This is a genomic window from Clostridium sp. AM34-11AC (assembly GCF_003435375.1).
Classification (GTDB): domain Bacteria; phylum Bacillota; class Clostridia; order Lachnospirales; family Lachnospiraceae; genus Pilosibacter; species Pilosibacter fragilis.
Window position 1 is genome coordinate 576,714 of the sequence record NZ_QWGL01000001.1, and the last position, 98,915, is coordinate 675,628.

At 48.5% G+C, this 98,915-nt stretch carries 98 protein-coding genes, 1 tRNA gene and 5 pseudogenes (1 of these 104 only partly in view); 44 read left to right on the forward strand and 60 right to left on the reverse strand.

The features are described from left to right. From DW826_RS02615 to DW826_RS02625, 3 genes are all read right to left on the reverse strand, one after another. On the reverse strand, positions 1 to 686 hold the 5' portion of the coding sequence (locus DW826_RS02615; protein ID WP_117503583.1) for a glucose-6-phosphate isomerase. 664 nt of this gene lie to the left of the window's left edge; 686 of the gene's 1,350 nt are visible here — the first part of the coding sequence; it begins with the start codon at positions 684 to 686; the stop codon falls past the left edge of the window. A 234-nt stretch (positions 687 to 920) separates the two neighbouring features. Further along, a complete protein-coding gene (locus DW826_RS02620; protein ID WP_015552903.1) occupies positions 921 to 2,051 on the reverse strand; it encodes a hypothetical protein in 1,131 nt (376 codons plus the stop codon). A gap of 212 nt (positions 2,052 to 2,263) precedes the next feature. Beyond that, positions 2,264 to 2,956, reverse strand: coding sequence for a 5'-methylthioadenosine/adenosylhomocysteine nucleosidase (locus DW826_RS02625; protein ID WP_015552902.1), 693 nt, complete (start codon positions 2,954 to 2,956; stop codon positions 2,264 to 2,266). A gap of 456 nt (positions 2,957 to 3,412) precedes the next feature. On the opposite strand from DW826_RS02625, the gene DW826_RS02630 reads away from it, so the two are divergent. Continuing rightward, the gene (locus tag DW826_RS02630; protein ID WP_015552901.1) at positions 3,413 to 3,661 is read left to right on the forward strand and encodes a TIGR03905 family TSCPD domain-containing protein; all 249 of its coding nucleotides are present in this window, start codon (positions 3,413 to 3,415) and stop codon (positions 3,659 to 3,661) included. A 214-nt stretch (positions 3,662 to 3,875) separates the two neighbouring features. Here DW826_RS02630 and DW826_RS02635 read toward each other — a convergent pair whose 3' ends face one another. Together DW826_RS02635 and DW826_RS02640 are read right to left on the reverse strand one after the other, a co-directional pair. After that, positions 3,876 to 4,406, reverse strand: a complete 531-nt coding sequence (locus tag DW826_RS02635; RefSeq protein WP_117551945.1) for a DUF6147 family protein — start codon at positions 4,404 to 4,406, stop codon at positions 3,876 to 3,878. A gap of 65 nt (positions 4,407 to 4,471) precedes the next feature. Next, positions 4,472 to 5,362 carry a hypothetical protein gene (locus DW826_RS02640; protein WP_117551946.1) on the reverse strand — a complete coding sequence of 297 codons (891 nt, stop codon included), beginning with the start codon at positions 5,360 to 5,362 and terminating at the stop codon, positions 4,472 to 4,474. Between the two features lie 114 nt (positions 5,363 to 5,476). Here DW826_RS02640 and DW826_RS02645 point away from each other — a divergent pair, with 114 nt between their 5' ends. After that, on the forward strand, positions 5,477 to 6,547 hold the full coding sequence (locus DW826_RS02645; protein ID WP_021904060.1) for an undecaprenyldiphospho-muramoylpentapeptide beta-N-acetylglucosaminyltransferase: 1,071 nt from the start codon (positions 5,477 to 5,479) through the stop codon (positions 6,545 to 6,547). Here the strand turns inward: DW826_RS02645 and DW826_RS02650 are convergent. From DW826_RS02650 to DW826_RS02720, 15 genes are all read right to left on the reverse strand, one after another. Continuing rightward, on the reverse strand, positions 6,538 to 7,083 hold the full coding sequence (locus DW826_RS02650) for an RNA polymerase sigma factor (RefSeq protein ID WP_117472544.1): 546 nt from the start codon (positions 7,081 to 7,083) through the stop codon (positions 6,538 to 6,540). The genes DW826_RS02645 and DW826_RS02650 overlap by 10 nt on opposite strands. Positions 7,084 to 7,109: 26 nt before the next feature. Next, on the reverse strand, positions 7,110 to 7,526 hold the full coding sequence (locus DW826_RS02655; RefSeq protein WP_015552896.1) for an HIT family protein: 417 nt from the start codon (positions 7,524 to 7,526) through the stop codon (positions 7,110 to 7,112). After that, positions 7,523 to 8,143, reverse strand: a complete 621-nt coding sequence (locus DW826_RS02660; protein ID WP_015552895.1) for a rhomboid family intramembrane serine protease — start codon at positions 8,141 to 8,143, stop codon at positions 7,523 to 7,525. The genes DW826_RS02655 and DW826_RS02660 overlap by 4 nt, the downstream gene beginning before the upstream one ends. 22 nt (positions 8,144 to 8,165) lie before the next feature. Next, entirely contained in the window at positions 8,166 to 9,266 is a 1,101-nt protein-coding gene (locus DW826_RS02665) for a hypothetical protein (RefSeq protein WP_117471044.1), read from the reverse strand. Between the two features lie 112 nt (positions 9,267 to 9,378). Then, positions 9,379 to 10,842: a DUF6382 domain-containing protein gene (locus DW826_RS02670; protein WP_117471045.1), complete on the reverse strand. Its 1,464-nt coding sequence runs from the start codon at positions 10,840 to 10,842 to the stop codon at positions 9,379 to 9,381. Next, positions 10,842 to 11,255: a hypothetical protein gene (locus DW826_RS02675; RefSeq protein ID WP_117471046.1), complete on the reverse strand. Its 414-nt coding sequence runs from the start codon at positions 11,253 to 11,255 to the stop codon at positions 10,842 to 10,844. The genes DW826_RS02670 and DW826_RS02675 overlap by 1 nt, the downstream gene beginning before the upstream one ends. Further along, the gene (locus DW826_RS02680; RefSeq protein WP_117471047.1) at positions 11,252 to 11,683 is read right to left on the reverse strand and encodes an A24 family peptidase; all 432 of its coding nucleotides are present in this window, start codon (positions 11,681 to 11,683) and stop codon (positions 11,252 to 11,254) included. Before DW826_RS02680 ends, DW826_RS02675 begins: the two co-directional genes overlap by 4 nt. Beyond that, positions 11,680 to 12,525 (reverse strand): pilus assembly protein, encoded by an 846-nt coding sequence (locus tag DW826_RS02685; RefSeq protein ID WP_181967967.1) that lies wholly within the window; start codon positions 12,523 to 12,525, stop codon positions 11,680 to 11,682. The genes DW826_RS02680 and DW826_RS02685 overlap by 4 nt, the downstream gene beginning before the upstream one ends. A gap of 214 nt (positions 12,526 to 12,739) precedes the next feature. After that, positions 12,740 to 14,596, reverse strand: a complete 1,857-nt coding sequence (locus tag DW826_RS02690; protein ID WP_117551948.1) for a DUF5702 domain-containing protein — start codon at positions 14,594 to 14,596, stop codon at positions 12,740 to 12,742. After that, entirely contained in the window at positions 14,597 to 14,764 is a 168-nt protein-coding gene (locus DW826_RS02695; protein WP_015552887.1) for a Flp1 family type IVb pilin, read from the reverse strand. A 95-nt stretch (positions 14,765 to 14,859) separates the two neighbouring features. After that, positions 14,860 to 16,086 (reverse strand): immunoglobulin-like domain-containing protein, encoded by a 1,227-nt coding sequence (locus tag DW826_RS02700; protein ID WP_117551949.1) that lies wholly within the window; start codon positions 16,084 to 16,086, stop codon positions 14,860 to 14,862. Further along, complete coding sequence (locus DW826_RS02705; RefSeq protein WP_242990544.1) at positions 16,083 to 16,829, reverse strand: type II secretion system F family protein; 747 nt, start codon at positions 16,827 to 16,829, stop codon at positions 16,083 to 16,085. Before DW826_RS02705 ends, DW826_RS02700 begins: the two co-directional genes overlap by 4 nt. Next, on the reverse strand, positions 16,810 to 17,985 hold the full coding sequence (locus tag DW826_RS02710; protein ID WP_117471202.1) for a CpaF family protein: 1,176 nt from the start codon (positions 17,983 to 17,985) through the stop codon (positions 16,810 to 16,812). Before DW826_RS02710 ends, DW826_RS02705 begins: the two co-directional genes overlap by 20 nt. Before the next feature lie 50 nt (positions 17,986 to 18,035). Beyond that, positions 18,036 to 19,052, reverse strand: coding sequence for a ParA family protein (locus tag DW826_RS02715; RefSeq protein ID WP_117551950.1), 1,017 nt, complete (start codon positions 19,050 to 19,052; stop codon positions 18,036 to 18,038). 94 nt (positions 19,053 to 19,146) lie between these two features. Then, positions 19,147 to 19,530 (reverse strand): hypothetical protein, encoded by a 384-nt coding sequence (locus tag DW826_RS02720; protein ID WP_117551951.1) that lies wholly within the window; start codon positions 19,528 to 19,530, stop codon positions 19,147 to 19,149. Positions 19,531 to 20,093: 563 nt separating this feature from the next. Between DW826_RS02720 and DW826_RS02725 the strand changes: the two genes are divergently transcribed. The 4 genes from DW826_RS02725 (at position 20,094) to glgB (ending at position 24,123) form a co-directional block, all read left to right on the forward strand. Then, positions 20,094 to 20,429, forward strand: a complete 336-nt coding sequence (locus DW826_RS02725) for a metalloregulator ArsR/SmtB family transcription factor (RefSeq protein WP_015552883.1) — start codon at positions 20,094 to 20,096, stop codon at positions 20,427 to 20,429. Positions 20,430 to 20,608: 179 nt separating this feature from the next. After that, the gene (locus DW826_RS02730) at positions 20,609 to 20,839 is read left to right on the forward strand and encodes a YaaL family protein (protein ID WP_117471201.1); all 231 of its coding nucleotides are present in this window, start codon (positions 20,609 to 20,611) and stop codon (positions 20,837 to 20,839) included. A gap of 5 nt (positions 20,840 to 20,844) precedes the next feature. Then, a complete protein-coding gene (locus DW826_RS02735) occupies positions 20,845 to 22,182 on the forward strand; it encodes an alpha-amylase family glycosyl hydrolase (RefSeq protein ID WP_015552881.1) in 1,338 nt (445 codons plus the stop codon). A gap of 3 nt (positions 22,183 to 22,185) precedes the next feature. Continuing rightward, positions 22,186 to 24,123: a 1,4-alpha-glucan branching protein GlgB gene (gene glgB, locus DW826_RS02740; RefSeq protein ID WP_117551952.1), complete on the forward strand. Its 1,938-nt coding sequence runs from the start codon at positions 22,186 to 22,188 to the stop codon at positions 24,121 to 24,123. 180 nt (positions 24,124 to 24,303) lie between these two features. On the opposite strand, the gene DW826_RS02745 is transcribed toward glgB, so the two are convergent. The 6 genes from DW826_RS02745 to DW826_RS02770 form a co-directional block, all read right to left on the reverse strand. Beyond that, positions 24,304 to 24,663 carry a DUF1667 domain-containing protein gene (locus DW826_RS02745; protein WP_117503597.1) on the reverse strand — a complete coding sequence of 120 codons (360 nt, stop codon included), beginning with the start codon at positions 24,661 to 24,663 and terminating at the stop codon, positions 24,304 to 24,306. Between the two features lie 3 nt (positions 24,664 to 24,666). Beyond that, entirely contained in the window at positions 24,667 to 25,935 is a 1,269-nt protein-coding gene (locus DW826_RS02750) for an FAD-dependent oxidoreductase (RefSeq protein WP_117551953.1), read from the reverse strand. A 17-nt stretch (positions 25,936 to 25,952) separates the two neighbouring features. Next, complete coding sequence (locus DW826_RS02755; protein ID WP_117551954.1) at positions 25,953 to 27,389, reverse strand: NAD(P)/FAD-dependent oxidoreductase; 1,437 nt, start codon at positions 27,387 to 27,389, stop codon at positions 25,953 to 25,955. Between the two features lie 209 nt (positions 27,390 to 27,598). Continuing rightward, complete coding sequence (locus DW826_RS02760; RefSeq protein ID WP_117551955.1) at positions 27,599 to 28,312, reverse strand: MIP/aquaporin family protein; 714 nt, start codon at positions 28,310 to 28,312, stop codon at positions 27,599 to 27,601. 187 nt (positions 28,313 to 28,499) lie between these two features. Next, positions 28,500 to 29,996: a glycerol kinase GlpK gene (gene glpK / locus DW826_RS02765; RefSeq protein WP_117551956.1), complete on the reverse strand. Its 1,497-nt coding sequence runs from the start codon at positions 29,994 to 29,996 to the stop codon at positions 28,500 to 28,502. An 88-nt stretch (positions 29,997 to 30,084) separates the two neighbouring features. Further along, on the reverse strand, positions 30,085 to 30,654 hold the full coding sequence (locus DW826_RS02770; protein ID WP_117551957.1) for a glycerol-3-phosphate responsive antiterminator: 570 nt from the start codon (positions 30,652 to 30,654) through the stop codon (positions 30,085 to 30,087). Between the two features lie 525 nt (positions 30,655 to 31,179). Between DW826_RS02770 and DW826_RS02775 the strand changes: the two genes are divergently transcribed. Further along, complete coding sequence (locus DW826_RS02775) at positions 31,180 to 31,875, forward strand: response regulator transcription factor (RefSeq protein WP_015552872.1); 696 nt, start codon at positions 31,180 to 31,182, stop codon at positions 31,873 to 31,875. Between the two features lie 11 nt (positions 31,876 to 31,886). After that, positions 31,887 to 34,181 (forward strand): HAMP domain-containing sensor histidine kinase, encoded by a 2,295-nt coding sequence (locus DW826_RS02780; protein WP_117551958.1) that lies wholly within the window; start codon positions 31,887 to 31,889, stop codon positions 34,179 to 34,181. Positions 34,182 to 34,260: 79 nt separating this feature from the next. On the opposite strand, the gene DW826_RS02785 is transcribed toward DW826_RS02780, so the two are convergent. From DW826_RS02785 to DW826_RS02795, 3 genes are read right to left on the reverse strand one after another with little or no spacing between them, the layout of a single operon-like run. After that, on the reverse strand, positions 34,261 to 35,385 hold the full coding sequence (locus DW826_RS02785; RefSeq protein WP_117551959.1) for a M20 family metallopeptidase: 1,125 nt from the start codon (positions 35,383 to 35,385) through the stop codon (positions 34,261 to 34,263). A gap of 48 nt (positions 35,386 to 35,433) precedes the next feature. Further along, positions 35,434 to 36,789: an MATE family efflux transporter gene (locus tag DW826_RS02790; RefSeq protein ID WP_117471200.1), complete on the reverse strand. Its 1,356-nt coding sequence runs from the start codon at positions 36,787 to 36,789 to the stop codon at positions 35,434 to 35,436. A 5-nt stretch (positions 36,790 to 36,794) separates the two neighbouring features. Further along, complete coding sequence (locus DW826_RS02795) at positions 36,795 to 37,961, reverse strand: M20 family metallopeptidase (protein WP_117551960.1); 1,167 nt, start codon at positions 37,959 to 37,961, stop codon at positions 36,795 to 36,797. A 333-nt stretch (positions 37,962 to 38,294) separates the two neighbouring features. On the opposite strand from DW826_RS02795, the gene larE reads away from it, so the two are divergent. Then, positions 38,295 to 39,125 carry an ATP-dependent sacrificial sulfur transferase LarE gene (gene larE / locus DW826_RS02800; protein ID WP_117551961.1) on the forward strand — a complete coding sequence of 277 codons (831 nt, stop codon included), beginning with the start codon at positions 38,295 to 38,297 and terminating at the stop codon, positions 39,123 to 39,125. 170 nt (positions 39,126 to 39,295) lie between these two features. Here larE and DW826_RS02805 read toward each other — a convergent pair whose 3' ends face one another. Further along, positions 39,296 to 39,550 (reverse strand): hypothetical protein, encoded by a 255-nt coding sequence (locus tag DW826_RS02805; RefSeq protein ID WP_117503604.1) that lies wholly within the window; start codon positions 39,548 to 39,550, stop codon positions 39,296 to 39,298. A gap of 121 nt (positions 39,551 to 39,671) precedes the next feature. Here DW826_RS02805 and DW826_RS02810 point away from each other — a divergent pair, with 121 nt between their 5' ends. Further along, on the forward strand, positions 39,672 to 40,886 hold the full coding sequence (locus DW826_RS02810) for a metallophosphoesterase (RefSeq protein ID WP_158553035.1): 1,215 nt from the start codon (positions 39,672 to 39,674) through the stop codon (positions 40,884 to 40,886). Between the two features lie 60 nt (positions 40,887 to 40,946). Then, positions 40,947 to 42,122 (forward strand): amidohydrolase, encoded by a 1,176-nt coding sequence (locus tag DW826_RS02815; protein WP_117551962.1) that lies wholly within the window; start codon positions 40,947 to 40,949, stop codon positions 42,120 to 42,122. Between the two features lie 67 nt (positions 42,123 to 42,189). On the opposite strand, the gene DW826_RS02820 is transcribed toward DW826_RS02815, so the two are convergent. The 4 genes from DW826_RS02820 to trmB form a co-directional block, all read right to left on the reverse strand. Then, positions 42,190 to 43,158, reverse strand: a complete 969-nt coding sequence (locus tag DW826_RS02820) for a P1 family peptidase (protein WP_117551963.1) — start codon at positions 43,156 to 43,158, stop codon at positions 42,190 to 42,192. Between the two features lie 186 nt (positions 43,159 to 43,344). Continuing rightward, positions 43,345 to 43,417: transfer RNA gene (locus tag DW826_RS02825), tRNA-Lys, on the reverse strand. 192 nt (positions 43,418 to 43,609) lie between these two features. Beyond that, positions 43,610 to 43,927 carry a thioredoxin gene (gene trxA, locus DW826_RS02830; RefSeq protein ID WP_117551964.1) on the reverse strand — a complete coding sequence of 106 codons (318 nt, stop codon included), beginning with the start codon at positions 43,925 to 43,927 and terminating at the stop codon, positions 43,610 to 43,612. Positions 43,928 to 44,208: 281 nt separating this feature from the next. Beyond that, positions 44,209 to 44,853, reverse strand: coding sequence for a tRNA (guanosine(46)-N7)-methyltransferase TrmB (gene trmB, locus DW826_RS02835; RefSeq protein ID WP_117470993.1), 645 nt, complete (start codon positions 44,851 to 44,853; stop codon positions 44,209 to 44,211). A 333-nt stretch (positions 44,854 to 45,186) separates the two neighbouring features. On the opposite strand from trmB, the gene DW826_RS02840 reads away from it, so the two are divergent. Continuing rightward, positions 45,187 to 45,996: an SH3 domain-containing protein gene (locus DW826_RS02840; RefSeq protein ID WP_015552858.1), complete on the forward strand. Its 810-nt coding sequence runs from the start codon at positions 45,187 to 45,189 to the stop codon at positions 45,994 to 45,996. A 116-nt stretch (positions 45,997 to 46,112) separates the two neighbouring features. Here the strand turns inward: DW826_RS02840 and DW826_RS02845 are convergent, their stop codons facing one another. After that, positions 46,113 to 47,027 carry a LysR family transcriptional regulator gene (locus DW826_RS02845; RefSeq protein ID WP_117551965.1) on the reverse strand — a complete coding sequence of 305 codons (915 nt, stop codon included), beginning with the start codon at positions 47,025 to 47,027 and terminating at the stop codon, positions 46,113 to 46,115. A 274-nt stretch (positions 47,028 to 47,301) separates the two neighbouring features. On the opposite strand from DW826_RS02845, the gene DW826_RS02850 reads away from it, so the two are divergent. From DW826_RS02850 to DW826_RS02900, 11 genes are all read left to right on the forward strand, one after another. Then, positions 47,302 to 47,613: a hypothetical protein gene (locus DW826_RS02850; protein ID WP_117551966.1), complete on the forward strand. Its 312-nt coding sequence runs from the start codon at positions 47,302 to 47,304 to the stop codon at positions 47,611 to 47,613. A gap of 3 nt (positions 47,614 to 47,616) precedes the next feature. Next, positions 47,617 to 48,672, forward strand: a complete 1,056-nt coding sequence (locus DW826_RS02855) for a V-type ATPase subunit (protein WP_117551967.1) — start codon at positions 47,617 to 47,619, stop codon at positions 48,670 to 48,672. A gap of 17 nt (positions 48,673 to 48,689) precedes the next feature. Further along, positions 48,690 to 50,618, forward strand: a complete 1,929-nt coding sequence (locus DW826_RS02860; protein WP_117551968.1) for a V-type ATPase 116kDa subunit family protein — start codon at positions 48,690 to 48,692, stop codon at positions 50,616 to 50,618. Between the two features lie 180 nt (positions 50,619 to 50,798). Beyond that, a complete protein-coding gene (locus DW826_RS02865; protein ID WP_015552854.1) occupies positions 50,799 to 51,230 on the forward strand; it encodes an ATP synthase subunit C in 432 nt (143 codons plus the stop codon). A 45-nt stretch (positions 51,231 to 51,275) separates the two neighbouring features. Next, positions 51,276 to 51,584 (forward strand): V-type ATP synthase subunit F, encoded by a 309-nt coding sequence (locus DW826_RS02870; protein WP_117470998.1) that lies wholly within the window; start codon positions 51,276 to 51,278, stop codon positions 51,582 to 51,584. 73 nt (positions 51,585 to 51,657) lie between these two features. Next, the gene (locus DW826_RS02875) at positions 51,658 to 52,239 is read left to right on the forward strand and encodes a V-type ATP synthase subunit E (RefSeq protein ID WP_347472270.1); all 582 of its coding nucleotides are present in this window, start codon (positions 51,658 to 51,660) and stop codon (positions 52,237 to 52,239) included. Positions 52,240 to 52,326: 87 nt separating this feature from the next. After that, a complete protein-coding gene (locus DW826_RS02880; RefSeq protein WP_117551969.1) occupies positions 52,327 to 54,093 on the forward strand; it encodes a V-type ATP synthase subunit A in 1,767 nt (588 codons plus the stop codon). A 14-nt stretch (positions 54,094 to 54,107) separates the two neighbouring features. Next, positions 54,108 to 55,505 (forward strand): V-type ATP synthase subunit B, encoded by a 1,398-nt coding sequence (locus DW826_RS02885; protein WP_015552849.1) that lies wholly within the window; start codon positions 54,108 to 54,110, stop codon positions 55,503 to 55,505. Between the two features lie 12 nt (positions 55,506 to 55,517). Continuing rightward, positions 55,518 to 56,138: a V-type ATP synthase subunit D gene (locus tag DW826_RS02890; protein ID WP_117471000.1), complete on the forward strand. Its 621-nt coding sequence runs from the start codon at positions 55,518 to 55,520 to the stop codon at positions 56,136 to 56,138. After that, complete coding sequence (locus tag DW826_RS02895; RefSeq protein ID WP_117551970.1) at positions 56,135 to 56,854, forward strand: TIGR01906 family membrane protein; 720 nt, start codon at positions 56,135 to 56,137, stop codon at positions 56,852 to 56,854. The genes DW826_RS02890 and DW826_RS02895 overlap by 4 nt, the downstream gene beginning before the upstream one ends. 202 nt (positions 56,855 to 57,056) lie before the next feature. After that, positions 57,057 to 58,601: a D-alanyl-D-alanine carboxypeptidase family protein gene (locus DW826_RS02900; RefSeq protein ID WP_117551971.1), complete on the forward strand. Its 1,545-nt coding sequence runs from the start codon at positions 57,057 to 57,059 to the stop codon at positions 58,599 to 58,601. A 135-nt stretch (positions 58,602 to 58,736) separates the two neighbouring features. On the opposite strand, the gene DW826_RS02905 is transcribed toward DW826_RS02900, so the two are convergent. Further along, positions 58,737 to 59,711, reverse strand: coding sequence for a 3'-5' exonuclease (locus tag DW826_RS02905; RefSeq protein ID WP_117503610.1), 975 nt, complete (start codon positions 59,709 to 59,711; stop codon positions 58,737 to 58,739). A 253-nt stretch (positions 59,712 to 59,964) separates the two neighbouring features. Here DW826_RS02905 and DW826_RS02910 point away from each other — a divergent pair, with 253 nt between their 5' ends. Continuing rightward, the gene (locus DW826_RS02910; protein WP_133304030.1) at positions 59,965 to 60,369 is read left to right on the forward strand and encodes a VOC family protein; all 405 of its coding nucleotides are present in this window, start codon (positions 59,965 to 59,967) and stop codon (positions 60,367 to 60,369) included. 126 nt (positions 60,370 to 60,495) lie between these two features. Here the strand turns inward: DW826_RS02910 and hcp are convergent, their stop codons facing one another. After that, positions 60,496 to 62,133: a hydroxylamine reductase gene (hcp, locus tag DW826_RS02915; protein WP_021904012.1), complete on the reverse strand. Its 1,638-nt coding sequence runs from the start codon at positions 62,131 to 62,133 to the stop codon at positions 60,496 to 60,498. Positions 62,134 to 62,560: 427 nt separating this feature from the next. Here hcp and DW826_RS02920 point away from each other — a divergent pair, with 427 nt between their 5' ends. After that, complete coding sequence (locus DW826_RS02920) at positions 62,561 to 63,898, forward strand: potassium transporter TrkG (RefSeq protein WP_117471006.1); 1,338 nt, start codon at positions 62,561 to 62,563, stop codon at positions 63,896 to 63,898. A 26-nt stretch (positions 63,899 to 63,924) separates the two neighbouring features. Beyond that, a complete protein-coding gene (locus tag DW826_RS02925) occupies positions 63,925 to 64,572 on the forward strand; it encodes a TrkA family potassium uptake protein (RefSeq protein ID WP_117471007.1) in 648 nt (215 codons plus the stop codon). Positions 64,573 to 64,729: 157 nt separating this feature from the next. On the opposite strand, the gene DW826_RS02930 is transcribed toward DW826_RS02925, so the two are convergent. Beyond that, positions 64,730 to 65,092 (reverse strand): hypothetical protein, encoded by a 363-nt coding sequence (locus tag DW826_RS02930; protein WP_242994026.1) that lies wholly within the window; start codon positions 65,090 to 65,092, stop codon positions 64,730 to 64,732. 150 nt (positions 65,093 to 65,242) lie between these two features. Between DW826_RS02930 and DW826_RS02935 the strand changes: the two genes are divergently transcribed. Both DW826_RS02935 and DW826_RS02940 read left to right on the forward strand, forming a co-directional pair. After that, the gene (locus tag DW826_RS02935; RefSeq protein WP_117551972.1) at positions 65,243 to 66,232 is read left to right on the forward strand and encodes a guanosine polyphosphate pyrophosphohydrolase; all 990 of its coding nucleotides are present in this window, start codon (positions 65,243 to 65,245) and stop codon (positions 66,230 to 66,232) included. Between the two features lie 264 nt (positions 66,233 to 66,496). Next, complete coding sequence (locus tag DW826_RS02940) at positions 66,497 to 66,697, forward strand: hypothetical protein (protein ID WP_117483827.1); 201 nt, start codon at positions 66,497 to 66,499, stop codon at positions 66,695 to 66,697. Between the two features lie 113 nt (positions 66,698 to 66,810). On the opposite strand, the gene DW826_RS02945 is transcribed toward DW826_RS02940, so the two are convergent. The 8 genes from DW826_RS02945 to DW826_RS02980 all read right to left on the reverse strand — a co-directional run bounded on the left by DW826_RS02945 (position 66,811) and on the right by DW826_RS02980 (position 78,885). Beyond that, positions 66,811 to 70,146 carry an SNF2-related protein gene (locus tag DW826_RS02945; RefSeq protein ID WP_147327123.1) on the reverse strand — a complete coding sequence of 1,112 codons (3,336 nt, stop codon included), beginning with the start codon at positions 70,144 to 70,146 and terminating at the stop codon, positions 66,811 to 66,813. Between the two features lie 5 nt (positions 70,147 to 70,151). After that, the gene (locus tag DW826_RS18520; RefSeq protein WP_242994027.1) at positions 70,152 to 71,696 is read right to left on the reverse strand and encodes an SEC-C domain-containing protein; all 1,545 of its coding nucleotides are present in this window, start codon (positions 71,694 to 71,696) and stop codon (positions 70,152 to 70,154) included. Positions 71,697 to 71,848: 152 nt separating this feature from the next. Beyond that, on the reverse strand, positions 71,849 to 73,204 hold the full coding sequence (locus DW826_RS02955; protein WP_117551974.1) for an amidohydrolase: 1,356 nt from the start codon (positions 73,202 to 73,204) through the stop codon (positions 71,849 to 71,851). Between the two features lie 82 nt (positions 73,205 to 73,286). Then, positions 73,287 to 75,005, reverse strand: a complete 1,719-nt coding sequence (locus DW826_RS02960; protein WP_117551975.1) for an adenine deaminase C-terminal domain-containing protein — start codon at positions 75,003 to 75,005, stop codon at positions 73,287 to 73,289. Positions 75,006 to 75,021: 16 nt separating this feature from the next. Further along, entirely contained in the window at positions 75,022 to 76,134 is a 1,113-nt protein-coding gene (locus tag DW826_RS02965) for an ABC transporter substrate-binding protein (protein ID WP_117551976.1), read from the reverse strand. A gap of 88 nt (positions 76,135 to 76,222) precedes the next feature. Beyond that, positions 76,223 to 77,263 carry an ABC transporter ATP-binding protein gene (locus DW826_RS02970; RefSeq protein WP_117483823.1) on the reverse strand — a complete coding sequence of 347 codons (1,041 nt, stop codon included), beginning with the start codon at positions 77,261 to 77,263 and terminating at the stop codon, positions 76,223 to 76,225. 13 nt (positions 77,264 to 77,276) lie between these two features. After that, entirely contained in the window at positions 77,277 to 78,059 is a 783-nt protein-coding gene (locus DW826_RS02975) for an ABC transporter permease (protein WP_117551977.1), read from the reverse strand. Then, a complete protein-coding gene (locus DW826_RS02980; RefSeq protein WP_015552826.1) occupies positions 78,052 to 78,885 on the reverse strand; it encodes an ABC transporter permease in 834 nt (277 codons plus the stop codon). Before DW826_RS02980 ends, DW826_RS02975 begins: the two co-directional genes overlap by 8 nt. A 174-nt stretch (positions 78,886 to 79,059) precedes the next feature. On the opposite strand from DW826_RS02980, the gene DW826_RS02985 reads away from it, so the two are divergent. Then, positions 79,060 to 79,983, forward strand: a complete 924-nt coding sequence (locus DW826_RS02985; RefSeq protein WP_117504407.1) for a LysR family transcriptional regulator — start codon at positions 79,060 to 79,062, stop codon at positions 79,981 to 79,983. Between the two features lie 117 nt (positions 79,984 to 80,100). Here the strand turns inward: DW826_RS02985 and DW826_RS02990 are convergent, their stop codons facing one another. The 3 genes and pseudogenes from DW826_RS02990 to DW826_RS18935 all read right to left on the reverse strand — a co-directional run. Beyond that, a complete protein-coding gene (locus DW826_RS02990) occupies positions 80,101 to 80,472 on the reverse strand; it encodes a class I SAM-dependent methyltransferase (protein WP_117504405.1) in 372 nt (123 codons plus the stop codon). A gap of 132 nt (positions 80,473 to 80,604) precedes the next feature. Continuing rightward, positions 80,605 to 81,195, reverse strand: coding sequence for a nitroreductase family protein (locus tag DW826_RS02995; RefSeq protein WP_015552824.1), 591 nt, complete (start codon positions 81,193 to 81,195; stop codon positions 80,605 to 80,607). A gap of 96 nt (positions 81,196 to 81,291) precedes the next feature. Next, positions 81,292 to 81,402 (reverse strand): annotated as a pseudogene (locus DW826_RS18935) (FUSC family protein); the annotation flags it as partial. Between the two features lie 428 nt (positions 81,403 to 81,830). Here DW826_RS18935 and DW826_RS03005 point away from each other — a divergent pair. Then, a pseudogene (locus DW826_RS03005) lies at positions 81,831 to 82,187 on the forward strand (transposase); the annotation flags it as partial. Between the two features lie 441 nt (positions 82,188 to 82,628). Here the strand turns inward: DW826_RS03005 and DW826_RS03015 are convergent. From DW826_RS03015 to DW826_RS03070, 10 genes and pseudogenes are all read right to left on the reverse strand, one after another. Then, a complete protein-coding gene (locus DW826_RS03015) occupies positions 82,629 to 82,787 on the reverse strand; it encodes a rubredoxin (RefSeq protein WP_015552822.1) in 159 nt (52 codons plus the stop codon). 90 nt (positions 82,788 to 82,877) lie between these two features. Then, the gene (locus tag DW826_RS03020; protein ID WP_107000936.1) at positions 82,878 to 83,252 is read right to left on the reverse strand and encodes a desulfoferrodoxin family protein; all 375 of its coding nucleotides are present in this window, start codon (positions 83,250 to 83,252) and stop codon (positions 82,878 to 82,880) included. 488 nt (positions 83,253 to 83,740) lie between these two features. Further along, positions 83,741 to 84,490 (reverse strand): peroxide stress protein YaaA, encoded by a 750-nt coding sequence (gene yaaA, locus DW826_RS03030; protein ID WP_117504403.1) that lies wholly within the window; start codon positions 84,488 to 84,490, stop codon positions 83,741 to 83,743. After that, positions 84,490 to 84,945: a thioredoxin-dependent thiol peroxidase gene (gene bcp / locus DW826_RS03035; RefSeq protein ID WP_015552818.1), complete on the reverse strand. Its 456-nt coding sequence runs from the start codon at positions 84,943 to 84,945 to the stop codon at positions 84,490 to 84,492. Before bcp ends, yaaA begins: the two co-directional genes overlap by 1 nt. Positions 84,946 to 84,948: 3 nt before the next feature. Beyond that, positions 84,949 to 85,158, reverse strand: coding sequence for a DUF6219 family protein (locus DW826_RS18530; protein WP_015552817.1), 210 nt, complete (start codon positions 85,156 to 85,158; stop codon positions 84,949 to 84,951). 265 nt (positions 85,159 to 85,423) lie between these two features. Continuing rightward, complete coding sequence (locus DW826_RS03045; RefSeq protein ID WP_117551978.1) at positions 85,424 to 86,197, reverse strand: DUF134 domain-containing protein; 774 nt, start codon at positions 86,195 to 86,197, stop codon at positions 85,424 to 85,426. Between the two features lie 286 nt (positions 86,198 to 86,483). Then, positions 86,484 to 86,714, reverse strand: a pseudogene (locus DW826_RS03055) (peptide deformylase); the annotation flags it as partial. Positions 86,715 to 86,725: 11 nt separating this feature from the next. Then, positions 86,726 to 86,869: pseudogene (locus tag DW826_RS18535) on the reverse strand (ArsC family transcriptional regulator); the annotation flags it as partial. 31 nt (positions 86,870 to 86,900) lie between these two features. Next, a complete protein-coding gene (locus DW826_RS03065; protein ID WP_117471154.1) occupies positions 86,901 to 88,097 on the reverse strand; it encodes an ATP-binding protein in 1,197 nt (398 codons plus the stop codon). Between the two features lie 188 nt (positions 88,098 to 88,285). Next, the gene (locus DW826_RS03070; RefSeq protein ID WP_015552814.1) at positions 88,286 to 88,492 is read right to left on the reverse strand and encodes a hypothetical protein; all 207 of its coding nucleotides are present in this window, start codon (positions 88,490 to 88,492) and stop codon (positions 88,286 to 88,288) included. A gap of 523 nt (positions 88,493 to 89,015) precedes the next feature. On the opposite strand from DW826_RS03070, the gene DW826_RS03080 reads away from it, so the two are divergent. The 5 genes from DW826_RS03080 to DW826_RS03100 all read left to right on the forward strand — a co-directional run bounded on the left by DW826_RS03080 (position 89,016) and on the right by DW826_RS03100 (position 92,624). Then, complete coding sequence (locus DW826_RS03080; RefSeq protein WP_117551979.1) at positions 89,016 to 89,762, forward strand: 3-oxoacyl-ACP reductase family protein; 747 nt, start codon at positions 89,016 to 89,018, stop codon at positions 89,760 to 89,762. Between the two features lie 60 nt (positions 89,763 to 89,822). Beyond that, the gene (locus tag DW826_RS03085) at positions 89,823 to 90,221 is read left to right on the forward strand and encodes a rhodanese-like domain-containing protein (protein ID WP_117551980.1); all 399 of its coding nucleotides are present in this window, start codon (positions 89,823 to 89,825) and stop codon (positions 90,219 to 90,221) included. Positions 90,222 to 90,292: 71 nt separating this feature from the next. Further along, positions 90,293 to 90,598, forward strand: a complete 306-nt coding sequence (gene trxA, locus DW826_RS03090) for a thioredoxin (protein WP_117472032.1) — start codon at positions 90,293 to 90,295, stop codon at positions 90,596 to 90,598. Between the two features lie 12 nt (positions 90,599 to 90,610). Then, positions 90,611 to 90,931 carry a rhodanese-like domain-containing protein gene (locus DW826_RS03095; protein ID WP_117472034.1) on the forward strand — a complete coding sequence of 107 codons (321 nt, stop codon included), beginning with the start codon at positions 90,611 to 90,613 and terminating at the stop codon, positions 90,929 to 90,931. Between the two features lies 1 nt (position 90,932). After that, entirely contained in the window at positions 90,933 to 92,624 is a 1,692-nt protein-coding gene (locus tag DW826_RS03100; protein ID WP_117551981.1) for an FAD-dependent oxidoreductase, read from the forward strand. 105 nt (positions 92,625 to 92,729) lie between these two features. Here the strand turns inward: DW826_RS03100 and DW826_RS03105 are convergent, their stop codons facing one another. Next, on the reverse strand, positions 92,730 to 93,389 hold the full coding sequence (locus DW826_RS03105; protein WP_117551982.1) for a Crp/Fnr family transcriptional regulator: 660 nt from the start codon (positions 93,387 to 93,389) through the stop codon (positions 92,730 to 92,732). A gap of 135 nt (positions 93,390 to 93,524) precedes the next feature. Between DW826_RS03105 and DW826_RS18540 the strand changes: the two genes are divergently transcribed. The 9 genes and pseudogenes from DW826_RS18540 (at position 93,525) to DW826_RS03140 (ending at position 98,879) form a co-directional block, all read left to right on the forward strand. Further along, entirely contained in the window at positions 93,525 to 94,043 is a 519-nt protein-coding gene (locus DW826_RS18540) for a DUF134 domain-containing protein (RefSeq protein ID WP_117551983.1), read from the forward strand. 54 nt (positions 94,044 to 94,097) lie between these two features. After that, on the forward strand, positions 94,098 to 95,048 hold the full coding sequence (locus tag DW826_RS03115; RefSeq protein ID WP_117551984.1) for a hypothetical protein: 951 nt from the start codon (positions 94,098 to 94,100) through the stop codon (positions 95,046 to 95,048). 2 nt (positions 95,049 to 95,050) lie between these two features. Next, positions 95,051 to 95,356 (forward strand): hypothetical protein, encoded by a 306-nt coding sequence (locus DW826_RS03120; protein WP_117471141.1) that lies wholly within the window; start codon positions 95,051 to 95,053, stop codon positions 95,354 to 95,356. 97 nt (positions 95,357 to 95,453) lie between these two features. Then, positions 95,454 to 95,750, forward strand: a pseudogene (locus DW826_RS18545) (thioredoxin family protein); the annotation flags it as partial. A 63-nt stretch (positions 95,751 to 95,813) separates the two neighbouring features. Then, complete coding sequence (trxB, locus tag DW826_RS03125) at positions 95,814 to 96,719, forward strand: thioredoxin-disulfide reductase (RefSeq protein WP_242992104.1); 906 nt, start codon at positions 95,814 to 95,816, stop codon at positions 96,717 to 96,719. A gap of 1 nt (position 96,720) precedes the next feature. Then, on the forward strand, positions 96,721 to 96,936 hold the full coding sequence (locus tag DW826_RS03130) for a DUF6132 family protein (protein ID WP_015552802.1): 216 nt from the start codon (positions 96,721 to 96,723) through the stop codon (positions 96,934 to 96,936). After that, the gene (locus DW826_RS18165; RefSeq protein ID WP_181967969.1) at positions 96,921 to 97,193 is read left to right on the forward strand and encodes a hypothetical protein; all 273 of its coding nucleotides are present in this window, start codon (positions 96,921 to 96,923) and stop codon (positions 97,191 to 97,193) included. The genes DW826_RS03130 and DW826_RS18165 overlap by 16 nt, the downstream gene beginning before the upstream one ends. Before the next feature lie 125 nt (positions 97,194 to 97,318). Further along, a complete protein-coding gene (locus DW826_RS03135) occupies positions 97,319 to 97,690 on the forward strand; it encodes a helix-turn-helix transcriptional regulator (protein ID WP_181967970.1) in 372 nt (123 codons plus the stop codon). 1 nt (position 97,691) lies between these two features. Then, positions 97,692 to 98,879, forward strand: a complete 1,188-nt coding sequence (locus DW826_RS03140) for a type I restriction enzyme HsdR N-terminal domain-containing protein (RefSeq protein ID WP_117551986.1) — start codon at positions 97,692 to 97,694, stop codon at positions 98,877 to 98,879. The last annotated feature ends 36 nt before the right edge of the window (positions 98,880 to 98,915 follow it).

Below are 98,915 nucleotides of genomic sequence, written 5' to 3' on the forward strand. Positions count from 1 at the left end.
GCGTCGATATCTGCTCCGCTGACTGCGATCGGTAAAAGACCTACGGCTGTGAGCACGGAAAAACGTCCTCCAACGTCATCCGGAACAACGAAGCTCTCGTATCCCTCTTCGTTTGCCAGATTCTTTAAAGCTCCCTTTGCCTTGTCTGTGGTCGCATAAATTCTCTTGTTGGCCTCTTCCTTGCCATACTTGCCGATCAGCATTTCCTTGAATACGCGGAAAGCGATCGCCGGCTCTGTGGTTGTGCCGGACTTAGATATAATATTAATGGAGAAATCTTTTCCTTCCAGTACATCCTGAAGATCATGGATATATTTGCTGCTGATGCTGTTTCCTACGAAATAGATCTCAGGAGTTTTTCTCTTTCCCTTCGGCAGCACATTGTAGAAGCTGTGGGATAAAAACTCGATCGCAGCGCGGGCTCCGAGGTAAGATCCGCCGATACCGATCACGAGAAGCACATCGGAATCTCCCTGAATCTTTTCTGCCGCTTTCTTGATCCTTGCAAACTCTTCTTTATCATAATCAACCGGGAGGTCGATCCATCCAAGATAGTCATTGCCTGCACCGGATTTCGCTGTCAGGACATCTTTCGCGCCCATAACGGTGCTCTTCATGTTTTTCATTTCCTCTTCGCTGATAAATCCGGCTGTCTTGGAATAATCAAATACGATTTCTTTACCCATAACCCTGTCTCCTTTTCTTGTGTGAGATTCACAATCTCCGTTCGTTATTATACCACTTCGTGAAACCCTTGACAATGGACGGAAGCAATTTTATCGGCACTACATCTTCACTCATCATCCGCTTTCCTCCCCCAGGTTTTAAGCACTGCGCCGTGCTCCTGATTTTTCGATTTGTTTGCCGTTCTGTTTCACCGTCTGCCTTGTATTGTTAAAATATGGACTACCTTGCTGATTTTATACCCCGCCACTCTGCAATGTATTAAACAGCGTCTTCAGCATGTCCAGCTCCGCCGGCGGGATTGAATTCCGTATCAGATCCAGCCTGTCCGAATCTTTCAGCATCTCCTCCGGTTGCTCCCTGCTCGCGGCGATCTGCTTCAGGCTCTCGCTCAGATGATTGATACTCTGGGCAAGCTCCGTCTCACTTGTCGGTACTTTTCCGCCTGTTCCTGAATTTTCCTGTCCAATATCCCGGACATTTTGAACTGTGCCTCTATTATAATCGGCCTTTCCCGCCGTTTTTTTTGATGAACTGCCTGCGCTGTTCCCATTTACGGCCTGGTCGTCCTCATTTTCCTGGAACGCGGGTCCTTTTCCGTCCAGACGTGACGTTCTCCCGGTGTCCCTGGTCCTGGCGAGACTCCCTTTTTCCACCTGGTCCGTTTCCCCGTTCCCGTTAGCAGCCTGTGCGTCCTTCTTTTTTCCAAGGACAGAAAAGCGGCTGTTGAGCTTTTCTTTTCTCGCATTCTCCTGGTTTCTTCCATATCCAATGCCGCTGGTGCCTGAAAAATCTACGATATCGGAAGAGCCCACCGCCTTTTTCCGCTCCTGCCCGGCGTAGGCGCTGTTATCCACACTTTTATAAAAATGCGGAGAGTTTTCCACATAATCAACTAAATGATCCGCAAGCTGTTTCCGTTTTGTCCCGGCACCGATCCCGTTGTCCACAAATGCGAGGAACAATCCGCCAAAAACACCCGCTGCCCCGTAGAGCACAATATAATAGTTGTCACACCGATACCAGTAAGCACCGAACGCCGCCGCTCCGCCTGCCATAAAGCAGAGGATCATCGCCTGCACCGACAAATTGTCCCACCCGTCAAGGCTCATGTGCATGAAACGGAATCCGTAGAGCTGTTTTTCTATGTACGCGTTCACATTTCGGATCCCGTGGTTAATAAGGAACACATTTTCCATGCGCTGTTTCAGCGCCTTTAAATTTTTATCCTTCGTGAGAGCCATGTTTCCGGTTTCTTTGATCAATCTTTTGTAGAGGCTGCCTGTTACGAGTGTGCTGAGTGTCCCGAGCGCACAGATCGCTGCCAGGACATAGAGCATTCTCCCTGTCTGTAAAAATTCCAGCATAATCAGTTCCCCTTTCTTCGTCCAGATCAATTCCAGATGATGCCACTAATTATACCGTCCTAGAATGTTTTTGAGAAGGTTGAGAACGGAAGAATCGTTCGTCAAATGGGGACAGGAATCGCGTTTTAAGGTGATAGTGGAGGTAAAATATTCTCGTAGAAAGTAGTTCTCGCAGCTTTCTTGCTCCAGAAAACTTTTTGAGTCTTCTCTTTTTAGATTCTCTTTACAAGTGCAAGCATCAGGTTCACGGAATGCTCAACAGCCTTTGCCTCAAACTCGCCGTAATCCATATGGGCGCTGTCATCTGCCTTGTCGGAGATCGCACGGACGATCAGGTACGGAACCTTGTTTAAGTATGCGGCCTGAGCGACTGCTGCGCCTTCCATCTCTGTGCAGTACGCGTCGAAGGTGTCATGGATCCAGTTCTTTTTCTCCTTGCTGTCGATAAACTGGTCACCGCTGGCAACGCGTCCCTTGAAAGTGCTGATATCCGGGTTTGCCTCTCTGCATGCCTCTTCCGCGAGAGCTAAAAGTCGCTCATCCGCCGGGAATTCCTTCACGCCAAGCTGGGGAATCTCACCTGCCGGATATCCGAATCCGCCTGCGTCCACATCGTGCTGTACTGCAACAGTAGAGAGAACGAGGTCACCGATATTGATCTCATTTCTTAAGGAACCTGCGATTCCTGTATTTACGATTCCATCCACCTGATAAAGATCCACAAGGATCTGGCTGCAGATACCGGCGTTTACCTTACCGATACCGGAGCGAACGATGACAACGTCCTTTCCCTCCAGTTTTCCCTTGCAGAAATTCATTCCTGCCACTGTCTTCATCTCTGTCTCTGTCATTTTCGCGCGAAGCTTCTCGACTTCCACTTCCATTGCTCCGATAATACCAAGCATTTGAATTCCTCCGTGTTGTATCATATGATTTTAGTCTGATCTCGAAAGCAGCAGTTCATCTGCTGCTCTTAAACATAGATTCTGTCTGAGTTTTAGACGCGTTCTTACCGTCTTTATCGTTCTCATTATACGGGATACAAAGCGGAAGGTCAAATAAATCCTTAGCTCATCCGCCGATAAAATCCTCAACTCATCCGTCGATCTCCAGAATGACTAAGTCACTAAGTTCGCTCGCTCTTCTACTCACCTCGAACTAAGCTGGCCCGTTTTTAACAATTCCGATATTTGCTTCGTCTGTAACCTGTAAACTTATTTTTTTCCGTCTGGAAATCTTGCTTTATCGCCTATCCTCAGCTCTTTCCGCGCTTCTCTTGACAATGATTCTCTGCTGTGAGTATAATAAGGATACTTTCAAACTGGCCGCAAGGTCATATTTTTACAAACGGAGGTTTTTATATGGTATACAAGACACAGGGCACCTGCTCCAGAGAAATCCATTTTGATGTAGAGAACAACAAACTCAAAAATGTAAGCTTCGTTGGCGGCTGCAATGGAAACTTAAAAGGTATCGGCCTTCTCGTTGAAGGCATGGATATCGACGATGTCATCAAGAGAGTCGAAGGCGTAAGCTGCAACGGCCGCCCAACCTCATGTCCAGACCAGCTTGCAAGAGCTTTAAAGCAGTACAAAGAGCAGCAGGCTTAAACATCAAAAGTGAGTCATTTCCAGACGTAAAAATAGCCCCGCAAGAGGTTTGTTGTGCGCGGGGCTATTTCTTTTATTCAGTTCATAAATTGTCGAATCATTATTCTCACCGGCCTCGACCGGTTTTATCTACGGTGTCTTCCCATCAACCATCTCCCTTTATCAGTTTGTATCTATATTATTCGGCCGAAATAATATACTAAAGTATTAAAGGTTAAACTTCATGGTCGGTGAGAAGGACACCGTTTGTCTGTGTGGATTTGCCTTCTGCATCATCGCCCCACTGAACTAAATGTATTGCACGAGCACGGTAATAACGATTAACTTCACATCCTGACACTGTAAATCCTACATGATATGATGTTAGGTTCTCATCTTCTTTAATGTTTTTTTCAAATTCCCAATGTCCAACCTGTACCCACTTTTCTTTTGATTCATCCCACATATCTAAAAATACAGATTGATAAATCTCATCCACTACACTATGTGCAAATGTATCTACAGAAATATGTAATGTTCCATCTTGTTTATTAACCAGTTCCAACATTCCTGCTGAAAATACTATTCCTCTTGCACTGTTAGGTGTAATATCACCATCATTTACACATGTATCAGCTAATAGCCTACTTTGTGTGTATGTAGTTAGCAGACTATTCCTCACGTCTTTTAGTCCTGCAAACGCAGTTCCACACGTCATCAATGTAAATATTAGTGCCACCCCGATAATCCTTTTCATTGCTTTCATTCACTAATCTCCTTTACTTATTTTTATAAATATAAACGTATGTAAAAGAGATTTGTGACCGATTTTTAAAAAAAATTTAGATATTCTAATATTTTTTCAAATTCCTCTTTTTCTATATATCCAAATAAGTAATAATAGCTATTGTTTATTGTAATAAAGCATTCACATTCCTGATTGTTATCCTCTAAGTCATTAATATAATATTCTATATCTTTATTAATCCATTTGTTAAATACAATTCCTTCCTCATTTCTATCTGACTTTATTTCTGCAGAAACACTCATTTCCTTCTTTCGTTGAATAAGGTAAACACTTTTTCCGCAATAAGAAAATTCTATCTGCCCTCCGTCTTCATAAATATCATAATTTATAAACTGTAATTCTTTCGGAATATACCCCAATTTTAATACGGGAAGTCCTAATTCACTCTCCAATGCTTCATATGCCTGTTCCAATTTTGAATTACTTGGCGTATTTTTATCATTATCTAGAGAAATTGTAGCCTCATTTCTTCTAATCTTTAAAAAATAACTCTTCTTCCCAATCGCCGTCCCCCCAAGCATCCCTGCAATCACTGCCACCAACGCCGCAGTAGCAAGGACCTTCTTCTTTCCGAATCGTATCACTTTCTTCTCTTTCTTCTCATTCTTCTTTTTCTCTTCCGCTTCAGAGATTACTGTTACCGTCTTCTTTGGAAGCTCTTCTGCAATTTGAATGTTGGCTGATTCGTTCTGTGGAACCAGAGTCGGTGTCTGGGAGGCGGTTTCCTTTTCAAGTTCGGCTTTTCGTGCCAGGAAACGTTTCATGAGTCGATCTTCGGCGCCAGTGAAGTTTACATCTTTGAAAGTCTCGTTTGCCTGATCCAGCTGTTTTAACAGCTGATCATCCGAATAGCCAAACGCTTCCCGAAGACATTCGCTTATTTTCTGATCCTCACGATTCTCCGTGTCTGCCATGATTCAGCACCTCGCTTCTTCCTTTGTATCTATTAGGGGTTGACATTTCTCTTTCAGCCGTTACTATTAAATAGTCAGCAGCTGTGAAATTCTTGCTCCATGGAGGCAATTTTTATGAAAACCATTCTTCTCACCGGCGGTGGTACAGCCGGTCACGTTACTCCGAACCTTGCCCTGATTCCGTCTCTCAAGGCAGCCGGATATGATATTCGATACATTGGTTCCTACAATGGTATGGAACGCAAACTGATTGAAAACGCAGGTATTCCTTACGACGGAATCTCTTCCGGAAAACTGCGCCGATATTTCGATTTAAAGAACTTTACCGACCCATTCCGCGTATTAAAAGGTTACGCAGAGGCCTTAAAGTTGATGAAAAAATACAAACCGGATGTTCTCTTCTCTAAGGGCGGCTTTGTTGCGGTTCCTGTTGTCCTCGCTGCAAAGCATTACCACATTCCGACGATCATCCACGAGTCCGATATGACTCCAGGTCTGGCAAATAAACTCTGCATTCCGTCTGCAAAATGGGTATGCTGCAACTTCCCGGAGACCTTAAAGTATCTTCCGGAAGGAAAGGCAGTCCTCACAGGATCCCCGATCCGTGCAGAACTCCTTCAAGGTGACCGTCTTGCCGGTCTGCAGTACACAAACCTCTCTGCGGCAAAACCGATTATTCTTGTAATCGGTGGAAGTCTGGGCTCCGTAAAAGTAAACGGCGCGGTCCGCAGTATTCTTCCAAAGCTCTTAGAACAATTCCAGGTGATCCATATCTGTGGAAAAGGGAACCTGGATGAGTCCCTGATTGGAACTCCCGGTTACGTTCAGTATGAATATGTTGACAGTCCGCTGAAGCACTTATTTGCGGCAGCTGATCTGATTGTCTCCAGGGCAGGTGCAAATTCCATCTGTGAAATTCTTGCACTCAGGAAGCCGAATGTCCTGATTCCGCTCTCCGCAGCGGCCAGCCGTGGAGATCAGATCCTGAATGCCAATTCTTTTGCAAAACAGGGGTATTCCACGGTTCTGGAAGAGGAGAAAGTGACTGACGCCACTCTTTTTGACGCGATTCACGATACCTACGAGAACCGCCGGACATTCATTGATAGTATGGAAAAGAGCCATTTAAATAATGCAATTGATACGATCATGAAATTGATCAACGATTGTGCTGATCACAAATGACCGCGGTCCATACGACTTTTCAGGTTTTCTCTTAAGTATTTTCTTGCTCTTGAAATTCGCGAACGACACATGTCGTTCGTGATTTCAAGACGCTCACAAATTTCTTCAGTCGTAAATCCCTGGATGAAATACATCACCGTGACATCCTTCCACGATTCCCTTAAACCATCCAGGACCTCGAAGATCTGACCGCAGCTTTCTCTGCTAATTACGGATTGCAGCGGATCGTATGTGGAAAGATCTGCGACATACTCCAGTTCACTCACATCTTCGTCCTCATTCGGCTTGATGCTTCGCTTCTCTTTTCTAAAATAGTCGATACATTTATTCTCGACAATACGCGCCAGCATCACTTTTATAGCTTTTTCACTCTCTAGCTTCCCGCCATAATCCGCCCGGTAGAACGACCAGAATGCTTCCATGACAATGTCTTCCACATCATCATATGGCACTCCGATCGCATAAGCCAGCTTCATATACATTTGAGCATATTTCGTAATCAGTACTTGCAGCAGTTCATCTTTGTCCTGCGGCATAAATTCTCCTTTAAAAATCTCTCTGATTACAGTGCATCTTTAATCTTTTCTGCTGTCTCAGCAAGAACCTCCGGATCTTCTTTTCCCGGTTCCCATCCAGCGATCACCGGACCGCCCTCATAGCGCGGGATCACATGTACATGGAAATGGAATACCGTCTGTCCTGCTGCTTCACCGTTATTCTGTACCAGGTTGAAGCCTGCGCAGCCCAGGGATTTCTTCATTGCGGTTCCGAGTTTCGCTCCTAACGGAAGTACTTTTGCAGCAATCTTCGGATCCAGCTCGGTAACGTCCTTAAAGTGTTCTTTCGGAAGGATCAGGGCGTGACCTTTCGCAGCCGGACCAAGGTCCAGAATTACACGGAAATCTTCATCCTCATATACAGTTGAGGAAGGAATCTCACCATTCGCGATCTTACAGAAAATACAGTTACAGTCTTTCATCTTTTGATACCTCCGTCCGCCCACCGGTCTCTGGCAGGCCTATGATATAAAATTATAGCAAGCACAAAGCCTATTACAAGGCCAGACAGGTGTGCGATATTGTCCACACCGGTGCTTGTATATCCTAAATACAGGGAGAAAAAGATCATGATCACAAGTTGTCTTGTATTCAGATCTTCCAACTGCCCTCTGTTGGCCGTGACCACATAAAGCAGGCCGCCGACCACTCCAAAAATTGCGCCGGATGCCCCGGCTGATACTGTCATTGTATCAGCTGTATGCGCCATCATAGACACCCAGTTCGAGCCAATTCCGCAGAGCAGGTAAAATATCAGGTACTTCACATGTCCCAGTGCCCGTTCCAGGTTGTCCCCAATCACAAACAGGACCAGCATATTGTTCATAATATGCCGGATTCCAAAATGCATAAACATCGCTGTCAAAAGCCGGTAATACTCACCGTCCTCCAGGACTGCAGGTGCAAACATCGCGCCCTTTGTATACATGAAATACGCGTCCTCCGAGGAATCGGTGATCTCCAGATACAGGAAAAACAGCACATTCAGAGCAATCAGAAGTCCATTTACATAAGCCTTCTTTCCATATCGGCTTCCCATGGGTCTCATCCTTTCTACTCTGTTATTTCATGACCCCAAGTCCTTTTGCGATGATCGTGATAAAGTCCTGGACATTCGTCACGATAGTCGTTGCAGAGAGGCTTCCGCGGTCCATCAGCTTGTTTACCACAAACTCGTCCGCATCAACAGTATAGAGATATACCGGGCGGATCGTTCCGTCCTTCATAACGCGGAATGACGGAGTCATATTGCCCGTGGCAATCGTGTGAAGCATTGTAGCTAAGCAGATCACACAGGTGGCATCCCGCACCATATCGCGCATGGCGCTCTGTCCTTTATACGCGTCTCCGATGACTTCCGGCATTGGACCGTCATCGCGGATCGAACCGGTCAGAACAAACGGAACATGATTCTTCACGCATCCATAGATAATACCATTGTCAATGTGATTATCCTCGATAAATTTCGGAATGGAACCGCTTCTGCGGACCTTATTTAACACATCCAGGTGGTTGTAATGGCCATTCGGCTGGGATACCTGCGTGTAGATATCCTGTCCTAGTGCCGTATGCAACAGCGCGCCCTCCAGGTCGTGGGTCGCGAGCGCGTTTCCTGCCATCAGACCGTGGGCATATCCGTTATCGATCAGGGACTGCATTGCGTTTCTCGCGTCATAGTCGAAGGAAAACGCCGGTCCCATGACCCAGACAATCTTCCCATGTTCTTTTTCATAGCGAAGAAGGTCCATCAGGCGGTCATAGTCTCTCGCATAGGAGGTCTCCCTGCTTCGTCCCTGGCGGAACACAAATTTATCCGCAAGCGCGTCCGCTTCTGTCTGGAATCCTGTACTGTGGACATAAATTCCCTCCTCGCAGGCTTCGCTCCGTCCAAGAATAACCTTGTCACCTTTTTTGAGATTCCTGTTTTCGACTACCTCCAAATGTCCATCCGGGCAGATCACAACGCTGGAATCCATGCGGCTCTCTTCCGCTAACACCCACTTGCCCTGGATCTTAAAATATTCCGGGAACATAGATGTACTGTGAAAGTATTCTGGGGCAACCCCATCGATCTCCACGATTTCCCATTTCGCGTCAGGGGCCTTGATAAACTGTTCCTTTGAAAAATCGGGCTGATGATATTCTGGCATCTGAAAAGCCATAATACCCCTCCTTTCATCATTGATGGATATATCATAGACCAAATGTCCGAAAAACACCACCCCTGTTTTGTATTTTTACTTTCTCTTTAACGGAACTTTTACCCAGGAGATCCTACAAAAAACGGTATCTCTGATCCGCAAAAGAGAGCATTTCCCCTGGTTCTATATGAATACTCTCATTTGTCTCCAGGAACCGCCCATTTACACTGGTTCCATTCGTTGAATTGAGATCCGTGATCATATATCCGTCCTTATCTTCTTCAATTTTCGCGTGGATCCGGCTGATCTGAGGCAGATTCAGGCAGAAATCCGATATTTCCCGGTTCTTTCCAATAATAAACGGGAAATATCGGACCAGGACGTCCTCGCCCCCATTTTCCGGGACGAGACGTCTTGTCGCCGGGTATATCTGTCTTCCCGTAAGAAGCACTGTCTGCATTTCATCAGATTCTCTTTGTCTTACATCAGTTCTTAAGTCATTAGGATCAGTATAAATGCCATTCTCATTATTTTCTGCATCTCCCCACACTTCCGCCATATCTCTCCGGTATTCAATTTTGTCCGGCATTCCTCCGCGCTCCCTGTCCTCTTCTTCCCGGAACTCAACTTCCCAGTCCTCTTCTGTTTCCCCGGTCTCTTCTTCATCTTTTTTCACACGAAAGAATATCACGCCGGCCATCAGCACACCTTCCGCCGCAAGGATTCCCCATTTCCATTCCAGAATCCGATCGATTCCGACGATAAAGTAAACTGCCACCGGAACAGCTGCCATCAAAACCGCAAACAGCACTGAAAACAAGTTTTTCCCGTGCTTCAGCCCTTTTTCCTCTGCTAGTTCTTCTGTCTCGCCTGAAAGATCCGTTTTCTTGATCTCAGAATATCTGTACTTTCCTTCTGATCCATTTTGCTTTTCTCCCTGATGTCGCGGCAGCTCTCCTGCTGCCCCTGTCCCATATTCCCTGACCATTTTTCTCTCTGCTTCATATAACTTTTCCTTTCCAGTGTTTTCCCCGAAAATATCTTCTTTCCCGTCTCTTTCTCCCGCCCGCAGACATTTTTCCAGATCCCGGATCCCCAGATTTTCCTTTTCTCCTGCCCGAAACAGAGCGAATGCCAGAACTACCGCGTCTCCGTCTGTGTGATCCACATGGTCCAGAATATACCGTGCCAGTTTCCGGAAACTCTCCTCAAACTGACTGCCACTCCCTGGAAGAAGGCAGAAATTCGCTTTCAGGTCATCCGGATCCACATAGATCATATCCGGTTCCAGACAAAGCTGGTCTCCGTCCATCAGGAACCTTTCCAATGCCGTCATGGTGACGACCAGATCACTGGTGATCTGCCGGATCTCCTTTGCCTTAAATGACCGGTATTCCATCATTCTGGCTAGCGACTGTCTCGACGTGATATTAAAATACAGGAATGTCTCCCCATCGATCCTTTTTTCCTGAAACGGCAGAAGTCCGTTGATCCTGTTTTCCGACAGCATCCGCAGCGCATAGGATCCCCCGATCTCTTTTTCCGGGTGCAGTACCATGTAATTTCGGTTCATTTCTCGTTTAAATTCTGTTTTCATCAGTCATCGATCCTGTCTTTTATTTTCTTCAAGGCGTCCTGCTGCCGCAGAAAAGTCTCCGGGTGGATATCCGCCCGCTCTATATGAAGACTCCAGTCCCCCGCCGCCGCGTCACCTTCTGCCGTCAGCGCTCCCAGATTCAGATGGAGCTCATATGCTCCCAGATAAAGCCTTGGGTTCCCCATCTGGCTTCCCTCCTGCTCAAAAGAATCTATCGTTTTTTTCTCATTGACGTTATTTCTGGCCCGCTCCAGTGTTTCCTCCAGGATCATACTGCCAGTCACCGTATCATGGACCGTATAGGCATATCGGATAAATGCCGCCAGGGATAGTAAGACCACCGAAAGAATTATGGATGCCTCTACCGTTATGCTGGCGCTGTAATATTTCTTTATGCAAGTCGTCTCTCTCATATCATCCTCATAAGCACCATCCACAGTGACGCAGGTAAAAGAAACGGCAAAAACGGCAGCCGCAGTTTTCGGATATTTTCCCTTCCAGTTCCGATCTGTGCGCCGACCATTATCGCAAGCCCAAATATTCCGCAGAAAATCTGCCCGGAGATCAATAACATCACACACTCCTGCCACCCAAGGAAAAATCCGGATACAATAAAAAACCACCCGTCGCCCTCACCCAGGAGCCCCCTTGTCAACATTCCAATCAGCAAAAGCATAATTCCAGGAATCATCGCCAGAACGATCTCCCCCGGAAGCCGTTCCTTCCATATGCAGGTTATGATCCCTACTGCCGCTCCGCCCGCCAGTACCTCCAGGCTGATGCTTCTCGTTCTGAGATCCTGCCAGGCTGCGGTTCCTAAAAAAACAAAAAACAGATTCATTCTGTCTCCCCCTTTTTCCTCACACAGTATGAGCACAATCCAAGATGTTCCGCCTCATCCTTCGGTACTTCCCGCACATAGGATATCATAGACCTGCAATTTTTATTGCAGTGATAGTGCTCGCCTGCCGTCGTGATATAGACGGTCTCCGATCCATCTCCCTTTTTCCCGCAGACGGCACAGGGCGTTCGCTTTTCTCCGGGAACCTTGCCGTTTTCTGCCTCAGATCTTGTGACAGTCATGTACTCATTCGAAATATAATGGCAGTCCCGGAACAGGTGATATCTCCCTATTCCGGCCCCTACATAGACCATCTCCGTCTGCTCATCCCCATCACCATCTTGAGAAGTCCCGTCTCCCTTTAATTTCCCGGGAATTCCGATCCAGGACCTCCGTTTCACAGCCACAGTCTCCGTCTGTTTTCCCAGAACTGTCTCAAAAAATGGAATCTCCTCCTGATACTCCGCCGCAAACTCGATCTCACCGTTCTCTCCGTATACATCTGCCTTTTTCACCGTCACATGATCCGCGTACTGCCCGACTTTTCCCCGGATCCAAAGAGCTGCCGCAGCGTCCGTACAGAATGCCGGCAACTCACTGTCTCCGGTTTCCACCGACTCCGCCAAAATCCCATATTGACTGATCTCCTCGCCAATCCGCTCCATGGCAGTCTGAACCTTTCTCTGCCTGTCAAGCCAGATAACTGGTTGGAGAAGTGCCAGAAAGAAAAACAGGGCGAGTGGAAGGACAAGCGCAGCTTCCACTGCCATGGAGGCCGGGAGTGAGGAGGTGCATGGATGCGCTCTCCTTGCCAGCAGGGGATCATGTACTTGGAGAGACATATTTTTCCTATAAGAATGGCATTGCTTATTCATTTCATCAAAACTGGCAAAGAAGAGCACAGCCATACACCTCCTTTATCTAAATTAAATGTAACTACTCAGTACCTTCATAGTTACAATCAGGAATCTATTCCAGATCGGCTGCGCCGATGGGATTTTTGTCTTCCAGATTATGTTTTCTTACAGTCAGATGATGGGGGCTGTTTCCACAGCATTAATACGATCCCGCCACATACACAGTTCCCTTATATTCCTCTTTCTGAAAAAACATATGCTTCTGCAAAACCTCCGCCTCGATCTCAATCTGGTATGCGCAGTTCGCCACTGAGAAATCCGCCTGTTCCGTCCGGATATTCCACTGGATCAGATCCATCATCCGGAAATTTCTTGTTTTCCGATCCATGAGAAAGATCAAGCAGCTTAAATACTCCGTATATGTTCTTCCATCCCCGGAGCATTCCCCTGTCTCCTTCAAAAACGACTGATCCAACAGCCCGGAAAGACAGGTCTTCCAGGTTCCTTCTGTCTTCCAGAACGGTATCTTTCCGCCCGCCAACAGCATTTTTACATCCAGCACTGCCTCCCCGAACGCCCACAGCGTCAGGATAAAAAAAGACAACGCCATCTGCGCTGGTACGATTCCCACCGCCACTGCTGCCGCCAGGACATCCGCCTCCGCCTTTTTATCCGGAGAATTCAGCAAAAACAGTAAGTTCATTGCTCCTCTGAGTGTAAGTACCTGGTTCACAGCATCCTTTAAGTTTTCCCGGTCCGATTTTTTTCCTGCAAGAAGATATTCCATCTCATATCGCAATGCCGATGGTTCTGATTCATTTTCTTTTAAGAATGAAGAGAAATACAGCGGAACATATGCATTTACAGCCATCTGTCTCGATGCCGCCTCCAAAAGCCCGGTTCCCTCTGTATCTGAGCTTTCCGTATCATTCTGATATTTCGACGCGGACGGAATTCCTTTTAAGGAAACAGCGTTCTGCGAGATCGCCGTTCCGGCAGGAAGAAGAATATCCAGCAGTTCTTTGTCAAAAAGCTCCTCCAGGCGGTCCAATGCAGCCGCTTTCTTCTTATCCTTCGGCCCAGAATCCACTGACTCCAAGTTCTCCATCTCCTCCACGCACTGACTGATCTGCTCCCATTCTGTTTCTTCCTCCTCTTCATCCTCCGCATCCGATTCCATATCGAGAAGCCCGCATGCCTCCTCCAGAAGCTCCAGGTTCCGCTCGGTTTGCGTTTCATTCTGCAGATATCCATCAAGCCGCTCCTTTGCGCTTTTGACCACCTCATTACATGTTGATATTTCCTGTCCCAATGTCCCGGACGCTGTCTCGTCTTCCAACTGTCCGGAATCCATTTTTTTGTTCTCTGTTTCCAGGCGCTCCAGTTCCTTCTGAAACTGTTTCACCAGACCCGGAAATCCTTTTAGTTCCCGCTTTAAAACAGCCGCATGCCTCTTAAATGCAGCCGCTCTCTCTTCATCTGCCGCATCGCAAAGCTTTTCCCGAGTTTCTTCTATCGTCTTCAGTGACTTTTCAACCGCCTGCCCCGCCTTTTCCAGCCTGCGCACCGAACGCCCGGATCCGCAGCAGGAATCATACAGAGTATGGAAGTCTCCCGCTTTCTTTACCTGCTCCGCTTCCTTCAAAACCCCGCTTCCGGACACTGCAAGCTCCGGGAGACGGTACTTCATATAGGCAGCGATCTCCTCCTCAAGCCATCTCCCATTCTCATCCACCATACGGGACATTCCGGAGAGTGTTACGTTTTTCCGTCTTGCCGGATACATATTTGCCTGTTCCAGATAGAAATCGAGATAGCGGCCGAAGGTCTCCTTGATCGCCGCCTCCGATTCATATTCCAGAAATAGGAGCTGATAGCGATCCCATAAATTTCGGTTATAGTAACTCATCACCGATGACACCGCCGAATCCGATGCCATCCGAAGATACAGTCTCGCTCCCGCCGTTCTCGCCGATTCCACAAGTCCCAGGACAAGCGACAGCACACATATCAGCGTCAGACTCAGAAAAACCGTAATCTCTCCCCGGTACCTCATCTAATATACCTCTTTCGCCTGTTTGTTGATCTCCGTAAAGATTGCCGTCAAAAGCTTGTTGATCTGGGTCTTAAACACAATGACAAGCCCAATGAGCACTACGAGGATCAGAACCACCTCAATAACTCCAACGCCATCTTCTTCCATAAGAAATCTCTTCAACTGCATACATACACCTCCCATATCCCTTCTGGATCTTCTCATTCCTGCCGCAGGCATTTTCCGCCGTGCGGCTAAAACAGAAAGGATCCTTTTTTCAGTCTCTACAGTGACAAAAATGCCGGTGCCACCACCATGACCATCACAACTCCCAGCATGAGAAACATCGGGATCAGAAGCTTTGTGGACGCCTCCTCGCCTTTTCGGAGCGCAAGTTCTTTTCTCTGACGGAATGCCGTCTCCATCTCCTCCTCGAGAAGCCGCCTCAGATCTTTTCCTCCCGTACTCACACTGTTTCCGAGCAGGGACGCAAATTTTATATAGCATCCCAGACCGATCCGCCGTCCAAACTCCCCGTATGCCCGGATCTCAGGTGTCCCTGTCTCCATCTGGTTCAAGGCAGTCCTCATCTCCCGATATACCGGATGGATAAGCACTGTATTTTTGCTCTCTGCATCCACGACCTGCTTTTTCCATGCCTGGCGGACCGGATAACCGGCCCCGGTCAGGACCACAAAGTCCGACAGCAGCTCCGGATAGTCCAGGATCATCCGGTCTTCCCACTGCTTTTTCGCTTCCTTTGCGTCACTCTTTTCCTTCAGGAATAGACATAGCGCCGCAGCGATCCCCAGAAAGATCAGTCCGCCGTTTCCGCATCCATCTGCCGACCGATAATGGAGAGTTCTCCCGTCAAAAGTTTCTGGAAGCACCACCTGTCCTGTCTCCAGATCTTTCTCCGCAAGCTTCCCCAAAAACGCGGAAAATGTTTCTCTCAACGTCTCGGTCTCTGGAAACACCGTCACAGGAATCTCCACCCAGGTAACCGAAGATCCGTTCATAAGTCCTGCCCGCAGAGTCACCGTTTTCCCGCTCTCAGGCATCTCAGATCCGATCAGTCCCATATCGCTCACGGTCTCGGGGTCCCCGGACTCCCATTCAACAGAAAGTCCATACTTTACGAGGGTCCTGGTAAGGTTCAGGTCACTCTGTACCTTCGAAAGAGACGAATTTCCCCCTAATATCTCCCCCTTCAGGTACTCCATGATCCCCGGAAGTTCTTTCTGAACCTCCGCGTCTGACATTTTCCTCTCAGGAACCGTGACTTTCACCTGTTCCTCCCCGTTTTCCAGACCTTCCACCAGAAGCTCATACTGCCGATCCCCGCCGCCATACTCATTTCGGGCGAGAACCCCGTCACGGACAGGATCCCCTATTTCTCCTACCGCCTCCGATAACCCGTAAAGCACAAAACCAGAGAGCACACATGCCGCATACTTTCCATACTCGTTTCCGTACTCGTTCAACCTGCCTCTTCGCGTTTTTTCTCTCATACTTCGATCTCCAGGAAATAATCAGCCAGCCAGCATGAAGCGAGATAGACTGCAAGGCAGACCGTCATCAGCATCCGTCCGATCAGCGTTGTATACAGAATCCCAAAGAACCCCGGTGACGTCAGCTCAATGTAGATTACGATCAAGACGGGAATCCCACTCATGATCCTTTGCTCCATGCGTTTTGATGCCGTTGCCGTCAGGATCTCCTCCTGGATCCGGATCTTTTCCCCGATGATCTCTGCGGTCCTGGTGATGATCCGCATCAGTTCTCCGCCGCTTTTTCTCGCCGCAAGAAACACGTCCGCAAAATTTTTCACATCGTCCAGGCCGCTTCTCGCCGCAAAGTCCCCCAAAGCATCCTCAAATGTCAGATTCATCCGGACCTTTCGCAGGATCAGCCGGATCTCCTTCGCGATCATGGAATCGCTCCCGTGAATCTCCTCCATCTCCTTTAAGCTCACCGCAAACGCATTCTCCACCGAATACCCCGCATTCAGCCCTGATGCCACTGCGAGGATCGCGTCCTTAAACTCTCCCCGCAGTTTTTCCATCCGCCTCTGCTTCAGCTTTTTCTTTAAGGCCAGCGGAAACAGGATCCCCGCCGGAAAAATAAGCAAAATCAAAAGAAAACTCCGGTAAAACACATAGTCCAGCGCCGCTGCCAAAAGAATTCCTTCTGCCCCGTAAAGCACCCACTCCCTTCGGCTCAGCGTATACGTCTCATACTCGATACCCTGCAAGTCTGAGTTTTTCCCGGTGCTTAAGCGTTCCGATCTGCTCAAGACTTCCTTCCACTTTCCCTGTATTTCCGAAACCGTCTCCTGCTTTTTCCGCTTCACGGAAGGTAAACAGGGGATTGAGGATGATCTCGCCGTTTTCAAATCTGTCCACCTCCTCGATCGCCGTTACTTTTCTCGTCTTGTCCCGCATTCTTGACACATGGACCATAATGTCCACCGCCGACGCGATCTGGCTCCGGATCGCCGCCAGCGGCAGATCAGCTGCCATCAGCACCATAGTCTCAAGCCTGGACAGCATATCCTTCACACTGTTGGCATGTCCGCTGGAAAAGCCGCCGTCATGTCCTGTGTTGAGGCTCTGTAAAAGGTCCAGCGCCTCTTTTCCACGTACTTCACCGATAATCAACCTGTCCGGCCGCATACGAAGGGCCGCCCGGATCAGCTCCCCGATCCCAATAGCCCCGGCACCTTCCGCATTGGCTTCCCTCGTCTCCATCCGCACCAGGTTTTCGATGTGGTTTAACTGCAGCTCCGCTGCGTCCTCGATCGTGATCACGCGCTCACCGGGCGGGATAAACTCTGAGAGTGCATTCAAAAAGGTCGTTTTTCCCGCTCCGGTTCCGCCGCTGACGAAAATGTTGTACCGCGCAGCTACAAGTGTTTTTAAGAGGTCCGCGGCTTCCGGGGAAATACTTCCATAATCCAAAAGGCGTTCCATCGTCATTGGCTCCGGAAATTTCCGGATCGTCAAAATCGGACCGTTTAACGCTATCGGCTCCAACACCACATGAACTCGGGATCCGTCTGAAAGCCTGGCGTCCGCCAGCGGCATCGACGTGTTGACGATACGGTTCACACTGCTGACGATCTGCTGGATCAGATCTTCCAACTGCTCCCTGGATTCGAAAGACTTTTCCCACCGCCCGATCTTTCCCCCTGTCTCTACGAATACCTGGTCCGGCCCGTTCACCATGATCTCCGTCACCCTCGGATCGTCCACCAGCTCCTGCAGGATATCCAGACGTCTGAACGAATCAAAGAGTTCCCGGTGAAGCTTTAGGCGCTCCCCAAGTGTCTGCGGGAATTCCTCCGGCTGTTCCTCCATACAGACATCCATCCTCCGATCGATAAGCTCCGCGATCTCCTCGTCCGACATCTGCCGGTCATATGTCATCTCTGCCAGGATCTGCGCCCGCAGCATCTGTTTCAGCTGTCCCATAAGTTCCTCTGTCCTTTCAGCAGACTCCTCACAAAATCACCCATATCCCCCCACAGAAGTTCCTGGGGAAAATGCTCCATTCTTCTCCCGCCGGTCACCATCGGCACATGGATCTTCTGGATCTTTTCCATGACCGCGCCGTTTCCCACTGCCTCCAGGTATTCCTCAAACTCCCGCATTTTTTCTGCAGAAAACGGGTCCTCCCGGATCGGCGTGTAGATCACCTGGCATTTTTCCAGTAACGGCAGCGCATCCCGCCCGTAATCCCCCACATCGAGAACCAGCGTCGTATAATTTCCTTCCTGCAGGATCCGTTCCAAAAGATCCGCCATCTCCTGCACCGACAGCTGCGTATAGTCCTGTGGAATGCGGATCGGCGGGATCCACGCCATGTCCCCCAGATAATAGACGATAGAATTCAGCCGGATCACATGAAAACGATCCTGTTTATAGTAGTAGATGAGGTCAGAAAGATCACGTTTCCACCGCTCATTTAAGAGTCCTGTAAACCCCGTAAAGGTATCCAGTGTCACAAACAGGACCTTCTCCTCCTTAGCAAGGCTCTGTCCGATTGCTAACGCCAGGCATGTCTTCCCGCATCTTCCGATGGGCGAGTAGACTCCGATGATCCGCCTGGACTGCCCCATAGCTCCAGCAGTATTGGGCCTGATCCCCGGAATCTCACTGTAGGCAGCCATCACCTCCCGGATAATATCGTCCCCGGATTGGAACTTATAGATCTCCTTTCCAGAATCCATCTGCTTCTCTGTCTCCTCAGACATATAGATCTTCTGGGCCGACGGGATTCCGGAAATATCCCCGGAATCCGTCCGTTCCCCCGAGAGCAGAACGTCGATCTCATGCTTTTTCGCGTACTCCGCCAGCTTTTCCTTTGAAGTAAAGGCCTGGGCGGTAAAAACTCCCTTTTCCTTTCGATTTACATAATCAGACAACCGTTCCGCATACCTGGTATCCGCGTCATAAACCGCTATCAGCTTTTTCATGTCTTCTCATTTCCTTTCCCCCGCCGGAATCAGACTCCGGCATACGTTCAATCAGACCGCTAAGCAGTCCTGTAAGATATGCGTTCCCGTCTCTTTACTGGATCAGTAAAAACAGACAGTACCCCGCAAACAGATACGGCCCCAGCCGTAAAAGACTTTCTTTTTCAAAATACCCCGGATATTCCGTAAGCCGCCCTTTAATTCCCGTCTCCACCGCAAATCTGGCGGCCCGCTTCAGGCGGAACCAGACAGTTCCCTGCTTGATCATCCGGTAAGACGCCGCTGCGGCAGCAAAGACCATTCCAAGACCAATTACAAGCATGCCATCCCAGACTCCCAGAAATCCAGTGACTACTCCCATAAGCTTGATATCCCCCGCGCCGATGGTCCGGCACAGGAAAAACGGGTAAAAGACCGCGCATGTCCCCACAAACCGCAGGATAAATGATCCAACCTCGATAAACGCCAGAGTCACCAAAGGCTGCGCCCCCGACGACTTGTTGCTTTCTACAAAAGCAAGGACTATTCCAGCCGCGATCCCTGCTATGATCTGAATGTGAAAGATCTTTCCTTTCTTTCAGTCTGTCACCGCTGCGGACAGCAAAACTGCAAACAATACCACGATAAGATCACCTCCCGCACAGCCATCTTTTCCAATCACCTTCCCCGGAGAACAGAATTCTCCCGAAAGGATCAAAAAAGAGCCTTTTCCCAGTTACTGCAATTCAAAAATCAATACGTTAAACGGATTTCATGCCCTGAATCCGGGCATCCGGCGAAGCTGCCGGTCATACATCTGCTATCTAGAAATGAAGAACTCATTTCTGAATGTGCCCCTATTATCTCTGAATTTTGGCCGAAAGTCAATTTCAGTTTCGTAAAATCAAGGTGCCATTTTTCGTCAAATTTTACCAAAAAATATTATGTCACCCATCATTTTCCATAAATGTTGAACAATTCATTGACGCAATTCAGGAAAAATGGTAAAATGCAATTAAGTTTAAATTTTTAAACCAAAACATTCCGGAAAGGAGAGAATTCATGATCTCAGAAAATCTTCTGGGCGATATCTTTGAAGAGTGCATTCCTTTATTTATTGCGCTCGGTGACCGAACAAGACTGACGATCCTGCAGTGTCTCTTTGAGACACAGACCACTGGTGAAGGACGGATCCCCGGCTTAAATGTCAACGAGATCACGGACCGGACAAGTCTCTCCCGTCCAGCTGTCTCTCACCATTTAAAGATTTTAAAAGATACCGGCCTGATCGATGTTTTAAGAAAAGGCGTGTGCAATTATTATTATCTCACAAACAAAAGCGCCATCGACAAGCTCGGTCGTCTGAAAGAAGAGCTTGAAAAATATCCGGAATCCTGAATATTCCGGGTGAATGATCCTCATACTACCAATTACAGAAACTTCTGGTTTTCTCCACAGACAGACGCGCCGCGATCCGGCAAAGCCTATCTGTGAACAAAATTCGGCAAAACAGCCTTCGGCCGCCTGAAACAGACTGCTGTTGGCACTATCCGTAAAGGAATTGGGGTATGATATTTATGTTTTTTTCGAAAAAAAATGCTTCCAAACAGGCTTACCGCCGGGAAACAAATGAACTGAAGCGCCAGATCGAGCTCAGCAAAACGGCGATCTTATCCGCCCAGAACCAGTTCGAACAGGTCGTTGACCCGACCTTAGTCGACTGCTATATCTATGAGCTGAACGCCGCGCAGCTCCGGTATCAGTTTCTTCTCCGCCGCCTGAAAAAACGGGAGCTTCAGGAGGTCTGATAACCATGCATACCTGGTACGAACAGGCTGTCTTTTACCATATTTATCCCCTTGGACTTTTGGGGGCAGAAAAAACAAACACGCTCACAGAGACCGCCCACCGGCTCACGGAGCTTGAGTCCTGGATCCCGCATATCAGCGACTTAAATGGCTCCGCGATCTACATCGGACCGCTCTTTGAGTCCTGCACCCACGGCTACGATACAAAAGATTTCCGTCTCGTGGACCGCAGACTTGGTTCCAACGAAGATTTTGCCCGTTTTGTGCGCCTCTGCCATGAAAACGGAATCCGCGTTGTGGTGGACGGCGTCTTCAACCATACCGGACGTGAGTTTTTCGCTTTCCAGGATATCCGCGAAAAGCGGGAAGCTTCCCCGTATAAGGACTGGTACCGCGGCGTAAACTTCGGCTGGGGAAGCCCTTTGGGTGACCCATTCGGCTACGAGGCCTGGCAGGGACATTTCGAGCTCCCCTGCTTAAATCTCCGGAACCCGGAGGTCCGCCAGTATCTGTTTGACTCGATCCAGTTCTGGGTCGACAACTTCAATATCGACGGGATCCGCCTGGACTGCGCGAACGTCCTGGATTTCGGGTTCATGAAAGAGCTCCGGGAAAAGACCTCCGCCATGAAACCTGATTTCTGGCTCATGGGCGAGGTGATCCACGGCGAATATAACCGCTGGGTGAACCCGGAAATGCTGCATTCCGTGACAAACTATGAGCTTCACAAGGCGCTCTACTCCGGTCACAATGACCACAACTACTTTGAGATTGCCCACAATGTGCGACGTCTGGAGGCGGTGGGAAGATCGCTTTACACCTTTGTGGACAACCACGACGAAGACCGGATCGCAAGTAAATTAAACAACCTGGCAAACCTGTTTCCGGTGTACCAGCTTCTCTTCACTCTCCCCGGAATTCCTTCTGTCTATTATGGAAGTGAGTGGGGAATTGAAGGAAAGCGTTCCAGAACATCCGATGAGGTCCTTCGCCCGGCACTCAACCTGTCTGACATGCTTGGAAAAGCTCCGGAGCTCGCGTCCCACATCGCGGCACTCGGAAAAATCCACACAGAAAATGACGCGTTCCACAACGGCTCCTACAAGGAACTTCTCCTCACGAACCGCCAGTATGCTTTCAGCCGGTCCGGGGAACATGGAACCGTGATCTCCGCTGTCAATAATGATGAACAGCCGGCATCCATCTCGATCCCGCTGCCATGCGCAGCCTCAGATGTTGTATCCCTGCTGCCCGGAGAGATCCCATTCTCCCTCGAAAACGGCAGACTTTCCGTCACGCTCCCGGCAAACGGCGGCGCGATCTTTAAACTTCAGGAGGTTTAAGTGATGACAAGAACAAAGAAAACCACAGCTCCTGCCAAAACAAAGGAGATCGGTCTCGGTTTCATCACCGAACTGGACCGGTATCTCTTCGGACAGGGGACCCATTATAAAATCTTCGAAAAACTTGGTGCACATCCAAAGACTTATAAGGGGAAAGCCGGAATGTATTTTGCCGTCTGGGCTCCCCACGCAAAGGCCGTCGGTGTTGTGGGCGATTTCAACGGCTGGGATCCGGACGCCGCACCGATGTCCCCGTTAGCTGACTCCGGAATCTACGAGGCGTTTATTCCCGGCGTCGGTCTCGGAGAACTCTATAAATTCGCGATCACCACACAGGAGGGAATGATCCTGTTCAAGGCTGACCCGTATGCGGTCCATGCGGAATTCCGTCCGGGAACCGCTTCTATCACAGAAGACATTAACGGCTTCAAATGGGATGACGCAGCCTGGATGGAGACAAGAAAAAAAGCTGATCCTGTGAAATCCCCGATGGCAATCTACGAGGTCCATCTCGGTTCCTGGCGCAAGAAAGACCGTCCACAGAAGGAAGGTTACTATACATATATGGAAGCTGCCCACGAGCTGGCTGATTATGTAAAGAAGATGGGCTACACCCACGTAGAACTCATGGGAATTGCGGAACATCCATACGACGGTTCCTGGGGCTATCAGGTTACCGGCTACTACGCGCCGACTTCCCGTTACGGCACTCCAAAAGAGTTCATGTACTTTGTGAACTACCTCCACAAAAAAGGGATCGGTATCATCCTTGACTGGGTTCCGGCCCACTTCCCGAAGGATGCCCACGGACTTGCCGACTTCGACGGTCAGCCGCTCTATGAATACGCAGATCCGCGAAAGGGCGAGCACCCGGACTGGGGCACAAAGGTCTTCGATTACAGCAAAAATGAGGTCAAAAACTTCTTGATCGCTAACGCCCTCTACTGGGTAGAGAACTTCCATGTTGACGGTCTCCGCGTAGATGCCGTCGCGTCCATGCTGTACCTGGATTACGGCCGCAGCGACGGAAACTGGCTTCCGAATAAGTACGGCGAGAACAAGAACCTCGAAGCCATCGAGTTCTTCCGCCATTTGAACAGTGTCCTCACCGGACATCTCACCGGTGCCATGATGATCGCCGAGGAGTCCACCGCATGGCCGGGTGTCACAAAACCGCCGGAAGAGGGAGGTCTCGGCTTCACCTTCAAGTGGAACATGGGCTGGATGCATGATTTTCTGGAGTACATGAAACTGGATCCATATTTCAGAAAATTCAACCACAATAAGATGACATTCGGCATCACCTACGCCACCAGTGAGAATTATATCCTGACGCTGTCCCACGACGAGGTCGTTCACCTGAAGTGTTCCATGATCAACAAGATGCCGGGCTTAAATGGTGACAAGTTTGCGAATCTGAAAGCAGGATACACCTTCATGATGGGGCATCCGGGAAAGAAGCTCCTGTTTATGGGCCAGGATTTCGGTCAGTATCATGAGTGGGATGAGAAGGTTTCCCTCGACTGGTATCTCGCCGACGAGCCGCTTCACAAAGACCTGCAGAAATATTACAGCGACCTGCTGCATGTATACCAGAAATATCCGGCACTGTGGCAGCTGGATTCCGACTGGAACGGTTTCCAGTGGATCAACGCCAACGATGGTGACCGCAGCATCTTCAGTTTTATCCGCCGTGACGAGACGGGCAAGAAGAATCTCTTATTCGTCATTAACTTTACACCGGTTGCACGCGACGATTACCGGGTAGGCGTTCCAAAGTCCGGAACCTACTCCCTGATCCTGGATTCCGGGCATGGGCTCTACAAGCGCGGCGAGCATGCGTTCTCCTCCCGCTCCAAGAAGCGCGAGTGCGATGGCCAGCCGTACTCCTTCGCGTATCCGCTGCCGGCATATGGGGCTGCGATCTTTAAGTTCAACTGAAAATATATGTTTTGCAAGTAACACATCCGTCCTGGATCCACTAAAAACAGCTTCAGGACGGATGTTCTAATTTTCCACATAAATAGGCACTGCCCGCCTCCCATTCTACTCAGAAACGGTAAGCGGACAGCACCCTAATCATCACCTATATTTCTTGCATTTACTGACCTTTATTTTCTCTTACACCACGTTCTTCGTCGCCACAACATCAACTCCCGTTCCGGCAACGTCCTTCATGATCACATCCCCGATATGCACCGGGGCAGCAACCTCGACTGTCTTTAACGCTTTCACACAGTCAAAGATCTTTCCCTTCGGGATATCTTCTTTCGTCTTCACCGACACCATGTCGATACTTCCGCCGGATACCCGGACTGTGGAAGTCACGATCCTCGTCGGGTTTGTCACCTCTTTCCGTCCATAGATCTCGCCGCGCTTACAGGTATTTCCCGTCACGCTTACGACCTCACCGCCGTCCATCGTTACGACAAGAGGACAGCCCATCGGACAGCCGATACATGTTAATCTTCTTTCCTCCATCGTCTATGCCTCCTCGATTTTGACCGTGATCGTCTCAAGATCCGGATATTTCAAAAGATCTGCCTTTTTGAATTTCAGTTCCTCCATCTCCCCCGGTGCCACTACCGGACGTTTTCTGTGGATCACACGCTCGTCACCGAAATACGCACTCACATAGCAGTTCTTATAAACACCACCCACGCGGAAACGAACGGTCAGCTCCTCGTCCATTCTCGCCGGATCGATGGTTCCCGGAACTGTGTAGCGCACGCCTTCGATCGGATTTAAGACGATCTCATGTCCGCCGGACGGACGGTTCTCGCCTTGTTTTACATAGACCGCCGCGTTTTTTCCGGCGATCGCCGCTTCCTCGGATACAAAATCCACGAGATCATGTACATGGAGCACATTTCCGCAGGCGAAAACACCTTCGATGTTCGTCTCCAGGCTCTCGTTGACCTTCGGACCGGATGTCACCGGGTTCATGTCCACGCCCATTCCCCTGGATATCTCATTCTCCGGGATCAATCCGACGGAGAGAAGCAGCGTATCACAGCTGTATTCCTCCTCCGTTCCGGGAATCGGCTTTCCTTTTCCGTCTACCTGGGCCAGTGTAATTCCTTCCAGTCTCTCTTTTCCCTTGATGTCCACAACGGTGTGGCTCAACTTTAACGGGATTCCATAATCATCGAGACACTGGACGATATTTCTCTTTAATCCGCCGGAATAAGGCATCAATTCCGCAACGACCTTGACTTTCGCGCCTTCAAGTGTCATACGTCTCGCCATGATAAGTCCAATATCTCCGGAACCTAAGATCACGACTTCGCGTCCCGGCATATATCCCTCAATGTTTACAAGTCTCTGGGCCGTTCCCGCGGAGAAGATTCCCGCCGGTCGATATCCGGGAATATTTAAAGCGCCTCTCGACCGCTCTCTGCATCCCATTGCGAGGATCACTGCCTTCGCCCGGATCTCGAAGAGACCTTCTTCCCGGTTCATGGCCGTCACGATCTTCTGCTCACTGATATCCATAACCATAGTGTTCAGTTTATACTCGATATTTAACTCTTCTGCCTGTTTAATAAACCGTCCCGCGTACTCCGGACCCGTAAGTTCTTCCTTGAAGGTGTGGAGTCCAAAGCCGTTATGAATGCACTGGTTTAAGATTCCGCCCAACTCCCTGTCACGTTCCAGGATCAGAATACTATCGATTCCGTTTTTCTTCGCGGAAACTGCAGCGGCAAGACCCGCCGGTCCGCCTCCGATGATCACAATATCATACGATTTCATGCTCTGACACCTCCCTTTTATAACGAATCCTTATTGATTCCCTTGACGATCTGCGAGTTTCCGCCGGATTTTGTGATCTCAAACATGCTCTTATGGCATTCTCTCGCAAGGATCTCCATAGTTCTCGGGGAACAGAATCCTGCCTGGCAACGCCCCATTCCGGCTCTCGTTCTGCGTTTTACTCCGTCTAAGGATTTTGCACCTAAAGGTCTTCGGATCGCATCGATGATCTCGCCTTCCGTGATCATCTCGCATCGGCAGATAATATTTCCGTACTCTGGTTTTTCCTTAATTAACTGGATTCGTTCTTCCTTACTTAAAGTATTCGGATTCAGAACACCTTTTCTCGTCGCGATGAAGTTCTCTTTTTTCTTGAGATCCATCTTCTCTTTCAGGATATCCGCCACCATCTCGCCGATCGCAGGGGAGCTTGTCAGGCCCGGAGACTCGATTCCTGCACAGTCGATAAAGCCTTTCGCGTCCTCCAGCTCACCGATCAGGAATTCATGTCCGTCCTCATGGGCACGGAGTCCAGCGAAGGAAGTGATCACCTGACGCATCGGAATGTTCTTCACATTCATCTCTGCCTTTGTGATAACTTCATTTAAGCCCTCTCTCGTAGTATTGGTTCCCTCTTTATTCTCAATATCGATTGCTGTCGGTCCCACCAACAGATTTCCGTGGACCGTCGGAGTCACAAGAACGCCTTTTCCGTATTTTCCGGGAAGAGCAAACACCGTATGGCTCACATGATTTCCGGCAGTTTTATCGAGCAGACAGTAATCTCCACGTCTTGGGGTGATATGGATCTTCTTTTTGCTTACCATGTTGTGGAATTTGTCTGCGTAGACACCCGCCGCGTTCACGACATACCGCGTCTTATACGTGCCCTTGCTTGTCCGGATCTCCCAGCCGTCTTCCACCGGTCTTAAGTCGGTGACCTCCGTATCAAAATAGAATTCCACGCCGTTCGCGTTGGCATTCTCCGCCATGGCTATATTTAAGTTAAACGGACATACGATTCCGCCCGTGGGTGCGTAGAGAGCTGCACATGCCTCATCGGAAATATTCGGCTCCATCGCCCGGAGTTCTTCCCGGTTTAAAATCCTGAGGCCCGGAACTCCGTTTGCGATTCCTCTTTTATAAAGAGCTTCAAGCCCCGGCATCTCGTCTTCATGCAGGCAGACTACCAGTGAACCATTTCTCTTAAACGGAAAATCCAGATCCTTCGACAGTTGTTCCATCATTTCATTTCCGCGTACATTGAGTTTTGCCATCAGGGAACCTTCCGCCGCGTCATAGCCCGCATGGACAATAGCGCTGTTTGCCTTGGAAGTACCGCAGCACACGTCCTCCTCTTTCTCCAGCACGCAGATTTTTGCCTGATAGCGCGACAATTCTCTCGCAGATGCTGCCCCGGCTACTCCTGCTCCGATTATGATCACATCATACATTTACCGTTCACTCCTTTACATCCTGTCTCTTTTAGAAGATTTCCGCCATATCCCACTTGGGAATACGGCGGCGTCCGTCCTTAAGAGAAAAGAGCCCGCCAAGTAAACGCATACCCTTATGCGGTTATCCTGTCAGGCTCTCTCATCTCATGCCACAATTATCTGATTATTAAGCTGTACTGCACCGGGCACAGCCCTCTGTTTTTATCCTACCACGGAATCGCTCCATAAAGGAGAACCGCCACGATCGCGCCGATGATCGGTCCAACGATCGGAACTACAAGACCGTAAGAGAAGTTGGAATCGCCTTTGCCCTTGATCGGAAGGACTGCATGTGCAAGACGAGGTCCTAAGTCTCTTGCCGGGTTGATCGCGTAACCGGTAAGTCCGCCGAGGGACATACCTACGGAAACGATGATTCCGAATACGAAGAGTTTATCAACACCTGTGGAAAGTCCTGTTACATTGCCGATACCTTTGATCGCGAAAACGAGGATAAATGTACCGACTGCTTCGCTTAAAATGTTTAATCCAGTGTTCGGGATCGACGGACCTGTACAGAATACGCCAAGCTTTGTTCCCGGATCTTCTGTAGCGTCAAACTGTCCCTTGAAGAGCAGATAAACGATCGATGCGCCGACAAACGCGCCTGCCAGCTGTGCGATCACATATCCGGGCACCATAGACCATGCGAAGCTTCCCTCTACTGCCAGTGCGATTGTGAGCGCCGGGTTGAAGGACGCGCCGGAAGCTTCTCCGAAGATAAATGCCGGTACCAGAACCGCAAGGCCCCATGCCAGTGTGATCTGGACAGCTCCTGCACCTTTCATTCCGGACTTGTTGAGGTTTACGTTTGCAACAACACCATCACCGAGGATGATAAGCATCATGGTTCCAAGAAACTCTGCAATATAAGGCAGCATAAAAAATCCCCCTTTTTGTTGTTTTAGGCATCTCCGGCTTTCGTTCCCCCCAAAAGCCGGAGACAGTTTTCTGCTTTTTCAAAACTTTCTGATTTGTTCCTGTAACTTCGTGTAATGCTTCCATTCAAGTCCATTCTTTACAAGCCGCACGTCTTACCCGAAACCTTTTCCTCATTTAATATCTGGTTTAATCTTCTTTTGCCCAGCCGTAAGCGTATTTCACAGCCTTGTTCCAGCCACGGATACGTTTCTCTCTCTCAGCAGCCTCGATCTTCGGCTCAAAGGTCTTATCGATCGCCCAGTTCTTGATAACGTCTTCCTTGCTGCTCCAGTAACCAACCGCGAGACCTGCAAGATAAGCGGCACCCATAGCTGTCGTCTCTACGCACTGCGGACGGTTCACCGGCGCGTTGATGATATCGGCCTGTGTCTGCATTAAGAAGTCGTTGGCACTTGCGCCGCCGTCAACCTTAAGAGCCGCAAGCTCGATACCGGAATCTGCCTTCATCGCTTCCAGAACGTCATTTACCTGGTATGCGAGAGATTCCAGAGTCGCACGGATAATGTGGTACTTATTGACACCACGGGTGATTCCTACGATCGTTCCGCGCGCGTACTGATCCCAGTGCGGAGCTCCGAGACCTGTGAATGCCGGTACAACATAGCAGCCGTTCGTATCTTTTACTTTCTTTGCCATGTACTCGGAATCCGGTGCGGAATCGATAATTCTTAACTCATCGCGGAGCCACTGGATCGCAGCGCCTGCAACGAAGATAGAGCCCTCGAGTGCGTAGTTGACTTTTCCGTCTAAGCCCCATGCAATTGTTGTAACAAGACCGTTCTTTGAGAAGATCGGCTTCTCACCGGTGTTCATCAACATGAAGCAGCCGGTTCCGTATGTATTCTTCGCTTCACCAGGATTGAAGCAGGTCTGTCCGAACAGTGCGGACTGCTGGTCACCTGCAGCGCCTCCGATCGGGATCGGTCCGCCGAGGTAAGACGGGTCTGTCTCACCGTAAATACAGCTTGACGGCTTCGGCTCCGGGAGAATGCACTTCGGGATATCGAGTTCCGCTAAGATCTCATCGTCCCACTGTAAAGTATTGATATTGAAGAGCATTGTACGGGACGCGTTGGAATAGTCTGTGACATGAACCGCGCCCTTTGTAAGTTTCCAGATCAGCCATGTCTCAACCGTACCGAATAACAGCTCGCCCTTCTCTGCTCTTTCTCTCGCGCCCGGTACATTGTCAAGCAGCCATTTTACCTTTGTTCCTGAGAAGTACGCATCGATCACGAGACCCGTTTTCTCCCTGAACTTGTCAGTCAGGCCTTTTTCCTTTAAGGTGTCGCAGTATTCCGATGTTCTGCGGCACTGCCAGACGATCGCGTGATGGATCGGCTCTCCGGTATTCTTATCCCAGACGATCGTTGTTTCACGCTGGTTCGTGATACCGATGGCCGCGATATCCGACGCGGTGGCACCGATCATATTCATTGCCTCTACAGCAACCCCCAGCATACTTGCCCAGATCTCGTCTGCATCGTGCTCTACCCAGCCCGGCTTCGGGAAGTACTGGGTAAACTCTCTCTGCGCTACGCTGCACATCTCACCTTTTTCATTGAACAGGATACATCTGTTGCTGGTTGTCCCCGCGTCGAGCGCCATTACATACTTTGCCATACCAATTCCTCCTTCAATATAGTTTTTCCCATGCTTTATCTCAATTGCCCTTTTCCCGGCATTGAAACAGCTTGTGTTATCAGTCTATTCACAGCTTCCAGACTTCATGCTTCGTAGATGAAACTGCCATTGCTCCCGCTGAGAGAGCACTCATAACGGATTCCTTCTCGGAGATCAGTCCGCCTGCGATGATCGGCGCTTTCGACACCTTACACATCTTTGAGATGACCTGCGGCATGATTCCCGGAAGGACCTCGATATAATCCGGCTTTACCTGATGCTGCTGCTGTCTTAAATTTTCATACGCCATGGAATCCAGCAAAAAGCACCTCTGAACCGTTATGAAATCCAGTTCATTTCCCCTTCTGATCAGTGGGACCTTTGTACTAATGATCCCATCTGCCTCTGTCGACATTTTAATGAAGTCCACCACGACCTCCTTGCTGCTTAAACCCACGATCAGGTCTACGTGTACGATCACGATTTTTCCGGCGTCCTTTAAGCGTTTTACGATCGTCCGGATCGTACAGATATCGCCGAACAGGACAAATACCACGCGTATCTCTTCTATGGAACAGCAAAGCTCCAGATCATCCATGTTTTTGATCGCTGCGATGATCGGGTTTTCTTCCAGCGCCTGATAAAAATAACGTTTCACTAAACTTTTCTCCATTTCTCAAAAAGAAAAGGAGCGCACCAAGCAACAGCTAATCGTTAGCTGATTACATTTTGCTCTCCTATCACGGCTTCTTTTTTAAGTTAACTCAATCATAGCACATTGCATAATTATTATCAACCTTTTCACAGAAAAATATGTATTTTGTGCAATTCTCACAAAGTTTTCTATATTTTTTTATTGTTTTAACCTCTTGCGCGATTATTTGTTCTTCGTTTTCACAACATTATACACAAATTTTTACGTTCATATTTTTTCACCTATGTCACTGCATCAAAGCGCCGCGTCGTACCAAAAGCTTTTCTGAATCGAAAATTCCGTACAATACAGTAACCCCTTTACATCTCTACATAAAAATTTAAGAACGTTCCTTATGTTTTTGCGTCATTTTTATGCTATACTGGACTATGATATATTTTTTTCTTTGATTCGATTTTTCGTAACTGGAAACATGGTCAGTTACGATTTTTCATCTTTTATTATGTTTGATATGAGGAGGAATCGATTATGCCAACCATTCTCGTCTGCGATGACGACAAACAGATCGTAGAAGCGATCAATATTTATCTGACCGGCGAAGGTTTCAATGTAATTAAGGCCTACGACGGCTACGAAGCGCTGGAGCTTCTGGAGAAGAATGAAGTAAACTTAATGATCGTGGATGTCATGATGCCGGGTCTCGACGGGATCCGCACCACACTTAAGGTCCGCGAGACCAGCAGTATCCCGATCATCATCCTCTCCGCGAAATCCGAGGATACCGATAAGATCTTAGGGTTAAACATCGGCGCTGACGACTACATTACAAAGCCGTTTAACCCATTAGAGCTGGTAGCCCGCGTAAAATCTCAGCTCCGCCGCTATACACAGCTCGGCAATTTGAACCAGCAGGGCAGCTCCCAGGTCTACAAGTGCGGCGGTCTGATGATCAACGATGAGAACAAGGAAGTCACCGTTGACGGCGAGCCGATCAAGCTGACACCCATCGAGTACAACATCCTGCTTCTTCTCGTGAAGAACGCGGGGAAGGTTTTCTCTATTGACCAAATTTACGAAAAAATCTGGAATGAAGACGCAATTGGTGCAGATAACACTGTTGCCGTCCACATCCGCCATATCCGCGAGAAAATCGAGATCAACCCGAAAGAACCCCGCTACTTAAAGGTAGTCTGGGGCGTCGGCTATAAGATCGAGAAACAGTAAGGAGAGTCCAGATGGCAGAAAAAAAGACAAACTCATTTTTCAAGCGTCTCGTCGGCTTCCTTCACTTTCTCTTTGCCTGCGTGACACTCGTCGGAATCGGGTTCATGTATTTAAACAGCAACTACGGCCGGGGTCTCGACTGGATCAAGACGGAGACCTTTGAACAGTCCCCGGATTTCAGCAAAAAAGTCCAGGCAGATATCACAAATATCTTCGATTATGTCCAGTATCAGGATATTTTTGAATCCAACGGCGAGGTCGACTACTCCCAGGTCGTCCTGGAAGTCACGACAGGCCCTGGCGGCGAGAAATCCTACACTCTGGACGATATTATCCAGTACGGAAAATCCCTGGGCTACTACATGGACGAGTCCGACAACTACGCGTTAAAGGGCGATCCGGAGACACTCTCCGAGGAAGACCAGGAACAGGTCTATGTCCGCTACCGCTGCTACCAGTCTGAGGAAGACTTAACGAGCCCGGATCAGTCTTTCTCGACGATGCCGGACCTGACGTATGAGATCTTAAGGCGTTTCTCTTCCTACTACTCGATCTACTCGAGACTCATGAGCGACTTTACGAATCTCTATTTCCGCGTGGCGTACTACTCAAAAAATAATGCGATCTATGAGATCCATACCAACGCGCCGGAGATGTCCAACGATGACATTATGGCCATGGGAAGATATATCTACTATTCCGGAGACTCCAACGACCTTGCGGTCCGGACGAACTTCGAATCCAACTTTCCGAGTATCCCGGCGCTGATGTCGAAAAATAACCCGTACAACGGCAACAGCTACTATGTGGTCATCGGTCTCGACACATCCTATAAGGCGAACGATGACTATGCTCAGGCATATACCGCCTATAATAAGTCCCGCGTGAATTTCTCCAACGGACTTTATATTACGATCGCGGGACTTGCCGGTTCCCTCGTGACCTTCGCGTTCCTTCTGTTCCTGTCCGGACATGCGTCGATCTCTGACCGGACCATCACGCTTTACCCGTTTGACCGGACAAAAACGGATTTCATGCTGCTCCTGATGGCATTCGTGTCCTACCTCTGCATCCACATCATGGCGCCGGTGACATCAAAGCTCCTGCACCTGGTAGTGACATCAGATTACTGGGACCGCGCGAACCTTCTGGTGGCCTTCGGATACCTGTATTTCTGCGTCATCCTGACCTTCTTCAGCCTGATCCGCAGATACAAGGCGGAGACACTCTGGAAGAACAGCTTTCTACATGATCTTACAGAAACACTCTCCGAGAGCACGTTCCGCTACCGGATCACAATAGGCTTTGTGCTGTATCTTGCATACAACGTATTCATGATCACCGTGGGGGCATTCATGATCTTCCATCATGAAAATTCCGTTTTCCAGTTCATGCCGTTCATCTTCGTGATGATCGCCTGGATCGCCGGAAACCTTCTGGTATTCTACTTTATCTACCGGAATGCGGACCAGACGGACAAAATCCATGCCGCCATCGAAAAACTCGCCTCCGGGGAGACGAGCTACAAGGTGGATGTCAATGATTTCTCGAGTCTGGAGGCGGAACTCGCCGAAGGACTGAACCGTATCAGTGACGGTCTGGAGACAGCTCTTGCCGAACAGGTAAAGAGCGAACGCCTGAAGGCCGACCTGATCACGAACGTGTCCCACGATATCAAGACACCGTTGACCTCCATCATCAACTATGTGGACCTCATCAAGCGCCAGCACATTGAAGACCCGACGGTTCAGAAATATCTGGAGGTTCTGGATCAGAAATCCCAGAGGTTAAAGACACTGACCGAGGATCTTGTGGAAGCTTCCCGCGCAAGCTCCGGAAATATCAAGCTGGAGATCACGAATATCGATTTCGTGGAGCTCGTCCAGCAGACGACCGGAGAATTTGAGGAAAAATACGCGATCCGCCATCTGGAGATCGTCAACACACTTCCGAACGAGGTCATCATGATCGAGGCAGACGGACGAAGGCTATGGCGTGTCCTTGAAAACCTCTATAATAACGCTTTCAAGTACGCGTTAGAGGGAACCCGCGTCTACGTCACGATCGAGGACCATGGCGCCGACGTTGTGTTCACGATCAAGAATGTGTCCGCGAACCCGTTAAATATCAGCCCGGATGAGCTCACCGAGCGTTTCGTCCGCGGTGACGTCTCCCGAACCACCGAGGGAAGCGGACTTGGGCTTTCCATCGCGAAAGACCTGACAACTCTTCAGGGCGGAAAGTTCGAGCTGATCATCGATGGCGACCTGTTTAAGGCGCAGATCACGTTTCCGATCAAAAACTAAATAGCTTCTTATAAACAGAGAGCGTACCACCTTTTTTAGGCAATACGCTCTCTGTTTATATCTTATATATTGAAATCTCTCAGATCGTCAGCACAAACGAAGCCAGCATCGCGATCCTCGGAATATACTGGTCGATCAGGATGTACTCGTTTGCGGAGTGGGCCCCGTCACCGGCTGCGCCGAGACCGTCAAGGGTCGGGATACCCATAGCAGATACCTCGTTTCCATCGCTGCCGCCGCCCACAAACTGATGGGAAAACTTAAGCCCGACCTTCTCGCCGCAGATCTTCGCCTTCTCAAAGAGCGCCATGTTCGCCTCCGTCTCCTCCATCGGCATCTTGCTGTCACGTTCGATGACTTCCCTTGTGGTTCCCGGAACCGTCGTCCTGATCTCGTTGATCGCCTTGCGGACCCTGTCTCCCTCGGCGGCTGTCTTTACGCGGCAGTCGATCTCGATCTCTGCCTCGGCCGGGACAACGTTCGGTTTTGTACCGCCACTGCAAACGCCCACATTGACGGTAGTTCCAGCCTCGTAATCTGTCAGTTTCTGGATCGCAAGGATCTCATGCGCCAGCTCCTCGATGGCGTTGATCCCCTCTTTATGGGCATTTCCCGCATGGGATGCCTTTCCGTGGATCCTTACGGTAAAGCGGACAAGACCTTTTCTTCCTGTCTTTAAATCTCCGTTCGCTGTACACGGCTCGCAGACAAGCGCCGCCTTCGCGTCCTTCGCAAGCTCACAAATGATATCGGTAGACTCAGCACTTCCGGTCTCCTCGTCACCGTTAAAGATGAATTCCAGCCTCTTTCCCGGATCGATCCCAAGATCCTTATATGCCTTTACAGTCCAGATCGCGGAAATAAGTCCGCCTTTCATGTCATAAACACCCGGCCCGTGGAGCCCATTTCCTTCTGTATAATACTTCAGCGCACCGATGAGATGTACGGTGTCATAATGACCGATAAACAGGATCTTCTCCGTACCCTTTCCATACTGGAACCGCACCGGACAGTGTCCGTTCTCCGCCTCGTAGACAAAGCAGTCCTCTCCTGTGCGCTCCTTGATCAGCATGACCAGCTTTTCCCGCACCTTTGCCAGAGCCTCAATATCTGAAGTGCTGGCCTCTGTCAGGACCAGAGATTTTAAGTCCTCAAAGATCTCCGTCTCATGTTCTTTTAAGTAAGCAAGTGTTTTCTGTTCCATGATTTCTGTCCTTTCTTCTGTAATTGATACTGTATACCTATCTATATCTTACTTCTTTATCACGCGGACCTTCTTCCATTTTCCTGTCAGATACCATCCAAACGAGATCACATAATTCGCAGCCCAGCCAAGGGGAACCGCCATCCATGCTACCTGGATTCCATAAATCGGTGCAAACAGGTTCGTCACGCTGACACGGATCGCGAGATTCACGAGGTTTGCCACCGTAAATGCCGTCACATCACCTGCGCCGCGCAGCAGACCGTCCGTGGACGCCTTGAGGCCGATAAACGAGTAGAAAAACGATAAGAACTTCACATAACTGAGTCCCACCGAATATGCTTCACTGCTGCCGCTGTCAAGGAACAGGGACACGAATGCGCCTCCTGCCAGCTGGTACATCACGCAGAGCACCGCACCCGCCGTCAGGACGATCACATAGCACATCCGGTAACCTTCCTTCACCCGGTCGATCTTTCCGGCCCCCATATTCTGGGCTGTGAAGGTTGACATGGCATTTCCCATGGCGAGCATTGGCACGATGCTTAAGGACTCGATCCGCATGCCCGCGGAGTATCCGGCGATCGCCGTGGAGCCGAAGCTGTTGATCACAGACTGGACCAGCAGGATTCCGATATGGACGATGGACTGCTGCAGTGTGGACGGAACGGCGATCTTCACCATGGAGACCGCCATCTCTCCGCTGTAGAGACGCACCGGTTCCTCGGCAGGATACCCCTTTAGCTTGCGCATCAGAAGCAGGAACGAGATCACCGCCGAGATTCCCTGTGCGATCAATGTCGCCAACGCAACGCCACGGACGCCCTGCTTGAAAATGATCACGAGGATCATGTCCAGCACGATGTTTAACAGGGAAGAAAAGATCAAAAGGTACAGCGGCTTCTTTGAATCTCCCAGTGCGTTGAAGATCGATGCCTGAACGTTATACATGAACAGGAACGGCAGTCCGAGAAAGTAGATCGCCAGATACAGCGCCGCATCCGAGAAAATATCCTCCGGTACGTTGACGAGATTCAGGATCCGATTGTTGAACAGGAGCCCCACTGCTGCCAGAAACGCCGCAATCCCAAGGAAATTGAACATCGTTGTGTAGACTGCCGTCTTCATCTTCGCGAGTTTTCCCGCTCCCAGAAACTGGGAGATCACCACGGAGCTTCCGATTCCGCCGCCGATGGCGATGGCAATAAAGACGTTCGTGATCGCATAGGATGCGCCAACCGCCGCTAACGCCTGTTCCCCGACGAATTTTCCTACCACTACTGAGTCCGTGATGTTGTAAAACTGCTGAAAAAGATTTCCGAGTATCATCGGAAGCACGAAGAAAAGCAGGGATTTTCCCGGATTGTCCGTCAGCATGTCATATTTTTTTCTTGTCTCTTTCATGTCTGTCAAAACGTAATGATGGAAGCCAACGCCAGTTTCGCTCTGGAAAACAGTGTCTCAGCTACCGCATACTCCTCCATTGAATGATTGTTCGCGCCCTTGACGCCCATGGCGCAAACTACCGGAACGCCTTCCGCCGCAGCCAGACAGGAATCGGACCAGCCGCCAACTTTCTTTGTCTGCAGCTTTCCGTAACCGATCATGTCTGCCGTCTTCTGGACATGGCGGAACAGTTCCAGATTTTTCTCCGATACCGGCATTACCGTGCTCGGCTTCGTCCAGGTCACATCTGCCGTCGTATCCGGGACAGTTCTCGTCTCCGCAATCTTTTTGATCGCCTGAAGTGTTTCCTCAAGGCGTTCAAAGCTGTCGTAGCGGATGTCGATTCCAACCTCACAGGACGCAGCCACTGCGTTTGCAACCGTTCCGCCCTGAATCACACCTACATTCACAAAAAGTCCATGTTCAAAGTCATGAAGCTTCTGGATCTCGATGATCTTATGCGCCATCTCCAAAATCGCGTTTCTTCCGCGCTGCGGATCATTTCCAGCGTGGGCCGCGACTCCGTGAACGGTGAGTGTCACACGGCAGGAACCTTTTCTTCCAACAACGAGTCCGTCATCGATAAATCCCGTCTCAAAGTTGAATGCCGCCGCGCATCCCGCGCAGAGTTTCCGGATCTCTGACTCCGCATTTGTCTGACGGTGTCCGTTCTCCTCATCTCCCGCAAAGACAACGCGGATCGGGCGTTTCCCATATCCGTACTCATGGAGCGCCTTTAAAACGTAGACAACGATCACAAGTCCCGCCTTCATATCCAGAACTCCCGGTCCGTGGGCATTTCCGTTCTCATCGATGCGGAACGGATTTTTCTCTAACGTGCCTTTCGCAAATACCGTGTCCATGTGTCCGATCAGGACGATGGGCTGGCCTGCTGCCTCTTTATTCCATACACCTGTCAGGAGGTTTCCGAAACGTTCCATCGGGATCACAGCTGTCTCCACTCCGGCACTTTCCAGTTCATCCTTTAAGACCGCACCTACCCGGTCAACGCCCTCTTTATCCGGGGTTCCGCTTTCGATAGAAACGATCTTTTCCCATAGCGACAGCATCTCGTCCCTGTGACGGTCTATATACGCGGATGTCTTCACGATTAGTCCTCTGTCTTCCATAGCCTGCATCCTCCTTGCCATTTTATTCATCTATGATATAACAAACATACTGAAATGAAAATACTGAAAATCTATAAAAATCGGGAATTCCGCCTGACGGTAACGCCTTCCCGGTTACAAGCTTGACTTCTACGTCTCTGCGAATTATAATGAGTGAATTAAACCTACCAATTTGCTATGAAGATATGACCACCCGTACGAGACTGCTAAGATAAACGCTCCGCGAGGATGCGCAGTGATTTTGATAGAAATATGTCAGCTTCTCTGACCAGAATCACGCGGCAAGTCTCACGGACGTTCAACTTGAGAATATGAAAGGACGGAGAATTCCTTATGAACAACACGATCAACGTTTCCATAGACTGCGTTCCGGCCGCACTCCGGGAATTTTTTGCGGAGCATTCTACCATCGCTCTTGCTTTTTCCGGCGGAACGGATTCCTCTTATCTTCTCTATGCCGCAAAGGCCTGCGGAGCAAATGTACATGCTTACTATGTCTCCACTCCGTTCCAGCCGCAATTTGAGTTAGATGACGCGAAGCTTCTCGCTGAATCATTACACGCGGACATGACGGTCCTGCCCTTTGATGTGCTGACGGATAAAGTCGTAAAGAGCAATCCGAAAGACCGCTGCTACTACTGCAAGAATCAGGTATTCGGCGGAATCCTGAAAGCCGCAAAGGAGGACGGCTTTACCGAGATCATGGACGGAACGAACGCCTCCGATGACGCCGGTGACCGCCCGGGCATGCGCGCTTTAAAAGAAATGAAGGTACTGTCCCCGCTGCGCCTTTCCGGAATAACAAAAACGGCACTCCGGGAATATTCCCGAAATGCCGGATTATTTACATGGAACAAGCCCGCCTACGCCTGTCTTGCGACGAGAGTTCCGTCGGGAATTTCCATCGAAGCTTCTGTATTAAGGGATGTGGAATGGGCGGAGAAATCCCTCTCCGACCTTGGATTCCGCGATTTCCGCGTCCGCGTGTACCCGGATCCCGCTGCCGCAGACCCAAAGGCCGATGCGCCGTGGTGCGCAAAACTCCAGCTCACCGAGGACATGATCCCGAAGCTTATGGAGCAGCGGGAGGAGATCTGCGCGCTCTTAAAGCAGAGATTTACGGATGTGACACTGGATCTTGTGGCGAGAACACCGTCGATGTAGGGAACGTCTCCCACATCTGTACATCAGATCTAATGCTCTGTATACGCAGATCGGCTAAAGTCTATAAAACAGGGAACGAGTATAACCGGCTTAACTTCACCGGTCATACTCGTTCTTAAAATATTTTCACCCCGAAAACTTCCGGGCCTTTTTGTATACAGGATTCCTCTCTATGTCACCTCATTCAGCCAGGCTACTGCCGCTTTGATCCCGTCCTCGCTGAACTCAAATTCCTGATACGTCTTTTTTTCATCTTCCGTCACAGAAAAAATAAACGGCCCCGGCCAGGTGATCGCCTGGATCTTATCCGGCTCGCCTTCCTCTCCGCTGATCTTCCGGATCATAAAATTCGTTCCCTTTTCACTTCCGGTAAATGTTGTCTTCTTTAAATATGGAATGGAGATCATTCCTGTCAGCTCGATCATAACAACCTCTTTTCTTCTTTTCCATTGCAAATTGTTAAAGTGTTCGCTATACTTACACCATAAACCACCGTACAGGAATCATTATACACCATTCCTGTCCACGAAGCATCAGGAGTATCTCATGTTAGCTGTATTTTTATCTCCGGTCTACCTGTTATTTCAGGCATACATTCTTTTATGGCTCTACGCCTGGGCGGATTCCTGCTCCCCGGCGCTTCATTCACTGTTTTTCAGGATCCCTGTCACAGTCCTCTATCTGTTTTTTGCCGTCAGCCCGCTGACCGGATTTCTGATCACAAAAGAACCACTTCACCATTTTCTCCGGGTGATCAGCAACTACTGGCTCGGCACTCTGGAATATATCCTGCTTTTTATCATCACCTTCGACGTGATCCGCCGTGTCACCGGCCATTCCTTCTTTATGAAATACCGGTACCCGGCCATGCTGCATACCATGCCGAAAAATCTCGTGATCTTTGGCGGCTTTGCCATTGGCCTGATCCTTATGGTCAGCATTTACGGTGTCCTGCATGCAAGACGGGTCTATGTGCGGCAGGATCCGGTCGTCATCGAAAAGAGTTCTTCTCTTCCGGGACTTAAGATCGCCCTGATCGCGGATCTTCACCTTGGATACAACTCCACGAAGTCCCATGTAAGAAAGATCGTAGACACCATTAACTCCCAAAATGTCGATCTCGTCTGCATTGCCGGAGATCTCTTCGACAATGATTACAACGCGATCAAGGACCCGGATGAGGTGGCTGACATTCTATCCGATATCAAGAGCCGGTACGGCACATACGCCTGCTGGGGCAACCATGACGTAAGCGAGAAGATCCTCGCCGGATTCACATTTCCACAGAAGGAAACGATCGTCCGGGACGGGCGGTTTACGGAATTTCTGCACCACGCCGGTATCACGATGCTGGAGGACGAGACCGTCTGCATCAATAATGCATTCTATCTTGTCGGCCGCCGGGATAAGGATATGGCAAAAAAAGAACAGCTCCCGCGGAAAACCTTTGCTGAGATCACCGAACCTCTCGATCCCTCACTTCCCATCATCGTCATGGATCACCAGCCGGGAGAATTGTCAGAAGCCTCCGATGCCGGTGTCGATCTGGACCTCTCCGGCCACACCCATGACGGTCAGATGTTTCCGGCAAACCTTGTGGTCCATTTTCTCTGGGAAAACGCCTGCGGAGTCCTGAAAAAGGGGGCTATGACGTCTATTGTCACCTCCGGCGCCGGTGTCTGGGGACCGGCGATGCGGGTCGGGACTAACAATGAAGTCGTGATCGCAAATGTGTCGTTTGATCCAGCCACAGACCAATAAGCTGTTGTTCCGATAAGTTGTTCCTATAAATAGTATAAACGAGAAAAACGGAGGTCTTATATGAAAGAATTTGTCAAGTCCATCACAAGCCCCTATGAAAAAGAACTGATTGAAACACGCCGTTACCTGCATCGACACCCGGAGCTTTCCTTTCAGGAGACAGGCACTGCCGATTACATCCGCAGCACCCTGAATGCCCTGGGCGTCCCACTGATGGAAGGGATCTCCGGAACCAGCACGGTCGCTGTCATAAAAGGCGAAAAAACCGGTCCATGCATCGCGTTCCGCGCGGACATCGACGCGCTCCCGGTGGAGGAAGAAAATGATCTCCCGTTTAAGTCCGAGGTTCCCGGCGTTATGCATGCCTGTGGACACGATATCCATACCGCAGTCCTTTTAACCTTCGCAAAGGTCCTCACAGCCCATCCGGAGCTTGTCCGTGGAACTGTGAAGCTGATCTTTCAGGCAGCCGAGGAAAAGCTCCCGGGAGGCGCTAAGGCGCTCTGCGAGGAAGGTGTCATGAAGGATGTCGATCTCATCTATGGTTTCCACTGTGCTTCCGCGTTTCCGCTCGGCACCATCGCCGTGACTCCCCGGGCGTATTCCGCAGCGATCGGTATTTATGAAGTGAAGATCCATGGAAAGGGCGGTCATGGCGGTTATCCGCAAAATGCCCTGAACCCGGTCCCCGTGGCCTGCATGGTCGGATCTGCTTTAAACCAGATCCTGGCTGAGAAAAAGAATCCGCTGGAAGGCGGTGTTCTTACGGTTTCCTATATAAATGGCGGCCAGTATCCGAATATCATCACAGACACTGTGACTCTCGGCGGCAATGTCCGCACTTTAAACAATGAGCTGATCGACAAAGTCTTTGACTCCATCCACGCCATCAGCAGGGGGATCTGCGCCGGATTCGGCCTCACCTGCGATGTGACCACGACTCTGGGCTATCCGGCAGCCATCAACGTGCCGGAGGAGATTGAAACGGTCCGCAGCGTCACAAGAGACCTCGGATATACCGTCTACGAGCGCCCGGATGCCCTTGGCGGCGAGGATTTTGCTTACTATCTTCTTGAGAAGCCGGGTGCCTACTTCCAGATCGGAATGGCCGATCCCGAACGTCCAGTTACCTCTTCCCCGCACCATAACTGCCATTTCCAGTTAGATGAGCGCGGAATTTCAGAGGCGCTTGAGATGGAGCTTGGGCTGTACCTGCGCGTGACAGGGCAGATGTAACCGTATAGTAAAAGCGGCTGTCATATCGGCAAAGCTTTGCCGGGCAGCCGCTCTTTTTCGCTCTTTTTTACAAATCCTTCGCTCCAACAAGTCCGTAGGCCGACTCCGCGCTCCTCACAGCCCTCAAGATTGCCTCCGCCATAATCTGGGCACCGAGGGTTCCGACCATATCCTGATCTGCCTTCACATCGCCCACAGACAGTGCGTAAATACTGTCTCCGTCGGAAGAGGTATGTACAGGACGGATCGCCCGCGCATAGCCGTCGTGAGCCATCCCGGCGATCTTGCAGAGGCTGCTCTTCGGGAATGCCGCATTCGTGATCACGGCGCCGATAGTCGTATTCTCCGTCGCGCCGGTAAACTTGTTCTTGATCACTTCATAGCTCTTATAAACAGCTTCTTCTGTGTCCGCAAATGTCTTCCTGTCCGCATTTAAAAGACCGGCAACCTTCTTTCCGTTCTTCCAGTCATAGATATCGCCTCTCGCATTCACCGCAACGATTGCGCCGACCTTCAGATCTCCGATCTGCACCGCATAGCTTCCGATCCCGCCCTTCATGCAGAGAGTTTTGTCTCCCAGCTTTCCGACGGACGCACCGGTTCCCGCACCAAAGTTTCCATCCTTATAATTATCCTTCTCTGCACCCTCGCACGCCGCGTATCCCATTGCCTTATCCGGTCTCGTCTTAAAATCCCCGACCATAAGATCAAACAGACAGGACTCGCAGACAAGCGGTACTTTCGTGATTCCCACATCAAATCCGATCCCACGTTCTTCCAGATACTCCATAACGCCCCCAGCCGCGTCCAGGCCGAACGCACTGCCGCCGCTGAGCAATACTGCCTGGATCACGTCAGCCGCTGCCATAGGCTTTAAGAGCTCCGATTCCCTTGACGCAGGACCGCCTCCGCGTACATCCAGGCCTGCTGCAGCACCCCGCTCGCAGATAATAACCGTACATCCGGTTCCCGCTTCCTTATTTTCCGCACTGCCGATCCTGATATTTTCGATCTCTGTGATCTTGATTTCTTTCATAACTATTTACCCCGGTTTTTTCTTTTGGACTCATTATAACATAACACCTGTACTATGGAACTTTCTTTTGATGTGTTTTTGAATTTTTCGAATAGTTTTTGATATGTATCGCAGAAATAGATTTTTAGGCAACAAAAAAGTCCCAACCCCGCAGCTCTCAGTCTGCAAAATCGGAACCTCTTTTCGTGCACCTTCAGGGATTCGAACCCTGGACAAATAGATTAAGAGTCTACTGCTCTACCAGCTGAGCTAAAGGTGCTTGGTTTGTTGTTTTTCTTTGCTTTGTTTGCCTCATCCGTGGCACGTTTTGTATTATAGGATAAACCAGTAAAAAAGTCAACACTTTTTTTGAAATTTTTTTATTTTTTTTGTTTTTCAAAAAACAGCTACAAATAGAGCTATTAAAAAGCCAGCAAACATGCGGGTTTGCCGGCTTTTTCGTCCTTGTTTCTTACAACATCTCTTTGATCGCATTTTCCAGAACTTCTTTATCCTGAAGTCCAACGCTCTTGGAAAAAACTTCTCCGTTCTTAAAAAGAATGATCGTCGGGATGGACATAACTCCGTAGCGGGCAGCAATATCGCTGTTCTCGTCTACGTCGAGTTTGCCGATCTTTACTTTTCCGTCATACTCCTCTGCGAGTTCTTCGATCACCGGAGCCATCATACGGCACGGGCCGCACCATGTCGCAAAGAAATCCACAACTACCGGGATCTCTGAGCCCAGAACATCTGCATCAAAATTTGCGCTTGTAAATACTGCTTCCATATTATTTTCTCCTTCCATAATATCCTGTTGCATTCAAAGCTTTTCCGCCGCATTCGCTTATCGCTCCGGCGGTCACAGAAAGCCTCTCTGCCACGCTTATTTTTTCTTTCTGCCACAGACAACATCATTTGCCTCGTCAAAGCATTTCCTGATCCGGATAATTTTCCGATTCAATTCCATCTTGTCGCAGGTTGCCTGTGAGAGCCACCGCTTTACACATGCCCACATACTCATCCGGCACACGGCCTTTCCGTCATTTCATGTCTATTATATGCAGATATTTATGACTTATCACGGCGGGCGGTCAGCTTACAGATCGGCTTGCCCTCCGCGGAGAACTTCGTCTCGTACTCTGTCATAACATTTCCCTCGGCCATATCGCTGTGGTGAAGATCAAATGTATGGGATGTCACCTGCCAGCCTGCCTCCGGAATGGATTCTAAAGAATAGCGGAACAGGTCCTGATTGTCGGTCTTAAACTCGATAATTCCGTCCGGCTGTAAAATCTTATCATACACGGCAAGGAAACGGTCTGATGTCAGGCGGCGCTTCGCATGGCGGTCCTTCGGCCACGGATCCGAGAAATTTAAGTAGATCCGCTCCACCTCATTATCCGCGAACACCTCCGTAAGCTCTAAGGCATCGATCCTCATAAAATAAATATTAGAAAGCTCCAGCTCCGCGCGCTTCTGAAGTCCGCGAAGCAGAACGCTGGAGTAACGCTCGATTCCCACGTAATTGATATCCGGGTTCATCTGGGCAAGCTCCATGATGAATTTTCCTTTTCCCATTCCGACCTCAATGCGGATCGGATTATCGTTTCCAAAAAATTCATGCCACCTTCCCTTCAGTGACTGCGGATCCTGGACCACATATGGGCTCTCAGCAATCTCTTCTTCCGCGCCTTTGATATGGCGTAATCTCATAATGTATTTCCTCCTGATATTGCTTGTGTCTCATTTTATCATTGAAAGCCTTATTTTGCAAGGTAACAGTGACGCGCAGAATTTTTCTTTCAATATATCTTTTGGAAACAGAAAATTCTTAAATTGTCCAAAAATTTTTCGTGCAATTTTCCCACTGTTCCAGTATAATAAAGATAATGGCTGACAAAATCGCTCTTTTCGTGTCTGTGATCGTTTCATCAGGCGCACAGCATTACATAGAAGAAAACGGCATCTGTGAGTATCCGGCACCTTCACCGGCACCGGATTTTCACCTTCACGCGCCGTTAAAATACATAAAACGGAGGGATTTATATGGCAAGAAACGACATTCCTAACGGATGGGATAAGATCCGTCAGAATGTTCAGGAGACCGAGCGTCTCATGGGACAAAAACAATACAACCAGTCCATGATCAAAGCAAAACAGACCGTGGAATACATGGTTAAGCTCCAATGTGAACAGGCGGGGATCATGGAAGGCTCCATGGACTCTATGATCCACGAGCTCTACAACAACGGCTGGATCTCAAAATCCACCGCCGAGCACTACTTACAGATCTACGACATCGGCACAAAAGCCGCAAAAAACGGCGATAACGGTGCCTACAATGCAAACCAGGCCTACCACGTGCTGTCCCAGGAGATCTACTCCTTTGCAGACAACGGGAAAGCCCCCCGCGGAAGACGCCCGGCCGGTAGCCGTCCCCAGCAGTCCAGAAACCGCAGCGCCGGTTCCCGGCAGTCCGGAAGCGGCATGCAGCCAGCTGATCTTTTAAAATTTGTGGTTCCGATCGTCCTCGTGATCATCCTGATCGTCCTGATCCGTGTCCTCACGCCGAAGAAACCGGCTACAGAGGAGACCTCCGCACCAGTGATCACAACGGAAACAGCAGAGACCACAGCCCCGGAGACTGAACCGGAGAGCACAGCTTCCGGCTCCTCCTACAAGACAACAACGACCTTGAACGTCCGCAAAGAACCGTCCACCGACGCGGACCGCATCGGAAAACTGGACCCGGGCGCATCCGTTGAATATCTCCGCGACCACGACGATACCTGGGCCGTCATCAAGTACAACGGACAGGAAGCCTATGTCGCGAAGGAATTTCTAACAGCGGAGTAATAACTTATTGGAATATCAAATTCAAAAAAGCTCTAAAGCCAATATTTAGGGCGGGATTCCGATGGATCCCGCCCTATTGCTGACTTCAGAGTTCTTTTTTCATTTATACTACATTCTTACACCGTCACATCTCCCATCCCCGACGGGTCTTTCTCAAAATACTTACAGAAATAATTCACAAACTCATCCACCACCGGCTTATTTCCTGCCTGCTCAAACACCGTGACCACCAGGTCACGCCTGCAGTTCGGGTAACGGATCGGGATCAGGACAACACCATGCCCCGGCTTTCCACCCCAGGCTTTTTCCGGCCAGAAGCCGATTCCAAGCCCTGCCGCGATCAGGTTGCGCACCGACTCCGGACTGTTGCTCTCAAACACCGCCTGAGGGCGGATCCCCGCTCTCCGGCAGAAATCATCGCAGATCCCGCGGAGCTGCCAGCCGTTTCCGAGACGGATGAAATTTTCTTCCTTCACTTCCCGCAGATCGACGGTCTTATGTTTCGCAAACTTTGAATCCGGCGGTACTGCCAGAAAAATCTCCTCCCTCAGATATTCCCGTCTTACCACGCCATCCGGAAGTTCCTGCGGATGCGGAGGCGTCACAGATATAGCGATCCTTGATTCGATATGGATATCACAGCTCTCCGTCATCTCAAGCTGGGATACCTGAAACTGGACATCCGGTTTCAGGGCCCGATAGGAAATAATACTGTTCGTAATGAGGTTCGACGCGGACAGGAAATTTAAATAGATCGTGCGCTCCGATGAATAAACCGACTCCCAGAGCTCATCCTTTAGATTATCGATGGATTCCAGAATCGGGATCAGGCGTTTTTTCAGGAGTTCCCCCTGTTCGTTGAGCTCGATCCGGTGATTTTTCCGGTCAAAAAGGCTTACGCCGAGCTCCGTCTCCAGACGCTTGATGGACTGGGACAATGCCGGCTGGGCGATATGCAGATCTTCTGCCGCTTTTGTCAGATTTTCATACCGCGCTGCCGCCAAAAAATACCGAAACTGCTGGATTTCCATATCATTCCCCCTTTTTCTTTCGCGCCTTAACGATCATGTTAATTTTGTGCTAATTTTTTGTTCATTTATAGCATTTTCCGATTATTATAACATTCATGTTATAACAGCATAATTATTATATATTTGAAATTCCTGATTTTCAAGCTATATTATGATGTTATCGGGGTCAGACACCCAGGAAAACCTGACTTGAATTTTACCGCATAAAATTCCCGGGTATCTGGCCCCATCCCCCCGGATGAGGGAAAATCCTTCTCAGAAAGGAGACAAATCAATGAACAATATCATCAATCAGCTCTCCCAGATCGAAGAAAAGACTGTCGCGATCTTAGACGGCGCTGCCGACAAGAAAAAAAATCTTGCAGCAGAATATGAGGCAAAGACGAAACAGTTTGACGAGGAGCTGAATCATGAAACCGAACTGGAGATCCAGTCCATGCGCCAGAAAATGGAGGCAGAAGCCGCCGCGGAGCTTGACAGGCAGAAAACCGCCGCCGGTGACCAGATCGCCCGCCTGGAACAGCATTACGAAGAAAAGCATTCCTGGTATGTGGACTCCCTCTTCCGTTCTATGACCGAGGTGTGATCTATGGGAAGTCTCATCACTTACAGTGCGATCGCTGCCAAGCTTGCCGCGATGCGCGGGCATTTCCTCACGGATGATGAGTTCTCGGTCCTCGCGGGAATGGAGAATGTACCGGCTGCCGTCGAATACCTGAAAAGTTCTCCCGCCTACAGGGACGTTTTTTCCGGTGTCGAAAATGAGGAACTCCACAGAAGTAAGATCGAAGAGCTTTTGTGGCACTCCCTCTATGGTGATTTCTCAAGGCTGTTCCGATTCGCAAACGGAACCCAGAGAAAATTTCTGGATCTCTACTTTCTCCATTTCGAGATCGATGTCATGAAACGGTGTCTGAGGGACGCGGTTTCCGGAAAACGCTCAGATCTGAACTTTAAGAGCTTTGAGCCCTTCTTCCGAAAGCACTCCCACCTGGATTTCACCGCCCTGACTGATTCAAAAGATCTGGACGAATATCTGGACAGCATTCAGAACACCCCTTATTATGGCCCGTTAAAGGACTTAAGGGATCAGGGCATCACTTCCCTGTCTGAGTTCGAATCTGCTCTGGACATCCTGTACTTCATCCGTTTCTGGAAAACTTTAAAAGACCAGCTTTCAAAAGACGACCGGGAGGCCATCGCCGACTGTGCCGGTGAAAAGATCGATCTTTTAAATATTGAATGGCTCGCAAGAGCGAAACGCCACTACAAATTATCTGCCGATGCCATTATGGAGCTTCTGATCCCCGTATGGCACCGTTTAAAAAAGTCTCAGGCAAGAGAGCTTGCCGAAGCACCGTCTATAGAGGAATTTGACCGGATCCTAAAGGGGACCCGCTACGGAAACCGGATCTTTCGGGCATCCGGCGAACAGCAGGAGAATCCGGAACTGCATTCCCTGTTCCGGGCGCTTCTGGATGCTGTGTACAGCAAATCCGGACGGAATGATCCATATTCCGCGGCTGCGTTAAACAGCTACTTCTATTTTAAGGAAGAAGAGATCAGAAAAATCATCACCACCGTTGAGGGGATCCGTTACAGCCTTGGCAGTTCAGAAATTCTCACCTGCCTGGCAGAAAGTTAGAAAAGGGGGTATGCTTTGTGATCGAAAAAATGAAATTCGTCAGCATCTCCGGGCCAAAGAACGATCTGGACCGAATGGTCAACCAGTATCTCTCCCACTATGAGATCCAGCTGGAAAACGCGCTGACCGAATTAAGATCCGCATCAAAATTAGAACCATATCCCGGAACCAATCCATACCGGGAACCGCTTCAGAAAGCGCAGAAACTTCTCGCTTCCTGTCCCGGCGCAAAACAGCAGGAGATTTCCACCGGAACAATGCCCGTGGAGAACGCCATCACACTTGTAAATGACATGGATACGGAGCTCGCCGCCTCCGATGAGGAGCGGGAGTCCTTAAAGGCAAAAGAAAAAGAAGTCTCTTCCCTGTTGGAGCAGGTACGCCTCTACGTGGAACTGGACTTCGATATTCCGGCAATTCTGAAGCTGAAGCACATCAAATACCGGTTCGGACGTATCAGAAAGGAAAGCTTCCCGCAGCTTCAGGCATTCGCCGACCGCTCGGATGAGACGATCCTGTTCAAATGCCACGAATCAGACCACTATATTTCTTTGCTCTACTTCACACCGGATATCACCTCCGACCGGATCGACACCGTCTTCTCGTCCCTGCAGTTCGAGAGGATCTATCTCCCGGATGAGTACGCCGGAACCCCGAAGACCGAGGTCGAACGTCTGGAAAACGAGCTTGCAAATCTGAAAGCAAAGGAACAGGCCCTGGACGCAAAAGATTCCGGGTACCTGCTGACGAGACAGACCAGTCTCCAGGATGCCAGCCAGGTGCTGAAATCCTATGAAGCAAACTTCAATGTGAGAAAGTATGCGGCATGCACCCATGATAAGGATCATCCGTTCTACATTCTCTGCGGCTGGATGACAAAAGAGGACGCGGAAGCTCTCCACAGGGATCTCGCAAAAGACGCAGACACCTTCTTCGTCTTAGAGGACAGCAAAGAGCACGTGACCAGCATTCCGCCCACCAAGTTAAAAAACATTCCGCTGCTGCGGCCGTTTGAGATGTTCGTAAAGATGTACGGACTTCCGTCCTACGACGAGTTTGATCCGACGCTTCTGATCGCCATCACCTACTCCATCTTCTTCGGCTTCATGTTCGGAGATGCCGGACAGGGACTTGTCCTTCTGATCGGCGGTTTCCTGCTCTATAAGTTCAAAAAGATCGATCTGGCAGCCATCATCTCCTGCTGCGGATTCTTCTCGACGATCTTCGGATGCCTCTTCGGAAGCGTCTTCGGATTTGAAGATGTGATTCCGGCGCTGTGGTTAAAGCCGACCGAAGCCATGACGGATCTTCCGTTTGTGGGTCGTCTGAACACCGTGTTCGTCGTTGCCATTGCTCTCGGCATGGGAGTCATCCTCTTTACGATGATCTTAAACATGATCACGAGCTTTAAGAACCATGACACCGAAAAGACTTGGTTCGATACAAACGGTCTCGCAGGCTTCGTCTTTTATTTCAGTCTTGCAGCCACCATCGTGATGTTCATGAGCGGACATACACTTCCGGCGGCAGCGGTCCTGATCATCATGTTCGTCCTGCCGCTTCTCGTGATGTTCTTTAAGGAACCGCTCACAGCAGTTCTGGAAAAGAAATCTGAGAAGATCTCCGGTGGCGTGGGAATGTTCATCACACAGGGATTTTTCGAGCTGTTTGAAGTACTCTTAAGCTACTTCTCCAACACGCTTTCCTTCGTCCGTGTGGGTGCATTCGCCGTCAGCCATGCAGCCATGATGCAGGTTGTTTTAATGCTCGCAGGCGCAGAAACCGGAGCACCGTCCATACCGGTCATTGTTCTCGGAAACCTGTTCGTGTGCGGCATGGAGGGCCTGATCGTCGGGATCCAGGTACTCCGTCTCGAGTACTACGAGCTGTTCAGCCGGTTCTATAAAGGAAGCGGCCGGGAATTTAAACCGTTCTACGAGAAATAAGAATAAATGGTAACTGTTCAGTAGGTCTGCGCACTTGCTGCGCTGACCGTAATAAAACATAGGCTGGAAGGCAAAAATCCCATCAGCGAAGCTGATCCGGAATGGATTTTTGCGTGTAACTATGAAGGCACTGAATCGTTACAATAAATGGTAAAATACAGATTTTAGGAGGTCATCGTCATGACAATCGCAGTAAAACTTCTTTTAACCGTTGCACTTATCTTCAGCATTGCTGTCCCCTTCGGAGCTTTCGCCGCAGGTGAAAAGACAAAAGGACGCTATAAAACAGCCCTCGCAGCCAACACCGTAATGTTCTTCGGAACCATGCTCTTCGCCGTCTGCGTACTCTTTGGCGGCACTGCATTCGCAGCCGAGTCCACAGCTGCAGCCGGCGGCATCTCCACCGGTATGGGCTACATCGCAGCTGCTCTTTCCACCGGACTTTCCTGTATCGGCGGCGGCGTTGCCGTTTCCGCGGCAGCATCCGCAGCACTTGGCGCTATCAGTGAGGATTCCTCCATTCTTGGTAAATCTCTTATCTTCGTAGGTCTTGCCGAAGGTGTCTGCCTGTACGGACTTATCATCTCCTTCATGATCATCGGTAAACTTTAATGCCTGACAACATGGCTGAACTATTACCAGGAATGGAGACCGGCTATGAGAATGTATTTGATCAGCGATAATACCGACACGCTGACCGGCATGCGGCTGGCGGGCGTGGACGGTGTGATCGCAAATGAAAAAGGAACGCTGGAAAAGGCGTTGAACGAAGTGTTAAAAGACAAAAATATCGGGATCATCCTGCTCACCGAAGCTCTCGGAAAGAAGTATCCGGAGCTGGTTAAGACGGTACGCACAGAACATAAAAAGCCGCTTCTCATCGAAATCCCGGACCGCCACGGAACAGGACGGCGGCCCGATTTCATCACGGCATATGTAAATGACGCGATCGGACTAAAGTTATAGTATGCACACAGCGGTTCCGTCCGCAGGCGACAGCGATCCGGAACCGCTGCAGATCGATATTGGAATCAAGGAGGTGGCTGCTTTGACAACCGAAGAAAAATTACAGCATTTTGAAGACATCTGCACAGGCGACGCATTAAAGAAATACGAGCAGGCAGTCTCTGATTATACCGCTTATGAGGAAAAGATCCTGAATGAGCATAAAGAAAACGCCAGAAAGCAGGCAGCATTGCAGATCGCTGCCGAAAAAGAGCGGATCGCACGGGAGACCAACAAAAACCTGTCCTTAGGCCAGATCGAGATCCGCCGTTCCTATAGCAGAAAAGATGAGGAACTCCGCGGGAAAGTCTTCTCCGAGCTTCGCGACAGACTGGCGCGGTTCATGGAGACCCCGAAATATGATGCACTCTTAGAGGCGCAGATCAAAAAAGAAAAAGCATTTGCAGGATCCAGTGAGATCCACATCTATATCGACCCGTCCGACAAGGAAAAGCAGAATCTTTTATCCTTAAGGACCGACTGTGACATCCGCGTCAGCCAGTACCCGTTTCTCGGCGGCACGCGGGCCGTCATCGCCTCGAAAAATATCCTGATCGATAACTCCTTTGAGACGAAGCTCAAAGAAGCTGAACAGGACTTCCAGTTCTCACTGTAACTGTGCAATACGTTCCCGTGGTCAGCGCGGTACACGCGCAGACCTGCCGGACAGTTACTTTTTATAACATTTTTGGAGGAAATCAACATGGCTGCAAAAGGCACAATTTACGGGATCAACGGCCCGATTGTCTATATTGCCGGTGATTCCGGTTTTCAGATGAATGAGATGGTCTACGTCGGAGAGGCAAACCTCGTCGGCGAGGTCATCGGACTGACCTCCGAACGTACAACGATCGAGGTCTATGAGGAGACCACAGGTCTGAAGCCCGGAGAGCCGGTCACAGGAACAGGAGCTCCTGTCTCCGTCACACTTGCCCCCGGCATTATCACAAATATTTTTGATGGAATCGAACGTCCGTTAGCCGCTATCAAGAAATCCAGCGGCTATTATATTGACCGCGGTGTTCATGTAACATCCCTTGATACAGAAAAGAAATGGCAGACCCACATGACTGTAAAGCGCGGTGATCATGTCTACGGCGGCACCATCATCGCGGAGGTTCCTGAGACGAGAGCCATCACCCATAAAGTCATGATCCCACCGGATCTGGAGGGCGATGTCCTCTCCGTTGTCTCCGACGGTGAATATACGATCAATGATACACTGATCACGCTTATGACAAAGGAAGGAACAGAAAAAGCCATCACCATGACACAGAAGTGGCCGATCCGTATCCCGCGTCCGACCGTAAAGCGTTATCCGGCATCCAAACCGCTGATCACAGGACAGCGTATCCTTGACACCCTGTTCCCGCTCGCAAAGGGCGGCACAGCAGCGATCCCGGGCGGATTCGGTACCGGAAAGACCATGACCCAGCACCAGATCGCCAAGTGGTCCGATGCCGATATCATCATCTACATCGGCTGCGGCGAGCGTGGCAACGAGATGACACAGGTTCTGGAGGAATTCAGCGAGCTGATCGACCCGAAGAGCGGAAATCCACTGATGGAGCGGACTACTCTGATCGCCAATACCTCCAACATGCCGGTTGCCGCCCGTGAGGCGAGTCTTTACTCCGGACTGACACTGGCAGAATACTACCGCGACATGGGCTACAACGTAGCGATCATGGCGGACTCCACCTCCCGTTGGGCTGAGGCGCTCCGCGAGCTCTCCGGCCGTCTGGAGGAAATGCCGGCCGAGGAAGGTTTCCCGGCTTATCTGGCATCCCGCCTGTCCCAGTTCTATGAGCGTGCCGGAATGGTCCAGAACTTAAACGGAACGGAAGGTTCCGTATCCATCATCGGAGCCGTATCCCCGCAGGGCGGCGATTTCTCCGAGCCGGTCACACAGAATACCAAGCGTTTCGTCCGCTGCTTCTGGGGACTTGATAAGAATCTCGCCTACGCGAGACACTTCCCGGCGATCCAGTGGCTGACCAGTTACTCAGAATACCTCACGGATCTTTCTTCCTGGTACTCTGAGCATGTGGATAAAAATTTTGTCAATTACCGTAACCAGCTCGTCACGATCCTGAATCAGGAAAGCAGCCTGATGGAGATCGTAAAACTGATCGGATCCGATGTTCTCCCTGATGACCAGAAGCTCGTCCTCGAGATCGCCAAGGTCATCCGTCTCGGTTTCCTTCAACAGAACGCGTTCCACAAAGAAGATACCTGCGTTCCGCTGAAAAAGCAGTTCAAGATGATGGAGATCATCCTTTATCTCTATAAAAAATCCCGTGCCCTCGTTGCCATGGGCATGCCGGTATCCGTCCTCAAAGAAGAAAAGATCTTTGAGAAGATCATTGCCATCAAATATGACGTCCCGAATGACCGTCTCGACATGTTTGACGACTATAAGAAGCAGATCGATGACTTCTACAATTCCGTCATCGAGCGCAACGCATAAGGAGGCAGATCACAATGGCAGTCGAATATCTTGGCCTTAGTTCCTTAAATGGCCCTCTTGCCGTCCTCGAAGGCGTTTCCGGGGCATCTTATGATGAAATCGTGGAAATGACCGTCGACGGAAAAGAAAAGAAGCTCGGACGCATTATCGAGGCGTACGAGGATAAAGCCGTGATCCAGGTGTTTGAGAGCACCGGAAACATGGCATTGAAAAACACTCATACCCGTCTCACCGGACATCCAATGGAGATCGGTGTCTCCGCCGATATGTTAGGCCGTACCTTTGACGGTCTTGGAAATCCTATCGACGGTCTGGGACCGATCTTAGCTGATAAAAAACTGGATGTAAACGGAAAGCCGTTAAACCCGGTGGCCCGTGAATATCCGCGTAACTACATCCGTACCGGTATCTCCGCCATTGACGGTTTGATGACCCTGATCCGCGGACAGAAGCTCCCGATCTTCTCCGGAAACGGACTTCCCCACGACCAGCTGGCAGCGCAGATCGTCATGCAGTCCTCTCTGGGAGACAATTCCGATGAAAAATTCGCCGTCGTATTCGCAGCTATGGGCGTCAAGTACGATGTTGCCGAATACTTTGAACGGACCTTCCGCGAGAGCGGCGTTCTGGACCATGTTGCCATGTTCATCAATCTTGCAAATGACCCGGTCGTCGAGCGTCTGATCACACCGAAGGTTGCCCTCACAGTTGCCGAATACCTCGCATTTGAAAAGGGCATGCATATCCTGGTCATCCTGACGGATATGACCTCCTACGCTGAGGCGCTGCGTGAGGTCTCCTCCTCAAAGGGCGAGATCCCGTCCCGTAAGGGATATCCGGGATACTTATACAGTGATCTGGCATCTCTCTATGAGCGCGCCGGAATCGTCGCCGGAGTCAACGGATCTGTCACACAGATCCCGATCCTGACTATGCCAAACGATGATATCACCCACCCGATCCCGGACCTTACCGGTTACATCACAGAAGGTCAGATCGTTCTGGACCGCAGCTTAAACGGTCAGTCCATCTACCCGCCGATCAGCGTGCTTCCGTCCCTGTCCCGTCTTATGAAGGACGGCATCGGTGAGGGATTTACCCGTGAAGATCATCAGGATGTGGCAAACCAGCTGTTTTCCTGCTACGCAAAGGTGGGCGACGCGAGAGCCCTCGCATCTGTTATCGGTGAAGATGAGCTCTCCCCGATCGATAAAAAATATCTGGAATTCGGCCGGGAATTTGAAAAACGGTTCATCGGACAGGATATCCATGACAACCGTACCATCATCGACACCTTAAACATCGGCTGGGAGCTTTTAGGACTTCTTCCGAGAGAAGAGCTCGACCGTATTGACACGAAGATCTTAGACAAGTATTATAAACCTGCAGACGCCGCTTCAGACGCTTCATAAGGAGGGGATCTCATGAATCCGAACACATTCCCCACCAAGGGAAATCTGATCCTTGCGAAAAACTCCCTCGCCCTTGCGACTCAGGGGTACGGACTGATGGATAAAAAGAGGAACATCTTGCTGCGGGAACTTATGGGCCTGATCGATCAGGCAAAAGCGATCCAGTCCGAGATCGATTCCACTTTTACCGCCGCCTACAAGGCACTCCAGAAGGCCAATATCGAGATGGGAATCCACTATGTGGAGGAGATCGCAGGTTCACTTCCCGTCACGGATGATATCCGGATCAAGGCGCGCAGCATCATGGGAACGGAGATCCCGCTTGTCGAGTATACACCGTCAAAAGATGAAAAACCGCCTTATTCGTTTTACAGCACCAGCGATTCGCTGGACGAGGCACGAATCGCCTTCGAGCGCGTGAAGGAACTGACCGCAGACCTCGCAACCGTGGAGACATCCGCCTACCGTCTTGCCGAGAGCATTAAGAAGACCCAGAAGCGGGCCAATGCATTGAAAAACATCACGATCCCGTCATACCAGGCACTTGTGAAGGACATCACCAACGCCCTGGAGGAAAAGGACCGCGAAGAGTTCACAAGACTAAAAGTAATCAAACGGAGTACCACGAAATGACAAAAACAGCAAAGACCATTACCTACGCCGCCGGGATCTTCACCGCGTTCTGGCTGATCATCGCGTTCCTTATCACGTCCGTTGAGGCAGTCACCTACTGGACGCCGGGATATTATGAGAAGGAATACACGAAATACCAGGTTTTAAACGATCTCCCTGAGATGACCATGGACGATCTTCTTGACGTCACCGACCAGATGATGGCGTTCCTTCGCGGAAAGCGCGAGGATCTTCACGTATACACCACCATGGGCGGGGAATACCGGGAATTTTTTAATGACCGGGAGATTGCCCACATGGAGGACGTGCAGGGACTCTTCATCGGCGGCCTGTGGCTCCGCCGGATCGGGATCCTGATCACCCTATGCTTCGCGGCCCTGGCTTATTTCCGGGGACGTAAGAGTGCGGAGCGGACAGAGGCGTTAAAGCGCCTGATCCCGAAATCCCTCTGTATCGGCACCGGCGCGGTCTTTGCTGTAGCACTGGCCCTGATCGGCATTATATCCACAGACTTCTCAAAATATTTCATTGTTTTCCACAAAATCTTTTTCAACAATGATCTGTGGGTCCTCGATCCACGCACGGACATGCTCATCAACATCGTTCCGGAAGGTTTCTTCTTCGATACCGCCGCCCGGATCGCGATGGTGTTTGCAGGGATCGTTATGGTATTTTTTGTTGGAAATCTGGTATTATATAAAAGAGCCGGCAGATAGATCTGCCGGTTTTTTTATATCATTTATCGGTTGCAGCCCTGTCTTCAAACTGCTATAATCCATAGTACGAGTACTGTGATCATTCAATCCTTCACAATTACAGGCAAAAATCCATTCCTGATCGGCTGTGCCGATGGGATTTGAGACATCAAAACAGCCGCCACGTCGGGTAAACATGGCGGCAATTTTTTCAAGGAGTTCCATGAAACGAATTTTAAGTATTTTTCTCTGTCTGACGCTGATCCTCGGCTTTTGTCCGGGACAGACGGCATATGCGGCGGCTGAGTGGCCGTCGGAGATCTCGATCTCGGCGGACGGCGGGATCCTAATGGACATCAATTCGGGAGCGGTTTTGTTTGAGAAGAACAGCCATGAACCGTATTATCCGGCAAGTATCACAAAGATCCTGACGGCACTGATCGTGATTGAAAACTGTGGGCTTGATGAGACCGTGACGTTCTCCAATACAGCGGTGAACTCTCTTGAGCCGAACTCCTCCATTCTGGGGGCCCGCGCCGGAGATACGTTAAGTGTCCGGGACTGTCTTTATGCCCTGCTTTTACAGTCCGCGAATGAGGTTGCAAACGCTCTGGCCGAACACTGCGCAGGCAGTATTGATGCTTTTGCGGAGAAGATGAATGAGAAGGCGGCGGAGCTTGGATGTACGGACTCCCATTTCGCAAACCCGAGCGGTCTGAATAATCCGAATCACTATGTATCCGCTTATGACATGGCTCTGATCGCGAAGGCGGCATTTAATAATCCGACATTTGTAGAGGTTGATTCCACAACATACTATGACGTTCCTGCGGGGAAATTAAAGCAGTACCCGGATGGCTGGCGCTACTACGCCCACCACAGAATGCTGCGGCGGAATGATTCCCTTTATTACGACGGTGCCATCGGCGGAAAGACCGGTTACACCCTGCTCGCGGGAAATACATTGGTGACATGCGCGGAGCGCGATGGAATGAAGCTCATAGCTGTCGTTCTCAATGGTCACCAGACCCATTATTCCGACACAAAAGCACTGTTTGACTATGGATTTAAAAATTTCAAGTCCGTTCCGGTTGCGGATCAGGACAGCACTTACAGCAAGGTGGCTGATGATCTGACGATCTCCGGGATCTTTTCCGGGAGTGCTACAAGACTCACGGTAAATAAAAACAGCGCGGTGACTTTACCTGCGGATGGGAGCTTCTCCGATGTGACTTCCACACTGGACTACGACCTGACTGACGATGCACCGGATGGGGCGATTGCACGGATCGATTACCGCTATGGGGATAAGCTTGTGGGACAGGCTTATCTGGAGGCGACTGTGACACAGGGATATGTGCCCGGAGCAGTGAATCAGAGCACGGATACCGCGGAGATTGAGACTGTGGCTGAAACCGTTCCTTCTAAGGCACCTGACAAGGAAACCGAACCTTCCTCTAAAAAAACGGGCAGCAATAAGACATCCTGGACCTCCTCTCCTGCTTTCGGCATTGTTAAGAAAGTCCTGATCGCTGCCGCTGTCATCGGAGCCATTGGCGGCGCCGTCTTCGGAATCATGATCTATCAGGAAAACAAGACCCAGAACGAGCGTTTTCTCCGTCATCAGCGGCGCGAAAAACGTTTAAAGGAATGGGGATATTCTTCCACAGAATTTGATATGATCATGGAAAAGCACTTAAGATCCAAGTCTGGGATTAAGCAGCCGGGATTCCGGGAGCGGCTCAGAGATCGTTTTCGGAGACGATAAGTTTTATTTTATGTAAACTAAAAGAGCAGATGTATGCTTTTTGAAGCAATACCTCTGCTCTTTTTCTATCTTTTCACATCCGTTTTTTCAGGAGCAAAGTGCTCAATTGCTGCCGTATCTTCCGGGCTGCCGCCTCTATTCCACTCCATGGAGTTTCTTCTGCCTGCTTTTCTCCGCACGGCGGATCCGGGCCTCCTCTTTTTTCAGGAAAACAGCTTCTGCACCTTCCTCATCCACCGGTTTTACCGTCTTTACGGCAAAAACTCTGCCGTCCTCCGACTTTTTCATCCGGATTTTTCCTTTCATCATACCGTGTTCCGGGCATGTCGCAAGGCAGAGGTAATAGCGCTGCCCCGAGGAAAACCAGCGGATCTTTTTCCTCAACATCCGGCGGCACTTCGTGCAGACAACATCTGTCACCCGCTTCTCCTCCATCGCCTCTTCCTTTGTCTCAAACATCCGGGACACAAACTTCGTGTACTCCGGGAAACGCAGCGTGAACTCCTCATCCTCGCTCTCCGGCGGCATATAGTAGTCCACGGACACATAGTCCTTCACAGACTCAAAATCCATGGCCCGCATCACACGTCCCGTATACTCTGCGTCGCCAAGCGCCCTATGGAACGGCGCGTCCACGTCAAGTGCAAAGGACTCCACCGCCTCATCCAACGAAATTCTCGCCTTTCCGTCCTGATAACACAGGCTGTACAGTTTCTGGACATCATAAAAAAGGAACGGTTTCGGGAACGGGATCGTCATCCCATGATAGACCATGTTCCTCTGCAGTTCCGTAAGGTCCATACTTCCCCAGGTGCAGAATATGCAGTCCTCTCCGCACCATTTAAGGAAATCCTCCATTACCGCCGCAAACGGCTCTCCATCCCGCTCTAACTCTTCGATGGAAACATGGGTCACCTCAGAGATGATCCGGTGCATCTGGCGGTACACGCAGGGACGGATGATCCGGTGAAACTCCGCGACCTTCTCACGCTCTTCATTCAGTTTTACTGCTCCGATCTCAAAGATCTCAAAAGGAAGCCGCTCCACAGACGCTTCTTTACCGCCCGGGTTCTGGTTCCATTCCAAATCAAATACAATAAAATTTTTCATAATACAAGAGTATAGCACAGTTTTTTCTGCCCGTCACTGAGAAAATTGTTGCTGTACACGGGCAGGGATCAGTCGCTTACTTTTTTCTTGCACTCTGTTTCAAATAATCCTATAATAAGCATAGTTTGAGATAGAAAAACTACAGCAACAGCGTTTCCGCCTCTGTAGGATCACTCAGGTAAGACCATCTGCTTCTGATCTGGTGCTTTTATCTGGAGATTTGCTGCGCTGGAACGCGGAAAGGATTCTTATCATGAAACACATCACAGGACTTGCGCATATCGCGCTTTTCACAAAGGATCTTGAAACATCCATAAAATTCTACGAATGTCTCGGTGGAAAGGTCACTGGACAGGCTGATGTCCAGAAGCCGCTTGGAACTAACCACATCAAGATCGTCAGCATGCCGGGCTTTGACCTCGAGATCATCGAGCCACATGACGGCACTGATGTGACCGCCCAGGGCGGTCTCTTCCCGCACATCGCAATCGAAGTCAATGACATCGACGCGGCCATCGCAGACTTAAAGGCAGCCGGGATCACAAACTTCCGGGGCGGTGTCGACAAGGCAGCTGACCTCCCGATCTTCGGCGGCATCCGCAACGCGTTTTTTATCGGACCGAACGGAGAACAGCTGGAGCTTTTACAGCATCTGTAAAATTCGGTTGACCGCAGATCATGCGGATCACTGTAATTTAAGTACATAAGTAAAGTCCCCGGATAAGGAACTACCGCAGCTGGTCAACTGACCGCTGGCACATTCCCTATCCGGGGGCTTTTTATCTTATCCCAATAACGCCTTCAAATCCTCCTCCGGTGTCGTCACCGGACCGATTCCGTAGTTCTCCACAAGGAAATTCAGGATATTCGGGGAGAGGAACGCCGGTAAGGACGGGCCGAGGCGGATATTCCTGATCCCAAGATGCAGGAGTGTCAGGAGAATACACACTGCTTTCTGCTCATACCAGGAGAGCACGAAGGACAGCGGAAGCTCGTTCACCTCGCACCCAAACGCCTCCGCCAGCGCCATAGCCACCTTGATGGCACCGTAGGCATCGTTGCACTGGCCCATGTCCATGATCCGCGGGAGACCGCCGATATTTCCAAGGTCCAGATCGTTAAAGCGGAACTTTCCGCATGCTAACGTCAGGACAATGCTGTCCGCCGGAGTCTGCTTTACAAAATCCGTATAGTAGTTTCTTCCCGGCTTCGCGCCATCGCAGCCCGCAACGAGGAAGAAATGTCTGATCGCGCCGGATTTTACCGCGTCGATGACCTGATCAGCCATGGAAAGGATCGTTCCATGTCCGAATCCTGTCATGACCTGAGTTCCGCCGTTGATTCCCGTAAACTGGCGGTCTTCCTGATATCCGCCGAGTTCCAGCGCCTTCTCGATCACCGGGGTAAAGTCTTTCTCATCATCGATATGAACCATTCCCGGATATGCTACGACCTCCGTCGTGAACACGCGGTCCGCGTAGGATTTCTTCGGCGGCATCAGACAGTTTGTGGTAAAGAGGATCGGAGCCGGGATATCCGCAAATTCCTTCTGCTGATTCTGCCATGCAGTTCCGAAATTGCCCTTTAACTGCGGATACTTTCTGAGCTCCGGGTAAGCGTGGGCCGGCAACATCTCGCCGTGGGTGTAGATGTTAACGCCTTTTCCCTCTGTCTGCTTTAAGAGAAGCTCCAGGTCCTTGAGGTCATGTCCCGTCACAACGATAAACGGTCCTCTTTCTACTACAAGCGGTACGCTGACCGGGATCGGAGTCCCGTAAGTTCCCGTGTTTGCTGCGTCCAGCATCGCCATGCAGGTGAGGTTCACCTCGCCGACCTTCAGGACCGTCGGGAGCAGGCTTTCGACGGTACCGTCTTTTGCGATCTCCCGGAGCCCCGTTAAGAAGAACTGGTTTACCGTCTCATCAGATGCCCCCAGCATCAGCGCATGGTACGCGTACGCCGCCATACCCTTTAATCCGAACAGGATCAGGGATTTCAGGGAGCGGATATCAGGGTCCATGTCCCACAACAGACCGAGATTATAATCATCCGTATCTTGCACACTTGCTGCCGCACCTGACTCTCCCGCTGCCTTTTCGCGCGGTCCTGCACTTTTCTTCACCGGCGCTGCGAGCAGCCGCTCCTTCTCCCTGTGCGTCTTCTCAATCTGCGCCCGGATCGCGTCATCATCAAAGCTTACATTCGTAAGTGTCGTAAAAAGCCCCTCGATCACCGTGCGGTACACTCGATCTCCCGGACATTCCACGCCTTCTGCCGCTCTCGCAAGCCCGATCATCGCACCTACAAGCTGGTCCTGCAGCCTTGCTGTCTCCGCCGTCTTTCCGCAGACACCCGTGCTCCCGGTACATCCCGCGCAGCCTGCGGTCTGCTCACACTGATAACAGAACATTTTTTGATCCATTTCATATACCTCCATATATTTCCCCGACTCTTCCCGCGTGACTCCAGGCAGCCCATACAAGCAGCCAACACTGTCTTCGCAGTTTTGCCGATCTCAAATTATCCTGACACGCCTGCCGTCCCTGCGGCAGCCATAACCGATAAGTCATCATGTTTCCCTGTCCGGCACCGCCGAACCATGTACACATTATATCCGCGAAATCAGCTTTCGTATGTTGTAATTACAACATTTTTAAACAGACCACCTGGAAATAATTTCCACACGTCCACCTCTCACACTTTTCGCAGACCAGAACGGATCCAGCCGCTCTTTATAATTTCCTGTGCGAATCAGGAATTTTCAGGACTTTAAAATCCATAAATTTCGCTTTTCTTTACATCCATAAACGTTTATAATGGAACAAATGCTTTATGAAAGGATTCAGATTATGTTTCGTATTCTTTCCGCTTTCAGGCGGTTAAATTCATTTCAGATCATTGTTTTAGGCTTTGCCTTCGTGATCTTGCTCGGCGCCGGCATCCTGATGCTGCCGGTATCCTCCGCGGACGGAAGCTGGACTCCATTTGTAAACGCCCTGTTTACCTCCGTCACCTCCGTCTGCGTGACCGGTCTTGTGGTCTGTGACACCGGAACCTACTGGTCTTCCTTTGGACATGCCGTAATTCTGCTTCTGATCCAGACCGGCGGTCTCGGCGTTGTGACGATCTCCGCTTCCTTTACGATCCTCTCCGGAAAGAAGATCGGTCTTTCCCAGCGGAGTATCATGGCAGAATCGGTCGCTGCCCCTCAGCTCAGAGGAGTTGTCCGCCTGACCGGTTTTATTGTAAGAGTCACTCTCGGTATCGAACTGATCGGCGCTCTCCTGATGGCACCTGTATTCTGCCGCGATTTTGGTCTTTTCCGGGGACTCTGGATGTCTTTATTCCACTCCGTATCCGCATTCTGCAATGCCGGAATCGATCTGCTTGGTGTCCGGGGAGCATATTCCTCCCTGACATCCTACGCATATGACCCGCTGATCAATCTCGTGATCATCCTGCTTATCGTGATCGGCGGAATCGGTTTCCTGACCTGGGATGATATTTACAGAAACCGGCACCATATTTCCCGATACCGGATGCAGAGTAAGGTCATCCTCTCCTACTCGCTGGCACTGATCTTTATCCCGGCTATCCTCTTCTTTTTTCTGGAATTTCAGGATATCCCGGCCGGAAAACGGATCCTTGTATCCTTATTCCAGTCGGTGACAACGCGAACTGCCGGTTTTAATACAGCGGATCTTTCCTCCATGCGGGAATCCGGCCAGTTTCTTATGATTCTTCTCATGCTGGTCGGAGGAAGCCCGGGATCCACCGCCGGCGGAATCAAGACGACCACTCTGGCCGTTCTGATCTCCTGTGCGACTGCTGTCTTTGCCAGAAAGGACAGCCCGGAAATGTTTAAACGGCGCATTATCCCCGATATTGTCGCCACAGCGATCGCGATCCTTTTCATGTATACAAGCCTCGGTATCCTGTGTGCCATGACGCTCAGCATTCTGGAAAGCCTGCCTCTTATACCGTGTCTGTTTGAGGCGATTTCTGCGCTTGCTACGGTAGGCTTGAGCTTCGGGATCACCCCGACACTTTCCGTTCCATCGAAGCTGATCCTGATCACATTTATGTTCATCGGCCGTGTTGGCGGGCTCACGATCATCTACGCGACCATGTCCGGTTACAGGATCCGGTGCGGAAAATTCCCGCAGGAAAAAATTTCCGTCGGATAATAGATAATATATTTAAGGAGAAAATTATGAAATCAATTCTTTTGATCGGTCTCGGCCGTTTTGGAAAACATGTTGCCATGCATCTTCACAACCTCGGACATCAGGTCATGGCCATTGACAGTACGGAAGAACGTGTCAACGCAGTCCTTCCCTATGTGACGGAAGCACAGATCGGTGACAGTACAAATGAGTCCTTCCTTTCCTCTCTGGGAATCCGCAATTTTGATGCCTGCATCGTCGCGATCGGCGATAATTTCCAGAGTTCCCTTGAAACGACCTCTCTCTTAAAGGAGCTCGGAGCAAAGCTCGTTGTCTCCCGCGCTTCCAGTGACGTTCACCAGAAATTTCTTCTGCGGAACGGTGCCGATCAGGTCGTCTACCCGGAACAGCAGCTTGCGAAATGGACAGCGATCCGCTTCAGCTCCGACCACATTCTTGATTTCGTCAATCTGGAAGGCGACTACGATATCTATGAGGTTGATCTTCCGGAACGATGGGTTGGCATGAGCGTAGGTGAGATCGATATCCGGAAAAAATACGGCATCAACATCATTGCCGTCCGTCGAAACGGCACCCTGGATTTCTCCGTCAAGCCGGAAACCAGCTTTGAAGAAGGCGATACGATTCTGGTTCTCGGACAGTATCGCGATCTGCAGAAATGCTTTAAGATTTAATATCCTGTTTGCTCCAGTGCGCGCCTGCGAAACCTGCCGCCGGCAGCTTCTTTTGTATGCATGGCAGCATAAAAAGCCATTTTATGGATATCTCCTGAATTCCAGGACTTTCCCATAAAATGGCTTTTTATTGACATTTTTATTTCACATCTGTTATTTATCTATCCACATATTCCCCATAAGCGATCAGCGGATCCCCTGTCTTCACGCCAAGACCTACCGTCTGGTACAGAACGATTCCCGGATAGTCTGCCCGATACTCCCGTAAAAGGTTTCCCCAGATATCTCTCACCGTTCCCAGAACCGCACCTCCCGCGAACGTATCTCCTGCGGAAAATACCGGATACCACAATCCATCTGTCTCTGCCTCCAGATACTCTGCTCTGGTCACATTTTTCTGCTGCACTGTATGAACCTCTTCACCGGAAAGAAGTCCCATGCGGATCATAATATTCTTCACATCCCGCTTATATGCCTGAACTTCGCTGTCCGTAAATTTTCCGCCGCCTCCGCGCTCCATGAGGATCGCAGGAAGACCTCTCTGACATGCGCTGCCGTACAGTTATCTGTGATATGTTAGCATAGACTAACTTTTAAGGCAAGCAATTTTTCTTGCCAATGACGGTAATTCTGGTAAAATGTAATTATCTACGACAGAGGAGTGACATCCATGGTTACATTAAATGATTATCTTTATTCCGGCGATACCATGTTCAAAATTTTGAAAAACTACAGCCAGGATCTGAAGAAAGAGGCAAAGTGTACCGGCAATGAGATCGACCTGATGCACGCGAACTTTCTGCTCCAGATCCGGGAGCTGCTCGAGCACAATGATTTCCTTACTGCCCAGTCCCAGAAGATCCGGGAATTTTATATCCATATGGCGAAGGAATATCCACTTTTGGCCTTTAACTTCAAAGGGCGCATCAAATCCCTGATCCGCGCGGAGGCAAAGTTCAACGGCTACATTGTTGAATATATCTACGATTACTATATAGAAAATAAGGCCTACCCGTCGATTTCCGAGCTCAAGCAGCGCCTCAGCTGTTTTCGGGACCTGATCGCGTACCGGATCGTGACTTCCCTGCCGAAATGCTATCTGAAAGCTGACGAATCTCAGGAAGAAGCTGACCTCCGATACCTCTACCAGATCGCCAACGAACTTCCGGGCTTTCTCGAAGAGCGGGGATTTACCGCGGAACCGGCCTACGGTGTGAAGAAAAGCACCTCGCCGTTATTAAACGATGATGTGAAGCCTTACTACCGCGACTATATCTGTGGAAATACTTCTGAGGACTACCAGTCACTCCACATCACCTTCTACGACAACAGCTCCCGCAGTTACATGGAAGTCCAGCTCCGCACAAAGCACATGGACGATATCGCCGAAATCGGTGTCGCCAACCACTTAAGCTACGAGAAGCGCCAGGAGGGCGAGCGCGCCCGCCGCGATGAGATCCCCAAGGGTGAGTGCGTCTATTTTGACGAAGCCTACGAGCGCTGCCGCCGCCTCGTCACCTTAAACCTCGCCGATCTCGACGTAAACATGTTCTCCGCCATCAATAATGGCCTCGTAAACGATGGCTGCGGTCTCTACCGCGGACGCCTGATCCTGCCCTATGAGCATTTGTCGAGACATCAGAATGAGCTGGTGGATTAACCCTCAATCACTGATCATATAAACAATTTTGTACTCCTGCAGGAGTATCGCCGAAGATCCTGTCTTACTATGGGGCAGGATCTTTTTATTTCTATCCTCACGTTATTTCACTTTCTGAACTATCATTGATATTTCTCCGGTTCTGCCATATATTTAGGTTCCGAAGTAATATTTGGATTTGCTTTTTTCGCAGAGGAACTGCTTCTGCTACATGATCCAATGGATCTTAAAGCTAAAATCCATCTACAGGAAGGGATTTCTTACATGGATATCGGAAAAATCATCAACCATCTCTCCAGCCGTCTCCGCTCCCGCTCGCAGGCAGTACACGCGAAGCTCAGGATTGAGAATGCACAGGGGAAGATCTTAAACTTTATTCTGGTGGAATCCGCGCTTCATCCCGTCTACCAAAAAGATATCGAAAAGGAATTTTCTCACCACATTACTCAATCAAGTTTATCGTAGAAAATTCCGTGAATAAGACAAAGGTCACATGACTCCCACCGATCAAAGGGTGCCAAGTGACCTTTACTTCTTCTGAATGCACTACCCAGCTTATCTGAAGCGGCAATACACTTTTACAGCATCTTCAAAATCTCATCCCGATCCAGTACAATACTCTGGATTCCTTCTCCAGACAAGATCTCCTCCGCAAGAGCACTCTTGCTCTCCTGAAGCTTTTTGATCTGCTCCTCGATCGTGTTCTCCGCGATCAGGTCATAGACCGTCACCGTGTTCCTCTGACCGATCCGGTGCGCACGGTCTGTTGCCTGATTCTGCGCAGCGACATTCCACCATGGATCGTAGTGGATCACGATATCTGCCGCCGTCAGGTTCAGTCCTGTACCACCAGCTTTCAAGGAAATACAGAACACAGGAACATCGTCCGTCTCAAAGGAATCCACAAGCCGGATCCTCTGCTCCTTCGACACGCTTCCATCAATTCGGTGATCCTCGATTTTCTCTTTCGCAAGCGCCTTTTCAATTTCATCCAACACACTCGTAAACTGGGAGAACAGAAGCACCTTATGTCCACCGTCGACTGCCTGTCTCACAAGTTCCACACAGGCATCCATCTTCGCGTTTTCACCGTGATAGTTTTCCAGAAATAACTCCGGACCGCAGCAAAGCTGGCGCAGTCTTGTGAGTTCCTTCAATACTTCCAGCTTGCTCTGTTTAAATTCCTCTTTGCTCTGCTTTTCCAGATACAGTTTCAGCCGCTTTGCGTATGCGTCATACAGCTTTCTCTGCTCTCCTTCAAGCTCAATCGTTACCGTCTTTTCAATCTTGTCCGGAAGCTCCGTGAGCACATCCTTTTTCAGTCGGCGAAGAATAAACGGATGTACCATGCTGCGCAATCTCGCACTCACTTCTTCATCTCTGTCATTCATGATCGCTTCTTCAAATTTCTCCCGGAAGCCTTGGTATCCATAAAGGAAGCCCGGCATCAGGAAATCAAAAATACTCCAGAGTTCACTGAGACGGTTTTCCATCGGAGTTCCCGTCAGCGCCATCCGGAATCCACTCTGGATCAGACGCACGCTCTTTGCCGCCTGGGTACCATGGTTTTTGATGTACTGCGCTTCATCGATCACCTGATTTGCGAACCGGATATTCTCGTAGCATGCAATATCGCGTTTCAGAAGGTCATAGGATGTGATCCAGATATCCCTATCTTCCTCATTCTGGATCATTTCCTGCCGCTCTGCCGCATTTCCTGTAATCACCTTGCAGGAAAGCTCCGGCACAAACTGGCCGATCTCTTTTTTCCAGTTGTATACAAGAGAAGCCGGAGTAACGATCAACGTCCGCAGTTCATCTCCTGTCTTTCCTTCCTCTTTCTCAGATAGCAGGAACGTCAGCATCTGAAGAGTCTTTCCAAGTCCCATGTCATCCGCAAGGATTCCGCAGAAGCCGCATCGTTTTAACGTCTTCATCCACCGGAATCCATCCGCCTGATACGGGCGCAGGATTCCCCTCAAGGATTCCGGGACCTCATCATTTGCCTCTTTTGCTGTATCCATATTAAAGAGCAGCTCTTTGTACTTCCGATTCTCCTCAAGGCTAATCCCATCCCGGTTCTTCAGCATCTCGTCCAGATAAAGTGCCCGGAACGCCGGAATCTCCATACTCGCCGGATCTTTCTTTCCATACTGTAAAAAGGTCTCAGCAAGAACCGCCCACTCCTTCTGTTTTTCCGGATCTGTTGTCATAAAGCTACCATTTTTCAGGCGGAAAAATTTCTTTTTATTTGAATATAACGACAGGATCTCCGCAAGCTCATCCTTTGTCATATCCGGCGCCTGAATCGACATATAAAGAAGACCTGTATCCATGCGGATTCCGATATCCACCGATGGCAGCTTCCGCACCTTCAGTTTCTGAAGCGCGTCCGAAATAAATACTTCCCCGGATTTTCCTAACTCCGTCACACTCTCTGTCAGAAAATGATACAGCTCCTCCGGACCGCCGGAGAGGCACATTGACTTGTTGGTCTCATCATAAGCATTGAAATATTTTCCGGTCACTCTCCGCAGCTCTTCCTCAAATCCGTTGTTTCTCACGGAACGGTCTGTCTCATCATAAAGAAGATATTCTTTCCCGCTTCTGTCATACCTGCATTTTACCTGGCAGGAGATGATCTCATCCTGAGAGATATCAAGATAGATCGATACTTTCGGGATCTCCGGACGATACTCATCCAGCGCAAATCCCGTTGTCTGGATCTCTGTCTGATCCTCAATTGCCGGAAGCATCTGCCCAAAAAACAGGGGAAGTTCTTTATTTCTGATATAAAATTCCGACTTTCCAGACAATAGCTCCAAAATTTCTCCCAAACGTCCACCCTGCTGATTTCTGGTACGGCTGACCCTGTCTCCTGTCTGAAAATAGATCCAGTCTTCCGTCTTAGCAAGGATAAAAAAGCTTTCCGTCTTTAAAAGCATTCCATATGGCTGCCTCTCCATGGAAATCTCCGGTCCCGCACCATCAAGTCTGATTCTTACCTGATCATCTCCGACATAGCATGGAATCTCTCCCACATTTTCCATCCATGCGTCAAGATCGCGTCCTTCCAGATAAACATATCTCTCATTGTAACTGCCACTCGTGCGCAGAAACATAGTTGAGAAATATGGTGTGCTCTTTTTATGACGGTACTGTCCCAGCAGAAGCTCCATCGCTCTCCGCCCATCCATGTCAAACTGGTCAAGCGATGAAAGACAGTCTGTCTTTCCGATCTGGTACACTCTTCCCTCATCGCAGGATCTAAACAATTCCAGCATGCTTTTTACCACATACCTTCTCTTACTTCCGATCTTCAGCTCCAGGGAGACACCACCCTTTTCTTTCGCCAGATGGCATTCCATATGAAGTTCCGTGTTTGTCGCAAGTTCCGCCAGCGGATCCATATTCCCGACCTGGGGCATGTTCAACATTTCAAGAAGATCCTGATCCGTTTTTCTCAGAACTCCCGGAACAAATGGATCCGGTACTCCGGCCTGCTCCGCCAGCTTCTTTTCGATTTTTGTTCCCCGGAAAATTTCCGTTCCCCAATGATCCATCAGATATTGGGAGAGAAGCGCGGTGACATGATGGCAGCAATATCTGTTCCTATTAAATTCTGAGCAGCTGCAGTTTGCCGAGATCCATTCCCCATGTGTTTCATCCACGTACACGTTGCATAACGCGCTCTGCGTATTGGAATCATTCTTCCAGACTGCCCTCAGTGAAAAGATCTTATCCCCTGACTCATAGGGAATCCCAGCCTCCCTCTGCTCGTTTGCCAGCATCTTAATCCTGATATCTTTTTTAGGCTCCGCCAGAGCCTGCTCCAGCCCATTGACCTGCTCTGTCTCATTGAAATCTCTCTCAAAATGTCTAAGATCGTAAACTATCTCATTCTTTGTCCCCACGCCTCTCACCTTCTTCCACAGCAATTCTTGTATTTCTTTCCGGAACCGCACGGACACGGGTCATTCGGATATATCTTCTTTTCGACCCGTACTACTTTTTTCTTTGTCACCGCACGGTTGATCTCCGTCTCCGTATATCCTCCCAGTGGTATTTTCCTCACCGTCCGCTGCGCACGTTCAAGAATCTCCATGATATCGCCAAGGTATGAGGATCTTCTGCCCGATAATAATGCCTTCTGAAGATACCCGGTAAGCTCTCCCGCCGGAATTCCTGTATGTATCGCTTTTTCTAGTTCCCCAACAATAAATCTTCCGTTCGTTCTCTCACAGCGGTATTTTCTCTCCATCATGTCTATCAGCGCTTCCCTGTCTTTTTCCGAAAAGCCGATACCGGAAATTGCGATATCCTCGATCTCCGCCTTTGTCGGAACATAATGGAACCGGTCTGACGTAAGAAATGACCGATATAACAGCTTTACAGAATTGGAGGAAACACTCTGCGAATCATAGTAGACTTCCATCCCCACTATCTTTTTGATATTATACTGGAGTGCGCACTGCATCGCCTGTTTCCAGAAAGTTCCTACCCGCTCTGCCGCATTTTGCTCCGGACACATGATCTTATAAAATTCAGTCACCAGCTCCCGGTCCGCAAAGCCGTAAAGCCTGCATGCTGCCAAAAAGCAGGTCTGCTCCGCATGGTCCTTTATGTATTCTCTTTCTTTTCCGCTCCCCAGCCAGTTTTCAAAAAATTCCATGAATTCTTTTGCCAGTATCGTGCGATACCAGTAATTCTCATCAACAAGACGGTTCCTGCTTAAAACCGGGAATGTTGTATCCACCGCGTCTCCATTTACAAATTTACTGCCCTGAATGCAGAGCTCTTTGACCTGAAAATACTCAGTGATTCCCATTGTCTGCATGATATTTTCCCAGAAATCTGATTTTCCTGCTTCTTTTATGATCCCCTTTTCCAGCTCCGCTTTTCTCAGATAGACATTGACGGGAAGCTTGTTTTCTTTTATTAATATTTTCAGATCCGCAGCCGTACCGGAATCCAGCAATGATTGCCACGGTGTCGCAATTTCCCAGGCAAAGTCCGGCACCACAAGTTCCGGGGCGAATACCTTACTGATCTCCTTATTCAGATATTTTTGAAAGCGCTCCGCCTCTTCAGGCGCAAACGCAGGATAACCAAATGCCGTCTTTCTTGTCCGCCTTGGAATTATCCTGTATCTTTCGAGAATCGGGGCTGTCTCCCCGGATCCATCAAACTCCTCAAGGACTTCCAGATAAATCGGTGTGATCGATTTGTTCGCATAATTTACGGTCAGGAGATCTCTGACGTGGATCCGGTCCTTAAGCTTTGTCTCCGGGGACTGGCTGGCCCCCGCCTCATTTAACAGACTTCCTCTTACATCCCCATATTCATATACAATACGGACAAGTTCCAGAAGTTCTCCCACCGTTTTTTCCGAATCGATCCGCACCTCACGGATCTGCTGTGGGTTTGTCCTCGCCGCCGTCATTTTTATCCTGAACATCCTCATTATTTTTCTCCCAGCTGCCTGACAGGCACCTCTGTCTGTGTATTTTTCTCTCTAAATTTTAAAAAAAGGAGATAACTCTTCCTCAAGCTATCTCCTTGTCCTATATTCAGAATTATATGTACTTTTACAGTTTCCGTCAAGATATTTGTCTTCTACACCAGATTCTTCATATCCTTAAACGCCGTCCGCTCCATCTTCTCCCGAAGGTCATTCCTGATCTTCGCGAAGTCCTCACGGACAAGCTTCTTTTCTTTTACGAGGCACTCACCCGCAACATAAACATCTCTCACATTCGATGCAATCGCGCTGTACACAAGTGCCGAATACGGGTCGTATACCGGAAACATATTCGGGGAGTCGGTCTCTACGAGGACGAGATCCGCCTGTTTTCCGGGCTCGATGGAACCGGTGATGTCACCGAGTCCTAACGCTCTTGCTCCCTCGATGGTCGCCATGGAGACGACCTCTTTTGCCGGGAACGCGCTGCGGTCGTGGAGCTCATTTTTGTGGAAGTTCTCACACATCCGCATCTGGATGAACAGGTCTAACGTATTTCCGCTCGCCGGACCGTCGGTGCCGAAGCCGACGGACATGCCGTGCTTATGCATCAGTGACACCGGGGCTACGCCCTTTGCGGCCTTCGTGTTGGAGGCGATGCAGTGGGCCACAGACGCGCCATGCTTCGCGAGGATCTCCACATCATGTTCCGTCGTGCGGATGCTGTGGGCCGCCAGCGTATTCGGACCGAGGACACCGATATGCTCCATAAACTCGATGGGCGTCATGTTATACTGTTCCCTTAACTGGGTCATCTCGTAGTCCATCTCCGCCACATGGAGCGTAAATACAGTTCCCGCCTTTACATCCTCCTCATAGGCCCGCTTTAAAGTCTCCGGGCTGCAGGTCGTCGTTCCGTGGGGCGTGATCGCTCCGGAAACACGCGGGTGATCTTTGTATGCTTCGATCAGGGCGATTCCCCGCCTGATGGCCTCATCCGCGTTCTTACTGTCGCAGGAATCCTTTTCCATCACCGTCTCACCGGCGATTCCGCGGATCCCCATCTCGTCCATGACCTTCGCCACGACTTCCTCGAAATAGTACATGTCAAGCACTGTCGTCACGCCGGAAAGCAGCAGCTCGCCGATGGCGTATCTCGTGGAAAGCCTGGCCATCTCCGCGTCCATAGCCTGGTTCTCCATCGGGAGCAGGAACACCCGCAGGCGGTCCTTGCAGTCGTCCCCGAGACCGCGGAACGGGATCATGCCGAGGTGGCAATGGGTGTTTACGAGGCCTGGGATCACGATAGCGCGCTTCGCGTCGATCTCCTCGAAGGTCTCGCCAGCTTTTAAGATCCCCTGCGCAGTAAGCTCCTGAAGCGTTTTCTCAAGCTCATCTTCCGGACCTGCTGCCAGGATCTTCGTATCCTCAAACATTACATAACCATGATCCCAGACATCACCTGCCGCGTTCATCGTCACAACAATGCCGTTTTTGATAATCTTCTTCATCGTTCTAATTTCATCCTTCATAATTTCGATCTGATCCGGCTCTTCCACTATCCGGGGAGAAAACCGGCGGCGGGCCGTAAAACTACTTCCCGTACTTCTCAACCAACGGCACATGTTCCTGCCCCGGCACCGTCAAAAGCCCGTGATCCGTGAGCTTTAACTTCGGTGAAACCGGCAGACAAAGCGTGGACATGGACATGATCACGTTGTTGTTCACATATCCGAGACCTTCCATCGCCGCCCGGACTTCTTTCAGTTCCTGTCCGAGGACCTCGATCGGCTGATCCGAAACGATGCCGCCGATTGTAAGTCTCGCCTCTGCCAGGGATCTTCCTTCAGAGAACACCACATATGCCCCCTGGAGCTCCAGGACGCGCCTCTGGGCCAGTTTCATATCGTTCTCATCTGTTCCCAGGACAAACAGGTTATGGCTGTCGTGGGACCACGTGGTGGCCACAGCACCCGGTTTCGTCAGCGCTCCTTCCACAAGACCATATCCGACATTTCCATTCTTGCCGTACCGCTCGAAAACGACTGCAAGGGTAAGTCCCGCCGACTTCCAGTCAAGCACACCGTCCTTCACCTCGACTCTGCGCTTCACCGGCGTGGTAGCCGTTCCGAAGGTGCCGATCTTCATGACATTGACTTCCGCCCATTTCGCGTCTGGATCTTCCGCCTTTAACACAAAGTCGGAGATCTCCGCCGGACGGCAGTTGATCGTGTGGTAGAACGGATCAGGGAAACTGCATGCCGCAGCTTCTGCCGCACCGCACACCTCATCAGCCCTGCAGTACACACACTTGCCCTTCTTATAAACCACCACCGGCTCGATCCCGTCCAGACTGTCAAGCAGCATAAAGTCTGCGATCTTTCCCGGCGCGATCATCCCTCTGTCATCCAGATGCATCCGCCGCGACGGTGTCCAGGTCGCGCAGTAGATTGCCTTCTCCATCGGCATCCCCGCCTTCACAGCCGTCTCGATGATCTTATTGAGATGTCCGGTCAGAAGCTTATCTGCCATCGTGTCATCCGTCACCAGCGCCACATTCTCATAGAGTTCATGATCGCAGACGGTCTTCACGACCTCCGGTGTCAGGGATTTGAACTGCAGCTCCAGAAACATCCCAAGCTCCGTCTTCTCCATCACCGATTGCGGTGTCTGCTGGGTGTGGTCCGCATCAACACCTTCATAGATAAAGCGGTTAAGATCTGCCCCCGTAAGTCCCGGGCAGTGTCCCTCGATCCTTAGATTCTTTCCTGCGTTCCGGCACACATCGATGAGGTCCCTCGTCCGGCTCTCGCCTTCCGCTGAGAGATCCTTATAGTTCATGATCTCTCCAAGGCAGAGAACTCCATCTAAGGATGCCATCTCAGAAATTTCCTTTACACCAAGGGCCGCCCCGGCTGTCTCTAACTTCTCATTTGTCGCCGGTACACTGGACGGGATCGCCCAGAAAATGTCCTGCTTCGTCTTCTGCGCCATAAAAGCACGGATGCCGTCCATGCCGAACACATTCGCCATCTCGTGGGCATCGGCAACCACCGTTGTCACTCCATATGGAAGCGTGATCCTGGAAAATTCGCCCGGATACGTCATCGAGCTCTCGATGTGCATATGGATATCCACCAGACCTGGCAGCATGTATCTGCCTTTGCCGTCCCGCTCCTCAACTCCCGGATATGAAATTGCAGGGGAAATGCAATAAAACGTTTCCCCTGCAACTGCCACATCCCGTTTTTCAAAGCACTGTCTGAAGGTCTGATAGACCATGACATTTTTCAGAATGAAATCGGGTCTCATATAAATTTCCTCATTATTAGTTGTTGATCGTTCTGTTCCACTGGTCGATCCAGTTATTTAAGATCGGGTTTACGAAAGCGTAGTCAACAACTTTAACCTTCTCAGCTGCATCGCCGTAAGTCATGTTCTGGGACTCTTCCTCAGTGAATGTAACATCCATGTTGGTCGGAGCTTCGTTTAATGCCTTACCTGTCTTTGTCTGGAGCTCCTCGCTGATGCGGTAGTTGATGTACTCGTAAGCAAGCTCCTTGTTCGCACAGTTCTTTGTTACGTTGATGGTGTTGAAGTTTGCGTAAGCTCCGTCCGGTGTTACATAAACAAGTGTCGGGTTTGCTGCTACGATCGTCGGAACGCCGAAGTCGCCGACAACAGCTGCTGCAACCTCACCGGATGTGAACATGTTGATCAGGTCGGAAGACTTTGTGTATGTCTTAACAAGGTTCGGCTTTAAGTCAGCAAGTGCCTTGAAAGCTGCCTCGCCGTTATCAGTTGTCACATCAACGCCTGCATGGTCACTTGCAACATAAACCATAGCCGGTCCGAATGTTGTTGTGATCTCCGGGATGGAAACCATGCCTGCAAGGCGCTCGTCCCAAAGGTCGTCAAAGCTTGTGAGCTCAAATCCTGTAAGCTCCGGGTTGTAGATGATACCGATGCTGTTGATGGTGTACGGAACACCCTGCCCTGCCTCTGCAATCTCCTTTGCAGCCGGAATTAACTTCTCAGCGTTCGGGATCTTGCTTAAGTCGATCGTATCGAAAAGTCCCTCGTCAGTGCCCTTCGCTGTCATAGCCTGGGAGAGCTCGATCACATCGATGGTGGAGTTCGGGTCTGCCGCTAACTTTGTATAACGGTCGTTTGTGCCGCCTGTCTCAGTAACGATCTCACAGCTGAACTCGTTCTCAAACGGTGTGTAAACCTCTTCTTCGGAGATATCTTCGCTGAGGCCGTATGTGGATAATACGAGCTTCTGTGCGTCTCCGGAAGCTGCCTTTGTCTCTTCTGCGGAAACTGTGGTCTCAGAACCTGCTGCCTGGCTTCCTGCTGCTGTGGTCTCTGTTGTGGATGCGCCGCCGCAGGCGGTAAGCATCATTGCTGTGCAAAGTACAACTGCTGCTGTTTTTTTCATGGTTTTTCTCCTCTTTCTCTCTTTTGAGATAATATTTCTTCGCGTTGACAGGATCTCTGCCCGCGCGATGGTTCACTAAGTTAAATTTTTATTTTCTCACCAGGATCAGCTTGTCCTTCGGGAGATACAGGCGGATCTTTTCGCCCTCTTTGTAAACATGGTCGGTACCCATATTGACCTTTAAGACTCCGGCTGAAGTCTCGACCTCGTACTGGTAGCTCTTTCCGAGGAAGGTGCGGACGCCGATCGTTCCGCTTAAAACATTCTCTGTCTGGATCTCATCCGCCAGACAGATATCATCCGGCCGGATCGTTCCTGCAAAGTTTTCACAGTCAAGATCCATGGAAGTTAAGAACTCACTTCCGTCCGGCGCTGTGTAGACGCCGTCCCGCTTTTTCGCAAGCTCAAGGAAGTTCTCGAAACCGATGAATCTCGCGACGAACTCTGTCGCCGGTCTCCTGTAAATGTTCTCCGGTGTGTCAAACTGCTCGATGACACCGCCGTTCATAACGGCCACCTTGTCGGAGATGGAGAAGCATTCTTCCTGATCATGTGTAACGAACAATGTGGTGATTCCAAGGCGCTTCTGGAGTCTCTTGATCTCCACACGCATGGAAAGTCTTAATTTCGCATCAAGGTTGGATAACGGCTCATCTAAGAGCAGTAACTTTGGCTCGATGACAAGTGCTCTCGCGAGGGCAACTCTCTGGCGCTGTCCGCCGGACATCTGCTTCGGGAAACGGTCGGCAAGCTCTGTCAGGCCGCAGACCTCAAGGATCTCCCTGACCTTCTTGTCAATCAGGTCCTTGTCCATCTTTCTTGTTCTGAGCCCGAACGCTACATTGTCATAAACACTTAAGTGCGGGAACAGGGCGTAGCTCTGGAATACCAGGCCGAACTGGCGCTTGTGGACCGGGACCTTTGTCATGTCCTCTCCGTCTAATGTGAAGGTTCCGCCCTGCGGGTCGATAAAGCCTGCAACGACGCGGAGTGTCGTGGACTTGCCGCAGCCGCTGGGACCTAAGAGGGATACAAGCTCGCCCTCCTCGACTTCCAGATTCAGCCCCTTTAAGATCTGTTTCTTTTTATCGTAACTTACGTCGATTCCATTTAAACTCATAAAAGCCATGGTCATATTCTCCTTATTTTGCCAGGGCTGCGATACCCAGTGTGCGGTCTACGATCACCATGATGATCACGGTAGCTGCCATTAAAAGTACGGAAACCGCCGATACGGTCGGATCATAGTTGTATTCAATATAGTTCATCAGTGTCGACGGGAATGTCGAAACGCCCGGTCCGGATAAGAACATGGACACCGGAATGTTGTTGAAGGAATTGATGAACGCCAACATGAACGCGGAAGAGATTCCGGAAGTCACGTTCGGGAGAACGACTTTGAAAAACGCCGCTCCCTTCGGACATCCGAGGCTCCACGCCGCCTCCTCGATGGAAAAATCGAACTGTTCCATGGAGGAACCGACAACACGGATCACATACGGAAGTGTGACCATGAAATGTCCTGCTAAAAGTCCCGCAAATACCGGGATCCGGAGTGTCAGGATCAGGCACTGGTACATAATAAAGCCGATTACAATTCCCGGAACGATGGTCGGGGAAAGGAAGATGGACTTTAATAACTGCTTTCCTTTTAAACCGGATCTCGCCAGCGCATAAGCCGCCGGGATTCCGACCAGAAGAGAGATGCATGTCGCGAGGAGCGCAACCTCAAGGCTGGTCAGGAATGATCTGCGGAAAGACTTTAGCGCGAACACGTTCGCGAACCATTTCGTCGAGAAGGACTCGATCGGGAATGTGATGGCGCTTCCACCGCCGAATGCTGTTACGGTGATGATCAGTAACGGGATCATCAAAAATGCAAATACGATCGCTGCCCATATGGTCAGCACTTTATTTTTACGCATAATCTTCACCTCTGCGGTCCAGCCGTGCGGCCAGAGCGTTAAATCCTTTGATCACAACCAGGGTTACAACGATCATGATGAGGGCGATCACGGACGCGCCGGTCCAGTCACTGACGGACATCGCTCTCTGGTAGATCAGGGTCGCCATGACCATGTTGCTGTTGCCTCCTAATAACTGCGGCGTCGTGTAAGCTGTCAGGGTTCCGGTAAATACCAGAATACCGCCGACGATGATTCCAGGAAGACTCATCGGGAAGATGACCTTCATGAATGCTTCCGTTCTTGAAGCTCCGAGGCTCTGTGCCGCCTCCATCATGTCATCATCGATATTTTCCATAACACCGGCAACTGTCACGATCATTAACGGAAGAAACAGGTAGACAGAACCAATGATGATAGAAAAGTCGGTGTATAAAAGCTTCATCGGCTTCTCGATCAGTCCCATAGCGATCATTGCCTTGTTGATGATCCCGTTGCTGCCGAGAATATTGATCCATGCAAAGCTTCGGATAACGGAGTTCGTCATCATCGGGAAGATCGATGCAGAGAGGAGAAGTCCTCTCCACTTCTTATCACAGCGGCTGATGAAATACGCCGTCGGGATACCGCCCACCATACAGACAAAGGTGGTGATGACCGCGATCTTCACGGTTCTCAAAAAGATCTTTCTGTAATACTCGTCCTTAAAAAAGTCCACGTATGCGCTGAACGGGTAATCTCCCGTAAACACGCTTGGAACCAGAACGCGAAGCAGCGGGATCATCAGGAACAGAAATAAGATCACCAGTCCCGGAACCAGCATGCACCATGCACTGCTCTTTTTCATTGGTTTGCCCCTTTCTTAACTGTGCGTGATAAGTTTTAATTAGTGTTTCTTATAAATATTTGTTTTTTCATCAATTACACTTATATTTTACATTCATTATAAAAAGTGATATACTATACGTCAAATACATATTATCTATAATTTTTATGCAGTAAAGCTATGAGGAGGCCCTGTATGGAATTAAAAGAAGCCCGCTATATCCTGGCGATCGCCCGCCACCAGAGTATCGGCAAAGCCGCCGAATCTCTTTATATCTCCCAGCCGTCCCTGAGCAAGTACTTAAAGAACCTGGAAGAACGTCTCGGCGCTCCGCTGTTCAGCCGCCACGAGAACCGCTACTACCCGACCTACATGGGTGAACGCTACCTTCACTACGCCGAACAGATCGTTGCCTGCGGTGATGAGTGGATGCAGGAATACGACGATATCGCTCACCGCCAGCGCGGCCGCTTAAACATCGCCGTGCCGATCATGATGGGCAGCACGCTGATCGAACCAATGTTGGCGCCGTTTCATAAACGATACCCCTATGTGACCTTAAATATCATGGAAGCTGTAAATTTCATTGCGGAGAACAGTCTGGAGACCTCATCCATCGACCTGACTCTTTACAATATCCATGAATTTCCCGAGACCATGGACTACCAGATCCTGCGCTCTGAGGAGATTGTTCTGGTCCTGCATGAAAACCATCCTCTCGCCGCAAAAGCCATCACACGCCCCGGCTTCCGCTACCCGTGGTTAGATCTTTCCCTATTAAAAGAGGAAAACTTCATTCTCCTCTACCCGGACCAGAACACCGGCGGCATCGCTCTGGATCTCTTTAAAGAGTACAACATCAATCCACCGGTCTCTCTCCACACGAGAAACTCCTCCATGTCGATCCATCTGGCTATGGACGGCGTCGGCGCTGCCTTCGCCCCGGAGAGCTATTTCCACCATGAAAACCAGTACACCGGAAACCGCGCCCTCTGCTTTTCCGTCGGCCATAAACCGGCCCTCACAACTACCATCGCCGCCTATCGGAAAAACCGGTATCTGCCGCAGCATGCGAGGGATTTTCTGGAAATGATCCGGGAATATTGCCGTGAGAAATAAAACGTTCTCCCAGAAATTTATATCCATCTGCAAAGTGCGCCGTCTGGCGCACCTCGTAAAAGAAGCCGGACAATCTCTTTCAGTATCCGGCTTCTTGCTGCGAATCTTCTGGCACCTTTAGCTCTGGTAAACAAACAGACGGTTCATTCCCTCCTGCCACGGGTATTCGAATTCCAAATATATGATCTCTTTCCCAAAACGTGCAAATTTTTCTTTCCAATAGTTTGTAGTTGCCTGTCTTAATCTCATAATATGATCTTTTTCATAAATATTATTACCCGCATTTTTATATTCAAAGCTTTCAAGCTCTTCTTTTGAATAGTACGGATTCATCTTAATAAACCAATATCCGCCGGGCTTCAGCACCCGTTCCAGATCATCGATCACGGTTGTTGATATGTCCTTCGGCATTACATCCAGAACATTGGACAGGATCACTCCATCAAACGACATGGGTTCCACCTTTAAATCCAGATTTCTCAGATCCACCGATATACATTCCTCAAAAACCCGGGTTCACATTTCTATTTCCTGCTCATATGCTTTCTTCAAAGCTGATCATCTCCAATATGAATTTTATCTCTTCGTTGTTTGGCAGTTTAAAATCTCTCTAAGATTTCTTTATCTATACTCGACAACATCTCTTAATGCTTTTCGTGGCCTTTTCGGCGGAGCTTCATTTGCAGCTCCAACAGCAACAATTCCTGTCAGCTGGTTGTCTGTTCCGATAAATTCTATCAGCTCATTATAGGCAAAGCAGGTATTGGCAATCCATAATGTACCTAATCCATATCCGGTCGCTGTCAATATCATATTCTCAACAGCCGCACCGATCGACAGCGAATCGCAAATTTCTACGATCCGTTTTTCTCTCTCGATGCTTGCAAATGGTGTATATTGATTTGTATTAAGCACTGCTATAAGGCACGGCGCCTCCTGCATGATTCTGACTGTATTTTCAGCATCGGGGATTGCAAATGCCCATTCCGGCATAAGTTCATGTGTGATTTTTTCTGAATTTATACCATGGCGCATAACCTCAACCAGTTTATCTTTCGCTTCTCCCTGATATACGATAAATTTCCATGGCTGCCGGTTTTTGGCTGATGGCGCAAGAGTAGCACTATATATGATCTCTTCGATCAGCTTCCTGTCAATCTCATCGGATCTATATTTTCTTATACTTCTTCTGTTCTCAATTTCTCGTATCATAGTCTTCTCCGTAAATTTTGATTTCAATGTTTTTTCCAGTCAATACATTTCTGACCACCAGACATCGTGTACCACTTACTTTCTTTCCAATCCACCTCACTCTGCATCTGCGGTCACCCCGGTTTCCTTTTTGTTCGACGTAAACAAATAAAACATAGCACAAAATACAAATGCAAATACAACGCCGAAAACATTCTGAATCACTCTCTGCAATATTCTCCCATGTATTATACATTATATCATTGCAGATAATATATGGTGTATGAATTTTCACGCGCTCTTTATAAAAGCGCTTCTGGATTTTGTTCTATGATCACTGCCCGTTCCGTATTCTCGCTGCGTTCATTCCACGAATCATTTTGTGTTTCTTTTCAGGTCGTCACCCGGTTTTCGGCATCAAAAAAACGCCATACTCATCACCATTCCGGCAATGAGCAGACGCTTTATATTTTGTCCGTATTCTTTTGCAAAAGAGAAACAAATGAAATGTAAGTTTGTAGCGCATGTCGCATCTGTCTATGATAATATTAGCACAGGTCAATTCTGAAAAAAAGAGGCAGAATGGTAGCAAAAGGATAGTAATTGGTAACAAAATGGGAGTAATACGGAAACATGCTGCACATTCCCCTATCCTCTCAGATTTAAAAACCATCTATCAGGCTGCTTTAGACCGTGTGACAGAAAAATGGAGTCCGAAATATCCGAATTCCATGAAACGCTGGAAGGACAACAGGGATGCTGTTTCTTCAATTTTTAAGTTTTCAACCACTGTCCGGAAGGTCATTTATACAACAAATGCGATAGAATCACTGAACTCCACATACCGGAAACTGAATCGTCAGAGAAGCGTATTTCCAAGTGATACAGCGCTGTTAAAAGCCTTATATCTGGCCACTTTCGAGGCTACTAAGAAATGGACAACTACCATCCGGGACTGGGGCCAGGTCTATGGGGAGTTGAGTATCATGTACGAAGGACGACTTCCAGAATAAGTAAAAACATAATCTAAGACAGGCGGCCAGCCGCCTGCTCTTGACATGCCTATCAGTAACTGTTATATATAAAACAAGGGTGAAAAGCCTGATTTGTAGGCTTCTCACCCTTCATTATCATAGAAGAATCTAATTTACAGAGATTTTCTCATAGTCTCTCCGCAGACTCTACACATATAACCATAATCTGTTCATCTTGATCTTCTATCTCATCATTATGATGTTCTATAAATTCATCAAGTTTGTGTATAAATTTCAGATGTTGAACTTTCTGTGTAAATAACTTCTTATAATTAATAGATTCCATATACTGCTCTTCATCAGTAAAGTGTTTTACTGTATAATCACGAAGATTTTCCAATATTATGTCAATTCTATCATATTTATTCCAATATAATATTCTGGTTTCATTTCATACATCCATTAGTCCTGCTTTCATTTTTATTCAGCCTTTGAAAACTGGTCTTTGCCTACAGAACATAACGGACATTCAAAATCTTCCGGAACATCCTCCCACTTTGTACCAGGTGCAATACCACCTTCTGGATATCCCTTCTCCTCATCGTATTCCCATCCGCAAACATCACATACATATTTCATTTGTTGTTCCTCCTTGTAAATACATTAATACACAGCCTATATTACGGTTATATTTGTGTTGTTCTTAAATCTTAATATGTATAAATGCTTTTAGCATTTCCATAATCCATGCAGGTTACAATATGCATATACTTCTTCTACCTGTTCACCATCGCAAAGACAAAAATCTGCTATCGGCTCCTGCCCTGGATTTAACTGTTTTCTGTATATTCCCTGATTGGTATTTAATGTAATCCACTCAATGAAATGTTCTTCAAGCATTGGATGTTTTGTCTCTCCGACCACGACATGAACATAATTGCCTTCCACTGTATATACAGGCACGTGCTTCTCAACAGCCGCATCTGTCACTCCGGCTTTTAATTCCTGCATAGGTTCTCCGCAACAAATTACAGGAACACCTTTATCCTTTACCTTTTCAACAATGTTTCCACAATGCTTACATATATAATACTTTACTTCCATGCTTTTATCTCCTTCCATGTGTATAATTTATAGTTCAATTGTCTCTATAATCTTTTTCAAAGAATCTGCAGATTTCTTAAGCTTTAATGCTTCCTCACCACTTAAATTAATAGGTATATTAGACTCAATACCATCAACACCTACAATAACTTAACGATACTCCGTCAATATCCTATACGCCATGAATCATGTGCGATACCGGAAGTATTGATTTTTCATTTCTCATAATCACTTCACAGATTCTTTTTACAGACATTGCCATTCCATAATATGTAACTTCATTTGCCGTAACGTGTATTCTCATTTCGTATACGGCATTTCTTACAAGATCTTTTTAAATGGTATTTCTCCTACTTGTCATTCGTGCTCCTTATTAGTATTAGTTCTTAATAAGGATTATATACCACTATTATCCTGTTGTCAACAAAAATAGTAATAATTATCATTATTACAAAAGATGCCAAACTGAGCATCTTTTATCTGAATAACTATTGTATTTTGCGTTCAAAAACATATTCTGAATCTGATGATAAATCAGACCTAAAGGAATATCCAAATCTGTCAAATTTCTGAATTTCCACCAGATTTTCAATGTTATTTTCTGCCATGAATCTGACCATTTCACCACGAGCCATCTTGGCATAGGTACCTTTTGTTACCAATTTATCTCCGGATAACTCACAAAATACAATCGTAATATATCTGTCCTGTGGTGTCAGATACTTTTCTATACATTTTGAGTATTCTTTTGATGCAAGATTAATGATAATCCTGCTGTCATCAATTACTGAATGATATAACCGATCCCCCCAGTAATCATATAGATTTGTTGTTTCTTCAATCTCAGCTTTTGCCTGCATTTCAAGGCGATAAGGAGTCACACCATCCAGTGGTTTTAAAATGCCATAAAACGCAGACAGGATTCTTAAATGATTTTGCAGATACTCAAACTGCTGGATTTCAAACACAGCTGGTGCCATATATTGAAATGCAATTCCTTCATATGCTAAAACAGCCGGAGTAAGTCTGTTATAAAGATCCATAGTTTCCAATCTGTTAAAATTCTGCTCTGCAATCTTGTCATTACATTTCCAGATAGCTTTCAGTTCCTCTTTTGATTTGCTTTTCATCCAGCCCAATATCTCTGCTGTCTTATCAATAAAGGCAGGCAGTTCAACCGGTGCTATGTTATCAGTATCTGCAATCATCTTTTTTGCAGGTGACAATATAATCTTCATCAATTTAATTCCTTAAGCATGTTTTCAGGATCATCTGCCGCCTTTACTTTATCATTGGCTTTGATAATAATCCCTTGCTCATCAATAAGATACGTAGTTCTTACTACACCCATAGAAACCTTTCCGTAATTTTTCTTTTCTTTCCAGACATCATATACTTCGATCACCTTACGCTCTGGATCTGCCAAAAGTGTAAATGCCAATCCATATTTTTCTTCAAATTTCTTGTGAGAGGCTACAGAATCCTTGCTCACTCCAAGAACAACTGCTCCTTTCTCGGTGAATTGAGGATAACGCTCGGAAAAACCACATGCCTGCTTTGTACAGCCTGCCGTGTTATCCTTTGGGTAAAAATATAAAATTACCTTTTTTCCTGCATAATCACTTAATTTATGCATTTCCCCATTCTGATCCGGCAATTCAAAATCCGGTGCTTTGGTTCCTATTTCTAACATTTACTATTCCTCCGCTTCTGTATTTTCCACCTGTTTTCTTGTTCTCTTATTACCTGAAATCATTTTATGTCCAGTGTATATGGACATAATCATACATATAAGAGTGCTGCACGCAAAATACCTATGACTTGATTTAGATCCTTTATATCCAGTATAAAAAGTTCCAATCATAGTAATTAACGCTCCGAATGACCAATACTTATGTGCTTTCATTCTATACCTCCAAATTGATTAAACTGTTTCCAAAATAAATATCTCTGGATCATTAACAATATTATACCTTCCGTTCATCACTTTCTACAAGCAAGAAAAGCTAAATACTCAATCCATATAGAGATCGATATCGCATTCACAGGTTTTAATTGCCATATTGAAAATGTCATCTGCCATCTTATCAAATAATACAAAAGGATGTATCACGATAATTCTTCCATTACCTTGACGCATCCTTTCGTATGATTATTTTTTTCTATTCTTCTTAATGACAGCTATGGCTTCCACATCCATGCTCACCACATGTATGTCCCTCTCCGTGGCTGTGCTCATGGTGAGAACACTTCACATCTGGATTATAATCAAGTGTATCATTGATAAGAGCTTCTACTGCTTTATCTGCATCTCCTGAAACTCCGCCAAAAAGCTTAATGCCTGCTGCCGCTAACGCGGTCTGGGCTCCTCCTCCGATTCCGCCGCAGATCAAAACATCGGCATTTAATGCATTAAGAACTCCTGCCAATGCACCATGTCCGCTTCCATTCGTATCTACTACTTCTGAATGTACCACTTTTCCTTCCTCTACATCATAGATCTTAAATGTCTCTGTGTGTCCAAAGTGCTGAAAAATCTGCCCATTTTCATATGTTACTGCTATTCTCATGATACCTTCTCCTTTTTCCACTGCATATTTTTGATATATCTCCTGCTTATAACATCCTCCAAGGTTACAGTTACTGCTCTGACCATCACAGATTCTAAAATCTCCACCTTCTATTCTGAGCGGATGTCCATCAATTAGAGCATCTGCTATTTTCTTCCTGGCAATCTCGTAAATTCGTTGAACTGTTGTTCTTGCGATCTGCATAGATTCTGCACACTGCTCCTGACTATAACCTTTCTTGTCCAAAAGACGAATTGTCTCGTACTCATCTACCGTCAGAACAATGGGTACTTTTTTCTCAGTATCATCTGCCGGAAAGAATTCTAAAACATTCGGGAAATGGCAGACTTTCCTGCATTTTACTGGTCTCGGCATAAACTGCTCCTTTCTCGCTTTTCTTATATATTAGCTCTATAAAAGGCATATGTCAATAACGTTTTTTGACATATGCCTTTTACAATCAGCTACTGTTCCTGCAGTGTATGTCCATCCCACGGAACACGGAAGGTCCAGAATAGTTTGATGGCTTCATGCAAGGACGATGCTCCGGCACTAACTAAATAATCAGGGTTCCGTGTCCCTACTGTCCGGAAATAGGAAACCGCAAATCCGCTTTTAAGGGAACCAGCATTCCGGTGGTGGAAACCTTTATAATAAATGCTCCGGTCTTCTTTGTAATAACTGGATTTACCATAGCAAATTGAAATGGGCCTGCTGCCACCACAATGATATTTTTCTTTACACCAATCATATTGGCTGCCATTCCAACACAATGATCCAGATTTGCCCTTAATGTATCAAGCAGATCTGTAATTACCTGTTGGTCTGCCTCCGTTGCATCTGTAGATTTCTGAGCGAGAAACAATGGGTCCCGCATAATTTTTTTCACCATATTCTTATCCTCTAATTCCAGTTTTTCCAAACATCCGGCAGATAACCCAGGGTTGATTGCTTACCATTTCTAACCACTGGTGTCTTAATCACCTTCGGATTTTCAAGAACCTTGTCAAGCTTATCATCAGCTGCAATATACTTTATAAGGGCAAGGGAATGATAAAAGAGATATATTTCGCCTTGTTTATTCTTGTAGCAACCAATTGGCTATGTCGTGGATTTCGATTCCTTCATAACTATATTTTGGATGCTTGGTTCTGGCAATAATCATTTTCGGATAAGCATCTCGGATCTGAAGCAGAGGAGAGCATTCTCTCTCAAATGTTTCCTGTCCGGAAATGTTGTCGCTGACCTGAATATAAATCTTCTCGCTGCCTCTCTGAGCAACAAAGTCGATCTCCTTTTGATAGAGCTTGCCGACATAGACATCGTATCCACGGCGAAGAAGCTCGATGCAAACGATGTTTTCATATACTCTGCCGTAATCCATATTTCTGCTTCCCAGTATTGCATATCGAATACCACTGTCACAAAGATAGAACTTTTCAGAGCTTTCAAGGTATTTCTTGCCTCGGATGTCGTATCTCTTAATATCATAAAATACAAAAGCATTGCACAAATACTTAATGTACTTGCCGACGGTTACATGATTGGTTGGAGTCTCATTTGCTGTCAGCAGCTGACTGACCTTATTAGGAGAAGTCAAGTTGCTGATATTATCCATAAGAAACTCGCTCAGACGTTGTAAAACCAACGTGTCCGGGAGTGCATATTTCTGCACCAAATCCCTTGTAACAATCGTTTCGTAGACCTCTTTGATATAGTTTGTTCTGTCTTTTTCGGTTCTGTAAGCGTAAGAACCTGCTAAACCGCCCTTGATAGCGTAATCATCAAAGAGCTTATCTTTATCACTAACATCATCATAATACTGGCAATATTCCTGGAAGCTGAAAGGAAACACATGAATTTCAATATATCGTCCGGTAAATAGAGTTGCCAGATCCGCACTCAACAGGAAAGCATTGGAGCCGGTTACATAGATGTCGTATTTTCCCTTAGAGTACAGGCTATTGATTGCCAACTCAAACTTGGGACACATCTGAACCTCGTCTACAAACAGGTAGTTCGTTTTACCTTCCTGATAATGTTCTTCCACATAGGCGTGTAAGGCATGGTATTCCTTGATTTCTTCATACGCCAAATCCATGAAGTCAATAAAGATAATATTGATGTTTTCAAAATTACTTTTCAGATACTCAATATACGCCTGCATCAGCTTGGACTTACCGGATCGACGAATGCCCGTGATGATCTTGATGTCAGGAGTACCATTCAGTTCAATGATTCTGTCGAGATACTTTGCTCTTGTAATTGTTTTCATATCGTCACCCGCTTTCAAAAGTCGAAGATTTTTATTTTTTTGAAACTGCTTCGATGTACTTATTATACCGTCTGCTAATAGTATATGCAAGAGATCGCTTTCAAAAACATAAAATATTTTAATTTTTGAAAGCAGATACTATGTAAAGGCAATCCGAAGATTGCCCCAGGCATTATGCCTGTTCTTTGTTATACGGGTTCGTTGTCCTCATCATCAGCGATGAAGCCTACATCATCGTCCTCGTATTCCTCACTGTGGCCATAGTCCTCGTCATCGTCCACATAATCAGCATCCGGATCAGGCTTTGCCGCTTCCTGTTCCTTCTTCTTTTCCTGGAATTCCCCTGGTCGTGGCAGGAATGCTGAGATTACAGACGAAGAAAAAGCCTGGATCATTAACATTGCCTGCCAGAAGCCAATTGATTTTGGATATGCTGCTGAAGCAGCTGGATACACAAGACTTTCCACCATTTCACCACTTTACAACTTTATAAATGATAGACTTGTTGATGAATCAACTGATTTAAAGCCTTTTCACAGCAGTTGTTTTTATGTGTGTTTCGATATTTTTTACGAAAGTGGCAAAAAATATCTGGCTGCGAATCCCCTGACTTAAGTAAAGCGGACATTCGCAATCCGCTTCGCTACTTGCTCATGAACGCAGTCGCTTCGCGATCTGTCAGTGGGAGCTTTCAACTCCCACTGACATAAGCATCCCACTCACCCACCGCTTAGTGCCCCACACACTTGAAGCAGGGGAATGCTTATCTGCGTTCAAATCGGAGCGTGACTGTGACTTTTTTATTTATTCATGGGCATGATTTTTCTATCATTCCTTCTTGGAAAAATGTGATTTTATCACGGAGAGTTCCTCCGAAACAGGTTATACTACAAATACAAAATACAAGGAGGTATTCTTATGAGGCTGAAAGATAAAGTTGCAATCATCACCGGAGGCAGCCGTGGCATTGGCTACGCTACCGTAGAGAAATTTTTGAAGGAAGGGGCTACGGTAATCTTGACCGCAAGCTCGCAAGGTTCTGCTGACAAAGCGGTTGCGCAGCTGAAAGAAAAGTACCCTGATGCAACAGTTGCGGGAATCAGTCCTAACCTGTCCAATTTGGAATCTGTCCGCAATGCTTTCCGAGAAGCTGCCTCAAAATACGGTTGCATTGATATTCTGGTGAACAATGCCGGTATATCCGAAAGCACTCCCTTTACCGAGTATACGGAGGAAACCTTTGACAAGGTTATGGATCTGAATGTAAAAGGCGTGTTCAATGCTACAAAAGCCGCCAGTGAGTGCATGATTGCAAAAGGTCACGGTGTTATTCTCTCCACCTCCTCAATGGTTAGCATTTACGGCCAGCCTAGTGGCTTTGCATATCCCACATCCAAATTTGCTGTCAATGGCCTGACAGTTTCCCTTGCCCGGGAATTGGGTCCGAAGGGTATTCGAGTGAATGCAGTCGCTCCTGGTATTACCCTGACTGATATGATGAAAGCTGTTCCCAAGGAAGTAATTGATCCGCTCATCAAACAGATCCCCCTGCGCCGCCTGGGTCAGCCGGAGGATATTGCCAATGCATTTGTGTTCCTGGCATCTGACGAAGCATCCTATATCACAGGTGTTGTACTCAGCGTAGACGGTATGGCAAGAACATAAAAATCGGAAACAGGGCAGCTGGAAACGGCTGCCCTATCTTCAAAATGTGGAGGTATTCACATGAAAAGAATCATTCCTATTTTAATGGCTTTACTGCTTTTGTCCGGTTGTGCAACACAATCCGCCAAAAAAACCTATCGACAGATTACTATGGAGGAAGCTGTTACAATGCTGGAGGAGGAAACCGGATACACCATCCTTGATGTCCGGACTGCTCAGGAATATAGTGAAAAGCATATTCCAGGCGCGATTAATATTGCCAACGAATCCATCGGCACAAAGGACATTCCGGACATTCCGGAGCTGCCGGATAAAGATCAGTTGATTCTGGTATACTGCCGCAGCGGTAATCGGAGTAAGCAGGCCTCTGAAAAGCTGGTAAAACTGGGCTACACCAATATCGTTGAAATCGGCGGTATTAATAGTTGGCCCGGTGAAACCGTCGCCGGCGATAAGTGACAAAATCACGGAAAAAGCAACGACTACTGGATATACTAAAGCCATAAAAAAGAAAACAGGAGGACTTAAATATGTCTGCTATCAATGTAAATAAAAACAATTTCAATCAAGAGGTTTTGAACTCGGACAAGCCCGTCCTGATGGATTTTTGGGCTCCCTGGTGTGGTCCTTGCCGCATGGTAGTTCCTCTGGTAGAGAAAATTGCCGAGGAGCGCTCCGATATCAAGGTTGTTAAAATTAATGTGGATGAGGAACAGGAACTGGCTATGCAGTTTGGTGTGATGAGCATTCCCACTCTGGTGGTTATGAAGAACGGCAAAGTCGTAAATCAGGCCACCGGTGCCAGACCTAAGGCTCAGATTCTCGCCATGCTGTAAGGAGGTGCAAAGATGGGATTCTTCGATTTCCTGAAAGGCCCTGACATCAATCAGGGTGTCAAAGAATATAGCGTTACGGATGGCGCAGTCCTGCTGGATGTTCGTACCCCTGACGAATACCGGCAGGGGCATATCCCCGGCAGTAAAAATATTCCTTTGCAGTCCATTAACAAAGTGGCTGGCGTGATTGACAATAAAGCTACCCCCATTTTTGTTCATTGTCTCAGCGGCGCAAGAAGCCGTCAGGCAGCTGCTATTTTGCAGCAGATGGGTTATACCAATGTGAAAAACATAGGCGGAATTTCCGCTTATGCAGGAAAGGTGGAACGCTGATATGAAAGTTGTTATTGTAGGTGGTGTGGCAGGCGGTGCTACTGCTGCCGCCCGTATTCGCAGACTAAATGAGCAGGCAGAAATCGTAGTTTTTGAGCGCTCGGGGTATATCTCCTATGCCAACTGCGGTCTGCCTTACTATATCGGAGATGTAATTACCGATCCGGAAGATCTGACCCTCCAGACACCGGAGAGCTTCTTCTCCCGGTTCCGTGTGAACATGAAGGTACGCCATGAGGTCACGGCTATCCATCCTGACAAAAAGACCGTTTCCGTCAAGAATCTGCAAACCGGAGAGGAATTCGAGGAAAGCTATGACAAGCTGATTCTTTCTCCCGGTGCCAAGCCTACCCAACCCAGGCTTCCCGGCTTAGGTCTTGATAAACTGTTCACCCTGCGCACCGTGGAGGACACCTTCCGCATCAAAGATTACATCAATATAAACCATCCTAAGTCTGCCGTACTGGCAGGTGGTGGCTTCATTGGGTTGGAGCTGGCAGAAAACCTGCGTGAACTGGGAATGGAGATCACCATTGTCCAGCGTCCAAAACAGCTTATGAATCCCTTTGATTCCGATATAGCTGCTTTTATACACAATGAAATGCGCAAGCACGGTGTTAAGCTGGCACTGGGTCATACCGTGGAAGGGGTTGCGGAAGTGAGCGGCGGCGTGGATGTGCTACTGAAAGACGAACAGCCTCTCCATGCGGATATGGTAATCCTGGCCATTGGTGTTTCTCCCGAAACCACCCTTGCAAAAGATGCCGGGTTAGAACTGGGCATTAAGGGAAGTATTGTGGTCAATGACCGGATGGAAACCTCCATTTCAGACATCTATGCTGTGGGTGATGCGGTGCAGGTGAAGCACTTTGTCACAGGGCAGGATGCTCTGATTTCTTTGGCGGGCCCTGCTAACAAACAGGGACGAATCGCTGCGGACAACATCTGTGGTGGAGACAGCCATTATACCGGCTCCCAGGGAAGCTCTGTCATCAAGGTCTTTGGCATGACTGCCGCCACTACCGGCGTAAATGAGACCAACGCCAGAAAAGCAGGACTGGATGTTGATACGGTTATCCTGTCGCCAATGAGCCATGCAGGTTACTACCCCGACGGGAAAGTCATGACCATGAAAGTGGTTTTTGAAAAAGAAACTTATCGCCTGCTGGGTGCTCAGCTCGTAGGTTACGAAGGTGTGGATAAGCGCATTGATGTACTGGCTACCGCTATTCGCGCAGGAATGAAAGCCCCAGAGCTGAAGGATCTGGATCTGGCCTACGCACCGCCTTACTCCTCTGCGAAAGACCCGGTAAATATGGCTGGCTTTATGATTGAGAATATCGCAAAGGGTATTCTGAAGCAGTGGTATCTGGAAGATACAGATAAACTTCCTCGTGACGGAAGTGTAACTCTGTTGGACACCCGCACTGTGGAAGAATTCACCCACGGACACATTGACGGTTTCTTAAATATCCCAGTGGACGAGCTGCGGGAGCGGTTGGATGAACTGGACAAGCATAAGCCTGTCTACGTCATCTGCCAGAGCGGCCTGCGCAGCTACATTGCCTGTCGCATCCTGGCCGGAAACGGATTTGACTGCTATAACTTCTCCGGCGGCTTCCGGTTCTATGATGCTGTATTCAATGATCGCTGCCTCATTGAATCCGCCACCGCCTGCGGTATGGACAAATAACAATAACCCCTTCTCAGATTTCACAGGAAATGAGAAGGGGTTATCCTTTAGTAAATGATAATTCCAAGCACAGCCAAGGCGATAATCAGCAGGGTTAGCTGTTGCTTAGGCATTTTGCAGTTCCTCCAATGCAGCTTCGTCTGTAACCTCCACTGTTCCACGAGTCAGCTTGACCATCCCCTCGTTCTGGAAATAGCGAAGCATTCGAGTGACTACCTCACGGGCGGTACCCATGTGGCCCGCAATGGTTTCATGAGTAATCTTGAGGATGTTTGTTCCCTCTAAGCTACATTCCTCCAGCAGAAATCCTGCCAGCCTTTTATCAAAGCTTTTCCACATGATCTGCTCCATGAGCCACATAACCTCAGAAAAACGGGTAGCCATAATTTCGTTGGTAAAATTAGCTACCACAGCAGACTCTTTCATTAAGTGTCCATAAATGTCAGCAGAAATAACCCACATCGTGGTATCCTTCTGCGCCTCAATGGTGATCTCAAACTGAATGCTGTTCATCATACAGGAGGCGGAAAACAGGCAAATGTCCCGATCAAACAAACGATAGAGGCTAATCTCCCGTCCTTCGTCGGAAAGAATATAGGCACGAAGCTGTCCGTTTCTTACCAGCAGAAGACCAGTACACTCCATAGTTCCGTTGTGAATCACAGTCCCTTTGTCCACTTTTCGTAAAACTGCATTTCGCTCCAAAATCTGCTGCTGGGTCGGTGTCAGTTTGTTCCAAATTGGAAAATAAGATGAAAAATCCATGGGTACACCTCCTTGAATACACATAGTATAAAATAATTTATGGCATATGTCAATAATTCCGTTGACATATAGGAAAGGGAGATATACAATGATCATATAAATGGCATATGCCGCAAATAATGTGGAGGCGAATCTATGCCAAGACCGAGAAAATGTAGAAAAGTATGTTGTCTGCCAGATAATGATGGTTTTGTTCCGGTTCGTGGCGGCGAGGAACTGACTCCCATTGTCCTGAATATGGATGAGTATGAAGCCATTCGCCTGATTGACCGTGAAGGTTTTTCTCAGGAGCAATGCGGAGAATATATGCGTATTGCCAGAACAACGGTTCAGCAGATTTATGCAGCTACCCGTAAAAAATTGGCGGATGCGCTGGTTGAGGGACTTCCTCTGCGAATCGAGAAAGGGGATTTTGTGCTCTGCAGCGGAAACAGCGCAGCCTACGGGTGCAGAAATTGCTATCAGCAAAAAATCCATCCGATGCTTTCGAAACACTTCATCGAGTGGGTCTATGTCCAGACCGAAAACGGTGGACAGCGCAAGGCTCTGAAACCCGATGACAAACCCAATGTCACCTTCTGCTTGGGAGATGATAAAGCTGTTGCGGTTTACGCCTATTGCAATCTCCACGGCCTGTGGATGACTGAAGTGTAAAAAGTATGCCTCCTGTCGGTTTCCGGCAGGCGTTTTTTTTACAGGAGGATACCTATGAGTCAAGACAATGCCAGCTTTACCTTTTTACATCGCATAGAGGAAGTAGAACTGAACATTGAGGATGGACGCTGGCAATCTGCTTTGGCATTGGCGCTGACTTTGCCTGATATTTGCGGCGGCATTGCTTTCCCAGAAATTGTAAAGCGTTATCGGGATGGACGTGCTGTTCTGGACAGAAATCAGAGACCAACCCGTGATGTAGGAAATCAATATATTCGTTGGTTTAATACATACGCAGCACCTTTCTTTAAAGTCTCTGCGCAGGATATCTCTCCCTATATCTGCGGAGAACGATGCTGGCAGCTTCGATGCGAATACCTGCACCAGAACAAAGGCTTTGCAAATACTGAGGACAATACCTCGATTCGTTTTCACTTGGGTGTGAATTGCGGAACCTCAGTTTGCCAACTGGATAGAATAAGTTCTGCCAACAGCCTCACGGACATCCGTATTGATATTGAACAGTTTTGCCGAAGAATGTGCCGAGCGGTCAGAGCTTATTATGAAGCAGTACATACAGAGAAAGATTTCAACCTTTATAATACGCCTGTTCTGGATTTTATAAAGGCATCACAAGATGAAAAATCAAATGCTACGATTGCCATTATGTGCAGTGATTCGGCCTATGGGAACGGACTGAGACTGGTACTTCAAAACTTATCCAAACATATCCTTGTATTTGAAACCCCGGAAACTGCAAGAAAAGAACTTGGCAAGAAAAAGCCTATGCTTTGGATTGTTACAGAACCTATGACAAAAAAGCCAGATCAGCCATGGAGGGCAGATAAAAGAACACCCGTGATTCTTCTGTCCAATCAACCGGAATCAGAAATAGCGATTGAAAAGAATGCGGGTAAATTGACTGTCTTGCCCTTGCCTGTTCTGCCGGAAACTCTCCGTAATGCACTTAAGGCTTATCTTTTGACAAAGGAGGATAAGAACTAAGAATGATTATTATTATTTTTTCACTTATCCTGTTGCTTCTTGCTTATTTCCTCTATGTCCAAAAGAAAAAAGTGATATCACTTCAACAGCAGATTAGTGATCTCCAGAGTAAAATTAGTATACTTGAGAAGCAAGACCTTGCCGCTGAACAGTATAACGATTCTCTCCGGCAGGAAGCAAACACGGTTCATTTATATGCTTCTCTCTCGCTGGAGGAGACAAGAAAAACATCCATAAAAGATAAACAGTCTCAAATCATCCGTTCCAGTGAACATATCCTCGAGTTACTTAATAACGAAAAAGTTTAGTGCGGCAGCAATGCAGCTCTTTTTATGTGATATCATCACCGAAATGTTATTTTAGATTGGCTATACTATAATCAAACAAAGGAAAGGAGCTGGCAATATGGCAGTTATCAATATTAATAGAAATCAATTTGAAGAAATGGTGCATAGCGGAAAGACTGTTCTGGTGGAGTTTTCAGCTCCCTGGTGCGTATATTGCCGCCGTCTGGCTCCGGCATTGGAAAGCGTGGCTGAGGAATATAAGGATACGCTGGTATTCACTGCGGTTAACATTGATGATGAGCCGGAATTGGCTGAGGCCGAAGCTATAGAAGTTGTCCCTACTCTGCTGATCTATCACAGCGGACAGGCTCTTGGCTCTATCATCGCTCCGGAATCCAGGGCGCAGTTGGTGGCGTTCATTGAAGAAACTTTACAGCACCAGACGCAGGAAGCAACTACTGTGCAGCATATTTACGACATGATCGTGGTAGGAGGCGGTCCCGGCGGCTATACCGCAGCCCTTTATGCCGCCAGAGCAGGTATGAACACCGTGGTTTTAGAGAAGTTGTCCGCTGGTGGGCAGATGGCTCTGACCGAGCAAATCGACAACTATCCCGGCTTCGAGGATGGTATCGACGGCTTCTCCCTGGGAGAAAAGATGAAGCGAGGAACGGAACGATTTGGAGTGGAAACCAAGCTGACTGAGGTGCTGTCCCTGGAACTGTCCGGTTTTATAAAGAAAGCGGTGACCAGCGAAGGTCCTATGTACGCAAAGACCATTGTGCTCGCTACCGGAGCTGGCCCCAGAGAGCTGGGTGTTGATGGTGAACAGGAGTTAATCGGTAAAGGTGTCCACTACTGCGCAGCCTGTGACGGAATGTTCTATCGGAACAAAACGGTTGTCATCGCAGGAGGTGGCAATACCGCTGCGGCGGATGCCCTTATCCTCTCCCGTATCTGCAAAAAAGTCATCGTCGTTCACCGAAGAGATACCTTAAAAGCAACAAAGATCTACCATGAGCCTTTGATGAAAACGGAAAATATAGAATTCCTCTGGGACAATGAGATCGTCACACTGCTCCATAACGAAAAGCTGACCGGTATCCGGACTCGGAATGTGAAAACCGGAGAGGAAAGCACGCTTGCTTGCGACGGTGTGTTTGTCAGCGTCGGAAGAAAACCTTCCACCGAATTGGTGAAAGATCAGATTACGATTGATCCGGCTGGATACATTATCGCAGATGAGAGTACCTGCACCAACATCCCCGGTGTATTCGCCGTTGGGGATGTCCGCACAAAGGCATTGCGGCAGGTCGTGACTGCTGTAGCCGATGGGGCAACCGCTGTTCACTATGCAGAGGAATATTTAGCAGGAGGAATATGAGATGAAAGAAAATATTAAAAAATGGCTGAAGCCAATTCTATTTACCGCAGGCGGCGCTCTGGTCGGCCTTGCATATTACTACTTTGTGGGATGCTCCACAGGAGCTTGTCCGCTAACTTCTAACCCTTTTATCACGATGGCCTATATGGGCTTTATCGGTTGGCTGTTGTCAGGTGTGTTCGGAAAGGGGTGCAGCGGTTCATGCAATATGCAGTAAGGAGAAAGAAAAGCCCCAAAGACCGCCTGAAAAAGATAGTGTCCGAGACAGGCTCAGGCAGTTACAGGCAGAGGGCAAACAGCAAAGAACACGAAAGAAGTCCCAAGACAGAGAAAGATAACTTTGACACCGAACACGACACCGCCGGGCAGAACCCCTGCCTTGCGGGATTACATAGAGAAGCCCTATTCCTCCATCATTTCTACAAAGAACTGGGCAAAAGAAAAAGACCGCCAGCTTCAGCGGTGCATACATAGAACGGCAGCCGGGTATTTGAGTACCCGGCTGCTTCGTTTATTCGCCCAGAGCTTGACAAAGCTATCTTGTTGCGCTATAATAAATAAACAAATTTGTTTATTTATTTTTGAAAGGAGGAGTAACCTTGATTGAACCATCTGATTTTGGCTTATTTTTAAGAGAAAAGCGAAAAGCTGCTCACCTAACGCAAGATGATTTGGCCGTTGTCATAAACAAATCAGGACAGTATATCAGCAACATCGAAAAAGGCAAAAACAACGCTCCTCCTAATCCTTCAGATATAGAATCTCTCATAAAAAAACTTGGATTAAACGATGAAGAGGCAAAGCAATTTAAGGAAAAAGCTGCAGCAGACCGATGTCGCTTGCCAAATGAGCAAATGGATTATTTGATGAAGCATAGAAAGTTAATTGATCTCATCAATTTTGGATTGGAAAACAACATAAACGACAAATGCTGGGCAGAAATGTTAGCAACAATTTCGGGAGGAAAATAAAATGACTTTGAATGAAGTGTTAAAAAATACAAATTATGATGTTTCACTCTTTTCTGAGGAAGCACGCAAATATGTTGAAGATGCTATCGTTGTCAAAACTATCAGAGGCAAGGAAGCTCTCTTTATCAAATGTCTGAAACGTGATAAAGAAATCGCGCTTAAACCTGAAGAAGCAGTGCGTCAACTCTACCTCTACAAGCTTATCCACGAGTACGGTTATCCTACAAGCCGTATTGAAGTTGAATTCCCGATTCATTTTGGCCGCGAAGTTAAGCGCGCTGATATTGCCATTATGGATAAGGATCGTCTGATGGTTCCCTACATCATTGTTGAGCTCAAAAAGCCCAAACTGACAGATGGCAAGGAACAACTGAAGTCTTACTGCAACGCCACTGGCGCACCCATCGGTGTATGGACGAATGGTGAGCAGATTTCCTATTACAACAGGAAAGACCCTAATTATTTTGAGCCGATCACCAATATTCCAAAAGTTTCTGAAAAGCTCAGCGATATCATCAACGAAAAGTTCACTTATGAAGACTTGAAAAAGATTGATAGAATCAGCCAGCAGAAACGCTCTCTTCGCTCTCTTATTCAGGAAATGGAAGATGAAGTCCTTGCCAGCGCTGGAGTTGATTCTTTTGAGGAAATTTTCAAACTGATTTTTGCTAAACTATATGACGAGTTGATCTGCGAACGTGACTCCAGCGCATACTTGAAGTTTCGCAATTCCGGTGAAACGGATTTCGAATTGAAAGAGAAAATTCAGAGTCTCTTTGACGATGCAAAGAAAAAATGGGAGGGCATCTTTACTGACGAGAGCAAAATTCTTCTCTCTCCTTCTCATCTTGCCGTCTGCGTAGCTACACTTCAGGATATAAAGCTGTTTAACAATAATCTTGACGTTGTAGACGATGCATTTGAATACCTGATGAGTAAGGCTCAGAAAGGTGAAAAGGGCCAGTATTTCACCCCGCGTTATGTCATTGATATGTGCGTAAAAATGATGAACCCATCCGTCAATGACAAAATTATCGATACCGCTTGTGGTAGTTCGGGCTTTACTGTCCATAGTATTTTCAAAGTATGGAAAGATATCCGTCGCGAAAAAGGACTTCCAGAAGGCGAGGGCTTTACCGCTGCGCAACGTATTCCGGAAGAAACAAATTTTGTACGTGACAATGTGTGAAGTGCTATACTAACGTTGTAACAGTAGTGGCTAATA

What these genes read in the sequence shown, in the direction of transcription:
- DW826_RS02620 (WP_015552903.1), bottom strand. Translation starts at nt 2,051, where the DNA reads ATGCTGGAATTTTTACAGACAGGGAGAATGCTCTATGTCCTGGCAGCG.
- DW826_RS02625 (WP_015552902.1), bottom strand. Translation starts at nt 2,956, where the DNA reads ATGCTTGGTATTATCGGAGCAATGGAAGTGGAAGTCGAGAAGCTTCGC.
- DW826_RS02630 (WP_015552901.1), top strand. Translation starts at nt 3,413, where the DNA reads ATGGTATACAAGACACAGGGCACCTGCTCCAGAGAAATCCATTTTGAT.
- DW826_RS02635 (WP_117551945.1), bottom strand. Translation starts at nt 4,406, where the DNA reads ATGAAAGCAATGAAAAGGATTATCGGGGTGGCACTAATATTTACATTG.
- DW826_RS02640 (WP_117551946.1), bottom strand. Translation starts at nt 5,362, where the DNA reads ATGGCAGACACGGAGAATCGTGAGGATCAGAAAATAAGCGAATGTCTT.
- DW826_RS02645 (WP_021904060.1), top strand. Translation starts at nt 5,477, where the DNA reads ATGAAAACCATTCTTCTCACCGGCGGTGGTACAGCCGGTCACGTTACT.
- DW826_RS02650 (WP_117472544.1), bottom strand. Translation starts at nt 7,083, where the DNA reads ATGCCGCAGGACAAAGATGAACTGCTGCAAGTACTGATTACGAAATAT.
- DW826_RS02655 (WP_015552896.1), bottom strand. Translation starts at nt 7,526, where the DNA reads ATGAAAGACTGTAACTGTATTTTCTGTAAGATCGCGAATGGTGAGATT.
- DW826_RS02660 (WP_015552895.1), bottom strand. Translation starts at nt 8,143, where the DNA reads ATGGGAAGCCGATATGGAAAGAAGGCTTATGTAAATGGACTTCTGATT.
- DW826_RS02665 (WP_117471044.1), bottom strand. Translation starts at nt 9,266, where the DNA reads ATGGCTTTTCAGATGCCAGAATATCATCAGCCCGATTTTTCAAAGGAA.
- DW826_RS02670 (WP_117471045.1), bottom strand. Translation starts at nt 10,842, where the DNA reads ATGAAAACAGAATTTAAACGAGAAATGAACCGAAATTACATGGTACTG.
- DW826_RS02675 (WP_117471046.1), bottom strand. Translation starts at nt 11,255, where the DNA reads ATGAGAGAGACGACTTGCATAAAGAAATATTACAGCGCCAGCATAACG.
- DW826_RS02680 (WP_117471047.1), bottom strand. Translation starts at nt 11,683, where the DNA reads ATGAATCTGTTTTTTGTTTTTTTAGGAACCGCAGCCTGGCAGGATCTC.
- DW826_RS02685 (WP_181967967.1), bottom strand. Translation starts at nt 12,525, where the DNA reads ATGTCTCTCCAAGTACATGATCCCCTGCTGGCAAGGAGAGCGCATCCA.
- DW826_RS02690 (WP_117551948.1), bottom strand. Translation starts at nt 14,596, where the DNA reads ATGAGGTACCGGGGAGAGATTACGGTTTTTCTGAGTCTGACGCTGATA.
- DW826_RS02695 (WP_015552887.1), bottom strand. Translation starts at nt 14,764, where the DNA reads ATGCAGTTGAAGAGATTTCTTATGGAAGAAGATGGCGTTGGAGTTATT.
- DW826_RS02700 (WP_117551949.1), bottom strand. Translation starts at nt 16,086, where the DNA reads ATGAGAGAAAAAACGCGAAGAGGCAGGTTGAACGAGTACGGAAACGAG.
- DW826_RS02710 (WP_117471202.1), bottom strand. Translation starts at nt 17,985, where the DNA reads ATGTCGGACGAGGAGATCGCGGAGCTTATCGATCGGAGGATGGATGTC.
- DW826_RS02715 (WP_117551950.1), bottom strand. Translation starts at nt 19,052, where the DNA reads ATGAAAAAGCTGATAGCGGTTTATGACGCGGATACCAGGTATGCGGAA.
- DW826_RS02725 (WP_015552883.1), top strand. Translation starts at nt 20,094, where the DNA reads ATGATCTCAGAAAATCTTCTGGGCGATATCTTTGAAGAGTGCATTCCT.
- DW826_RS02730 (WP_117471201.1), top strand. Translation starts at nt 20,609, where the DNA reads ATGTTTTTTTCGAAAAAAAATGCTTCCAAACAGGCTTACCGCCGGGAA.
- DW826_RS02735 (WP_015552881.1), top strand. Translation starts at nt 20,845, where the DNA reads ATGCATACCTGGTACGAACAGGCTGTCTTTTACCATATTTATCCCCTT.
- glgB (WP_117551952.1), top strand. Translation starts at nt 22,186, where the DNA reads ATGACAAGAACAAAGAAAACCACAGCTCCTGCCAAAACAAAGGAGATC.
- DW826_RS02745 (WP_117503597.1), bottom strand. Translation starts at nt 24,663, where the DNA reads ATGGAGGAAAGAAGATTAACATGTATCGGCTGTCCGATGGGCTGTCCT.
- DW826_RS02750 (WP_117551953.1), bottom strand. Translation starts at nt 25,935, where the DNA reads ATGAAATCGTATGATATTGTGATCATCGGAGGCGGACCGGCGGGTCTT.
- DW826_RS02755 (WP_117551954.1), bottom strand. Translation starts at nt 27,389, where the DNA reads ATGTATGATGTGATCATAATCGGAGCAGGAGTAGCCGGGGCAGCATCT.
- DW826_RS02760 (WP_117551955.1), bottom strand. Translation starts at nt 28,312, where the DNA reads ATGCTGCCTTATATTGCAGAGTTTCTTGGAACCATGATGCTTATCATC.
- glpK (WP_117551956.1), bottom strand. Translation starts at nt 29,996, where the DNA reads ATGGCAAAGTATGTAATGGCGCTCGACGCGGGGACAACCAGCAACAGA.
- DW826_RS02775 (WP_015552872.1), top strand. Translation starts at nt 31,180, where the DNA reads ATGCCAACCATTCTCGTCTGCGATGACGACAAACAGATCGTAGAAGCG.
- DW826_RS02780 (WP_117551958.1), top strand. Translation starts at nt 31,887, where the DNA reads ATGGCAGAAAAAAAGACAAACTCATTTTTCAAGCGTCTCGTCGGCTTC.
- DW826_RS02785 (WP_117551959.1), bottom strand. Translation starts at nt 35,385, where the DNA reads ATGGAACAGAAAACACTTGCTTACTTAAAAGAACATGAGACGGAGATC.
- DW826_RS02790 (WP_117471200.1), bottom strand. Translation starts at nt 36,789, where the DNA reads ATGAAAGAGACAAGAAAAAAATATGACATGCTGACGGACAATCCGGGA.
- DW826_RS02795 (WP_117551960.1), bottom strand. Translation starts at nt 37,961, where the DNA reads ATGGAAGACAGAGGACTAATCGTGAAGACATCCGCGTATATAGACCGT.
- larE (WP_117551961.1), top strand. Translation starts at nt 38,295, where the DNA reads ATGAACAACACGATCAACGTTTCCATAGACTGCGTTCCGGCCGCACTC.
- DW826_RS02805 (WP_117503604.1), bottom strand. Translation starts at nt 39,550, where the DNA reads ATGATCGAGCTGACAGGAATGATCTCCATTCCATATTTAAAGAAGACA.
- DW826_RS02810 (WP_158553035.1), top strand. Translation starts at nt 39,672, where the DNA reads ATGTTAGCTGTATTTTTATCTCCGGTCTACCTGTTATTTCAGGCATAC.
- DW826_RS02815 (WP_117551962.1), top strand. Translation starts at nt 40,947, where the DNA reads ATGAAAGAATTTGTCAAGTCCATCACAAGCCCCTATGAAAAAGAACTG.
- DW826_RS02820 (WP_117551963.1), bottom strand. Translation starts at nt 43,158, where the DNA reads ATGAAAGAAATCAAGATCACAGAGATCGAAAATATCAGGATCGGCAGT.
- trxA (WP_117551964.1), bottom strand. Translation starts at nt 43,927, where the DNA reads ATGGAAGCAGTATTTACAAGCGCAAATTTTGATGCAGATGTTCTGGGC.
- trmB (WP_117470993.1), bottom strand. Translation starts at nt 44,853, where the DNA reads ATGAGATTACGCCATATCAAAGGCGCGGAAGAAGAGATTGCTGAGAGC.
- DW826_RS02840 (WP_015552858.1), top strand. Translation starts at nt 45,187, where the DNA reads ATGGCAAGAAACGACATTCCTAACGGATGGGATAAGATCCGTCAGAAT.
- DW826_RS02845 (WP_117551965.1), bottom strand. Translation starts at nt 47,027, where the DNA reads ATGGAAATCCAGCAGTTTCGGTATTTTTTGGCGGCAGCGCGGTATGAA.
- DW826_RS02850 (WP_117551966.1), top strand. Translation starts at nt 47,302, where the DNA reads ATGAACAATATCATCAATCAGCTCTCCCAGATCGAAGAAAAGACTGTC.
- DW826_RS02855 (WP_117551967.1), top strand. Translation starts at nt 47,617, where the DNA reads ATGGGAAGTCTCATCACTTACAGTGCGATCGCTGCCAAGCTTGCCGCG.
- DW826_RS02865 (WP_015552854.1), top strand. Translation starts at nt 50,799, where the DNA reads ATGACAATCGCAGTAAAACTTCTTTTAACCGTTGCACTTATCTTCAGC.
- DW826_RS02870 (WP_117470998.1), top strand. Translation starts at nt 51,276, where the DNA reads ATGAGAATGTATTTGATCAGCGATAATACCGACACGCTGACCGGCATG.
- DW826_RS02880 (WP_117551969.1), top strand. Translation starts at nt 52,327, where the DNA reads ATGGCTGCAAAAGGCACAATTTACGGGATCAACGGCCCGATTGTCTAT.
- DW826_RS02885 (WP_015552849.1), top strand. Translation starts at nt 54,108, where the DNA reads ATGGCAGTCGAATATCTTGGCCTTAGTTCCTTAAATGGCCCTCTTGCC.
- DW826_RS02890 (WP_117471000.1), top strand. Translation starts at nt 55,518, where the DNA reads ATGAATCCGAACACATTCCCCACCAAGGGAAATCTGATCCTTGCGAAA.
- DW826_RS02895 (WP_117551970.1), top strand. Translation starts at nt 56,135, where the DNA reads ATGACAAAAACAGCAAAGACCATTACCTACGCCGCCGGGATCTTCACC.
- DW826_RS02900 (WP_117551971.1), top strand. Translation starts at nt 57,057, where the DNA reads ATGAAACGAATTTTAAGTATTTTTCTCTGTCTGACGCTGATCCTCGGC.
- DW826_RS02905 (WP_117503610.1), bottom strand. Translation starts at nt 59,711, where the DNA reads ATGAAAAATTTTATTGTATTTGATTTGGAATGGAACCAGAACCCGGGC.
- DW826_RS02910 (WP_133304030.1), top strand. Translation starts at nt 59,965, where the DNA reads ATGAAACACATCACAGGACTTGCGCATATCGCGCTTTTCACAAAGGAT.
- hcp (WP_021904012.1), bottom strand. Translation starts at nt 62,133, where the DNA reads ATGGATCAAAAAATGTTCTGTTATCAGTGTGAGCAGACCGCAGGCTGC.
- DW826_RS02920 (WP_117471006.1), top strand. Translation starts at nt 62,561, where the DNA reads ATGTTTCGTATTCTTTCCGCTTTCAGGCGGTTAAATTCATTTCAGATC.
- DW826_RS02925 (WP_117471007.1), top strand. Translation starts at nt 63,925, where the DNA reads ATGAAATCAATTCTTTTGATCGGTCTCGGCCGTTTTGGAAAACATGTT.
- DW826_RS02930 (WP_242994026.1), bottom strand. Translation starts at nt 65,092, where the DNA reads ATGGAGCGCGGAGGCGGCGGAAAATTTACGGACAGCGAAGTTCAGGCA.
- DW826_RS02935 (WP_117551972.1), top strand. Translation starts at nt 65,243, where the DNA reads ATGGTTACATTAAATGATTATCTTTATTCCGGCGATACCATGTTCAAA.
- DW826_RS02940 (WP_117483827.1), top strand. Translation starts at nt 66,497, where the DNA reads ATGGATATCGGAAAAATCATCAACCATCTCTCCAGCCGTCTCCGCTCC.
- DW826_RS18520 (WP_242994027.1), bottom strand. Translation starts at nt 71,696, where the DNA reads ATGAGGATGTTCAGGATAAAAATGACGGCGGCGAGGACAAACCCACAG.
- DW826_RS02955 (WP_117551974.1), bottom strand. Translation starts at nt 73,204, where the DNA reads ATGAAGAAGATTATCAAAAACGGCATTGTTGTGACGATGAACGCGGCA.
- DW826_RS02960 (WP_117551975.1), bottom strand. Translation starts at nt 75,005, where the DNA reads ATGAGACCCGATTTCATTCTGAAAAATGTCATGGTCTATCAGACCTTC.
- DW826_RS02965 (WP_117551976.1), bottom strand. Translation starts at nt 76,134, where the DNA reads ATGAAAAAAACAGCAGCAGTTGTACTTTGCACAGCAATGATGCTTACC.
- DW826_RS02970 (WP_117483823.1), bottom strand. Translation starts at nt 77,263, where the DNA reads ATGGCTTTTATGAGTTTAAATGGAATCGACGTAAGTTACGATAAAAAG.
- DW826_RS02975 (WP_117551977.1), bottom strand. Translation starts at nt 78,059, where the DNA reads ATGCGTAAAAATAAAGTGCTGACCATATGGGCAGCGATCGTATTTGCA.
- DW826_RS02980 (WP_015552826.1), bottom strand. Translation starts at nt 78,885, where the DNA reads ATGAAAAAGAGCAGTGCATGGTGCATGCTGGTTCCGGGACTGGTGATC.
- DW826_RS02985 (WP_117504407.1), top strand. Translation starts at nt 79,060, where the DNA reads ATGGAATTAAAAGAAGCCCGCTATATCCTGGCGATCGCCCGCCACCAG.
- DW826_RS02995 (WP_015552824.1), bottom strand. Translation starts at nt 81,195, where the DNA reads ATGATACGAGAAATTGAGAACAGAAGAAGTATAAGAAAATATAGATCC.
- DW826_RS03015 (WP_015552822.1), bottom strand. Translation starts at nt 82,787, where the DNA reads ATGAAATATGTATGTGATGTTTGCGGATGGGAATACGATGAGGAGAAG.
- DW826_RS03020 (WP_107000936.1), bottom strand. Translation starts at nt 83,252, where the DNA reads ATGGAAGTAAAGTATTATATATGTAAGCATTGTGGAAACATTGTTGAA.
- yaaA (WP_117504403.1), bottom strand. Translation starts at nt 84,490, where the DNA reads ATGAAGATTATATTGTCACCTGCAAAAAAGATGATTGCAGATACTGAT.
- bcp (WP_015552818.1), bottom strand. Translation starts at nt 84,945, where the DNA reads ATGTTAGAAATAGGAACCAAAGCACCGGATTTTGAATTGCCGGATCAG.
- DW826_RS18530 (WP_015552817.1), bottom strand. Translation starts at nt 85,158, where the DNA reads ATGAAAGCACATAAGTATTGGTCATTCGGAGCGTTAATTACTATGATT.
- DW826_RS03045 (WP_117551978.1), bottom strand. Translation starts at nt 86,197, where the DNA reads ATGCCGAGACCAGTAAAATGCAGGAAAGTCTGCCATTTCCCGAATGTT.
- DW826_RS03065 (WP_117471154.1), bottom strand. Translation starts at nt 88,097, where the DNA reads ATGAAAACAATTACAAGAGCAAAGTATCTCGACAGAATCATTGAACTG.
- DW826_RS03070 (WP_015552814.1), bottom strand. Translation starts at nt 88,492, where the DNA reads ATGATCCAGGCTTTTTCTTCGTCTGTAATCTCAGCATTCCTGCCACGA.
- DW826_RS03080 (WP_117551979.1), top strand. Translation starts at nt 89,016, where the DNA reads ATGAGGCTGAAAGATAAAGTTGCAATCATCACCGGAGGCAGCCGTGGC.
- DW826_RS03085 (WP_117551980.1), top strand. Translation starts at nt 89,823, where the DNA reads ATGAAAAGAATCATTCCTATTTTAATGGCTTTACTGCTTTTGTCCGGT.
- trxA (WP_117472032.1), top strand. Translation starts at nt 90,293, where the DNA reads ATGTCTGCTATCAATGTAAATAAAAACAATTTCAATCAAGAGGTTTTG.
- DW826_RS03095 (WP_117472034.1), top strand. Translation starts at nt 90,611, where the DNA reads ATGGGATTCTTCGATTTCCTGAAAGGCCCTGACATCAATCAGGGTGTC.
- DW826_RS03100 (WP_117551981.1), top strand. Translation starts at nt 90,933, where the DNA reads ATGAAAGTTGTTATTGTAGGTGGTGTGGCAGGCGGTGCTACTGCTGCC.
- DW826_RS03105 (WP_117551982.1), bottom strand. Translation starts at nt 93,389, where the DNA reads ATGGATTTTTCATCTTATTTTCCAATTTGGAACAAACTGACACCGACC.
- DW826_RS18540 (WP_117551983.1), top strand. Translation starts at nt 93,525, where the DNA reads ATGCCAAGACCGAGAAAATGTAGAAAAGTATGTTGTCTGCCAGATAAT.
- DW826_RS03115 (WP_117551984.1), top strand. Translation starts at nt 94,098, where the DNA reads ATGAGTCAAGACAATGCCAGCTTTACCTTTTTACATCGCATAGAGGAA.
- DW826_RS03120 (WP_117471141.1), top strand. Translation starts at nt 95,051, where the DNA reads ATGATTATTATTATTTTTTCACTTATCCTGTTGCTTCTTGCTTATTTC.
- trxB (WP_242992104.1), top strand. Translation starts at nt 95,814, where the DNA reads ATGATCGTGGTAGGAGGCGGTCCCGGCGGCTATACCGCAGCCCTTTAT.
- DW826_RS03130 (WP_015552802.1), top strand. Translation starts at nt 96,721, where the DNA reads ATGAAAGAAAATATTAAAAAATGGCTGAAGCCAATTCTATTTACCGCA.
- DW826_RS18165 (WP_181967969.1), top strand. Translation starts at nt 96,921, where the DNA reads ATGCAATATGCAGTAAGGAGAAAGAAAAGCCCCAAAGACCGCCTGAAA.
- DW826_RS03140 (WP_117551986.1), top strand. Translation starts at nt 97,692, where the DNA reads ATGACTTTGAATGAAGTGTTAAAAAATACAAATTATGATGTTTCACTC.